At 63.7% G+C, this 115343-nt stretch carries 107 protein-coding genes, 3 tRNA genes and 10 pseudogenes (2 of these 120 only partly in view); 75 read left to right on the forward strand and 45 right to left on the reverse strand.

Annotated elements, in window-relative coordinates:
* Positions 1-195 carry the start of an isochorismatase family cysteine hydrolase gene (locus FCN77_RS02175; protein ID WP_137320931.1) on the reverse strand. 363 nt of this gene lie to the left of the window's left edge, so only the first 195 of its 558 coding nucleotides appear in the window; it begins with the start codon at positions 193-195; the stop codon falls past the left edge of the window.
* Between the two features lie 101 nt (positions 196-296).
* A complete protein-coding gene (locus tag FCN77_RS02180) occupies positions 297-1346 on the reverse strand; it encodes a zinc-binding dehydrogenase (protein WP_254678815.1) in 1050 nt (349 codons plus the stop codon).
* A 147-nt stretch (positions 1347-1493) separates the two neighbouring features.
* Between FCN77_RS02180 and FCN77_RS02185 the strand changes: the two genes are divergently transcribed.
* Positions 1494-2072, forward strand: coding sequence for a TetR/AcrR family transcriptional regulator (locus FCN77_RS02185; protein WP_175417107.1), 579 nt, complete (start codon positions 1494-1496; stop codon positions 2070-2072).
* Positions 2073-2186: 114 nt separating this feature from the next.
* Here FCN77_RS02185 and FCN77_RS02190 read toward each other — a convergent pair.
* The 4 genes and pseudogenes from FCN77_RS02190 to FCN77_RS02205 form a co-directional block, all read right to left on the reverse strand.
* A pseudogene (locus tag FCN77_RS02190) lies at positions 2187-3105 on the reverse strand (cation diffusion facilitator family transporter).
* Between the two features lie 14 nt (positions 3106-3119).
* The gene (locus FCN77_RS02195; RefSeq protein WP_137320933.1) at positions 3120-3548 is read right to left on the reverse strand and encodes a metallopeptidase family protein; all 429 of its coding nucleotides are present in this window, start codon (positions 3546-3548) and stop codon (positions 3120-3122) included.
* Positions 3549-3557: 9 nt separating this feature from the next.
* Positions 3558-4547 carry a DMT family transporter gene (locus tag FCN77_RS02200; protein WP_137320934.1) on the reverse strand — a complete coding sequence of 330 codons (990 nt, stop codon included), beginning with the start codon at positions 4545-4547 and terminating at the stop codon, positions 3558-3560.
* 152 nt (positions 4548-4699) lie between these two features.
* A complete protein-coding gene (locus FCN77_RS02205; RefSeq protein WP_137320935.1) occupies positions 4700-4987 on the reverse strand; it encodes a winged helix-turn-helix domain-containing protein in 288 nt (95 codons plus the stop codon).
* Between the two features lie 146 nt (positions 4988-5133).
* On the opposite strand from FCN77_RS02205, the gene FCN77_RS02210 reads away from it, so the two are divergent.
* Together FCN77_RS02210 and FCN77_RS25775 are read left to right on the forward strand one after the other, a co-directional pair.
* Complete coding sequence (locus FCN77_RS02210; protein ID WP_137320936.1) at positions 5134-5403, forward strand: hypothetical protein; 270 nt, start codon at positions 5134-5136, stop codon at positions 5401-5403.
* Between the two features lie 88 nt (positions 5404-5491).
* Positions 5492-5629 carry a hypothetical protein gene (locus FCN77_RS25775; RefSeq protein ID WP_175417108.1) on the forward strand — a complete coding sequence of 46 codons (138 nt, stop codon included), beginning with the start codon at positions 5492-5494 and terminating at the stop codon, positions 5627-5629.
* Between the two features lie 179 nt (positions 5630-5808).
* Here FCN77_RS25775 and FCN77_RS02215 read toward each other — a convergent pair whose 3' ends face one another.
* Positions 5809-6690 carry an ArgP/LysG family DNA-binding transcriptional regulator gene (locus FCN77_RS02215; RefSeq protein ID WP_137320937.1) on the reverse strand — a complete coding sequence of 294 codons (882 nt, stop codon included), beginning with the start codon at positions 6688-6690 and terminating at the stop codon, positions 5809-5811.
* 69 nt (positions 6691-6759) lie between these two features.
* Between FCN77_RS02215 and FCN77_RS02220 the strand changes: the two genes are divergently transcribed.
* Positions 6760-7362, forward strand: a complete 603-nt coding sequence (locus FCN77_RS02220; RefSeq protein WP_254678816.1) for a LysE/ArgO family amino acid transporter — start codon at positions 6760-6762, stop codon at positions 7360-7362.
* Between the two features lie 118 nt (positions 7363-7480).
* Complete coding sequence (locus tag FCN77_RS02225; protein ID WP_137320939.1) at positions 7481-8041, forward strand: isoprenylcysteine carboxylmethyltransferase family protein; 561 nt, start codon at positions 7481-7483, stop codon at positions 8039-8041.
* Positions 8042-8056: 15 nt separating this feature from the next.
* Here the strand turns inward: FCN77_RS02225 and FCN77_RS02230 are convergent, their stop codons facing one another.
* Positions 8057-9076: a PHP domain-containing protein gene (locus FCN77_RS02230; protein WP_137320940.1), complete on the reverse strand. Its 1020-nt coding sequence runs from the start codon at positions 9074-9076 to the stop codon at positions 8057-8059.
* A gap of 174 nt (positions 9077-9250) precedes the next feature.
* Between FCN77_RS02230 and FCN77_RS02235 the strand changes: the two genes are divergently transcribed.
* The 5 genes and pseudogenes from FCN77_RS02235 to FCN77_RS02255 form a co-directional block, all read left to right on the forward strand.
* Positions 9251-9323: transfer RNA gene (locus FCN77_RS02235), tRNA-Glu, on the forward strand.
* 115 nt (positions 9324-9438) lie between these two features.
* Positions 9439-9512, forward strand: a tRNA-Asp gene (locus tag FCN77_RS02240).
* A 48-nt stretch (positions 9513-9560) separates the two neighbouring features.
* Positions 9561-9636, forward strand: a tRNA-Phe gene (locus tag FCN77_RS02245).
* A gap of 981 nt (positions 9637-10617) precedes the next feature.
* The gene (locus FCN77_RS02250) at positions 10618-10998 is read left to right on the forward strand and encodes a nuclease-related domain-containing protein (RefSeq protein WP_254678817.1); all 381 of its coding nucleotides are present in this window, start codon (positions 10618-10620) and stop codon (positions 10996-10998) included.
* 66 nt (positions 10999-11064) lie between these two features.
* A pseudogene (locus FCN77_RS02255) lies at positions 11065-11654 on the forward strand (transposase); the annotation flags it as partial.
* A gap of 84 nt (positions 11655-11738) precedes the next feature.
* Here FCN77_RS02255 and istB read toward each other — a convergent pair.
* Together istB and istA are read right to left on the reverse strand one after the other, a co-directional pair.
* Positions 11739-12470 (reverse strand): IS21-like element helper ATPase IstB, encoded by a 732-nt coding sequence (istB, locus tag FCN77_RS02260; RefSeq protein WP_175417109.1) that lies wholly within the window; start codon positions 12468-12470, stop codon positions 11739-11741.
* Positions 12467-13933, reverse strand: coding sequence for an IS21 family transposase (gene istA / locus FCN77_RS02265; protein WP_137320941.1), 1467 nt, complete (start codon positions 13931-13933; stop codon positions 12467-12469). The genes istB and istA overlap by 4 nt, the downstream gene beginning before the upstream one ends.
* Positions 13934-14209: 276 nt before the next feature.
* Here istA and FCN77_RS02270 point away from each other — a divergent pair.
* Together FCN77_RS02270 and FCN77_RS02275 are read left to right on the forward strand one after the other, a co-directional pair.
* Positions 14210-14806, forward strand: a pseudogene (locus FCN77_RS02270) (IS3 family transposase); the annotation flags it as partial.
* Between the two features lie 318 nt (positions 14807-15124).
* Positions 15125-15571, forward strand: a complete 447-nt coding sequence (locus tag FCN77_RS02275) for an aminoglycoside 6-adenylyltransferase (RefSeq protein ID WP_137320942.1) — start codon at positions 15125-15127, stop codon at positions 15569-15571.
* A gap of 573 nt (positions 15572-16144) precedes the next feature.
* On the opposite strand, the gene FCN77_RS02280 is transcribed toward FCN77_RS02275, so the two are convergent.
* Genes FCN77_RS02280 through FCN77_RS02290 form a run of 3 tightly spaced genes read right to left on the reverse strand, consistent with a single transcriptional unit; the run spans position 16145 to position 17734 of the window.
* Positions 16145-16750, reverse strand: coding sequence for a hypothetical protein (locus FCN77_RS02280; RefSeq protein ID WP_137320943.1), 606 nt, complete (start codon positions 16748-16750; stop codon positions 16145-16147).
* Positions 16751-16808: 58 nt separating this feature from the next.
* The gene (locus FCN77_RS02285; RefSeq protein WP_175417110.1) at positions 16809-17381 is read right to left on the reverse strand and encodes an RDD family protein; all 573 of its coding nucleotides are present in this window, start codon (positions 17379-17381) and stop codon (positions 16809-16811) included.
* A gap of 50 nt (positions 17382-17431) precedes the next feature.
* Positions 17432-17734 carry a hypothetical protein gene (locus tag FCN77_RS02290; RefSeq protein WP_137320945.1) on the reverse strand — a complete coding sequence of 101 codons (303 nt, stop codon included), beginning with the start codon at positions 17732-17734 and terminating at the stop codon, positions 17432-17434.
* 299 nt (positions 17735-18033) lie between these two features.
* Here FCN77_RS02290 and FCN77_RS27495 point away from each other — a divergent pair, with 299 nt between their 5' ends.
* Positions 18034-18201, forward strand: a complete 168-nt coding sequence (locus FCN77_RS27495) for a hypothetical protein (protein ID WP_368074353.1) — start codon at positions 18034-18036, stop codon at positions 18199-18201.
* Positions 18202-18784: 583 nt separating this feature from the next.
* Here the strand turns inward: FCN77_RS27495 and FCN77_RS02300 are convergent.
* On the reverse strand, positions 18785-19528 hold the full coding sequence (locus FCN77_RS02300; protein WP_137320947.1) for an aspartate/glutamate racemase family protein: 744 nt from the start codon (positions 19526-19528) through the stop codon (positions 18785-18787).
* Between the two features lie 122 nt (positions 19529-19650).
* Between FCN77_RS02300 and FCN77_RS02305 the strand changes: the two genes are divergently transcribed.
* Positions 19651-20475, forward strand: a complete 825-nt coding sequence (locus tag FCN77_RS02305) for a MurR/RpiR family transcriptional regulator (RefSeq protein WP_137320948.1) — start codon at positions 19651-19653, stop codon at positions 20473-20475.
* Positions 20476-20769: 294 nt separating this feature from the next.
* A pseudogene (locus FCN77_RS02310) lies at positions 20770-22175 on the forward strand (NCS1 family nucleobase:cation symporter-1).
* A 118-nt stretch (positions 22176-22293) separates the two neighbouring features.
* Here the strand turns inward: FCN77_RS02310 and FCN77_RS02315 are convergent.
* Entirely contained in the window at positions 22294-22680 is a 387-nt protein-coding gene (locus FCN77_RS02315; protein ID WP_217496211.1) for a nuclear transport factor 2 family protein, read from the reverse strand.
* Positions 22681-23110: 430 nt separating this feature from the next.
* On the opposite strand from FCN77_RS02315, the gene FCN77_RS02320 reads away from it, so the two are divergent.
* Complete coding sequence (locus tag FCN77_RS02320; RefSeq protein WP_137320950.1) at positions 23111-23971, forward strand: RNA polymerase sigma factor; 861 nt, start codon at positions 23111-23113, stop codon at positions 23969-23971.
* A 19-nt stretch (positions 23972-23990) separates the two neighbouring features.
* Here the strand turns inward: FCN77_RS02320 and FCN77_RS27500 are convergent, their stop codons facing one another.
* From FCN77_RS27500 to FCN77_RS02340, 4 genes are all read right to left on the reverse strand, one after another.
* Positions 23991-24233, reverse strand: a complete 243-nt coding sequence (locus tag FCN77_RS27500) for a nuclear transport factor 2 family protein (RefSeq protein ID WP_137320951.1) — start codon at positions 24231-24233, stop codon at positions 23991-23993.
* Positions 24234-24491: 258 nt separating this feature from the next.
* Positions 24492-25040: a hypothetical protein gene (locus tag FCN77_RS02330; RefSeq protein ID WP_137320952.1), complete on the reverse strand. Its 549-nt coding sequence runs from the start codon at positions 25038-25040 to the stop codon at positions 24492-24494.
* On the reverse strand, positions 25015-26022 hold the full coding sequence (locus tag FCN77_RS27505; RefSeq protein ID WP_137320953.1) for an FAD/NAD(P)-binding protein: 1008 nt from the start codon (positions 26020-26022) through the stop codon (positions 25015-25017). The genes FCN77_RS02330 and FCN77_RS27505 overlap by 26 nt, the downstream gene beginning before the upstream one ends.
* A 64-nt stretch (positions 26023-26086) precedes the next feature.
* Complete coding sequence (locus tag FCN77_RS02340) at positions 26087-27475, reverse strand: RNA polymerase sigma factor (protein WP_137320954.1); 1389 nt, start codon at positions 27473-27475, stop codon at positions 26087-26089.
* Between the two features lie 502 nt (positions 27476-27977).
* Here FCN77_RS02340 and FCN77_RS02345 point away from each other — a divergent pair.
* Complete coding sequence (locus FCN77_RS02345) at positions 27978-28319, forward strand: hypothetical protein (protein WP_137320955.1); 342 nt, start codon at positions 27978-27980, stop codon at positions 28317-28319.
* A 115-nt stretch (positions 28320-28434) separates the two neighbouring features.
* Here FCN77_RS02345 and FCN77_RS02350 read toward each other — a convergent pair whose 3' ends face one another.
* A complete protein-coding gene (locus tag FCN77_RS02350) occupies positions 28435-29616 on the reverse strand; it encodes an ROK family transcriptional regulator (protein ID WP_137320956.1) in 1182 nt (393 codons plus the stop codon).
* Between the two features lie 332 nt (positions 29617-29948).
* Between FCN77_RS02350 and FCN77_RS02355 the strand changes: the two genes are divergently transcribed.
* From FCN77_RS02355 to FCN77_RS02365, 3 genes are all read left to right on the forward strand, one after another.
* Complete coding sequence (locus FCN77_RS02355) at positions 29949-32702, forward strand: glycoside hydrolase family 3 C-terminal domain-containing protein (RefSeq protein ID WP_175417113.1); 2754 nt, start codon at positions 29949-29951, stop codon at positions 32700-32702.
* Complete coding sequence (locus tag FCN77_RS02360; RefSeq protein WP_137320958.1) at positions 32699-33382, forward strand: hypothetical protein; 684 nt, start codon at positions 32699-32701, stop codon at positions 33380-33382. Before FCN77_RS02355 ends, FCN77_RS02360 begins: the two co-directional genes overlap by 4 nt.
* Before the next feature lie 910 nt (positions 33383-34292).
* Positions 34293-35084 carry an RNA polymerase sigma factor gene (locus tag FCN77_RS02365; RefSeq protein ID WP_137320959.1) on the forward strand — a complete coding sequence of 264 codons (792 nt, stop codon included), beginning with the start codon at positions 34293-34295 and terminating at the stop codon, positions 35082-35084.
* Between the two features lie 875 nt (positions 35085-35959).
* Here FCN77_RS02365 and FCN77_RS02375 read toward each other — a convergent pair.
* Complete coding sequence (locus FCN77_RS02375; protein WP_137320960.1) at positions 35960-36253, reverse strand: hypothetical protein; 294 nt, start codon at positions 36251-36253, stop codon at positions 35960-35962.
* A gap of 918 nt (positions 36254-37171) precedes the next feature.
* On the opposite strand from FCN77_RS02375, the gene FCN77_RS02380 reads away from it, so the two are divergent.
* The 5 genes from FCN77_RS02380 (at position 37172) to FCN77_RS02395 (ending at position 42814) form a co-directional block, all read left to right on the forward strand.
* The gene (locus FCN77_RS02380) at positions 37172-37603 is read left to right on the forward strand and encodes a hypothetical protein (RefSeq protein ID WP_137320961.1); all 432 of its coding nucleotides are present in this window, start codon (positions 37172-37174) and stop codon (positions 37601-37603) included.
* Positions 37604-37691: 88 nt separating this feature from the next.
* On the forward strand, positions 37692-37826 hold the full coding sequence (locus FCN77_RS27325; protein ID WP_302646606.1) for a hypothetical protein: 135 nt from the start codon (positions 37692-37694) through the stop codon (positions 37824-37826).
* 335 nt (positions 37827-38161) lie between these two features.
* The gene (locus tag FCN77_RS02385; protein WP_217496212.1) at positions 38162-42025 is read left to right on the forward strand and encodes a DUF11 domain-containing protein; all 3864 of its coding nucleotides are present in this window, start codon (positions 38162-38164) and stop codon (positions 42023-42025) included.
* Between the two features lie 11 nt (positions 42026-42036).
* Positions 42037-42111: a hypothetical protein gene (locus tag FCN77_RS27510; protein WP_368074354.1), complete on the forward strand. Its 75-nt coding sequence runs from the start codon at positions 42037-42039 to the stop codon at positions 42109-42111.
* A 385-nt stretch (positions 42112-42496) separates the two neighbouring features.
* The gene (locus FCN77_RS02395) at positions 42497-42814 is read left to right on the forward strand and encodes an Lsr2 family protein (RefSeq protein WP_137320963.1); all 318 of its coding nucleotides are present in this window, start codon (positions 42497-42499) and stop codon (positions 42812-42814) included.
* A 231-nt stretch (positions 42815-43045) separates the two neighbouring features.
* On the opposite strand, the gene FCN77_RS02400 is transcribed toward FCN77_RS02395, so the two are convergent.
* Positions 43046-43195 (reverse strand): hypothetical protein, encoded by a 150-nt coding sequence (locus tag FCN77_RS02400; RefSeq protein ID WP_175417082.1) that lies wholly within the window; start codon positions 43193-43195, stop codon positions 43046-43048.
* An 18-nt stretch (positions 43196-43213) separates the two neighbouring features.
* On the opposite strand from FCN77_RS02400, the pseudogene FCN77_RS02405 reads away from it, so the two are divergent.
* From FCN77_RS02405 to FCN77_RS02425, 5 genes and pseudogenes are all read left to right on the forward strand, one after another.
* Positions 43214-43882, forward strand: a pseudogene (locus FCN77_RS02405) (AMP-binding protein); the annotation flags it as partial.
* Positions 43879-46005 carry a 3-hydroxyacyl-CoA dehydrogenase NAD-binding domain-containing protein gene (locus tag FCN77_RS02410; protein WP_137320966.1) on the forward strand — a complete coding sequence of 709 codons (2127 nt, stop codon included), beginning with the start codon at positions 43879-43881 and terminating at the stop codon, positions 46003-46005. The pseudogene FCN77_RS02405 and the gene FCN77_RS02410, both read left to right, overlap by 4 nt.
* 462 nt (positions 46006-46467) lie before the next feature.
* Positions 46468-46830, forward strand: a pseudogene (locus FCN77_RS02415) (FtsX-like permease family protein); the annotation flags it as partial.
* An 82-nt stretch (positions 46831-46912) separates the two neighbouring features.
* On the forward strand, positions 46913-47614 hold the full coding sequence (locus FCN77_RS02420; protein WP_137320967.1) for an ABC transporter ATP-binding protein: 702 nt from the start codon (positions 46913-46915) through the stop codon (positions 47612-47614).
* A 127-nt stretch (positions 47615-47741) separates the two neighbouring features.
* Complete coding sequence (locus tag FCN77_RS02425) at positions 47742-47948, forward strand: hypothetical protein (RefSeq protein ID WP_254679080.1); 207 nt, start codon at positions 47742-47744, stop codon at positions 47946-47948.
* Positions 47949-48217: 269 nt separating this feature from the next.
* On the opposite strand, the gene FCN77_RS02430 is transcribed toward FCN77_RS02425, so the two are convergent.
* Complete coding sequence (locus tag FCN77_RS02430; protein ID WP_217496213.1) at positions 48218-48904, reverse strand: HAD family phosphatase; 687 nt, start codon at positions 48902-48904, stop codon at positions 48218-48220.
* 224 nt (positions 48905-49128) lie between these two features.
* Between FCN77_RS02430 and FCN77_RS02435 the strand changes: the two genes are divergently transcribed.
* The 7 genes and pseudogenes from FCN77_RS02435 to FCN77_RS02460 all read left to right on the forward strand — a co-directional run bounded on the left by FCN77_RS02435 (position 49129) and on the right by FCN77_RS02460 (position 55014).
* A complete protein-coding gene (locus tag FCN77_RS02435) occupies positions 49129-49971 on the forward strand; it encodes a GntR family transcriptional regulator (protein ID WP_137320969.1) in 843 nt (280 codons plus the stop codon).
* Between the two features lie 161 nt (positions 49972-50132).
* A complete protein-coding gene (locus FCN77_RS02440; RefSeq protein ID WP_217496214.1) occupies positions 50133-51296 on the forward strand; it encodes an ABC transporter substrate-binding protein in 1164 nt (387 codons plus the stop codon).
* Positions 51293-52225, forward strand: a complete 933-nt coding sequence (locus FCN77_RS02445; protein WP_217496215.1) for an ABC transporter permease subunit — start codon at positions 51293-51295, stop codon at positions 52223-52225. Before FCN77_RS02440 ends, FCN77_RS02445 begins: the two co-directional genes overlap by 4 nt.
* A 65-nt stretch (positions 52226-52290) precedes the next feature.
* A complete protein-coding gene (locus FCN77_RS02450; protein ID WP_137320970.1) occupies positions 52291-53127 on the forward strand; it encodes an ABC transporter permease in 837 nt (278 codons plus the stop codon).
* Positions 53124-53557 (forward strand): annotated as a pseudogene (locus FCN77_RS26570) (ABC transporter ATP-binding protein); the annotation flags it as partial. The gene FCN77_RS02450 and the pseudogene FCN77_RS26570, both read left to right, overlap by 4 nt.
* A gap of 36 nt (positions 53558-53593) precedes the next feature.
* Entirely contained in the window at positions 53594-54208 is a 615-nt protein-coding gene (locus FCN77_RS26575) for an ABC transporter ATP-binding protein (protein WP_254679081.1), read from the forward strand.
* Entirely contained in the window at positions 54205-55014 is an 810-nt protein-coding gene (locus FCN77_RS02460) for an alkaline phosphatase family protein (RefSeq protein ID WP_175417118.1), read from the forward strand. Before FCN77_RS26575 ends, FCN77_RS02460 begins: the two co-directional genes overlap by 4 nt.
* Positions 55015-55428: 414 nt before the next feature.
* Here FCN77_RS02460 and FCN77_RS02465 read toward each other — a convergent pair whose 3' ends face one another.
* The gene (locus FCN77_RS02465; protein ID WP_254678818.1) at positions 55429-56607 is read right to left on the reverse strand and encodes an alanine racemase; all 1179 of its coding nucleotides are present in this window, start codon (positions 56605-56607) and stop codon (positions 55429-55431) included.
* A 302-nt stretch (positions 56608-56909) separates the two neighbouring features.
* On the opposite strand from FCN77_RS02465, the gene FCN77_RS27515 reads away from it, so the two are divergent.
* Positions 56910-57203 (forward strand): EAL domain-containing protein, encoded by a 294-nt coding sequence (locus FCN77_RS27515; protein WP_217496216.1) that lies wholly within the window; start codon positions 56910-56912, stop codon positions 57201-57203.
* Complete coding sequence (locus FCN77_RS02475; protein ID WP_217496217.1) at positions 57164-57403, forward strand: EAL domain-containing protein; 240 nt, start codon at positions 57164-57166, stop codon at positions 57401-57403. The genes FCN77_RS27515 and FCN77_RS02475 overlap by 40 nt, the downstream gene beginning before the upstream one ends.
* A gap of 40 nt (positions 57404-57443) precedes the next feature.
* Here the strand turns inward: FCN77_RS02475 and FCN77_RS02480 are convergent, their stop codons facing one another.
* Entirely contained in the window at positions 57444-58523 is a 1080-nt protein-coding gene (locus FCN77_RS02480; RefSeq protein WP_137320973.1) for an Lrp/AsnC family transcriptional regulator, read from the reverse strand.
* Positions 58524-58636: 113 nt separating this feature from the next.
* Here FCN77_RS02480 and FCN77_RS26180 point away from each other — a divergent pair, with 113 nt between their 5' ends.
* From FCN77_RS26180 to ald, 5 genes are all read left to right on the forward strand, one after another.
* Positions 58637-59263 (forward strand): MFS transporter, encoded by a 627-nt coding sequence (locus FCN77_RS26180; protein WP_217496218.1) that lies wholly within the window; start codon positions 58637-58639, stop codon positions 59261-59263.
* Positions 59264-59377: 114 nt separating this feature from the next.
* Positions 59378-59977 (forward strand): MFS transporter, encoded by a 600-nt coding sequence (locus tag FCN77_RS26185; protein WP_217496219.1) that lies wholly within the window; start codon positions 59378-59380, stop codon positions 59975-59977.
* Complete coding sequence (locus tag FCN77_RS02490) at positions 59974-61476, forward strand: M81 family metallopeptidase (RefSeq protein ID WP_137320974.1); 1503 nt, start codon at positions 59974-59976, stop codon at positions 61474-61476. The genes FCN77_RS26185 and FCN77_RS02490 overlap by 4 nt, the downstream gene beginning before the upstream one ends.
* 159 nt (positions 61477-61635) lie before the next feature.
* Positions 61636-62907: an alanine racemase gene (alr, locus tag FCN77_RS02495; RefSeq protein ID WP_137320975.1), complete on the forward strand. Its 1272-nt coding sequence runs from the start codon at positions 61636-61638 to the stop codon at positions 62905-62907.
* Positions 62904-64028: an alanine dehydrogenase gene (gene ald, locus FCN77_RS02500; protein WP_137320976.1), complete on the forward strand. Its 1125-nt coding sequence runs from the start codon at positions 62904-62906 to the stop codon at positions 64026-64028. The genes alr and ald overlap by 4 nt, the downstream gene beginning before the upstream one ends.
* A gap of 531 nt (positions 64029-64559) precedes the next feature.
* Here ald and FCN77_RS26190 read toward each other — a convergent pair.
* From FCN77_RS26190 to FCN77_RS26200, 9 genes are all read right to left on the reverse strand, one after another.
* Positions 64560-64841: a hypothetical protein gene (locus FCN77_RS26190; protein WP_217496220.1), complete on the reverse strand. Its 282-nt coding sequence runs from the start codon at positions 64839-64841 to the stop codon at positions 64560-64562.
* 222 nt (positions 64842-65063) lie between these two features.
* Positions 65064-66197, reverse strand: coding sequence for an alcohol dehydrogenase catalytic domain-containing protein (locus FCN77_RS02505; RefSeq protein WP_368074308.1), 1134 nt, complete (start codon positions 66195-66197; stop codon positions 65064-65066).
* Positions 66198-66255: 58 nt separating this feature from the next.
* Complete coding sequence (locus FCN77_RS02510; protein ID WP_137320977.1) at positions 66256-66561, reverse strand: putative quinol monooxygenase; 306 nt, start codon at positions 66559-66561, stop codon at positions 66256-66258.
* A 28-nt stretch (positions 66562-66589) separates the two neighbouring features.
* Positions 66590-67171, reverse strand: a complete 582-nt coding sequence (locus FCN77_RS02515; protein WP_137320978.1) for a glycerol-3-phosphate responsive antiterminator — start codon at positions 67169-67171, stop codon at positions 66590-66592.
* An 80-nt stretch (positions 67172-67251) separates the two neighbouring features.
* Complete coding sequence (locus FCN77_RS02520; protein ID WP_137320979.1) at positions 67252-68775, reverse strand: FAD-binding oxidoreductase; 1524 nt, start codon at positions 68773-68775, stop codon at positions 67252-67254.
* 2 nt (positions 68776-68777) lie between these two features.
* Positions 68778-70439 carry a glycerol-3-phosphate dehydrogenase/oxidase gene (locus tag FCN77_RS02525; protein ID WP_254678819.1) on the reverse strand — a complete coding sequence of 554 codons (1662 nt, stop codon included), beginning with the start codon at positions 70437-70439 and terminating at the stop codon, positions 68778-68780.
* A gap of 78 nt (positions 70440-70517) precedes the next feature.
* The gene (locus FCN77_RS02530; RefSeq protein ID WP_217496221.1) at positions 70518-72053 is read right to left on the reverse strand and encodes an FGGY family carbohydrate kinase; all 1536 of its coding nucleotides are present in this window, start codon (positions 72051-72053) and stop codon (positions 70518-70520) included.
* A 3-nt stretch (positions 72054-72056) separates the two neighbouring features.
* On the reverse strand, positions 72057-72446 hold the full coding sequence (locus FCN77_RS26195) for a hypothetical protein (protein WP_217496222.1): 390 nt from the start codon (positions 72444-72446) through the stop codon (positions 72057-72059).
* A 116-nt stretch (positions 72447-72562) separates the two neighbouring features.
* Positions 72563-73570: an MFS transporter gene (locus FCN77_RS26200; protein WP_217496223.1), complete on the reverse strand. Its 1008-nt coding sequence runs from the start codon at positions 73568-73570 to the stop codon at positions 72563-72565.
* 189 nt (positions 73571-73759) lie between these two features.
* Between FCN77_RS26200 and FCN77_RS02540 the strand changes: the two genes are divergently transcribed.
* From FCN77_RS02540 to FCN77_RS02630, 18 genes and pseudogenes are all read left to right on the forward strand, one after another.
* Entirely contained in the window at positions 73760-74473 is a 714-nt protein-coding gene (locus FCN77_RS02540) for a hypothetical protein (RefSeq protein WP_137320981.1), read from the forward strand.
* 125 nt (positions 74474-74598) lie between these two features.
* Complete coding sequence (locus FCN77_RS02545) at positions 74599-75030, forward strand: hypothetical protein (RefSeq protein ID WP_137320982.1); 432 nt, start codon at positions 74599-74601, stop codon at positions 75028-75030.
* 728 nt (positions 75031-75758) lie between these two features.
* Positions 75759-76247: a universal stress protein gene (locus FCN77_RS02550; protein WP_137320983.1), complete on the forward strand. Its 489-nt coding sequence runs from the start codon at positions 75759-75761 to the stop codon at positions 76245-76247.
* Positions 76248-76613: 366 nt separating this feature from the next.
* Positions 76614-77695: pseudogene (locus FCN77_RS27520) on the forward strand (LacI family DNA-binding transcriptional regulator).
* Between the two features lie 44 nt (positions 77696-77739).
* Entirely contained in the window at positions 77740-79419 is a 1680-nt protein-coding gene (locus tag FCN77_RS02560) for an ABC transporter substrate-binding protein (RefSeq protein WP_137320984.1), read from the forward strand.
* Between the two features lie 131 nt (positions 79420-79550).
* Positions 79551-80528 (forward strand): annotated as a pseudogene (locus FCN77_RS02565) (ABC transporter permease).
* 12 nt (positions 80529-80540) lie between these two features.
* Positions 80541-80741, forward strand: coding sequence for a hypothetical protein (locus FCN77_RS02570; protein ID WP_137320985.1), 201 nt, complete (start codon positions 80541-80543; stop codon positions 80739-80741).
* Between the two features lie 14 nt (positions 80742-80755).
* Complete coding sequence (locus FCN77_RS02575) at positions 80756-81634, forward strand: ABC transporter permease (RefSeq protein ID WP_137320986.1); 879 nt, start codon at positions 80756-80758, stop codon at positions 81632-81634.
* Positions 81631-82563 (forward strand): ABC transporter ATP-binding protein, encoded by a 933-nt coding sequence (locus tag FCN77_RS02580; protein WP_137320987.1) that lies wholly within the window; start codon positions 81631-81633, stop codon positions 82561-82563. Before FCN77_RS02575 ends, FCN77_RS02580 begins: the two co-directional genes overlap by 4 nt.
* Positions 82563-85301, forward strand: a complete 2739-nt coding sequence (locus FCN77_RS26590; protein ID WP_254678821.1) for an ATP-binding cassette domain-containing protein — start codon at positions 82563-82565, stop codon at positions 85299-85301. The genes FCN77_RS02580 and FCN77_RS26590 overlap by 1 nt, the downstream gene beginning before the upstream one ends.
* A complete protein-coding gene (locus FCN77_RS02595; protein WP_137320988.1) occupies positions 85264-85494 on the forward strand; it encodes a hypothetical protein in 231 nt (76 codons plus the stop codon). The genes FCN77_RS26590 and FCN77_RS02595 overlap by 38 nt, the downstream gene beginning before the upstream one ends.
* 426 nt (positions 85495-85920) lie before the next feature.
* On the forward strand, positions 85921-87516 hold the full coding sequence (locus FCN77_RS02600; protein WP_137320989.1) for a glycoside hydrolase family 68 protein: 1596 nt from the start codon (positions 85921-85923) through the stop codon (positions 87514-87516).
* Between the two features lie 282 nt (positions 87517-87798).
* Complete coding sequence (locus tag FCN77_RS02605; RefSeq protein WP_137320990.1) at positions 87799-88248, forward strand: hypothetical protein; 450 nt, start codon at positions 87799-87801, stop codon at positions 88246-88248.
* Positions 88249-88332: 84 nt separating this feature from the next.
* Positions 88333-88793, forward strand: a pseudogene (locus FCN77_RS02610) (Asp23/Gls24 family envelope stress response protein).
* Positions 88790-88981 carry a hypothetical protein gene (locus FCN77_RS02615; protein ID WP_137320991.1) on the forward strand — a complete coding sequence of 64 codons (192 nt, stop codon included), beginning with the start codon at positions 88790-88792 and terminating at the stop codon, positions 88979-88981. Before FCN77_RS02610 ends, FCN77_RS02615 begins: the two are co-directional and overlap by 4 nt.
* On the forward strand, positions 88978-89361 hold the full coding sequence (locus FCN77_RS02620) for a hypothetical protein (RefSeq protein WP_137320992.1): 384 nt from the start codon (positions 88978-88980) through the stop codon (positions 89359-89361). Before FCN77_RS02615 ends, FCN77_RS02620 begins: the two co-directional genes overlap by 4 nt.
* A 107-nt stretch (positions 89362-89468) precedes the next feature.
* On the forward strand, positions 89469-90032 hold the full coding sequence (locus FCN77_RS02625) for a DUF6286 domain-containing protein (RefSeq protein WP_254679082.1): 564 nt from the start codon (positions 89469-89471) through the stop codon (positions 90030-90032).
* A complete protein-coding gene (locus tag FCN77_RS02630; protein WP_137320994.1) occupies positions 90029-90640 on the forward strand; it encodes a hypothetical protein in 612 nt (203 codons plus the stop codon). Before FCN77_RS02625 ends, FCN77_RS02630 begins: the two co-directional genes overlap by 4 nt.
* 154 nt (positions 90641-90794) lie before the next feature.
* Here the strand turns inward: FCN77_RS02630 and FCN77_RS02635 are convergent, their stop codons facing one another.
* Positions 90795-92579 (reverse strand): alpha-amylase family glycosyl hydrolase, encoded by a 1785-nt coding sequence (locus FCN77_RS02635; RefSeq protein ID WP_254679083.1) that lies wholly within the window; start codon positions 92577-92579, stop codon positions 90795-90797.
* A gap of 233 nt (positions 92580-92812) precedes the next feature.
* On the opposite strand from FCN77_RS02635, the gene FCN77_RS02640 reads away from it, so the two are divergent.
* From FCN77_RS02640 to FCN77_RS02660, 5 genes are all read left to right on the forward strand, one after another.
* Positions 92813-94099, forward strand: a complete 1287-nt coding sequence (locus tag FCN77_RS02640) for an ABC transporter substrate-binding protein (RefSeq protein ID WP_137320996.1) — start codon at positions 92813-92815, stop codon at positions 94097-94099.
* A gap of 7 nt (positions 94100-94106) precedes the next feature.
* Positions 94107-95141 carry a carbohydrate ABC transporter permease gene (locus tag FCN77_RS02645; protein WP_137320997.1) on the forward strand — a complete coding sequence of 345 codons (1035 nt, stop codon included), beginning with the start codon at positions 94107-94109 and terminating at the stop codon, positions 95139-95141.
* The gene (locus tag FCN77_RS02650; protein ID WP_137320998.1) at positions 95138-96025 is read left to right on the forward strand and encodes a carbohydrate ABC transporter permease; all 888 of its coding nucleotides are present in this window, start codon (positions 95138-95140) and stop codon (positions 96023-96025) included. The genes FCN77_RS02645 and FCN77_RS02650 overlap by 4 nt, the downstream gene beginning before the upstream one ends.
* A 20-nt stretch (positions 96026-96045) precedes the next feature.
* Entirely contained in the window at positions 96046-96315 is a 270-nt protein-coding gene (locus tag FCN77_RS02655; RefSeq protein WP_137324611.1) for a hypothetical protein, read from the forward strand.
* 100 nt (positions 96316-96415) lie between these two features.
* Positions 96416-97480, forward strand: a complete 1065-nt coding sequence (locus tag FCN77_RS02660) for a LacI family DNA-binding transcriptional regulator (RefSeq protein ID WP_137320999.1) — start codon at positions 96416-96418, stop codon at positions 97478-97480.
* A 17-nt stretch (positions 97481-97497) separates the two neighbouring features.
* Here the strand turns inward: FCN77_RS02660 and FCN77_RS02665 are convergent, their stop codons facing one another.
* The gene (locus tag FCN77_RS02665; protein WP_137321000.1) at positions 97498-98454 is read right to left on the reverse strand and encodes a hypothetical protein; all 957 of its coding nucleotides are present in this window, start codon (positions 98452-98454) and stop codon (positions 97498-97500) included.
* A gap of 10 nt (positions 98455-98464) precedes the next feature.
* Positions 98465-99271 (reverse strand): exodeoxyribonuclease III, encoded by an 807-nt coding sequence (locus tag FCN77_RS02670; RefSeq protein ID WP_137321001.1) that lies wholly within the window; start codon positions 99269-99271, stop codon positions 98465-98467.
* A 289-nt stretch (positions 99272-99560) separates the two neighbouring features.
* On the opposite strand from FCN77_RS02670, the gene FCN77_RS02675 reads away from it, so the two are divergent.
* The 4 genes from FCN77_RS02675 (at position 99561) to FCN77_RS02690 (ending at position 103963) form a co-directional block, all read left to right on the forward strand.
* Positions 99561-101060: a CoA-acylating methylmalonate-semialdehyde dehydrogenase gene (locus FCN77_RS02675; RefSeq protein ID WP_137321002.1), complete on the forward strand. Its 1500-nt coding sequence runs from the start codon at positions 99561-99563 to the stop codon at positions 101058-101060.
* Positions 101060-102172 carry an enoyl-CoA hydratase/isomerase family protein gene (locus FCN77_RS02680; protein ID WP_137321003.1) on the forward strand — a complete coding sequence of 371 codons (1113 nt, stop codon included), beginning with the start codon at positions 101060-101062 and terminating at the stop codon, positions 102170-102172. The genes FCN77_RS02675 and FCN77_RS02680 overlap by 1 nt, the downstream gene beginning before the upstream one ends.
* The gene (gene mmsB / locus FCN77_RS02685) at positions 102165-103097 is read left to right on the forward strand and encodes a 3-hydroxyisobutyrate dehydrogenase (protein ID WP_137321004.1); all 933 of its coding nucleotides are present in this window, start codon (positions 102165-102167) and stop codon (positions 103095-103097) included. The genes FCN77_RS02680 and mmsB overlap by 8 nt, the downstream gene beginning before the upstream one ends.
* Before the next feature lie 86 nt (positions 103098-103183).
* Complete coding sequence (locus FCN77_RS02690; RefSeq protein WP_137321005.1) at positions 103184-103963, forward strand: enoyl-CoA hydratase; 780 nt, start codon at positions 103184-103186, stop codon at positions 103961-103963.
* A gap of 58 nt (positions 103964-104021) precedes the next feature.
* Here the strand turns inward: FCN77_RS02690 and FCN77_RS02695 are convergent, their stop codons facing one another.
* The 4 genes from FCN77_RS02695 to FCN77_RS02710 all read right to left on the reverse strand — a co-directional run bounded on the left by FCN77_RS02695 (position 104022) and on the right by FCN77_RS02710 (position 107674).
* Complete coding sequence (locus tag FCN77_RS02695; RefSeq protein WP_137321006.1) at positions 104022-104654, reverse strand: bifunctional 2-polyprenyl-6-hydroxyphenol methylase/3-demethylubiquinol 3-O-methyltransferase UbiG; 633 nt, start codon at positions 104652-104654, stop codon at positions 104022-104024.
* A 249-nt stretch (positions 104655-104903) separates the two neighbouring features.
* Positions 104904-105332, reverse strand: coding sequence for a DUF1761 domain-containing protein (locus FCN77_RS02700; RefSeq protein ID WP_137321007.1), 429 nt, complete (start codon positions 105330-105332; stop codon positions 104904-104906).
* 77 nt (positions 105333-105409) lie between these two features.
* Positions 105410-105916: a MarR family winged helix-turn-helix transcriptional regulator gene (locus FCN77_RS02705; protein WP_137321008.1), complete on the reverse strand. Its 507-nt coding sequence runs from the start codon at positions 105914-105916 to the stop codon at positions 105410-105412.
* A gap of 30 nt (positions 105917-105946) precedes the next feature.
* Positions 105947-107674: an AMP-binding protein gene (locus FCN77_RS02710; protein ID WP_137321009.1), complete on the reverse strand. Its 1728-nt coding sequence runs from the start codon at positions 107672-107674 to the stop codon at positions 105947-105949.
* 108 nt (positions 107675-107782) lie between these two features.
* Here FCN77_RS02710 and FCN77_RS02715 point away from each other — a divergent pair, with 108 nt between their 5' ends.
* A complete protein-coding gene (locus FCN77_RS02715) occupies positions 107783-109012 on the forward strand; it encodes an acyl-CoA dehydrogenase family protein (RefSeq protein WP_137321010.1) in 1230 nt (409 codons plus the stop codon).
* A gap of 84 nt (positions 109013-109096) precedes the next feature.
* Here the strand turns inward: FCN77_RS02715 and FCN77_RS02720 are convergent, their stop codons facing one another.
* Positions 109097-109663: a dihydrofolate reductase family protein gene (locus FCN77_RS02720; RefSeq protein ID WP_137321011.1), complete on the reverse strand. Its 567-nt coding sequence runs from the start codon at positions 109661-109663 to the stop codon at positions 109097-109099.
* A gap of 61 nt (positions 109664-109724) precedes the next feature.
* The gene (locus tag FCN77_RS02725; protein ID WP_254678822.1) at positions 109725-110270 is read right to left on the reverse strand and encodes a GNAT family N-acetyltransferase; all 546 of its coding nucleotides are present in this window, start codon (positions 110268-110270) and stop codon (positions 109725-109727) included.
* A 164-nt stretch (positions 110271-110434) separates the two neighbouring features.
* On the opposite strand from FCN77_RS02725, the gene FCN77_RS02730 reads away from it, so the two are divergent.
* Complete coding sequence (locus FCN77_RS02730) at positions 110435-110836, forward strand: cytochrome c oxidase subunit 4 (protein ID WP_137321013.1); 402 nt, start codon at positions 110435-110437, stop codon at positions 110834-110836.
* 71 nt (positions 110837-110907) lie between these two features.
* On the opposite strand, the gene FCN77_RS26205 is transcribed toward FCN77_RS02730, so the two are convergent.
* Positions 110908-111270, reverse strand: coding sequence for a hypothetical protein (locus tag FCN77_RS26205; RefSeq protein WP_137321014.1), 363 nt, complete (start codon positions 111268-111270; stop codon positions 110908-110910).
* 164 nt (positions 111271-111434) lie between these two features.
* On the opposite strand from FCN77_RS26205, the gene FCN77_RS02740 reads away from it, so the two are divergent.
* Positions 111435-112163, forward strand: coding sequence for a TetR/AcrR family transcriptional regulator C-terminal domain-containing protein (locus FCN77_RS02740; protein ID WP_137321015.1), 729 nt, complete (start codon positions 111435-111437; stop codon positions 112161-112163).
* 492 nt (positions 112164-112655) lie between these two features.
* Positions 112656-113663: an NAD-dependent epimerase/dehydratase family protein gene (locus tag FCN77_RS02750; protein WP_254678823.1), complete on the forward strand. Its 1008-nt coding sequence runs from the start codon at positions 112656-112658 to the stop codon at positions 113661-113663.
* Positions 113664-114271: 608 nt separating this feature from the next.
* Here FCN77_RS02750 and FCN77_RS02755 read toward each other — a convergent pair.
* Positions 114272-115343: the 3' portion of a DUF6226 family protein gene (locus FCN77_RS02755; protein ID WP_137321018.1), read on the reverse strand. The gene runs 92 nt beyond the window's last position; 1072 of the gene's 1164 nt are visible here — the last part of the coding sequence; its start codon lies beyond the right edge, outside the window; the stop codon is at positions 114272-114274.

Raw genomic sequence — 115343 nt, forward strand, 5'->3', positions numbered from 1 at the left:
CTCCGTGCGACCTGCCGGCGTTCCGTCGACGTTGGCGAGCACCACCAGGAGTCTTCGGCGGCGGAAGGCAGCAAGCAGTTCGCGGGCCCTGGCTACGACTTCCCCGGCAGGGTGCGCGGTGGGGTTGGCGACGGTGCCGACTTGCAGGTCGATAACGATCAGGGCGGCCTGTTCGTCAAGCGCACTTATGGACATGGAGGTTCTCCCTGGTGTTGCGGTTTGTCGGGACTTCCCGTGGCGCGGCCAAACCCCACTGTGACCTGTTCAAACAGACCGTTGGTAAGCGGTCGTGGGCATTAGGGAAATGTCACGATGACCTTGTCGGCCGCTCCCGGCGTGCTGGCTGTGATTAGCGCCTGTTCGACGTCCGCAAACGGGAATCGGTCGCTGATTATGGGCGCATAGCGCTCCCAGTTCTCGATGATGTCGTCGGTAACCTGGAAGATCTCGGTCGGATATCCGCTTGCCATCACGATGGTGAGTTCGGTGCTTAGGATGCCCCCAAAGTCGACTTCGATCGGCTTCTTGTGCACTGCGACGATGCCGAGCGTTGCGCCGTGCTTGGCGGTCTTGAGCACGGTTTCGATCACCGAGGGCGCTCCGGCCGCGTCGAAGAAAATATCCGTGCCCGGGCGTTTTTCGCCCGGCCGCCGCGGAGCGTTGCCGTGCAGTTCCACCAGCCTGTCTATCAGGTCTTCTTCGGCTGAGTTGACCACCGCGTCGGCACCAACCTGCAGCGCCGTGTCGAGCCGGGAAGCAATCATGTCGACGACGACCACGCTTTCAACGCCGCGAAGTTTGAAGCTGATCGCCGCGCCTAACCCGATCGGGCCGGCCCCGAAGACAACTACACGGTCTCCTGGGCGCGGATCGACGCGGTTGACGCCATGGCGGGCGACGGCCATCGGTTCGTTGAGGGCGGCTACGTCGAACGGGACGTGCTTGGGCACCATCGCGAGGCTTTTGCCCAACTCTGCGTTTTCGATCAGCAGAAAGTCAGCCAGCGCCCCCGTGGCGCCGCCGTTGCCGATGATCCCGCTCGGGGCCGCCATCGGATTGATCACCACGTGTGACCCAAGCGGTATCCCGGTCACGTTCGCACCGACCTCCACGACCTCACCCGCCGGCTCATGGCCGAGCGGCGTACTGCCTTCGCGGGGAGGGATGCCGCCTCTGCTGATGTAGAAGGCATCTGATCCACAGATCCCGCAGGCCCGGATCTTGACCAACACATCATTCGGCCCGGGGGCCGGGCGTGCAGCGTCGAGCACGGAGACCTGCCCGGGGCCGGTAACCACAACTGTTTTCATTCTCTCGGGACGCGTGTTCGAATCCGGTGTGTTCATGGTTGTTGATGCCTTTCGTTCTCCGCGACCTGCCACTCCTGCCCGAAGGGAAGACCAAAATCAAACTAGCCGAACGGCTAGTAACTAGCCGTTCGGCTAGTATAGGTCACTACGCGGGTTTCGTCGCCCCCGATGAGAGGAAACTGCATGGCAGCACTGGTTGACCACGAGGGCTCCGCGAGGTCGCGCGTCGTGGCGGCGGCCCAGGCACTCTTCCTGGAACGCGGTGTTCACGCGACTTCGCTCCAGATGATTGCCGACAGCATCGGCGTGACGAAGGCTGCGGTGTACTTTCAGTTCCGCTCGAAGCGCGAGATCGTGCTTGCGGTGATAGCTCCGGCAGTGGCCCGGATTGCGGACGTCGTGGCTAATGCCGAAAGCGAAGAGTCAGCGCTGCGGCGGTTCGACGTCGCGGTGGGTGGCCTGGTCGATGTGGTGATCGAGCAGGGACGGGTCGCATCCTTACTGCGTCGCGATACAGAGGTTGCCGAGATGGTCGAGGGCGATCCTGAATTCCGTGGACTCATGGCACGCCTGGATGAGCTACTCGTCGGCCTCGAACCGGCGCCCGACGCACGGGTCGCGCTTGCTCTGGCCGGGGGCGGACTCATGGCGGTCGGCTCGGACCCGAGCTGGACCCGCGTTGAGGCGGCGACCCTTCGGAGCGTGTTGAGTGAGGCGGTGCACCGGATACTGGCGCCATACCGGCCGCCGGGCGATTCCTAGGCGGTTGACCGGGGAGAACCTATGGCTGTTAGCCGGGCATTGACGAGGCGGTCGCTTGCCCGGCCATACTGCGCTCAGCCGCTCAGCCGCTCAGCCGCTCAGCCGCTCAGCCGCTCAGGCGTGCTGGTGGGACTCGTGTTCGGAGTGGCTCTCGGGCTCCAGCTGGAATGTGCAGTGCTCGGTGTCGAAGTGCGAGCCCAGGCAGGTGGTGAGCTTGTCCAGCACCTGGTCAGCGCCGCGGGCGCTCAGCACGGCGTCCTCTACCACCACGTGGGCGGAGAAGACGGGCACGCCGGAGGTGATGGTCCAGATATGGATGTCGTGCACGGATACCACGCCGTCCACGGACAGGATGTGCTCGCGGATCATCTGGACTTCAACGCCCTTGGGCGTGGCCTCGAGCAGGACGTCCACCACGTCGCGGAGCAGGTGCCACGCCCGGGGAAGGATCATCACGGCGATGACCATGGAGGCAATGGTGTCCGCCGCCTGAAAGCCGGTAACCATGATCACCACGGCCGCAACGATGACGGCGAACGAGCCCAGCAGGTCCCCAGCACCTCGAGGTAGGCCCCCGCACGTTGAGGCTCTCCTTCTGGGCGCCGCGCAGGATCAGCAGGGACCCCAGGTTGGCCACGGCGCCCAGGATGGCCGCATACAGCATCACATCGGTCTGGACTTCGGGCGCCGAACCGATCCGCCGGACGGCCTCGGTGAAGATCACCACGGAGATCACGATCAGCACCAGCGCATTGGCCAGGGCGGCCAGGACCTCGGCACGCAGGTACCCGTAGGTCCGCTGGTCGCTCGCGGGCCGGGTGGCGATCCAGGCGGCCAGCAGGGCAATGAACACGCCGGCCGCGTCGGACAGCATGTGCCCGGCGTCGGCCAGCAGCGCCAGGGAACCGGAGATCACGGCGCCGACGATCTGGATCAGGACCACGGCAAGGGTGATGCCCAGGACGGCGATCAGGCGTTTGCGGTGCTGGCCGGTGGCGGTAATGCCGTGCGAGTGGCTGTGGTCGTGTCCCATGCCTACAAGGCTAGCTAGTCCCAGCCCAGTTCGTGCAGCCGTTCGTCGCTGATGCCGAAGTGGTGGGCAATCTCATGCGTCACTGTTATGGCCACTTCCTGGATGACCTCTTCGCGTGAGGAGCAGATTTCCAGGATGGGCCCGCGGTAGATGGTGATGCGGTCCGGGAGCGAGCCGGCGCCCCACCAGGCATCGCGTTCGGTCAGCGGAACGCCTTCGTAGAGCCCCAGCAGCACGGTGTCCGGGTCCTCGCCGGGCTGCGGGATGTAGTCGTCCTCGATGAACACGGCCACGTTGTCCATGGCACGCGCCACGTCCGGCGGGATGCGTTCCAGCGCGGCGCTGACTGCCGATTCGAAATCTTCCTCGGTCATGGGGAACGGCGTGCCGTCATCCGCGCCGTCCGGGACGATGGGGAGACCTGGCGGCAGGTTGGCGGGCATACCAAGACTCTAGCGGGATTTTCGCCGCGTCAGCCCCACGCCCAGCAGGCAGATCACGCCGCCGACAAGGCCCCACGCCGTGGGCACTTCACCGAGAACCAGCCAGGAGATGAGGATTGTGGTGCCGGGGACCAGGTAGGTTGTGGCGGCCAGCCTTCCCGCGTCGATGAGCGAGAGCGCGTACGCCCACGTTGTGAACGCGATCGCCGTCGGGAAGATCCCCAGATACACCAGTCCCAGCGTGGCCGGCAGCGGGGCCCGCTGCAGTTCGCCCAGCAGCTGGCCGCTGAACGGCAGGCAGCAGATGGCGCCGATCATGATTCCGAACCAGGTGGCCTGCGCCGCGGGGAACTTCCGCAGCACCGGCTTCTGGACGATGACGCTGACGGCGGCGAGCACGGCGGCGAGGAGGCAGAGCAGCACGCCCACCACATCCGCCGTCGACCGTTGACCGGAGCCCAGCGCGATGACTGCAACGCCGGCGAACGCTATCAGGCTGCCGATGATGAGCCAGCGCGGGAATCCCTCTTTGAGGATCACTCCGGCCATCACGGCGACCAGGATGGGGTTGACGTTGATCAGCAGGGCCGCGGTGCCGGCGTCGAGCGTGTGCTCCGCCGCGTTGAGGGCCACGTTGTAGCCGCCGAACCACATCACGCCGTACGCGAGGATGGGCCACCACTCCCGGCCTTTGGGCAGGTTCCGCAGCTTGGGCAGCACCACCAAACCAAGCACGACGGCGGCGATCGCCAGCCGTCCCAAGGTCAGGGAACCGGGGGAGAAGCTGGGACCCACGGCGCGGATGCCCACGAACGCGGACGCCCACAGGACCACCGTGATGACGACGGCGGCGACGCCGAGCTTGTTGACCGGCGAGGGCCTGGGAGCGGGCGGGATGAGTGCCGGCTTTAGCTGCGGGGCGGGTGCGGGGGCAGCGTGCGGAGACCCTTTGTGGGGGGCTGCGGACGGATTGGGGCCGGATTCGGCGGTGGTAGCCATGCTGCCAATCTAGCCCTTGGCGCCGGTGTGGGGCTGGCGGAAATCGGTCACGTCTAGTCGAGATCCTGCCATAAACATGCCTGGTTGCTCCCAGCAATCCCTGTTACTGCCGTTTTGCGCGTGCGATCATGGCCCCGGAATTCGCAGCTGCATCATGTGGCGGCCCTGGTTGTCAGGTAGTAGTAGGGGGTGAATCTGGCTCTTTCGCCTGACGGGATGTTGGACCTGACCATCGATGCGTCCTCCAGCCTGAGCAAGTGATATTGCACGCTGGCCCGGGGCGAGTTCACTGCGTCGCTAATATCCGATATCCGGCTTGCTCCGCGCCGTGCGAGATGGTCCACGATTTGGGCGCGGACCGGGTTGGGCCGGAGCTCGATTGTCTGCGCGCCCCCAGCGGTGGGACCCGCGATTCTTGTGCCGTTGATTGTGCCGTTCATTCCGCTGCCTTTCAAAGCTGACTCGCAATTACACCCCAGAACTGTTGCAGACAGATTTCATACTCGTTGTGGTGCAGGCCGGCTGAGGATCACCACAGGGAAAATCCTTCCCGGGCGGTAGCGGATGCCGTGACTGTTCACCCTGAATGGACTTGCATGGCCGGAGGCGGACTGATGTTGTCGATTGGCTGATCGCCGAGGAAACGCTTGATGCAGCGGGCATGGGCTACCTCGCTGATGCGTATGAGCTTCAGCTCGATGACGGTCGCTGGCTTGCTGTGCGCCTTACCGAAGTCTCTCCGGAGGCAATCAAAGTAATGAAGGATGACTGGAGTGCCGCCGACGCACCTCAGCTGCACTTCGCGCTTCCCTTCCCGAAGCCGGCTCGGCTCCGGGCGCGCGAGATGTCTTTCTGACGGGTCGGCTGACGGACAGCCGACGGCGGCCAGTATGGCGTACCTGATTGGGAAGCGGAATCCGGGCGGCCGTGTGTAGGTTTGGGCCATGACTCCGTTGTTCGATGTGTGGCCGATGTTCGGCCTTAAGATCAGCAGCCCCCGGCTTGAACTACGGCTCGTCCGGGACGAGGATTTGCCCGGTGTCATCAACGCCGCCCTGGCCGGCATCCATGACCTGCCGTGATGCCGTTTGGAGTGTCTTGGACGGATGCGCCGGGAAACCGTGACCACCTGTTCGTGGCTTTCCCAGGAGTATCAAGGTCGGGGTCTCGGTAAGGAGATGCGGGCTGCGGTGCTGCTATTTGCAGGAAGGGACGGCAATCACGAATTTAGGTGGGCGCTGTCCCCCGGCTGACGGGCGGCCTACCGAAGGACGCGCGCGGCGTCCTGGATCGCTGCTGCGACCCCGTCCAGGACGGTGGAACCATAGCGCCACTGCTGCCAGTGCAGCGGGACGTCCACGAACGACTTGGGGGCCAGCGTCGTCAGCGCACGATGCCCGAGGTCGTCGCCGATCTCAATCTCGGGTAGCAGACCCCATCCCATGCCCAGCCGGATGGCCTCACCGAATTCGTGGGCGGCGGGCACATAATGCCGCGGTGGCTGGAGAGGTTTGCGGCTGAACCGCCGAAGGTAGCGGTCCTGGAGGTCGTCCTTGCGGTCGAAGATGATGACGGGGGCCAGCGCAAAGGCCTCGGCCGTCGCACCGCCGCGGAACCAGGTTTCGGCGAAGTCCGGGGTGCAGACCGGCAGGTATCGCATGATGCCGAGCCGGCGGGAGGTGCAGCCGGGAGCCGGTTTGGCTGTGGCCGTGATGGCCGCCGCCGCTGCGCCGCTGCGGAGCAGTTCCAGTGAATAGTCCTGGTCCTCGCGCAGGATTTCCAGCTGGACCGTGCCGGCCACCGCAGCCAGCCCCGCCAACGCCCAGGTGTGCAGCGAATCACTGTTGATCACCAGTGTGAGGCGCGCGTCCGGATGCGCGGTACCCGGCTGCAGCTCCTCGGCGAGGTCCGCGGAAAGCATTTCAAGCTGGCGGGCGAACCGCACCACGGCCTGGCCGGATTCGGTGAGTTCAATCGGCCTGGTTCTCCTCAGGACCGGACGGCCGACCGCCACCTCGAGGGCGCGGATGCGCTGGCTGACGGCGGAAGCGGTGATCAGAAGGTGGCTGGCGGCGGCGTCGAAACTTCCCTGGGTGACGATGGCCGCCAGCGTACGGGCCTGATCCGGGTGAATGTCGATCATTAGCTCATCTTATCTACTCGAAGAATGTTTAACTGGTTTCATGATCGATTTCCTCCTAGCGTTGGGAGCGTGATCATCCCCGTGTTTTCAGGCCTGGCCAGCGGCCTGTCCCTCATCGTTGCCATCGGCGCCCAGAATGCCTTCGTCCTCCGCCAGGGCCTCCAGCGCTCGCACGTCGCGCTCGTTATTGCCGTCTGTGCCGTCTCCGACCTGGTCCTGATTGTGCTGGGCGTGGCGGGCATCGGCATCGTGATCGAACGCGCGCCGGCAGTACTGGACGTGGTGCGCTGGGCGGGCGCCGTCTTCCTGGCCGCCTACGGTGCCCTTGCCGCCTGGCGGGCCGTCCGCGGGCAGGCGCTGGAACAGCTCAACACGGGGCGGCCCGTCAGTTGGATGTCCGTCCTGGCGACCGGCCTGGCCTTCACCTGGCTGAACCCGCACGTGTACCTGGACACCGTTCTGCTGCTCGGGTCACTGGCCAGCACCCACGGCCCGGACGGCCGGTGGTGGTTTGCCGCGGGGGCGGGACTGGCAAGCATCGCCTGGTTCACGGCCCTGGGCATCGGTGCGCGGTTCCTGACCCCGGTTTTCCGGCGCCGGAGCGCGTGGCGCATGCTTGACGCCGCCATCGCCGCCGTCATGGTCACGATGGCCATCTTGCTGGTTGCCTGAGCCGTATCGGGCCTGTTTATGGGCCCGTCTCCCGGTGCGGCTGCCGCGGCGGCCGCAATGCCGTTAGGGGGCCCATGGGCCCTTGTCCGCTCAGCGCGGCGGGTTCAGGATTGCTGGTATGACAGCATCTGCAGCCTCGGCGCGTGAACGAAGGCGGGCAGCCATCGGCACGGCGGTGTTCGCCGTTGCCCCCGCAACCGCGGCAGGTGTGGTGCCGTGGCTCCTGACCCGCTGGGAAGCGGCGGCGCCGGTTCCCGGCGGAGTGCCGGTGCAGGTCACCGGCGCCCTCCTGATCGGCGGGGGCGCGGCCGTGATCGCCAACTCCTTCGTGCATTTCGCCGTTGAGGGCCTGGGGACGCCCGCGCCTTTTGCCCCGCCCAAGCAACTGGTGGTGGGCGGGCTCTACAGGTACGTGCGGAATCCGATGTACGTGTCCATAGCTGCCGCCGTCGCCGGGCAGGGACTCCTCCTTGGCCAGCCGAAGCTCTTCGCGGCACTGGTTATCGGCGCCGTCCCGGTGGTGGCATTCGTCAGGCTGTACGAGGAGCCCACCCTGGCCCGGAAGTTTGGCGCGGAATACGAGGAGTACCGCCGGAACGTGCCGCGCTGGCTGCCCAGGCTCGCACCATGGCGGCCCGAACCATGGCGGCCCGAGGGGCCGGAAGCCTCCGGACGTTAGCGGCGGCTCCCGCCGCTATTTTCCTTGGCTCGCCCACTCCAGCAGCCGGTCCAGCCGCCAGGTGGTGACAATCCGTTCGGCCGGCACGCCGTTCGAGGCCGCGCGCTCCGCGCCGTACTGCAGGAAATCCAGCTGGCCCGGCGCATGGGCGTCACTGTCGATGCTAAAGAGGCAGCCCGCATCGAGGGCCAGCTGGATCAGCTCGTCCGGCGGATCCTGACGCTCGGGCCGGGAATTGATTTCGACGGCGACATCCTGTGCGGCGCAGGCCGCGAACACGCGCTTCGCGTCGAACTCGGACTGGGGCCGGGTTCCCCTGGATCCCTGCAACAGGCGGCCCGTGCAGTGGCCGAGGATATTCATGTGCGGATCGCTGATGGCGCCCAGCATCCGTTCGGTCATGGTGCGCCGGTCGGCACGGAGTTTCGAGTGGACGCTCGCCACCACAACGTCCAGCCGGTCCAGCATGTCGGGCGTCTGGTCCAGGGTGCCGTCCTCCAGGATGTCCACTTCGATGCCGGCCAGCAGGCGGAAGCCGCCGCCGCCGTCGTTGATCCCCGCAACGACGTCCAGCTGCTCCGTGAGGCGTTCGGCGCTGAGGCCGTTGGCGATCTTGAGGTTGGGGGAGTGGTCTGTCAGTGCCAGGTACTCCCGGCCCAGAGCCCGGGCGGCGTCGGCCATGAGTTCGATCGGGGACCCGCCGTCGGACCAGTCGCTGTGGCTGTGCAGGTCCCCGCGGAGTGCAGAATGCAGTTCAGCGCCGCCAGCGGCCAACGGCTCCTGTCCGCGCTGCCGCAGGCCTTCGAGGTAGTCGGGGACGCCGCCGTCGACCGCCTGCCTGATCACTTCGAAGGTCCGGTCCCCGATCCCCTTCATGCTCTTCAGCCTGCCGTTGCGGGCGCGGGCCGCCACCTCGTCAGGCTCCAGGCCCGCGATGATCCCGGCAGCTTTCCGGAATGCCTGAACTTTGAAAGTGGGCGCCAGTTCGCGTTCCAGCCAGAAGGCGATCTCATTGAGGGCATCAACGGCATCCATCTGTCCATCTTCCACCCACGTTGCACCGGATCTTGCACCCGTGCGAGGCCGATTTTGGATATTCCCGAGGTCTGCCCTACACTTTTATAGTCCAGTTCGGAGCAACTCGAAAAGGGCAAGAGCGAAAGGCTTCGGCCCTTTATTTTTGCCCTGAATGCGCCGAATTGAGTTCAGGCCCCCATCGTCTAGCGGCCTAGGACACCGCCCTTTCACGGCGGCGGCACGGGTTCGAATCCCGTTGGGGGTACGCAAGGAAGTGGTCAAGCCGGGCCAAAAAGTCTGGTAGGCTAAAGGCCTTGAAAATTTGCGGTAGCGATACGGCAGACAGCAAGAAGCACGCAGTACAAGCAGTAAACAAGCAAGGCCCTGTAGCGCAGTTGGTTAGCGCGCCGCCCTGTCACGGCGGAGGTCGCGGGTTCAAGTCCCGTCAGGGTCGCTCTGATTGCCAGAAGAAATTCCGGCTGTCATGGTGACATGTCACCTAGGCTCTGTAGCTCAGTTGGTAGAGCGTTCGACTGAAAATCGAAAGGTCACCGGATCGACGCCGGTCGGAGCCACCAGCTAGAACCCCGTTGTTCCCAGTGTTTACAAGGGAATAGCGGGGTTTTTTCATTCTTGACGAAGATGACTAGTCAGCTTGGAACAGGCGAAAACAGCTAGAGTCAGGGGCTCTCCTCGGGTATTCCCTTGGTAGCCGTAGGTCGCCAATAAGGGGCGCAGGTCCTAGGTCCCCCAAGATAGTGCGTTGCTGACAGCAGCACACCGTGCTACGGTCTCGCTGACTCAAACCAAGTGTTCTGTGGGGGCTGACATGAAGTGAGGCCACGAGGCGGCAGGATGTGCATTATGTCGAGAGAAATACCGCCGGCGCTCCTTGCACTCCTCGAAATGGAGCCAACCCCCAGTAGTCTTTTTCCAGGCTTCGCCAACCGTGGCTCTATCAGATGTACTGATCCGCCGACCAGACGGGGCAGTATATCTGCCGCTCCCGGCGGCTGAGCGCCTGGAGGCGTCCCCCTACTGATTCCACCGATACTCCCAGTGCCGACTCCTCAAATGATCATCAAAGGCCACGTGCGGATTTGTTGAGAACAGCCGACGTGAGACACATTGACGAGACGATCCCGGGACCGGGATCCCGTAATCAGCGCCGGGTTCGCCCAAACGCCGTCAGTCGGCCGTGCCGTCTCGATAAAGGATCCTTTACTGAGACAGTTCGCGAGGTCTTTGGGTGCCGCTACGCGCGGTTCACCCCGAAAAAGTTCTTGCCGTGGGCGAAGATTGGGCCATGGCAATGGGTATCCGCGGACTAACCGCTGTGATCTACATGCAGACTGGGTCCGTGCCGATGATCCAAGGTGCCTCCTCGTGAAGCAGATGAGGCTCCGGTACGCCGGAGCGTGTCGCCTGTGTGGTGCCTCTCTTCCGGCCGGGACAGAAGCGATCTATGAGAGCGAGACGAAGACCATCCGCTGCTTGGTGTGTACCACCGAGGCCACGGAAACTATGTCCCCGACCCGGAACCACCTTGTGATGAGTCGTTGTCCACTGGGTCCGGAGTAGCCGGGTCGTCTGCCCGGCGCGAATATGAGCGCCGCAAGGCGAAGGACGAGGAAAAGCTCCGCGAGAAGTGGGGTCGCTTCGGTGGCCTGGCAGTCGCTCTTTCTGACGAGCGGTCGCACACCAAGTCCTGGGATCGGGGCGCGATCGGTGAGGAACGCCTCGGCGCTCGGCTTAATGCCCTGGCCGCCGATGGCCTGGCTGTCCTCCATGACCGACGCATCCCCGGCTCGAAGGCCAACATCGACCACATCGCCATCACTCCCGGTGGGATCTGGGTGATCGATGCCAAGCGGTACAAGGGACGGCCTGAACTGAAGATCGAGGGTGGCATCCTTCGCCCACGCGTCGAGAAGCTCTGAGCTGCCGCGGGGATTTCGGATAGCGGGCCCTCTTAAAATGGGGGTCTACCGAAAGTAGAGATCAGCATGACCGCATCACGCAAGCGATTTACCCAGGAGTTCAAGGACGAGTTGTGCCGCGAGGTGATCAACACGTCCAGGCCGATCAAGGACGTGGCCACCGCGTATGGTGTCGGCCCCGAGACGCTCCGGAACTGGCTGGTCAAGTACCGCGCGGCCAACGGCGGCACGGAGGCGGATCTGACGGTGTCGGAACGGGCGCGGCTGAAGGAGCTCGAGCGTGAAGTTCAAGAGCTGCGGGCGGAGACTGCCTTTTTGAAAAAAGCCAGCGCTTACTTCGCGCGGGAGCAGCGGTAGTGAGCAAGTATGAATTCATCGATTCCCAAAAAGCTGAGCCCGCCAATCTGAATTCGGTCGTGAGAATGTGCCGCTGGCTGGCCGTCTCGACGTCCGGTTTCTATCACTGGGCCACCCGCCCGCAATCGGCCACCTCGGGGCGCCGCCAGGGCCTGACGGCGCGGGTCCGGCACTTCTTCGAGGAGTCCGAGGGCACGTACGGGTACCGGCGCATCCATGCCGATCTCGCCGCGGAACAGACCGAGTGTTCTCCGGAGTTGGTGCGGCAGATCATGCGCTGCCAGGGCCTGGTGGCCTGTGTGTTTCGTCAACTTTAAGTAGGCCATTTCAGCGCTAAGAATCAGGCCACCTCGGCACGTTTCCAGGCCCTTTCAGCTGTTTGGTTATTTCATCAGGGCATTTTTGACCCGGTAGGACTCACCACGGAATTGCAGCAGGCGCCCGTGGTGCACCAGCCGGTCGATGACGGCTGCTGCCATGTTGTCGTCCCCGAACACCGTTCCCCAGCGGGAGAATTCGAGGTTGGTGGTGATGATGAGGCTGCGTTTTTCGTAGCCGTCGGCGATGACCTGGAACAGGAGTCTGGCCCCTTCCGTGTCGATCGGAAGGTAGCCCAGTTCATCGATGGCCAGGAGCTGGTTTTTGGCCAGGGAGGCGAGTTCCTTGTCCAGCCGGTCCTCGTCCTTGGCCCGGCGCAGCATCATGACCAGGGCGGAGGTGGTGAAGAACCTGGCTGGGATGCCCTGCCGGCATGCGGCTGCCACCAGGGCGGTGGCCATGTGGGTTTTTCCGGTGCCGACGTCTCCGTAGAGGACCAGGTCCTGGGCCCGGGTGATGAACTCCAGGGATTCGAGGGGTTCGCGGCCGTAGTCCTCGGGGAACCTGACACTGGTGTAGTCGAATCCGGTGAGTGTTTTCATGGCCGGTAGCCTCGCGGATTTCAGCAGCCGCTGGCGGCGTGATTCCTGCCGGGATTCGTGTTCCGCGAGCAGGACCTCGTGGAGGTATTCGCGTTGTTTCGGGGTGCCTTTCTCGGCCCATTCGGTTAGCACGCTGCCGGTCAGTGAGGTATGTTTGCCCGCTTCGAGGATGTCTTGGACGGTGATCGGGTTCATGCGACTTCTCCGGTGCTCGTGTTAAGGGTGGTGAAGGTGTCATAGACGCTTAAGTCCACGTTTGCGGCGGCCGGTTCGGTGCCGTGGGCCAGCCGGCGGGCGAGCATGCCCAGGGCCGCCATGTCCGGGGTGTCTCCGCGGCGGATCAGCGTGTCGGCGGCGGCAATCGCGGCGTCGAAGCCAGCGGACCCGGACGCAGCATCCACCGCGTTAAGCAGCCGGCGCCGATCGGTGGCCGTTGCCTTGTCCAGCCAGTCGCGCACCGGATCGGTGACCAGGGCCCGCAGCGGGGAATGGCCCCACGCACCGGGCTTGGTCACCAGCAATGGCAGCAAGGACGCAGGCTCGAAGATCGTCTCGGTCTGCCGCCCGAAGGCCCGCGGGAAGGACCTGACGGGCTCGGCATGTTCATCGAGGATCTGCACCACGTCGTGGCGCAACCCGACGGTGAGCATCCGCCCGTGAAAGGCTGGCCCGGCGGCGTAGGTATTCCCGTCAATGAGCAGGTTCCCTGTCTTATCAGCCTTGCGTGACTCGTAGCGCACCGGGTCGAACCCGATCCCGGGCAATGCCAGGGACGCTGCCCGGTCCTGGACGAACAGCTCGCCCAAGGGCAGGCCTTCGCGGTAATGCGTGGTGGCTGCCAACGCATCGCACCGCGCCAGCAAAACCTCGTTGAGCCCGGCCAAGGTGGCGGCCTCGGGCTCGGGGACCATGAGGTTGCGGCGCAGGAACCCGACCGCGTTTTCCACGTTGCCCTTCTCATGTCCCGAATACGGGTTGCAGTAGCGGGATTCGGAGCGGTAGTGCAGCTTGAACGCGGCGAACAGCTTGGACTCCACGACCTTGGTGCCCACCCGGCGCCCGATGCCCGTGGCATTGTCAAAGACCAGGTGCCTCGGAGCGGCCCCGATATGTTCGAACACCGTCCGCAGTCCGTGGCAGACGCATTCGGCGGTCTCGCCGCGGTAGGCCTGGACGAAGCGCATGTTCGAGAACGGGAAGGTCACCACCAGGATGTGCAGAACCTGCCGGATCCCGGCGATGATGGCCTCCGCCTGCCCGAAGTCGACCTGCACCGTCCCTGCCGGCCACACCAGCTCGGTATATCCCTCCCCGTCCTGCCGGTTGCGGGCAGCCCACTTCTTCACGTGGCGTTGGACCGGAGAATAGGTGCCGGTGAAACCATGCTCGTCAACGAGCCGGTCGAAGATGCGTTTGGCAGTGTGCCGCTGCTTGCGTGGCCGGCGCTGGTCCTCGGCGAGCCACACCTCGATGATGCGCTCGAACCCGGTCAACACCGAGCCTCCGGGCCGGGCCGAAGCCGCCGGCGGTGCCGGGGAGAAGTCCTGCTGCTCGGCGTACTTGGCCACCGAATCACGGCTGACACCCAGCCTGCGGGCGATCTCACGCCCCGGGACTCCCTGGGAATCGAGCCTTCTGATATTTTCTTGAACGGACATGGGTACCGTCATCTGCTTTCCAGCCCTTCCGGCGCAATCGCTCTGTCAACAGCAGCGCCGTAAGGAACCTATCTGGGGTGGCGGGCCCATGTTCCCAACACACTGGGAACCGCCCCGGGCCACCGGCTGATCTCAATCTCTGCGCAATCCCAAATCCATGATTTGAACGGGAACCGCCTGGCCTGATTCTTAGCGCTCTTTTGGCCGGAAACCAGCCACCAACTCGGCAGGATTTCTCGGCTGAAACGGCCTACAGATAGTCGATCACACACAGCCTGTCAACCACGTCCGTTCCGCATCACCACCGAGGCTGATGCTGAGGCTGCCGCGGGCATGCCCGACCTCCTCAAGCGGGACTTCACCGCCGACCGTCCCGGGGTGAAGTTCGTCGGCGACATCACCTACATCCACACCTGGCAAGGATTCGTCTACCTCGCCACCGTCATCGACTGCTACTCGAAGAAAGTCGTCGGCTGGTCCATCGCCGATCACATGCGCACCGAGCTCGTCGCCGACGCGCTCAAGAACGCCGCCGCCACAACCCGGATCGAGCCTGACGCGATCTGGCACTCCGACCGGGGCAGCGTCTACACCTCGACCGAGTTCAGGGCCCTGGTGGCCAGCCTCGGCATGCGCTCCTCGATGGGACGCACCGGCGTGTGCTGGGACAACAGCATGGCCGAATCGTTCTTCTCAGCCCTGAAAAACGAGCGTGTGTACCGGACCGTTTATGCGACAAAATCACAAGCCCGGAGCGACGTCATCCGGTACATCGAGGGGTTTTACAACAGCCGGCGCCGTCACTCCGCGCTCGGTTACCGGCGGCCCAACGAAGTCCACTATGGTTATCAACAGCCAGCCTTGGCAGCGTAGAAGAATCCACTAATTCCGCTGTCCGAAATCACCGCAGCAGCTCACTCGAACTCCGTCTCCGTTCCCGGGACAACGGGAAGCAGAGCATGTTCAGTAATCATTCGACAAGGCTCTCACGGATGAGATGGGGCGTGTCCCGGTGAAGGTTCCTTATGCCGGACATGGAAACGGCTGTGCAGCCGGCTTCTGACTTTCGGTGCAACAGACTCGGAAATACATTTCGAGGCAGCCGGGACAGGTGTCTCGGTTCCAAGAAACTTGGACGCGTCCCGGCGGTCTTCCGGAAGAGTTAGTGGAAGTAACTGGAAGAATCGGTGGATGACTCTGATAGTTGCTGAAGTCCCGGCCCGGCTTCGACCCGCGCTCCTTCAAATGCTCGCGGCGTGCAACGATGAGCATCGAGTGCGTGCTGCATGGTTGGAAGGCTCTTTTGCGCGTGGTGGGGCCGACGAATGGAGCGACATCGATTTGCACCTCATTGTTGAAGAACCTGAGACGTTCGGCGCTGTTGAATGGCTGGGATCGCTGATGCCTCTGGTGCTGGCGGATGCCATCCCGGGGTTACCCGGTGCCTTCATCTGTCTAACGCCTGATTGGCTTCATATCGACCTGAACCTTCACTCGTTGGAAGAAGAACTACGCCAGGAGACAACGCGACAGGTACTGGTGGACAAAGATGCACTGATCCCCAGCACATCGAAGGCCGGGGTGTCTCCTGGGGCGCCCTTTTTCCGGCGCAGCAGGCCCAAATCTTCCTGTATTTGATGGGTAACACCGTGGCTGCCCTACACCGGGGCGACCTCATCGCACTCTCACAAACAACAGTGATGATGCGCGATGGTCTGTTGGTTCCGCTGATGCTGGCTGAGAACGGGATCGTGAACGAGACCGGGGCCAAACGTGTTGCCAGGCATCTGAGCAGGGAGCAACAGGACTGCCTGGAGCGATTACCAGCCATCGGCCTGACCGAGGGTGGACTACGGGAAGCGCAGTGGGCTCTGGCTGTGGAGTACCTGGACAGGGCAGGCTCGCCGACGTGTGTCACGCCCCTTGGCCGACCGAGCTGGAGCAGGCCGCCAAACGGTTATGGCTGCACGAACTCGGGATCGAGCTGTAGGATATTCCTGCTTCCAGCAGCACGTCCGGAAGAGCCGGCAGCCGCTGGGCGAGGAGTGCTGCCAGTTCGCACCGAGTGCGCCTTCGGACATCTTCCCAAGGTCCCCGCCGCCGAATAACCGGCCTCAGTACGACGCACACCAGGGAGCTGCAAGCCATGACTGGCGGTACGCGGCCGGGCACTTAGCAATTGCGCGACGTGTTTGGGCGCTGCCCTGGTCCTCACAAGGCGAAGTGCTTGAGGACATCTCTTGCCACTTGAACCGGTTTGCGTCTGGTTGTTTCGATGATGGCTTCGTCCAGGCCTGCCGCAGTAAGTGCGGAGTTGAGCTGGCGATAGCGCTTGAGGTGCCATTGAAGGCTGGAGTCTTGCTCGGGCGTGTAACGGCAGCGGAGCCGCTTTTCTGTCTCTTCTTCGGTGGCTATGAGACGGATGGGCCGGACGGGTAACTCGAATATGGCTCCGTAGCGCGCGCGGTCCTGGAGGGTGGCAATGACTCCACCGACGACGAGTTGCCGTGTGCCCGTGTTTTTGTAGTTGCGCCACACGGCGGCCATGTTGGCGGCCTCGGTCGCAGTGTTTGTGGGGTCATTTTCGCTTGGGGGCCATGAACGATGGAACCAATCGACATCCATCAGGCTGAATGGTTTCTGAGCCTGTGAAAGCAAGTCACCAATGTGGTCCAGGGTTGATGTTTTCCCGACGCCGTAGGTTCCGTTGAGGAAAATGACGAAGTCTGTTGGGCTCACGTTGAGTCTCTCTGAAGCGGTTGTTGAGCAATCGAACGAACGGCACTCGGTCTGGGTCGGCAGGCTGGTCTTCGCCAAGTGAAGCATCTCCGGCTTAGTCCACCGATACCAAAAGATCAGCGGCGGCAGCGTCGCCTCAGCGGCCGGCCAGCTCCGGATCCCGGATCGGAGCAGCCCCCTGGGCGACACCGGACCGGAGATCTACCGCCCTGAACTTTTCGTCAAAGGTGTCCCCGCTGCCTCCACTGAGCGCGGAGGCGAAGGCCAGCAGGAAGTAGAGGGGCGCGAAGGACCAGCAGACGGACCTCCACCCACCGAGCCAGGCTCCCGACGTCGTGCCGTCCGCGATTCTGACGGACCTCATTCCCACAGCAGCATCACCAAGGCTACCGACGGTCCCACAGACCATCCCATAGGCAAACAGGACCACGAACCAGATGACAGCCAGGGCGGCGAAATACAGCCCGCCGCTGGAAAGCAGGGCCAGGGACAGCGAGCCCAACGCAAGGTTCTGGACCAGTGAGTTCAGCACGGCCATCAAGATGACGCCAACCACGATGACAACCACAGCATCCAGTCCACGGCCCCAGAAGTGCGGCCAGCCCGCTTTTGATACGTAGTAGGTGCCCGACGCCGGGTGGACGCGGACGGGGCGTCCATTGACGGCGTCGATCAGCCCGGTGTTGCTGCTGGATGATCTTCCTGCCACGGTGATATCCCCCTATTCCAATGCCGAATCAAAACAGACTGACCTTACCTCTACTTGGAAATGGTTTTGGTCTGGAGAAGCAGGGAATGCAGGACTTCGGTGTTGAGGCTGAATTGACCTTCGTCGTGCAGGAGGATGCCAAGTTCCTGGAGCACAGCCAGGTGCGGCAAGGCTTCCTGTGCTGAAAACCCGATCAGGTCTTCGATCTCTTGGCCCGTATAGAAATGTCCGGCTTTGATGCTTCTGAGGATCGCCATCCTGGGTGCACGCCGGATGGCGTTCAGCGCGTGCAGGGCAGCCCCGCGGCCCCCGTTGGCCGGCGCTACAGGAGCCGTGATCAGTGCATTGGGCATGTCTGTCCTCTCATTCCCTGCACCCGCCGACTCGGGGAGTCTGCTGAAGCAGGAGCATCACTGTCTATTACCGGACAGGGCCTGATTCGTGACGCTGTGCGTTGGAAGGACGGGGTTCTCTGTCCGTTCGGCGTCACGAAATGCGGCGCGGCCGGTACTAAACCAAGACGGTTTTGTTGGAGTCGGGGCATGGAGGCCCCGCGTCAGGTTAGGAGAACGCCATGGCCGCTGGCTTTGAATTGTATTTGGACGGGGAGGGGGACCACAGGTTCCGGTTGGTCGCAGTGGATGGTTCGGTGATGCTTACCTCGGAGGCTTACGCTCAGGAGGATGCCGCGATCGCCGGTATCTGGGCCGTTCAAGAAGTCGCGGCCACCGGGAGCATCGTGGATCTCACTGGCTCGAACGCACCCGAGGCGGTCTCGATGCCCCACTGGCCGCTGCATGCGACTGGAGGTCGCTCATGACTGGTCCGATAGTCGGGACAGGGGCGGAGTCCTTTTGGACGAGGGCCACGAACATCTACCCCGGCTGTAGCTGCCCGCGATGGCGCTACCACCCCGCGTACCCGAAACCAACGGATCCGTACTGCCCTGAACACGGTAACAACGGCTAACTTGCGCCACGCCCAGTTCCGCGACGCGAAGGGCGCGATCAAATCATCTTTAGCCGTCTCCGCGGTGACCCGACACCGCGCTAGAGATGGAGTCTCACTGAAGGCGCTGACGGTCAGGACGTTCTTCTGCAGGACTTGGGGTAATTAATCCCGGACTGGGTTCGGCCCGGACAAGGGATGCAAGTCATGTTCGGGCAGTCCCTATGCTGGGATTATCGGCCGGCTTCCGCTTGTATGACGGCTCGCTCTCAGGGAGGCAATGCGCTTCCGACTGAAGCTACTCGCTTCACGATTTGACGCCCCTGGTGTACCAATGTTGTGCTGCGGAGACGTGGGGCATCCGCGGGCAAGGATTATTTGGCCCATAGGGTAACCATGACGGTTTTGTTGCCAACCTTTGGGATCGGGCGGCTTCAGCGCCGTTGGTGAGAGCGTCAGGGCGCGGCAGTAGCATCCGCTACCGCCAACGGCCAGCCGGTGATGGTCTTGGCGCGAGGAGTGGCGTACGTCCGGACTTTTGACGTGGACAACCCCATCCGCACGAGCGACTCCGCGATAGTGACGGCGGCGGCCACCCCGTCCACCACTGGCACTGAAGCCCTGTGCCGGATCTGCTCGTCCAGCCCTGCCATGCCGCCGCAGCCCAGGACAATGACCTCTGCCTTGTCTTCTGTTACCGCGAGCAGCGACTGCTCCACGATGGCTTCGATTGCGCGGTCCGGGTCCTCTTCCAACTCCAGGACTGCCAGCCCGCTGGCGCGGACAGACGCGCAGCGGGCATCGAGTCCGGCAAGCCTCAGCCGGTCTTCGATCAAGGGCACGGTCCGGTCCAGGGTGGTGACCACCGAATATTTGTGCCCGAGGAACATCGCAGTGCTGGCAGCGGCCTCGGTGATGTCAACTACCGGAACGTCGAGGAGTTCCTGCAGTCCTTCGCGACCGTGTTCGCCATAGCCGGCCTGGATCACAGCGTCGTACGGCCCCTCATAGGACAGCACCGTGTCCATCACGCCGATGGCTGCGAGATAGCTTTCGAAATTTCCTTCGCAGGAATCGGCACCGAACCGGGGCGTGAGTCCGATGATTTCCGTTCCTGCGGCCGCAACCTGCCGTGCCTGGGCGGCGATGGTGTCGGTCATGGACTGGGTTGTGTTGACGTTGGCAACGAGAATTCGCATGGTTCCTTTCCTGCAGTCTGGCGTTGAGGGTTTGAAGCTGCTCTCTCAGAAGTATGCCCCGGATGGATACTGTTCGCGGAGCCGGTGATTGACCTTGCCGTGCGCCGTGAGACGGTTGTTTCATGAGGATCGACGAGCGAATCGAACAACACTATTCGGGACTAGGGCCGCAGGAGCAGAAGGCCGCCGACACTCTGCTGGACCGCCTGGGCGACCTGGCTGTCTACAACGCGGCCGAGCTCGCCCAGCTGAGCGGCGTCTCCAAGGCAACCATGAGCAGGCTCTTCCGCCGCCTGGGGTTCGCGGATTTCAACGAGGTCAAGGAACACACCCGGAGCCTGCGGTCCAGCGGAGTGCCGCTCGCCACGCAGGAAGCCGACGGCCGAATCCCCCTGCATTCGGCAACGGAACAGCACAACCTGAACCGGCTTTTCGACACGCTCGACGACGATCGCCTCCTCAAGGTGACGCAGCAATTGGCCAAGGCCCGGAACGTCCTGCTGATCGGCTTCCGCAACAGCTTCCCTGTAGCCCTCCACCTCCGGCAGCAGCTCCTGCAATGCCGTGCCTCGGTAAATCTGGCTCCACAGCCGGGCCAAAGCGTGGGTGAAGAACTGGCAGGGCTGGACGCAAACGACATCGTCGTCCTGCTCGGCTTCCGGCGCAGGCCGGACGGCTTCCACCAGGTCCTGAAAGCCGCCACCGCCACCGGCGCGAGCACCATCCTGATCGCCGACCCCAGCGCCCGCTGGCTTGCAGCGGAGGCCTCCCTCTGGATCGAGTGCCCCGTGGAGAGCAGCGCCGCCTTCGACAGCTACGCCTCTGCGATGAGCCTCATGAGCGTCCTCGCGAACGGAGTGCTGGCAGCGAGGGGCCGGTCGGGAAGGGACCGCGTCAGGGAAATCACCGGCGTCTTCGACTCGCTGGGAGAGATCGAGCGGCGGTGAATCCCCGCGCGCGGGCAAAGCGTAAAGAAGAATTAGCGGCCCGGAAACGACACTGAAACATCTGTTCCATTCAATTGAATCAGTGAAACGACTGCCCCTGTCGTGGATGACCCTGATTCGAGGAAACCGATGGCCGAAGCACAACTCGCCCCAGAGCAAACTGGTGCGCCCGGCACCCTGCTTGGCAGTCCGATTGACGAAGCCGCCGAACACCGTGATCCGCGGCTGAGCAACGAAGACCTGGCGCCCCTGAAAAACCAGAGCTGGAGCAGCTACAACCTGTTCGCCTTCTGGATGTCGGACGTTCACAGCATCGGCGGCTACGTGACGGCGGGCAGCCTCTTCGCCCTCGGCCTGGCCAGCTGGCAGGTCCTGGTCGCCCTGCTGGTGGGCATCGTGATCGTCCAGTTCTTTTGCAACCTGGTGGCCAAGCCCAGCCAGAAGACCGGTGTGCCGTATCCGGTGATCAACCGGGCAGTCTTCGGCGTCAAGGGCGCCAACATCCCGGCCATCATCCGCGGCCTGATTGCCGTCGCCTGGTACGGCGTGCAGACCTTCCTGGCCTCCGAGGCCTTGGTGATCGTGTTCTTGAAGTTCTTCCCGGCCATGAAACCGTTGTACGACGTCCAGCACTACGGCTTCCTCGGCCTTTCCGCCCTGGGCTGGATTTGCTACGGAATCCTCTGGGTGGCCCAGGCTGCACTGTTCTGGAACGGCATGGAAAGCATCCGCAAGTTCATCGACTTCGCCGGTCCTGCCGTCTACGTGGTCATGGTGGTCTTGGCGATCTACTTGGTATCCAAGGCCGGCATCGGCAATATCAGCCTCAACTTGTCCGCCGGCGCGCCGTTGGACTTCGCGGCGTCCATCCCGGTCACGATTTCCGCGATCGCGCTGGTGGTGTCCTATTTCTCCGGACCCATGCTGAACTTTGGCGACTTCGCCCGGTACGGCAAGAGCTTCAAGGCGGTCAAGAAAGGCAATCTCCTGGGCCTGCCGGTCAACTTCCTGTTCTTCTCGCTCCTGACGGTCATCACGGCGTCGGCCACGATCCCCGTCTTCGGCCACCTCATCACGGACCCCGTGAAGACCGTTCAGGAAATCGACTCGGTCTTCGCCGTGCTGCTCGGCGGGCTGACCTTTGTCATCGCGACCGTGGGCATCAACATCGTGGCCAACTTCATCTCGCCGGCGTTCGACTTCTCCAACGTCAGACCGCAGAAGATCAGCTGGCGCATGGGCGGCATGATCGCCGCCGTCGGATCCGTCATCCTGACCCCGTGGAACTGGTACTCGAACGACGACGCCATCCACTACACGCTCGGCGTACTCGGCGCACTGATCGGCCCCTCTTCGGCATCCTGATCGCGGGCTACTACCTCGTGGGCAAGCAGAAGGTGTGGGTTGAGGACATGTACACGATGCAGCCCAGCGGCAAGTACTGGTTCCGCAACGGCTACAACCCCAACGCGGTCAAGTCAGTGGCCATCAGCGGCATCGTCTCCATTGCTTCGGTGTTGATCCCCAAGATGCTGCTGGACTCGGGAGCCACCACGGTCAACGCCACATGGATCGGCAACTACAGCTGGTTCCTTGGCTGCGCACTGGGCCTGCTGACCTTCTGGTACTTCGAAAAGCGCTCCCCGATGATCAGCTTGGAGCCGAACGGCGTCGAGGCGAACGACGGTGCACTGGTCTAAGAGGAGGTTGCGGATGGGCCGGGGCCCAGAGTGGATTGTCCGTGGACATGAGGGCCGGAGCTGTCCGGGAGGACGAAGGCCGGCCAGCGCAACGTCCTGGCGTTGTGCGGGCTAATGGCTAATAGATCTCGGTGATGTGCGACCAGACCGCCCGCCAGGCACCGTCGGTCAGCTCATAGAGGTCCGTGTGCCAGTAGCTTGCTGGGGGCATCGGAGATCCTCCGAAAATCACTTCCCTGCGTGCCTGATAGCGCAGGACGGCGGCGTCCCCGTGGAACCGCACAGCGATGTCTCCTGGTTCCCACCGCACATACTGGACGGTTCCGGACTCCACCGCAGAGAGGTACTCGTCCCGGCTCATGTTCTCGCCGATCGCCGTGATGATCTGAAAGGCCGGACTGTGAAGTAACCGGGCGACAGCCATATCTCCCGAGACCAGAGCCTGAATCCGGGTTCGCTCGACTGAGCGCAGCTGCTCTGTTGGATCTGCCAGCGGGTTGTTCATTGTTCCTTTCATCCGGCCGGATGCGAACGTTTCGAAATAGCCGAAGACAAGTCGGCTTATATTTTGGCACGACAGGGGAGAGGCAGGGTTCCAGCGGCTTTCTTGCTCTCTCCGTTCCGTTCCAACGCCGAATCCAAGGCGCGATGGGGCTTGTTGTCCCCACGAATAAGGATTCCAGTTCGGCTGGAGTCGCGTCATTTATGAAGATAATTCGGGAGATTGTCTACATGTGAGTAGGATCACTACCTGGGGGAAAGACACAGTCTCAACGTGGAGGGCATGTGGAAAAGATCCGCCTCAGTGTGATGACGGCCCTGATGTGAGCGCTCACGACGTGGCCGAGACCCGGGAGAGCGCCTCTCAGGCCCTCCCTGATCCGGACGGTGAGGCCGGAATTGTCCGAGCCAGCGCCGCGGCAGACCCTCATGCGATGACGATGCTGCACCTGGAACATTGGGATGCCGGCGTTGCTTTTGCCTACAGCCTGACCAGGGACCATAACGACGCCGAAGAACTGGCGGCACATGCCTTCCTCAAGGTCCTGTCCGCTATGCGGTCAGGGAAGGGCCCTACAGGTCCCTTTCGTCCCTACTTTTTCCGTGCTATCCGTACCAGCACAGCGGATCACTGGCGCAGGCGAAGCTACGAATACGCCACGGAACACGTTCCCGAAACTTCGGCCGAAGACGGTGGATACGCACATGTTGACGGGATGCGGGAACGGGCCATGGCATCGCGGGCCTTCGCGGCACTTCCCCGGCGATGGCAACAAGTTCTTTGGCATGTGGATGTGGTTGGGCTCCGACCACGGCAACTGGCGCCGATCCTGGAAATCGAGGCCAATGCTGTTTCCGCGTTGGTGCGAAGGGCGCGCCGTGGACTGCGCGAAGCCTACCTCGTTGAATATGTAGGGAGTGCAGCCGGGGAACGATGCCGGGAGTATTTGCCACTGCTGGCCCGTATGGTGATGGATACCGCCTCGCGCCGTGACATTTTGAAGGTGAATCTGCACCGCCATGTTTGTTCGGACTGTACAGCCGCCGCGCAGGGCCTGCGTGAAGTGCATTCACGAATGCGGGCTGCCGGCACGCCGCTGGTCTTTGGTGCAGTGATTTCGATGCACATGGCAGGGCACTTGGATACCGGCATATCCGTCCAGGGGTTCCTTCACGCTTCCGGCGTAGCCGATGTTGTGGAACGAATGAGCACCCTCACGGACGTGAAGAAGGCGATTCTCGGGGCCGCCGTGCCAGTGCTGCATGGGTTGGCGCGCACATTGGGACTTCGGTAACCGTTCCAGTTCCGAAGGCTCATCGGACCGCTGTTGCCTGAGACCACACCGCCTGCCAGATGGGCCCCTCCCTCTCGAAGCAGGCAGTGTGCCAGTATGCTCTGCGCGGGACGGGCTGACCATCATGGGTCGCCTCAAGTTCGGCCCGGTATCGAAGTACCGCCAAGTTGCCGTTGACGCGAACGGACATCTCCCCGGGTTCGAACATTGCGTAGTCAATGCGGCCGCTTTCTATCGCACCGAGATACTGATCCCGCGTCATCGAAACCCCGTCCGGCGTCACCAGATGGAAGTCCCGGCTGTGGAGGGGCGGGCAAGGATTATGTCGGCGGTCACGAGAGCGTTCAGCCGTATCCTTTCAATGGACCGAAGGTGCTCAGCTGTCGGGTCTATCCGGGACTGAATGGTTGCTTCCTTGCTTTCGATAACTGGCGGCAGACTCTGCCGACTGACTCATGGACGATGCGCCGCTCAGCCGCATTGGCAAATAAGTATGAGTGGCTGCCGTTCTGATAGCGTGCTACGCCATCTGGACCGTCCTGTCCTGTTGGCTGTCGGGACTGCTTTCACCTCCACCGATAATGGCGTCAGCGACGTGGGCTGAACGTCGGCGGGTCAACATCAGGGAATTAAAAATGTAGAGAGCGCCGCTGACAGTTCCCCCGAGGGCATAAAGCCGTGATTGGGGTGTCATGCTGTCGTCAAGAATGCGGCTGGTGGTTCGGTCCACCTCCAAACCGCCGAAGGGGTGCAAACGCGCCTGGCCGGAGCTGGTCAAAGCCTCAATGATTTGAACTGCAGTTGGCGGGATCCGACTACCCACCGCGGTGGCCGAGATGACTTTATCGACAGTTTGCGGTGGGTAGTCCTCCAGGCAAAGCTCGAACTGGCTGGTGCCTGTGGGCCGCACGGATTGAAGACCTCTGTGAACCCCAAGCTGACCGGCTTCCGCCATATCGACCAGTTCAAGTGCACGGCTTTGTGGTATCGGGGCAGCTAGGCCGGCCACAATCGACCTGAAGTTGGAGTGAAGGAACTGTTTATCATCCGGCCCCAGTAGGTACCACACGTCTTCGAATGTAGTGGCGAGGATTTGAAGGCCAGAGGGAGAGCGATCTCGCCGTCATCCACGCGATGGAGTTGGTCCCGAAGCCTTTCCAGACCGAAGCGCTGGGGAAACAGTTCCTGAAGCGGGCATCTCTTGAGGCGCCGGCCTCGCCGAATTCCCTCCACATCAGGTTGATCATGTCCCTCAGCTGGACGTGCCCGCGAGTAGGTCCATCCCGTCGTCGGGGCTCCCGTTGTTCAAGCCCTGCCAGCCGTTCAACGGCGTCGACCGTAAAGTGCCGCAATTGGTATTCAAGCCGGGGACGACGCACCGGAGGCAGGAGGCCACCCCGGGAGACCATGGTAATCGGCCCTTGATGTCCCGAGGACTTAAGCGCGAGTACCACGTCAATCGCAGCGAGGCCCGTGCCGACGATAGCGACCCGATCAGTGGCTCGGGTCTGGAGGACTGTCTTGCTCAGGGGATACGGAGATACCACAGCGCCTGGAACGCCTTGAAGCTGGTAAGGATCCGCGAACGTATTGGTACCCAGGCACATCACGGCATGGTCAAAGGAATAGCTCTGCGCACTCGTCTCGACGTGAACCTGGTTCTCTTCCATGCGGATACTGGTCACAGCTGACAGAACGTGGCGGAAATGCTCCATATCATTGGCCGCCTCGCAAGCCGCGTCCCGAAAGTAGAGTCCGACCATGGGGCGGGAAACGAAGGTGGAGCCAACTGGCTCCGCTACCTGATTTTTCCTCAGCCAATCCGAGATGTGATCCTCGTTCCAGTGCTGCGCCGACATGTCTGCTGCGTGCACGTTGGTAAGCGCCTCCGAAAGATCGGGAGCATAGTTTGGTCCACACCAGAGATCGGTGGACGGATCAAACACGGTCACATCCAGTTGCTCGCCCGAACCCAAGACGGACCGGGACCGAAGCAGGCTATGCATAACGCAGACAGCTGTTGGGCCTCCGCCAATAAGTGCAATTCGCATTTGTAACCTTTCAGGAATAGGGAAAGATCCAAGGGTGCTGGTCAGGTCGGCAATGCTTCGAGTGCTAGCCGCCTTGGCAAATAGATATGGCCGGGAGATCGACACACTCCGGCGGAGTCGGCGTGGGCGAGGGAGTTGCGGTGTCAGTTGGTGTTGCGGTGCCAGTTGGTTGGGGGGACGACGGCGTTGTCGGCTGGGGCGATGCCGTGGGAGTTGCCGTGGCAGACGGTGCGGGTGCCGCCGGCGCTGTTGGCTGGGGCGTTGGAGACGGCTCACCCGTTGGTGCTGCGACTTCGCTGCCCACGAAATCCGTCGGTGGTGCCGGGGAGATTTCCTGTGCCGGAACTTGCTGTGCAGGGATTTGTGCCGGTGACGGTGTTGCCTTCCTGTCGGGAAGCGTCGAGGTGGCCGTCGAAGGGATGGGGGGCACGACAGTCTGTCGTGGTGCAGCAGGTGATGAGGCCGTGCTGGACGGAGCCGTTGCTGGCTCCTGAGTCGTCGCCGCCTGCGTTCCCTGGGCTTGGTCGTTCACTGCCATAATCCCTGTGCCTGTGACAACGACTAATACCAGGCAGACCCCAGCAGCCCAGGCCGATTGTGGCGCCAGGCGGGTCAGCTGTAATGCCCGCCGACGGAACCATTTCACAAAGCGGTCCAATGTGGGTGTGTGACCTGACTCGGCAGCAGGCATCGCCAGAGGTGTGCCGAGGAACCACGGTCCGATAGCCCGGCGCATGGTCGACCTGACGTCACGCAGGTTTGCCAGGGCCATGGTGCATTTGAGGCATTCGTCAGAATGATCGTCGAGACGGGACTGGTCCTTAGTTGAGAGGCTGCTGTCGATGGATTTTGCCAGCAGCGGCAGGGTCGGCCGGCATTCAGGATCCAGGGACGCCGAGACATACTCTTCAAGGAAAGCCTGCCGCAGTCCTCGGCGTGCACGAATGGCTACTGCCGACACTGCGTTGGGCTCCACACCCAGGATGGGAGCCACCCGCCGCGGCGGCTCGCCCTCTACGTCAAGATGCCATAGCACTGTCTGCCAGCGCACAGGGAGTTTGGCGAACGCTGCGGCCGCCAGGGAGCGGTCGTCCGAGGACAGGACTGCGTCATACCCCGGATCCTCGTGGGGTGTTGCTTCCATCTCGGCTGTAAGCATTTCTCGGGACTGTGCGGCCCAGTGATCGGCCGCGCAGGTCCGGATGGCGCGAAACAGGTAGGGGCGGAATGGTCCCTGTGGTCCGTTGCCCCGGTCAATTGCCGAGAAAACCTTCATAAATGCTTCTGAAGTGACATCCTCGGCGTCGAACTTGTTGCCAATGATTCGCTTGGCGAAGGCCAGGCCGGCGTCCCTATGGCGCGTGTAGAGCACTTCGATGAAGTCAGACTCCCCGGCCCGGGCGGAGGCCAGCAGCAGTTCCTCGTCCGATACATCCACACTGTTCGTACTCATCCCGGGACTACCTGGATGGCAGCTATTCTCACTGACCTGATGTCGCAGTTTCCGGGACGTCCCCGAGTTCCTGTCATACCGCCACTTACCTTCCAAGCGTCTTCAGTCGGGCTACGATCGCCTAAGCGCTTAGATGAAAGCGCCGGAAACCTCTGAACCCAAAAGGACGGCCCACCCCGACCGTCATAGTACTTACCGTGCCCGGCACGAATCATGACGCGGGAACGCATGTGATTTACACCACAGTCAAGGATCGGGGATAAGTCCCGTTAGCGCTAACGTGACAAATCTTGTAACAACGTTTATCACGAAGCGCTGGCTCGACAGGAAGAATGTTTCTGTTACTTGTATTTGTCCAGCAGGGACTGCTGCTGGGCCCACCGTCACGATCCGTCCGAACGCAGGTAACAGTGCATGTGGGGGATTCGCAATGCGCCGTGACAGCAGCATGACCAGGACCCTCCCGCGCAAACCAGCGAATCAACCCTTACGAGAGGCAAGCATGACTCAGCCTGACATTGACCAGCAGCTTCCGGCCCCGCAGCAGTACGAACAGTCGGCACCGCCCTACTACGGCCAGAATTCCCCCGAGTCCGTCCAGGGTGCAGAGTACGAGCGGAAAGCCACGACGTATGCCGTGATCGGGCTGTTCGTCCTTGGTTTCGTTTTCGGGCCAATGGCAATCGTGAACGCGAACCGCGCCCAGGCGCTGGGCACTCGGGCCACCCTGGGCAAAGTGATGGGCTGGTGCGTCACCATCTCTTCGTACCTGTTTGTAGTCCTTTTCATCATCTTCGCCCTCGTCGGCGCCGCCACCGCCGGCAGCATGCACAAGGACTACTAAAGAGCCGGTCCACGCCGCCCAGAGAAGAGCAGCCCCGCACGCTTCCCCAGGAAACGTGCGGGGGCTGCTTTTGCTTTGCGAGGCCCCGGTGAGGTCACACAGGCTGCTGACGTGACTAGCGGGCGAGCGACGGTTGTTGCATGGCGGTAGCGACGGCGCCAAGGATTTCTGCGCTCGGTCGCAGCCCGCTTGTCAGCACGGTCACGGCTTCGGCGCTGACCGGAAGGGCGTATCGGTCGATGGACTCGCGAACGCCGGCCGCGAAGGGCCCGCCCGCAGAGCCGAGTTCCCCGCCTAAGACAATGGCGGCGGGATTGAGAGTGTTGACGATGTCGGCCAGCACGATTCCAATGGTGCGGCCGGCGTCGGTGATGACTCGGGCCGCGGCTGGAATGGATGCAATTTCCGCAAGAGTGGGAAGCTCGGCATGATTGCCGTACAGCTTTCCGGGTGGGAGGACCTGTGAAAGCTGCTTGCGGACCTCATCGACGGAGACAAGGGTTTCCAGGCAGCCGCGGTTGCCGCACCGGCATAAATTCGTTGCTCCCTGAAGAGTGGTATGACCGATCTCGCCAGCGATGCCGATAGACCCGCGATATGTCTTGCCCGCCAGGACGAGTCCCGCGCCGATGCCGTGGGAGGCCTTGATGTAGAGGAAGTCGTCCAGCCGTCTTGCTGCCCCGAAAGTGTGCTCTCCACGAGCCCCCATGTCAGCATCGTTGGCCACGGCCACCGGATGACCGAATCGCCGGCTGAGTTCGACCTCGGGACAGAGGCCTATCCAATCGCTCAGGATTGTAGGGCCACGCACTATGCGGGTCCGCGTATCGAGAACGCCGGGGATCCCGGCTGCAATGCCGGTGATATCGCCTGCGTCATGCCCTGCCGTCGCCAGCGCCTCATGGGCCATGACGACCGCGATATCGAGTGCGCGTTTCGGTTCTCCGTCGACGTCCAGGAGCCTTGTCGAGTCGGCGAGCACCTCACCGAGCAGGTTCGCGACGGCGACCGCGACGTGCCCGTGCCCGAAATCGAGGGCCAAGACAATTCCCTCCCGGCGCCGCGGGACCAGGACCGTAGCAGGCCGTCCGGGCCCGCTCTGCTCCTCCTCCGGGGGCGCCTGCTCGAGGATGAGTCCGTCCTCGAGAAGGGAAGCCACTGTGCTGCCGACTGCACTGCGGGATAACCCCGTCAGCTGGGTCAGCTCAGCACGCGTGGTGAGGCCACGTTCCGTCAGCACGCCGAGTACGTGTTCGGCCGTTCGACGCTTGCGGGCCGACGACAAAGAGGAATCCACTAGAGGTCCTTCGAGTTGGGAGGAACGTCACATAATTTTGCCATAAAAAGGCAAAAATGCGGTCTAATCTTTCCTCTTGACGGCAATAACGCTTGCCAAATATGCTAACCCCCGAACCATCAATGCGCATAGCTTTTGTGGATCCGTGTGCTCTAAGCGCATAAATCCGGTCGTGAAGACGCGTCCGGAGGAGACAACAATGAGGATGTGTCTACATGAAGGTCAGATCGAAACCTTTCCGATTAATGGCGACGGTAGCGGGTGCGGCAATCGCCTCGTGTACGCTGCTTGCGCCTGCCCAGGCAGCGTTTGCTGACACCGCACAACCGTGGATGGACAAAACCCAGTCCCCGGCTCAGCGTGCCGGAGAGCTTCTCGCGGCGATGACGCTCCCGGAGAAAGTCAACATGCTCCACGGCGTTGACACATCCCAGTCACCGATACCCACCATCGGGTACATTCCGCCCATTCCGCGGCTGAAAGTCCCGGGCCTGACTATGACTGACGGACCCGTTGGTATTCGCACAGGTGCGGACAAGAGCACGCAGCTCCCCTCAGCCTCCGCCGCGGCAGCCAGCTTCGACCCCGAGGTGACTAAGAAGTTTGGTGCCGTGCTCGGCGCCGATGCCCGCGCCCTTGGGCAGCAGCAGCTCTTCGGCCCGGGACAGAACATTCAGCGCGTCCCCACCAACGGCCGGAACTTCGAGTACTACAGCGAGGATCCCTTCCTCTCGGGCACCTTGGCTGGTGCGAATGTCCAGGGCATCCAGGACCAGGGCGTGATCGCCACAGTGAAGCATTACGTGGGCAACAACCAGGAGACCGATCGCACGACCGTGTCAGCCAACATGGATGACCGGACGCTTCACGAGATCTACGAAAAGAACTTCGCCGTGGCTATCGCCGGCGGGGACCCCGGCTCGGTCATGTGTTCGTACAACAAGATCAACAATGTGTACGCCTGCGACAACAGCGACACCCTCGGTTCACTGCGTTCACAGCTGGGTTTCACGGGTTTTGTGGTTTCGGACTACCCGGCTACCCATGCCACGACCTCGATCGCTGACGGGCTCAACGTCGAACTGCCGACCGGCGTCTTCTTCACCCAAGCCAATGTCGAGGCGGCACTTGCGAAGGGACAGATAACGCAGGCGGACATTGACAACCGCGTTCGCGAAACACTGACGGTCCTTTTCAAATTCGGACTGTTCGACCGTGACGGCATGGCCCGAAGCGCAATCGACGAAGCCTCTGACAACGCCGCCGCCCAGAGCATTGAAACCCAGAGCGCTGTGCTGCTGCAGAACGACAAGGGCGTTCTGCCCCTAGGCTCCTCGACCCAGAAGATCGCCGTCATCGGTGCCCCGGCGAAAAACTCCGCAAAGGGCGACGGGAGCAGCAAGGTCGATCCTCTCTCGGTAGACAACGCATACGACGCCATCGTCTCTCGTGCCGGGTCATCAGCCTCAGTCTCGTACGTTGACGGTTCCGACGCTGACCAGGCAGCTGCGGCCGCGAAATCCGCCGATGTCGCCCTGGTGTTCGTCAAGGACGACGAGTCTGAAGGCGGCGACCGTCCGTCACTGGCACTGCCCGGAACTCAGGACGCGCTGATCAGCGCGGTCGCCGCCGCGAATCCCCGCACGGTTGTCGTGCTTCAGACAGGCTCGGCAGTGTTGATGCCCTGGGTGAAAAACGTGCAGGGCGTTCTGCAGACCTGGTACCCCGGAGCCCGCGGCGGCGCAGCCACCGCCCAGCTCCTGTGGGGTGACGTAAACCCGTCCGGCAAGCTCCCCCAGACCTGGCCCGCGACCGACAAGCAAACGCCGGCGAACACCCAGGCCCAGTACCCCGGTATCAACGACGAGGGGTCCTATTCCGAGGGCATCTACGTCGGTTACCGCTGGTACGACAAGAACAAGGAAACCCCGCTCTTCCCCTTCGGTTACGGGCTCTCCTACACCGGCTTCCGCTACAGCGGGCTGACCCTCGACCACACCTCCGGGAAATCGGATGACCCGGTGACCGTGTCCTTCGACGTCACCAACACCGGGGACCGGGCAGGTGCCGAAGCGCCCCAGCTATACGTCAGCAAGCCGGGCACCCTGGCAGAAACGGCGCCGAAGGAACTGGGCGCCTTCGGCAAGGTCCAGCTCGCACCGCACGAGACCAAGAAGGTCACCCTCACGGTCAACCCGCGGGAGCTGTCCTACTGGGACAGTGCAGCGCAGGCATTCACTGTCCAGAACGGCACTTACACGCTCGCTGTCGGCGGCTCCTCATCGTCCTTGCCGCTGAGCACCAAGTACGACGTGAAGAAGACCGACGGCCCCGTTCGCGCAGAGGTCTCGGGTCTGCCCGGCATCGTTGAACCCGGTAAGACCTACACGGTGACGACGAAGGTCAGCAACGTTTCCGACTCCAGCCTCACCTCCGCCGCGCTCAACGTGTCCGCGGCTGCAGGCTGGTCCGTTACTCCGGCCAACCAGAACCTGGGAACCATCCCTGCCGGACGCGGGACGACACAGACTTTCACGGTCGCAATACCGGCAGACGCCAAGCCGGGCACGTCGGACTTCTCGGTCACGCTGACGGGGAAGGTGAACGGCAAGGACAGGTCGGTCACCCAGACACAACATCCTGTCGTGCCCTACGCTTCGATGGCCGCGGCGGCAGACACGGTCGGCGTGGCAGACACGGGCAACTCCGCCGCCGGCAACTTCGACGGAAGCGGCTACAGCTATTCAACCCAGAGTCTCGCCGCCGACGGCGTGACCCCGGGTGGCACGGTAGCCGTTGGCACAGCCAAGACGGTATTCCCCTCGCAGGCGCCCGGAACACCGAACGCGGTCAGCGCATCGGGACAGGTCATCAAGGCAAGCGGAACAGGCAAGTCGCTCGTCGTGCTCGGTGCGGCGCACAACGGCTCAGCCCGCGGCTGGCTCACAGCTACCTTCACCGACGGCACTTCAGCCCAGGCCCCGATCGACTTCTCCGACTGGTACAGCAACGCATCGACCGGCCTGAGCAGCATTGTCGCGACCGACCCTGGAACCCGGCAGCCGGCGGTGGCGAACATGATGTGAGTATCTACGGCGAGGTGTACCCCCTGCCGCAGGGCAAGACGCTGTCTTACATCACGATGCCTTCTGTGGGAAACATGAAGCTGTTCTCTGTCAGCACAGATAACCCCGGCCCGCTGCCGCCAGCCCCTGCCGCCCAGTCCATCGCCTCTGCCGTCAACAACGTGGCCGTATCCGATGACTCGAACCCCGGAGCCGGCGATTTCGACGGCTCGGGCAACAGCTACTCAGCGGGCGCGTTGGCCAAGTACGGCATCACCGCAGGCGGCAAGGTCACTGTCGACGGGGCACAGCTTACGTTCCCGTCCCAGAGCCCCGGCACTGCCAACGCAGTGGCATCGCAGGGTCAGACGCTCAGCGTCGACGGCTCCGGACACAAGATCACTCTGCTCACGGCCGCCAACAACGGTGACATCCTGGGCTTCCTTCGGGTCAACTACACCGACGGCAGCAGTGAGCAGTTCCCGATCGAAGTCGCTGACTGGTACAGCAGCAACCCAGCACCTGGTGGAAGCCTGGTGGCGACCACCGTATGGAACCAGCGGCCAGGGAACAACACACCCCACACTGTGGGCCTCTACGGACTGACCGTCGACACCGGAGCATCCAACGGGAAGACCATCGCGTCCATCACGCTCCCGAGCGATGGCCGACTGAAGGTATTCTCCGCCGCAGTGCACTAGAAACCCTCCGAGGTCCATGCGCGCCGGCCCGGCAGTCGCGTGAAATACCGACTGCCGGGCCGGTTCGCGCTAGGCAGGCCGCGCCCAGGCACTGGGCACTCGGGCCACCCTGGGCGAAGTGATGGGCTGGTGTGTCACCATCTCGTCGTACCTGGTGGTAGTCGGTTTCCTCATCGTCATGATTACCAGCGCTGCCATCGCCGGCAGCATGCACAAGGACAACGAAAGAACCCGTCCACGCCACCCAAAGAAAAGCAGCCCCCGCTCGTTTCACCAGGAAACGTGCGGGGGCTGCTTTACGTCGAGGCTCTTTGGGAAGTGCTGCTGGAAGCAGGAACGTCCTACAGCTCGATCGAGCCGCCACAACCGCTTGGCCACCCGTTCCAGCTCGGCTGGCCAAACGGCGTGACACACGCCGGAGCTCGGGTTCCTCCTGCTGGGCCCGGTGCTGCTCACCGGTGGAGCAGGTGTCCTGATCCTGCGCCTCCGTACACGGGCAAACGGGTAGCTGAACAAAGCTTCCTGGACTGAATAGCGGCCGAAGAAGCAGGCCCTTCCGATTCCCCGTTAGCGCAAGAGAGATCTCCACCACGTTCGGCTCCAACGGGCGTCACGATTCGTCTACCGCCCAGTAGAACTTGTGCCCGGGTTGCCCGGCGCTGGCCTATGTACGCACGGGGACTGCGTTTTCGGGCCGGCGTCTTGTGCCAGGGTAGCGCACCGAATGTTCCCCCAATGAGCCGGTGCGCTGGCCTGCTGCTTCCCGGCAGCGGGCATTTGCGTGGCCGGTCACTGCTTACCGGCCGGCCACGCAATCTCCTCCCGGTCCAAGGAAGTAGCCATAGAACCCGCAAACCCCGCCGCAGCGCAACATCGCGGGTAGCCAGAGACGCCGGACGCGGCGGACAAGGTGCCTGCGGCGGAAGCCCTCGCACCGGCCGGCACGCCCCCGGTGGAAGAAACCGGCAGATGGGCACAGGGGTCCCTGGGCGGGGATACGGAGGAGCTCTTCCTGCACGACGGCGGCTTTACTGGCGTTGACGCTTTCTCAGATCTCTACGAACTGCATTGGGACGCCGGCGTTGCCTTCGCCTACAACCTGGTGCAGCACCACGCTAACGCCGAAGACCTGGTGTCCCACTCGTTCGCCAAGATTCTCTCGGCCGTCAAGGCAGGGAATGGTCCGCGCGGCCCTTTCCGCCCCTACCTGTACCGAGCCATCCGGACCAGCGCAGTCGATCACTGGAGGCGGAGCAGCTTCGAGCGTCCCACGGACATTGTCCCGGAGACTCGGGCCGAGGACCCGGGATTCGTTTGGGTCGAGGAATCGGAGGACCGGCAGCTGGCCGGGAAGGCTTTCGCGTCCATTCCGTCCCGGTGGCAGCACGTCCTGCAGCTCATCGACGTTCAGCAAATGCCCCCGCGGCAGGCAGCACCCATCCTGGGCATCGAACCCAACGCCGTCTCCGCGCTGATCCGCCGCGCACGCCGCGGACTCCGCGAGGCCTACCTCATCGCGTCCCTCGGGGAAGCCCCGGACCAGGACTGCGGGCCCTTCCTTACACTCCTGGCCCGCGAGGCCATGCAGAATGCATCCGCACGGGAACAGACGAAACTCAACCGGCACCTGCCCGGCTGCAAGGACTGCAGCCGGGCACTGGCCCGGCTCCGGGAAGCACACTCAAGCATGCGCCGTCTCTGACAGCGGACGGAACTGCCTGCACACAGGACATGATCCGCCAGGCGCGTCACGATTCTCCTCCCGGCCAGTGATATGGACGTTCGTGATGCCGGCGGCAATGGGTACCTGGATCTCAGGGAGGCCGCCGTAGCGTGTCACGGGCCCGTGTACCGCCCAACGGACTCTTCTATCTGGGCAGGCCACGGGCAGCGCGTCCGGCACCTTCGTGCATGAGGATGCCGGACGCGCACTCACTGACCCGCGTCTTAGCCACCCGGGAAAAACGAAGTCCGTACCGGGGGGACAGCGCCAAATGATCGACCACTACCAGGCTGTGTTCCTGGGCGCCGATCCTTGCATCTGTGACGGATCAAGTGCGCTCGGCGCAGCATCGCGTCCAGCGCGTCCAGCGCGTGGTCAATGCGGCCCATGCTGGAGCTGCACTGGGGGATCGGACGAACCATTCTCGATCGGCATTTCCCAACATGAGGGGTTCTCGCGCCGCAACCTGTTCTACATGCGGGCCTTCGCCGCTGCATGGGACTGGCCGGAGGCAATTGTGCAAAGCTGCTTTGCACAATTACCTCCGGCCAGGCATCGATTAACCGTTTCTGGCGCTTCGACTTCCGTACCGCTTGGCTGCACGCTGCGACGGCGGCCACGACGAACAGCACCCAGATGATGCACAGCACGATTTTCAAGACGTCCCCCAATTCCAGTCATCAAGCAGTATGTCAGCGCACCCCCGCACGGCCGGACAGCCTTCGCGGATCCGGGTAGAGGACCGGAAGACACAGTGTGCAGAGTACGGCGCCGGTCGGGTGTAGCTCCCCGGGATGGCCGCACACGTTGCACATGGATGAGACGGTGTAGTCAGAACTGAGGGCACAAGCCACTTATCCATAGGGCACCAACGCCACCGGGTCGCCCTCTGTGACGAAGATGCGTCCCATCCCGGAGTCCAGCAAAATCCAGAGCGTCTTCCCGTCCGGCGTCCGTTCATGGACGATTCCGGTGCGGCTGTAGGTCCCGTTGTGGATCACTTCGATGCGATCGCCCGGCTGGAAAACTCGCCATAATCGAGCCTGCCCTGTCGGCGTCACGGGCTCGTCGTAGAGGCGCCTGCGGGCAGCAGGTCTATTCTTCGCTGGTGCTTTCCGGCCCTTCAGGAAGTGGCTTTTGACGATCATGGGGGTCCTCCAACTGTGAATCATCGGGTCAAATGACGAGCCCGGAGGACTGCCTTGAGCAGCTGCATCCGTTGCCTTCTCCTTGGGCGGGGTCAGCGACCTTACCGGCGCAGGAAGATTTCGTGACGCGGCGCGGCACGATCTTTGGGGAATCCGATGCCGCCCATTGTGAGGCGCAGCGGTGGGGGAGGGGCATTTTCGATATCCACTCTGCGTCCGCGCGTCACGATTCCGCGTAGCGCTCGTAAGGTAGGTGTCCGATTGGAATCCGGCACTTGGAATCGTTCCCCAAGTAACGAGTACAAGGGTCCGCCGATTCAGCCCCGGACCGTGGGCCACGCGCATTCACCCCCGTGGAGCGTGGAACACGAGTGTCATCCGCTTGAGACCCGGAGAGGCACTGTGGCCGGCCGTGCCCAGACCCAACAAACCGGCCGGTCACAACCCAACCCTCACCGCTTAAGGTCCTCTGCCACTCCTTGAGCGCGTCCTTTTGCAAACGACCGGAGGAGAGAACATGCCGAGCGCTATCAACAGGACCGTGCCGGGAAGCCTGCTCACACCCGAGAGCGTCGAGGTCCAGGTTCTACTCATGTTTGCCGTGGGCGCCATCGTTGTTGTGTGTCTTCTGGGTGGGGTCCTCCTCATTCTGCTGATGGGGCCGTTGATCGCGGTCGCGGCAGCGCGTCGAAAACGGAAAGGAAAATGGGCAATGCAACCGACCAGCAGCCAACAGTGCGCTCTCTGCCCGATCGTCACGAAAAGCTTCCGAGACCGTCTAACGCTCAGTACAGAGACCTTGGCCGGATCGCCCCGCATGGAGCGCGGATGAATCGGAACCGGCCTTCACGGAACAGAAAGGACACTGCCATGCGGACTCAAGGATCTCCGAGCCCTACATACGAGCTACCCTCCGGCATGAAGGCCAGGGCAGACGTTCTGCCGGCACCGGGAGATGATCTCCTGGAACTGCCCGGCGCCAGTGACTTCCGCCCCGACAAGAAACTGATCGCCAGAATTCTCGCAAACAATCACGGGGATTATATGAGCCTTAGCCTCTTCAGCTGCCTCGTCCACGGCCCGGCACCAACAGCGCAAAAAAACCATCTTGTTCTGCTGTACCTCGCGCATCTGCTCGCCGAGGGTTACGTCACCATCGGTGACGTTTACGACAACGAATTCCTTTCCTGGAATTGCGGTGTCGCTGAGGCTGTGTCCTGGGTGTCCGTGCAATTGCCCGACGGGAATCCTGACTTCATCTGCGCAAAGCAGCAAGCATGGCTGAACAACACCCCCCGCGGCAATGACATAGCGCTCACCGCCAAGAGGCGCAGGAGAGTAGCAGCCTGACTCAACGCTTTATCGTGTTCAACCCAAACTTTGCCCTGATAAATCCTCTGATGAGACCCATACCTCCCCGTGATGAAGGACCACAGCCGTGAATACCTACTACAAGAACCTGCCCAACTCCGGGGACTTCGTCCCTGCCGCAACCACGCCACAGTCACGGATCCGTATGCTGGCTGGCCGCCTTCGTCTCATCGTTACTCTGCTGACCACTCGCCGCGCGTGATCCGCGATTTTGCAGCGTCTCCGTGTTTCTCTGTGTGACAGCCATGTGACAGCCCTGAAAATGCTATGAATTCCCGCGTCACGATTTTCGGGTAGTCACGTATACAGGGTGGTTGGGGCGGCTGGTTCTCCCCTTCCTGCCCCTCCTTGGGTTGCCGAACACAGTTCGACGCATCTCCAAGATCGGTTAATGCCGATGGGATTGATGGGGGTATCGGTCTCAAGCAGGAGATGAGTATGTGGAATTTCACTGCCCGGCATGGTTCGCCACCGGGCTCTTCAAAGCAACGTCTACTTTCCCTGATGTTCGCAGCCGGCAAGGGGAAGCGCCGGAATGTGACCCGTCCGTATCCGGGGGGTTTCCGTAAGTCACTCGTGACGCTGCTTGCGGTGGTCGGACTGCTCACCGGCACGCTGGCATCGGGCATCGCTCCGGCTTTCGCTGCACCTGTCAGTGAGATCACCGGCGGCTGGGCAGCCAACACACCCACGACGGTAGCCTCCGGTGACCTGGTGACGTCCGAGTGGCATGTGAACATCAACGACAATGCCGCGGCACCCTCCAACGCACCGGTAGACAACGTCACTGCCACCTTGGTCGCGCAGGGCGGGGTTTTCAAGACCATCCCGGATATCTGCAAGACAACCGGCGTTGACCCGCCCTCCAGCATCTCTGCTGACGGCAAGACCCTGGTCTGTAACCTGGGCACCCAGAACATGGGCACCGCAACTGTAATCCAGGCACCGATCCAGGTGAAGGGAAACACCGGCGACAAGGTTTCGGTAACGGGCACGATCGACGGGAAGACAGCGACCACACCGCAGCTGAACATCCTGAACAAGTTCGGGATGGACATGCTCTGGGGCCAGCCGAGCCCAGCCACGACCTACGGCGCGGGCGTCGTTGATATTGATTATGAGTGGACGCTGAACCTGAACACCGGTTCACCGGCGGGTCCCAATTCGGTGTCTTACGACCTGACCATCGCCGCGGCCAACGGTTCAACGGTGACGGTTGCTCCGGATGCGTGTGCCCCCTTTACTACTGGCGGCGCGGATGGACACCCGTGGTCTGGCGGGACGCACCCGGCTGACCAGATGGCTCCGTTTGTGCAGTCCTGTACTTTTGTGCCGTTGGGCGGCAACCAGTTCCGCCTCACCCTGACCGGGATCGATTACTCCGGTGCGGCGCTGAACCCGACCAAGGACTCAACCAACACCGCGCTTGCCCCGGGCACAACCGCCGTGGCCAGCGGCTCGATCTGGGTCCGGGTTGCCACAGCCACCGCCACGGGAGTCAGCCTGAACTCCTCAGCGCCCACCTACACGGCACCCACGGGTGAAACATCCGTGGACGATGCCAGCAACAATAAGTCAGACAAAAACATCTACTTCTTCGGTGAATTCGCCAATCAATGGAACCGGGCATTCACCGGAAGCGGCGGCGTCGGCTGGGACGACACCTACCGCGTAGCCCCGGGAACCACGGTAATGGCCGCACCCGTAGTCGGCCTGGGTGTCTTGGATAAAGGCCAGGACCCGGCGGCAAAGTACGGTATGTGCACGGTTCTTGACTCCCGCTACGCGACGTTCACCAACGTTTCATACGGTGGAGAAGGCGTCACGCCCGCAGAGACGGCATCCGTCGTTTACGAGTACTATGTCGGTCTTGACCCCTTGGTCAACTCCAACAGCCCGTTGTACAACCCGAACGCGTTTGACTGTGGCGCCGGCGGTGCTGATGTTGGGGCGCTCGGATGGACAACTGTTCGTCCTGCTGACTTGAGCACCATCAAGGCTGTCAGGGCCCAGATCCCGTTCGGTGCGCTAAGCGATACATCGAACAGCGGCATGTTCGTCACGCAGAACATCAAGCCGACCACGGACCCCAACACGGATGTCTGGACGTTCTCCTCGTACCGTAAGGGCGGCGCCTGGATCAACCCCCAGCGCGACTCGGATGCAACTCAAGCCAGCAGGGTCACACTCACACCAAGCGCACGGTACCTGTACACGACAGGCGCCAGGGACATCCTGCGGACTGTGGGGCTGACGCCCTCGGTGACGAAGTCTGTTGACCGGACCACAGTGCGCCCCGGTGTGCCTGCGGTCTACACCCTGGACTACCAGGCCACCGGCAAGACCGCCACCAACACCACTGATGGATTTACCCTTGTGGACACACTGCCTGCCGGGATGACGTATGTTCCCGGTTCTGCCTCACCCGAGCCGGTCATCACCACCGGTGCGTCAGGAAATCAGGTCCTGACCTGGACACTGAACGGTGTTCCGGTCAACGCACCGCAGACGCTCACGTACCAGGCGGTTCCGGACGCCAGCGTAACGCCGGGCTCTACTCTGGAGAACTCCGTTGTCTCGTCCGTGGGTGGGCGGAGTTCGGCCCCGTCCACAGCCCAGGTCACGGTGTCTACGAATGGTTACACGACGATCGGGAAGACCGCCGATGAGGCGTTCATTCCGAACGTGAACGGTGACGGGAAGGGTGCAGGTTCCTGGACGGTCACGCTGAAGTCCTTTGACCCGGTCGCGCAGGCTTTCACGGACACCATCGACATCCTGCCCTACATGGGTGACGGGCGCGGTACGTCCTACTCGGGTTCCTACTCCCTGACCTCAGTCACGGCACCGGGATCCACGGTGTACTACACGACTGCTGACCCGGCGTCGCTCTCGGATGATCCCGGTGCAGCTGCGAACGGTTCGGCTGGCAGCGTCACCGGGAACACCGTGGGCTGGACCACGACCAAACCCGCGAACGCGACCGCCGTGCGTGTCATCGGCGGGGCCCTCGCACCGGGCGGCACGCAGGCGTTCACCGTGGCGATTGGCACGGACGGCGCCAAGGGCGGGGATGTGCTGGTCAACCGGGCCGACGGCCGTGACGGCCACACGCAGTTGATCATGCGGACCTCAGCACCGATCACGGTGGCGAACTTCTACTCGGCCTCACTGAAGAAGTACGTTCAGGACAAGGCCGGCACCTGGCACGACGCCAACACCGTTGAGGACTACCCCACATACCGGATCGGGGACACCGTTCCCTACCGGATCGTGGTCACCAACACCGGCCAGGGCACCCTGACGAACATCGTCGTCTCCGATGACAAGTTCCCGACGGAGGGCGGATTCACCATCCCGAGCCTCGCTCCGGGCGCTTCGCAGACCCACGAGTACACCGCCACCCTGGCGAATGAGGGCCCTACAACCCGGATCAACACGGCGTCAGCCCGTGCCGACACGCCCCCCGATTCGAACATCCCCCCGCCCATCCCCCCGGACCCGGGCGGTATCGAGGTTGCGAACTACACCACAGCGAAGACCTCGAACCCGGCATCGGGCACCGCGGTCAAAGCCGGGGACACGATCAAATACACCGTGACCGTGACCCAGCAGGGCACCGCACCCGCGAACGCGGTATTCACCGATGCCCTGGCGGGTGTGAGCGATGATGCCGTATACAACGGTGATCTGGCAGCCGATATCGGCACCGCGACACTGACGGACGGGGTCATCTCCTGGTCCGGCACGGTACCGGTCGGCGGAAAAGCCACCGTGACGTACTCGGTCAAGGTCAAGGACACCGCTAAAGCTACAGCCGACGGCGCGAACCTCCTGATCGATAACAGCGTCAGCAGCCCCGGCTGCGTCGTCCAGGACGGGAAAACCCCGGACTGCACGACACACCACGACGTGGGCGGGTTCACGAAGTCCAAGACTTCGAACCCGGCACCGGGCACCGCAGTCAAGCCCGGGGACAAGATCACCTACACCGTTGTCGCGTCCCAGACCGGCCCCGGCGCCTTTGCCGGCGCCGTGATCACCGATGACCTGACCGACGTCCTGGACGACGCCACCTACAACGGTGACGCCACCGCAACCGCCGGAACAGTATCGGTCAAGGGCAACACCCTGACCTGGACCAGTGACCTGGCCGTAGGCCAGGTTGTGACCATCAAGTACTCGGTCACGGCCAAGCCGATCGCGGAACGGGGCAACGGCACGATCGCCAACGTCCTGCCCCCCACCCCCGGTGGCGGGGTCTGTGTTCCCGCAGCGGACCAGAACCCCGACTGCAAAACCAGTCACACCCTGGTCCCCCGGGAGCACCACTCGCCAACACTGGAGGACCGCTCGCCAACACTGGAGGACCGCTCGCCTACACCGGAGCGAACGGCGTGACCGGCTTCCTCGTGCTGGGCCTGGTGCTGCTTATCGGTGGAGCGGGAGCCCTGTTCCTGCGACGCCGTACACGCGCAGACGGGTAACTGACAACACCGACCGGCTGAATCGCAGCCGGAGGTAAAAGGGCCTTCGTGCCCCGCCACAAGCGGGGCACGAAGGCCCTTTGTCGTTTCCGTGGGTTGGATGCATCGCCCGGAGTCTTTGGCTTCGGCGATCCATGGCCTGCTCAGCCCATTCAACAATCCTTGGTGTGAACCTATCGGCGGGAAACAGCGCAGTATCACCCTGGGTAAATCAACTTTTCAAGTTGAAGGTCGTCGCGCATAAAAGGGAAGAGTGCGCTGCGTCTAATGCCGGCTCTTTCCGCGTCACGATTCGATGAAACGGAGTCTAATATTTGTGCCCGTTAGAAAGCGCGCACATTGGGCCAGGAATGGTCCCGAAAGAATCCATGAGCGGAGAGTTTGAATGGCACGGCGAGTCGAAACGGTATTGATCGATGATTTGGATGGCAGCACCGCGGACCACAACATCAGGTTCGGACTGGATGGAACAGAATACGAGATTGACCTCACGGAGGCGAATGCCGCCGAACTGAGGGGTTCCCTCTCACGTTTCATCGCAGCTTCCCGAAAGACCAGGACACCTGCCGGTAAGGGGACGCGGCGCACCGGACGTTCCGCCACCATCCGCGCCTGGGCCCGCGATAACGGATTTAAGGTCAGCGGCCGCGGTGCGATTCAGTCCAGCCTCGTCGACGCCTATGAGCAGGCTCAAAGTCGCTGAACCATTTGCGTTGCCGGGTGCGGGGTGACAGGTCCCCTGGACATTAACAGAGAAGCCAGAGAGTTCAAGACTCTTTGGCTTCTTTTTTTGTGCCGTGCAAATGCCTACATCAGGACGCCATGTTACGTCAAGCGAAAAGCGGCAGGATCTACACATATTTCCGGCGATGCGAAGATTTTGAGACACGCCTTAAATCCACACCATAATGTCGGTAGTGGGTATCCGGTTAGCTCAGGTAACGGGGTCCGATCCCGGATCGTGGGCAGTGATTTGGCGGTAGGTCGTCGGTGCTTGCGTAGTGCCGAGGCCGAGCAGGGACTGGAAGGCCGCCATGGGCGTGCCGCGCCTGTTGTAGCGGAACGTGAATTCATCCAGGTACACCTGTAGGTGTTCATTGCCTACGAAGGCTACGGCCTGACCGAAACCTCCCCAGTGGCCAGCTTCAACCACGTGGGCACAACACCGAGACCGGGCACCATCGGCACCCCCATCTGGGGAGTGGACGTCGAGATCGCCCGCCCCGAAATCACCGACAGCATCGAACTGCTGCCCCGCGGCGAGCTCGGGGAACTCGTGATCCGCGGCCACAACCTGTTCAAGGGCTACCTGAACCGCCCCGACGCCACAGCCGAAGCGGTCGTGGAAGGCTGGTTCCGCACCGGGGACCTCGGCACCAAGGATGGCGACGGTTACCTGCGCATCCTGGACCGCAAGAAGGACATGATCATCCGCAACGGCTACAACGTCTACCCACGCGAAGTCGAAGAAATTCTCAACCAACACCCCCAGGTAGTCAGTGTCGCCGTCTTTGGCGTTCCCCATGACGTCCACGGACAAGAAATAGCCGCCGCAATCGTTCCAGCCCCGGGCAGCACCATCACCGCGGAAGAACTCGGCGCTTACGCAAAAGAGCGGCTGGCAGCCTACAAATACCCCCGCATCATCGAACTCGTGACGGAACTGCCGCTGGGCCCCAGCGGGAAGATCCTCAAACGGGAACTCGCCACCCACTATGCAGCAGAAAACCCAGCCTCCCCTGCTGTGCTTCCGGAAAGGCCAACAAAATGAGCTACACGGATTACCGGGAACTGGCCGGACTCGTCCCCCACGAGACCATCACCCACTCCAGGCTGCGCGAGATCCAACTCCCGGGAGCTGGGACCTTCGCCCTCGTCACCCTGGACAACTTGATCGACCGCAAACCCACGACGCTGGGACCGAAGTCCTTGATCGAGCTGGGCACCTTGCTCGGGAAGCTCCGGGAACGGGCCGAGTCGGGCGAGATTGCCGCCGTCGGCATTACCGGCAAACCCGGATGCCTCGCAGCAGGTGCCGATCTTTCAGTACTGAGAACTCTGAAAGACCCGCAAATGGGACGCACGATGGCACGGCTGGGACACCAGGTGTACGCGGCATTGGCAGCCATTCCCGTACCCACGTTCGCCTTCATCAATGGAACTGCCATGGGCGGCGGCCTCGAGCTGACCCTGGCAGCGGACTACCGCACCGTCTCCACGGCGGCTTCGGGCATCTCCCTGCCCGAAGCATTCATCGGCCTAGTGCCCGGCTGGGGCGGTGTCTACCGGTTACCCCGCCTGATCGGGCCCGCCAACGCCGTGAAAATCATGATCGAGAATCCGCTGAGCAACAACCGGGCTCTCAACGGCCCGGAAGCATTCGAGCTCGGCATCGCCGATGCCCTCTTCGACCAGAAGGCATTCCTGGAGGACTCCCTGGGATGGGCAAGGAAAATCATCACCGACGATACCGGCGCAATCGACGGCGCGACGACCTGGCGCGACCGGAAAGCCAGCTACGACGATGCCGATTGGGACGCCGCCGTCGCCCGAGGCCGGGCCTTTGTCGAAGCGAAGACAGCCGGGGCGACTCCTGCCCCCGGCCGGGTCCTGGACCTGCTGGAACAGGGCAGAAACCTGAGCCGGGAGGAATCGTCCGAGGCCGAGGTGCAAGCCCTGGCCGAACTCATGCAGACCGGGGAGTTCAAGGACTCCGTGTATGCCTTCCTCGATCTTCTCCAGCGCCGCGCCAAGCACCCTTCCGGCGCCCCGGACAGGGCACTGGCCCGCCCCGTGACCAAAGTCGGCGTCGTTGGTGCGGGCCTGATGGCCAGCCAGCTCGCCCTGCTCTTTGCCCGCCAGCTCCAGATACCGGTGGTGATGACAGACATCGACCAGTCACGGGCCGACAAAGGCGTGGCCCACGTCCACGCGCAAGTCGACAAACTCCTGGCCAAGGAACGCATCACCACAGACGCAGCCACCCGCATCAAGGAACTGGTCACCGGCACCGCAACCAAAGACGCCTTCGCCGACGCCGATTTTGTCATCGAGGCAGTCTTCGAAGAACTGTCCGTCAAAAAACAGGTCCTGGCCGGCATAGAAGCAATCGTTTCACCCCAATGCATCCTCGCAACCAACACGTCATCGCTTTCCGTCGCCGACATGGCCTCAGACCTGCGCCACCCCGAGCGCGTCATCGGCTTCCACTTCTTCAACCCCGTCGCCGCCATGCCCCTTCTCGAGATCATCCAAACGCCCAAGACGAACGATGAAGTACTGGCCACCGCCTTTGACCTCGCTCAACACCTGAAAAAGACACCCATCCTGGTGCAGGACTCGACAGCATTCGTCGTGAACCGAATCCTCCTGCGCCTGATCGGTGAGATCACCAGCGCATTCGACGACGGAACGCCCGGCCACATCGCCGATCAATCACTCCAACCCATGGGACTGCCCATGAGCCCCTTCAAGCTGCTCGACCTGGTCGGAATCCCCGTCGCGCAACATGTCACTGAATCCCTGAACGCAGCCTTCGGAGACAGGTTCCGGATCTCCCCGAACCTGCAGACCCTGATCAACAACGGCATCAAAACACTCCAGGACCAAAACCACCCCGAAACAAGATCCATCCCCGCATCCACCCTCGAACTCCTCCGCTTCGGGAACACCCCAAGCACATCAACTCAACTACTCCTGTGCGTCCAGGACGCCCTCGCCCAGGAAATAGGCCTCATGCTTGAAGAAGGCGTAGTGGCCGGACCCGAAGACATCGACCTCTGCATGATTCTGGGCGCCGGCTGGCCTCTTCACCTCGGAGGCATAACCCCCTACCTGGACCGGGTAGGCGCCTCCGAACGAGCGAACGGCAGGAAATTCCACCACGCCCATTGACCGGATACATCCCGAACGGGCTCTCCGCTAAAGGTGGAGCCTGTTTGGTATTGAAGCCACGTCTCCCTCAATGCCTCTCGACAAGTCCTGTTTACTAAGAAAGCCCCAGACCTCGGTCGTCACGGGATCTATGTGAATTCCATAGCGCAAACGGGCGCCATAACCAGCGGTCGCATTGTGCCGGTCAGGCGAGTCCCGCACCGTTGCGCATACCGCACGCACAAAAAGGCCCGGTAAGTTCAGCGGCAGGGTCTTCTCGTTGCCAAGGCATTCGCTCATCGAGTCTCAGACCTAAGGGGCATTCTCCGCTTGGTCTCGCGCCGTCCTGTTCGCTCTTGCATGGTCTGTCTTGGATGCAGCGTAGCCGCGGAACCAAGCGTCCTGCTTAGCGGCACCTTCGTCCGTCTCCAGGCCATAGGGACATGTGCTTGGCGTCGCGCCTTGGAGATAGGCCCGGTATCCCTCCTGATGCAGGCCTTCCTCTACGGCATCTCCGCCCTGGTTATCGTGGCCTTCCTGACGGTCTGGACCGTGCAGCGGACCCGCGACATCGCGGTGCTCAAAGCCATGGGAGCCTCCGGCGGCTATGTCCTGCGTGACGCCCTGACCCAGGCCGCGATCGTCCTGCTCGCAGGCGCGGGGCTCGGCGGCGGGATCGGCGTCCTTGGCGGATTCTTCGCAGCCAAGGCTGCCCCCTTCCTGGTCACCCCCGCGACGACCCTGCTGCCCATCCTCGGGATCATCGCCCTCGGCCTGGCTGGCGCGGCCCTGGCCGTCCGCCGCGTCACCAAAGTCGACGCCCTCATCGCCCTCGGCGGTAACTAGTCCCTCCCGCGGCCCGGTACCACCCCGCCCGCAGGCCCGCCTCAGAATCCTCCCCGAGCACATTCTCAAAGGAAGTACCACCATGTCCTCCACCCCCAGTCCACTGAACCTCGTCAACGTCACCCTCGAATACCCGGACGGGGACGGAACCATCAAAGCCCTCGACACCGTGAACCTCACGGTCCAGGCCGGCCAAATGATCTCCCTCGTCGGCCCGTCAGGATCCGGCAAATCCAGCCTCCTGGCCGCCGCCGCCACCCTCGTCCGCCCCACCCACGGCCTCGTGATCATCGACGGCACCGACGCCACCGGGCTCGGCGACAAAGACCTCACCGCGCTGCGGCGGGAGAAAATCGGCATTATCTTCCAACAGCCCAACCTGCTCGCGTCCCTGACCGCCGCCGAACAACTCATCATCGGCGACCACCTGCGCGGAAAACCCCTCAAGGCTGCCCGGTCCAAGGCCGCCGAACTGCTGGGCATCGTCGGACTCAGCTCCAGTGCCGACAAACGCCCGCACCAGCTCTCCGGCGGCCAGCGCCAGCGGGTCAACATCGCCCGCGCCCTGATGGGGAATCCGAAGGTCCTGCTCGTGGACGAACCAACCGCGGCCCTGGACCACGAACGCAGCGACTCCATCGTCCGGCTCCTGCGCCGCGTCACCGACGACTTCATGGTAGCCACCGTCATGGTCACCCACGACACCGAATTCGTCCCCCTGACCGACTCTGTCGCCACGATGCGCGACGGTAAACTCACCGCCCCCGTGCGGACGTCGGTCTGATACCACACATCCCCCGCCAACCCGCGGGCCCGTCCCTGAAGGCTTCCGCCCTTCACCCCACCAATCCAAGGACCACCTCTCATGAGGAAGATCCCTCTCCTACCTGATCGCCGGCCTGGCGTCCGGGCTGTTCTACCCTGAATTCACCAAAGCCAACGACTTCACCGGCGACAGCCAGCTCTCCCTTGATTGGTTCGGATCGCTGCAATCGTGGCAAGCACAGCAGCCAGAAGAACGAAACCTCCAACAATGGCAAAGAGCAGAAACGCCCAGTCCGACATATCTGAACCAAATCATGTTCCTGCGAACGCGACAGAAGTTCCCGGACACGTGAAGCCCGAGTTCCACCCCACGTGTTTGGGCATGCACCCAAACCGATAACCCGCTTACCAGTTCATAGGTCCGTCATGTTCGCATTTGATGCGAACATGACGGGGGCGTTGTAAAACAATGCCGGGCGCGGCGGCTGCCCCCCGTCCGGAACGGGATGGATTCCGGGATGCCGGCGGCAGGTGAAGTTTCTCTTCACACTCAAGGAATCCCCTGCTCTCATTCCGCGGCCCGGTTCGTAGACCTGAGAACCTGGCGGAACCCGATCCGAAACTACCCCAGCTCCAGTTCCAGGCACTCTGGGCCGATCGCTGGGATGAGAATCCGGGCGTGCCGCTGCAGGACTTCGCGAGGGTGGGTACCCTGCACGCAGATGGCAATCATGCCTGCGGCGTCAACGGCACCCAGACCGGGCAGCGAGTCCTCAAATACGGCGATGCGGGCAGGGTTCTCCAACCCAAGCACCGCGGCAGCGCGCTGGAAGCCTTCCGGATGCGGCTTACCCTCAGAAACGTCCTCGTCCGTAACGATGACGGCGAATAGGTCCAGCAATCCCGCCCGCTCCAGAGCGGGAATCACCTGCGGCCTGCTGGCCCCTGTCACCACGCCCAGCTTCAGGCCGGCGGTGTGCAGTGCGCGCACCAGCTCCCTGGTGGCAGGTGGGATGAGGCTCTCGTGCGCCACACGGGCATTGTATGAAGCGTCAATGAGGCGCAGAAACTCATCCACCTCCCGCGGCGGGCCTGACGCGAGGGCCAAAATAGCCCCCATTATTTCGCGGTCGCTGCGGCCGGCCAGATCCTCCTGATACTGCCGTTCGGTGATGGTGACGCCACACTCGCTGGCGGCCAGTTCAATAAACAGATCCCGCAGCACGCCTTCGTCGTCAGAGAGCGTGCCGTTAAAATCGAAGAGCACACCGTCAAGACTCGTAAGGCTTAATTTGACTCCGGCCGCCACTGCGCCCATAACTTGGTTCCAATCTGCATGTGGTTGTGTGATCCAAGGACAACGCAGCGGCTTTCCCGCCGTTCAGCGCACCCGACCACAACCATGTTTGGTCTAGACCATCTGGCTTTCACGTGAAAGTGTAACCCGGATCAATAGGCAATAAACCACGCACGGCGCACGCCGAAGGAACTGCACCGTACCAGCCGGCCGGGCACTGGTCCAGCCATGGCCCTATGCTTTGGTTCGGGTCAGTCATTTCACTGAAGATCTCACTTGGGCTGCGCGAAGGGGACCGGAAAATCAATATCGACGAGTTGCTTGAGCAGGCACAGATGCTCACTTTTGACGCGGCCAGGCCGGCCCATCAAACCATCCACGGCTGGTTGGCTGAGCTGATCGAGGCTGGCTTGCTGCCCTCCGGCAGCAAGCTTCCCGCCGAGCGGCAGCTGGCCGGGGCGTTGGGCATCAGCCGGATGACACTCCGCCAGGCCCTGGATACGTTGCAGCATGAGGGGTGCCTCACCCGCGCCGTTGGCCGCGGCGGCGGATCCTTCATCTCGGAGCCGAGGGCCTCCGTGGACATCTCCAACCTGATGGGACTGAGCGCCCAGTTGCTCAAGAGTGTCCATAGCGCATCCTCCCGCCTGCTCGGCTCCGAAACCGGCCCTGCCGGGAGATCCGCCGCAGACGCCCTGCAATTGCCGCCCGGTGCTTCAGTTCACCGGATTCGACGCATCCGCTACGCTGCTTCAACTCCGGTGGTACTGGAGGACTCGCATTTCCCGGCGGAGCTGTTCCCCGGGCTGCTCGGCCATCATCTCACCGGCTCGCTTTACGCCGTTTTGGGCGAACAATACGGTCTGGCCCCGTTCTCCTCCACCGAGGAGCTGAACCCCTCGGTGGCCGGAACAGCGAATTCGACGCTGCTGGGAATCACCCCCAGCACCCCGGTGCTGAACATCAAAAGAACCGCTCTCTCCGAAGATGGCCGGCCGGTCGAGTACTCAGAGGACGTCATCCGCACCGATCGGCTACGGATCATCGTCTCGGGCCGTCTGGACCCTTCGGGCAAGTAGCCGGCGGAACACCTCCCCGGAAGGCTCGCGGAACACTCAGTCCTTTCGGTCTAGACCATTGTTCACTTGGATGATGCTTTGCCTTCACCGTGTGGCCACACTGCGCTGTAACGGTTGTTTCCTCGCCGGACCCGGCGCCACCCCGAACCTGGAGATCGACAATGAATCCCTTAGCCATCTCTACGGCATCGCTTTCGCCCGGAGTTTCCCGCCGCAGTATGCTGCGTGGCGCTTTCGGGCTCGCTGGCCTGGCCGCAGTTGGCGGCTCACTGGCTGCCTGCGGCGGCACCTCCGCTCCGGTAGCCAGTGTCGGAACCAGCCTGACGGACATCATCGCCGGCGCCAAGAAGGAAGGCAAGGTCCAGCTCATCGCCGTTCCGGGGGATTGGGCCAATTACAAGGGCCAATTTGATGCCTTCAAGAAGAAATACGGCATCGAGACCCCGGTGGCCAACCCGGACGGCTCCAGCGCCGATGAGCTCACGGCGGTGAAGAACCTCAAGGGCCAGAACACCCAGCCGGACGTGATTGACATCGGGTATTCCTTCACCCAGCCCGCCATCGACCAGAAGTTGATTGAGGCGTACAAGCCGAGCAGCTTCGAGGACATCCCGGCTGATCTGAAAGACCCCGACGGAATGTGGGTTGGCGCCTACTACGGCGTAGTCCAGGTGGGCACCAACACCAGGAGCGTCGAAAGCCCCAAATCCTGGGATGACCTGCTGGACCCGAAATACAAGGGCAAGATCGCCCTCCCCGGTGACCCCCGCAAGGGTGCCTCATCCATCGCGGCTGTCTTCGCGGCCGCGTTGGCGCACGGCGGCAGTCTGGACAACATCCAGCCCGGCATCGACTTCTTCGAAAAACTGGCCAAGTCCGGCAACCTGGTGAGCATCACCTCCCCCGTCTCGGCCCTCAGCACCGGCCAGGCCGCCGTCGTCTTTGACTGGAACTACAACTTCCTGGGCATGACAGGGGAGCTGGCGAAATCTGGCGCCACATTGGAAACCACGGTGTTCTCCAACGGCGTTTTTGGAAATTACTACGCCCAGCCGGTCACCGCCAAGAGCCCGCAGCCCAACGCCGCCCGGCTCTGGGTCGACTGGCTGACCAGCGACGAAGGCTCAGAGCAGTTTGCTCTGGGCGGTGCCGTACCGGCCCGCTTCGTCAAGCTCAAGGCCGCCGGCAAGCTCTCCGCAGAAGCGCTGGCCAAGCTGCCCAGCGCCGATGTGATTGCCCAGATCAAGTTCCCCACCATTGCCCAGGGCACTGCCGCCAGCCAGCTGATCATTGACCAGTGGGGCCAGAAGGTCGCCGCGCAGTGACCATCCAAACTGCACGCGTCATACCCGAAGCCGGTCTGCCGCCGTCGGATCCTGAATGCCCGGCGGCGGCGCGGTCACCGCGAAGCCGCAGCAGCAGTCTGCTCGGCTGGCTGGGCGCATTGCCGTACCTGCTGTTCTTGGCAATCTTTCTCATTGCTCCGATCGCCACCAACATTTGGACCAGCTTTCAGGTGGATGGGAGTTTTTCGCTGGCCTCCATGTCACGGCTCTTCGAGCCGCAGTACCGGGATGCATTTGTGCAGACCATCAACCTTTCCCTGCTCACGGCTGGAATCGGCGGCGTGCTGGGCCTCACTCTGGCCTGGGCGTTGGCCACCAGCGAGCGGCCCAACTGGCTGCGGAATCTGGTGCTCTCTTTCTCTGCGGTGGCCTCCCAAATGGGCGGTGTGGCACTCGCGTTCGCGTTCATAGCCGCTATCGGGGTCCAGGGCCTGGTGACCCGGATGGTTCTCAGCCTGACCGGCTGGAACCTCAGCGACAGCATTCATCTGGCATCCTTTTGGGGTATCGCAATTGTGTACCTGTACTTCCAGATTCCGCTGATGGCCATTCTGATGCTACCGGCTTTCGGATCGCTGAAAAGGCAGTGGTCGGAGGCGGCATACAGCTTGGGTGCCAGCCGCTTCCGCTATCTCAAGGATGTCGCTTTCCCCATCATGTGGCCGTCCACCATTGGTGCGCTTCTACTCCTCTTCGCCAACTCCTTCAGCGCCTATGCCACGGCCTACGCGCTGGCTGGCGGGCGGGTCAACCTGGTGCCGATCCTGATCGGATTCTTCATCTCCGGCAACGTCATGACGGATGACAGCTTCGCCGCCGCATTGGTCACCGGGATGATCGTGATCGTGGTGCTGGCCATCGGCCTGCGGACCCTGCTGGAACGGAGAACCAACAAATGGCTGCGCTAGATACATCTGCTGGATCGAAACCCCTGCCCGGGCAACGCCGGCTCAGTGTGCAGAGTGCGGCCCAGGTGACCGTTTTCGCCGTCGCCCTGATTCTCTTCTTCACGCCGCTGGTGGCCTCCGCAGTATTCGGCTTCACGCTGCCGGGCAAGGGATTCACCCTGGATTCCCTTGACGCCGCGGTGCAGAACGCCGACTTCCTGTCGCAGCTGTCCACCACGCTGCAGCTGGCCGTGCTCAGCACTCTGGCGTCTCTGCTGCTTCTGGTTCCGACTCTGCTCTTTCTGCACCTCCGGGCACCCAAGCTGCTGCCGATCACCGAATGGCTCTCCGTGATCCCGTATGTCGTGCCGGCTATTGCCCTGGTGAGCGGCGCCAATCTGTTCTTCCGCAGCGTGGCACCCAGCTTTCTGGTGAGCACCTACTCGTTGGTGCCGTTCTATGTGGTGCTGACCCTGCCTCTGGTGTATCGGACGCTGGACGCAGGCATTCGTTCGCTGGACATCCGGACCCTGTTTGCGGCCAGCGCCAGCCTGGGAGCCACGCCCGCGCAGACTCTGGTGCGGATTATTCTGCCAAATCTGCGCGCCGCGCTGCTGGGGGCAAGCCTGCTTTCCTGCGCGCTGGCACTGGGCGAATATGCGCTGGCCAGCCTGCTGCTGCACTCCACGTTCCCGGTATTCATGGTGCAGGTGGGTATGAATCAACCCCGCGCCGCCGCCGCGCTGTCTTTCCTGGCAATTGTCGTCACCTGGTTACTGCTGATGACACTCTCAAGCGCGTCCACCAGGCGGAAGAAGAAACAACGCTCCACACAATTCAAGCGGCAGGTCGCCAAAGACCTGCCCCCCAAAGAGTTCGCCCCCGCGGGGCCGCCCTCCTTTACGAAAGGTAGATCCCGATGACACGGGAAGCCGCAGAAGTTTCATTGACCGGAATCACCAAGAGTTTCGGCGGACGGACGGTGCTGGACAATCTGGATCTGACCCTCGACGGCGGAGAGCTGCTGGCACTCCTGGGGCCCTCCGGCTGCGGAAAGACCACCATACTGCGAGTCCTGGCCGGCCTGGAGTCCCCGGACGCAGGTACGGTACGGATTGCCGACCGTGACGTGACCCGGACCAGTGTGCGCAACCGCGGCATCGGAATTGTGTTTCAGGCGTACAGCCTGTTCCCCCATATGACTTCCGTGGAAAACGTCGCGTACGGGCTGCGGATCAGCGGTGCCAGCCTGGGCAGACGCACGGAGCGCGCCACGGAACTTCTCGAGACCGTGGGGCTGCAGGAGCACCGGGACAAGTACCCCAGCAGCTCTCCGGTGGCCAGCAGCAGCGCGTTGCCCTGGCACGTGCGCTGGCGATCGAGCCGCGCGTGCTGCTCCTAGACGAGCCTCTCTCTGCACTTGATGCCAAGGTCCGCGTTCGTCTGAGGGAGGAAATCAGGCGGATCCAGACGCAATCAGGGACCACCACCCTCCTGGTCACCCACGACCAGGAAGAAGCACTGACCGTGGCGGACCGTGTGGGCGTGATGCTCAATGGCAGGATCGAGCAGCTAGGCACGCCGGAGGACGTCTACCAGCGCCCGCGGACCGCTTTCATCTCGGAGTTCGTAGGAGCGGTGAACCGCATTCCGGCGACCCGGGAAGGTGGCCTGGTGGTGGTGCTAGGCCGGCGGCTGACCATTTCCAACCCGGCCCAGGCCGCTTTGCCGGCCACAGCATTGGAGGCTCTGGTGCGGCCGGAGGACCTGGAGTTAAGCGCCCAAGGTGACGGACCCGGCGTCATCAGTTCCCTGGTGCTGCGCGGCGCCGTGACAAGCATCAATATTGAACTTGACGGCTCCTGCCTGCGCGTGGACCTGCCTTCGCATCTGGCGGCCGACTACACCATTGCCCAGCGCGTTGCCGTTGCCCCCCGCCGCAGGACTGCGCTGGTGGATGGAGCCCGCCACGGCGCGCCGGCCAAGGAAGAGGACGCCGCGTGAGCCCGAAAGTTTGTCTGGTGGGCATCGATGGCCTGCGCCTGGACATAGCGCGAGGCAGCGGCCAGATGCCAACACTAGAAGCGGTGATCGCCGACGGAGTGTTCAACGAGCTGCAGATGGAGGTGCCGACGCTTTCCGGACCTGGCTGGTCCACGCTGCTGACAGGCCGCCCCCATGCAGACCATCAGGTCAAGGACAACCACTTCGTGGGCCATGCCCTGCTGCACTGCCCGGATCTTCTCAGCCAGGCCTACTTCGCTGACCAAAGCACCACTACCCTGGCCGCCGCAGGCTGGCCCCCGCTGGTGGACCCGTCCGGTACCGGCCCGGTGATCTGGGAGCGACGCGAGCAGCAGCGCTCCGGACAGCACCGGGTGATAGCCCGCGACGGCGAGACCTACGGCTACAAGCTCGTGGATGCCGAGATCGCGGAACATGCCGTCGCCGGGATTTCGGGCTACGGGCCGGATGCGTCGTTTATCTACTTCTGCGACGCTGATGACGAGGGCCATGTTTATGGGCCGCATACACCGGAGTATGCGGCAGCAATGGGCCGGGTGGACAACCATCTGGCGCGGATTCAATCCGCCATCCGACACCGGGTTGAGGTTCTGGGCGAGGATTGGATCCTGGTGCTGACCACGGACCACGGCCACCGGGATGAGGGCGGACACGGCGGCGACAGCCAGGTGGAGCGGACATCCTTTGTGGCAGCCACCCGCTTCGGCGGCTCCCTGGCGGACTGGCCCACCCAGCTCACGCCCGGCCAACTTGTCCCCCTGCTGCTGAGCTGCCTCTCCGCCTAACGTTTCTCGGCGGCGGGGCTTCCGGTGTCCTGCGGGTGACGGATTCATCCGTGGACAGACAGGTCCAGCCGGCCCTACTTGCCGTCGCTGGGGTGGGTTGTCTGTCGTCCCGGCATGTGCCCCCGACCTGTGGTCGGGGGCACATTTACAGTTCTCCGAACCGGCGGCGTGAGTTTCCATCCCGATCTTCCCCCGTGCCCGGAGGGTCATCCGTGCACGGCGCGGCCAATCTGACGCTCCAGCCACAGGGAAGCCTGGGTATGCATGGCGTGGGCTGCCGCCGGAATGTCCCGACACCCCACCGCGCTGTTTGTCGTCGGGGACGGCGGTGCCTGCCTCCGCTAAGGGAATCGCCCAACCGCAAGTTCTCCCGGCCAAGCGGCACCGGCGGACTGCATGGAGGGTCCGCTGGCTCTACTTTTCGCTTGTGGTTGCCTCTATCGATTCCCGGTGGAAGTCGGTGTGCCACACGTCCGTCTCACCGGTGTTGTCGGTGACCATGTATTCGGGCCACCGATCGAACGCGGAGCAGGGATGAGAGATGCCAAACTCCACGATATCGGTGACGTTGATTCCCCTGGCCCCGGTCAGGACGGCATGGTGGTCAAAGAGTTTTGCGACGCAAGCCGTCGCGTCCGGTTTGCTGGCGCCTTCCGCGGTCCGGACGGTTAACACTGTTGGCAGGCCGGCGTCGTAGGGCAGGTCGCGTTTGCCCGCCCCAACAATGACCATCCCGTCCTCCGGTGCGGACAGAACCACCGCCTGGACGGCGAGAGCAGGGATGAGTCCAGGGACGGGGCTGACGCCCGCGTAGGTGCCATGGTCGTGTGTGACGTAACAGCCCGAACGCAACAACCGGACAGTGCCGGGCACATCGGAGTCGGTGGGAAGGAACTCGATAACGCGGTCGGGGAACGCAGAACCGCCCATGGAGTAGACCGGGTTCGGCGTGTCGAACAGGTCCGCGACGGAGAAGTAGACATCCCGCACACTGCGGCAGTGGTCATCGACAGCGACCACAATCTCTTGGTCGCGACTGTTGGGAACCACACCTTCGTAGCCGGCTACACCGACGAGGCGGAGTCCGCCAGTTGAGCAGACCAGTTCGGCAACAGACCGGGCCGCGCTGGTGCTTCTTAGCCCGGTCCGGCCGCCGGCAGCGCCGACGTCGAGGAGAACTTCCAGGGCGACGGCAGAAGTACCAAAGAGGCTGGCGGCAGCGGCGACTCCTTCCTTGGAATCCACGAAAATGCGGATCTGCCGTGTCGGATCCTCCGTGAGCCACGCGTGAATACGGTTGAGGCCGTGGCGGTCAACCACCTGATTAGCGATCAGAATGTTGCGATAGCCCCAGTCGATAAGGGTGCCGGCCTGGTCAACGGTGGCAACGGTGACCCCGTTCGCACCCGCGTCCGCCTGCCGCCTAATAATAGGGGCAGACATGGTCGTTTTGACGTGCGGGGCGAGCACCACATTCCGGCTCTCACACCAGGCGGCCATGACTGCGATGTTGTGATCGAGGGCGTCCCGGTCGAGCCGGAGGTGCGGATACGCGAGGGCCTTCACCTCCATCGGCCTGTGACGATCTGGCATGGCCCGGCGATCCGCGTTCTTTCCATTCAGCAACTTTACAACTGCCGACGCACAGCAACCGGATCGGAGGTCTCTGTCCTTTCAGGTGCGGATGGCTGGCATGCCGAGGTTGGTTGGGCCACGGCTGGCCAGCCGTTGCGCGTCGGCGCGCTTCTCTTGGAGGAATCGGCTGAGTGGACAGCCGCGCATGTGCGGGTTGAGTCTCGTGCCGAGGACGGATCCGTCTCTATCGGGAATCGGCACCGTTCGCGCGCCAGGCACACATCCGGCGCCGACTTCCCCATGCACTTCAAGAGGGCGCTTTGACCCTGCACTACCAGCCAATAAGGCATCTGGCGACGGGAAGGGACTGCGGTGTCCAGCCGCTTCTGCGCTGGACCGACAGCGAACTTGGACCCGTAGCCCCGGCCGAGTTTATCCCCGTGGCCCAACACACTGGGGAGATCCACGACATCGATAGCTGGGTCGTGGACCAGGCCTGCGCACAGGCCCGGCTCTGGACAGACGCAGGAACGCCGCTGAAGATCGTCAATTACGGGACTTCCCCTGGGCTGCCGTGCAGCTTCGGGAACTGGTCGACGCCGGTATCGGCGTAGCGTTGGACGATTACGGGACCGGCCATTCGTCCCTGTCATTGCTGCGGGAGCTGCCACTGACCGCCGTGAAAATCGACGAGTCCCTCATCGACACCATAGACGCCCTGGCTGCTTCGAGTTCGTTGGGGGAACTCAGACGATGGGCCTGCGGAGTTACCGGAACCCCAAGGTTGCCGTTCCGGGGGCTGGAGATCGCATGAAGGAAACGCTCACCGTCTTGACGTCCGTAGTTGAAAGCGTCTAGTTGGTCTGGCTGTACCAAGGATCAACCGGAATCACTCTTCCCCCGCGTCCGTCTTCTTCAACTAGTCGTCCATAGACTTTGACGGGGCGCAGGACGAGTCTTCGGTCGTTGATCCGAACACTGGGAAAATCTGCCCCTAGCCTAATGAAGAGCCGCTCAAGATGGCTCAACGAGTTGGTTCCAAGAATCAGGATGACGTTGCTTGCGCTGGCCACGGCAGCACAGAAACGCGTCTCGGGCCACTCGCCGACAATCCTGCCGAAGGTTTGCACCTGCGCGTCAGGCACCTCCAGCAGCAGAAGCGAGGAAGTGGGGAAGCCGAACAGAGGACGGGCTACATCACAGCGGAAGGTGATCTCACCGGAACGGAGCAGCAGGCTGATCCGGCGCCGTATGGCGTACGCGGAAGCGCCGAGTTCCGCTGAAAGGTCTTCATAGCCTCGTCTTCCATCTTTGCCCAGGGCCAGGAACAACGGACGATCGGCCAGACCGAGGTGAGGGATCCCGGTGCGGAGTGGGTCTAAGACCAGCTTCATGACGCCAGTTTGACGAGAAGAAATAATTCCCTGACGCCAGACGACACCACCGAACATACTGCCGAAAACGTTGGTCCGGACCCGGAGAACACCCTCTTCCAGAGCCAGATCATGGAGCAGCGTGTGAGAGATCGAGGCAGTGTCCGGAGCTAAAACTATGCAATACACCTGGAAGTCTCCGGTGGTCACGCCGGCAGTAATCACATCAGGCCGTTCGGCCAGTCGTCGCGCCACTGCGAGTTCCTGAGATGGGGAACACCGCACCTCGATAAAAGCACCCAGGGAGCTCTGCGGACTCAGGGCAATGGTGGACCAGGCCAGGCCGCTCTCCACCAGCTTCTGCCAGCGGCGCGAAAGCGTGAGCGCGGAAGAATCCAGAACCCGTGCAACCGTTGCCCAGGAAGCGCGCGAATTTATCTGAAGCGCATCAACAAGTTCGGCATCGACTTCGTCCGGAACAGGCGAATCCAGAGGATCCGGGATCTTCACGTTATCTCCTAAACCTTCAAAAGTTCGTGGAATTTTGTTCAAAAGTTTCATTTCCGGGCCGTCTCCCGAAACGGATCTAGTCTACTCGCATAAGCGTTCGTGATCTCGAACACACCTTTCGCAAAGGGAAAACCGTGTCCAATCATCCAATCAAGTCCCCTGCAGTGGCCAGCCGACCAGCTGAAGCCGCGGTCTACCGCAAAATCAGCCTGCGCCTGCTGCCGTTTCTTCTTCTGCTCTACACGTTCGCCTATCTCGACAGGGTGAACATCGGCTTCGCAAAGCTCCACATGTCCACAGATATCGGCCTCAGTGAGGCCGCATACGGTTTGGGCGCCGGGCTGTTCTTCCTCGGATATGCCCTCTTCGAAGTGCCCAGTAACCTCCTGCTGGTACGAATCGGAATCAAGAAGACCATCATGCGCATCATGTGTCTGTGGGGGTTGACCGCAGCAGCCATGGCCTTTGTCCAGAACGAGACAGCCTTTTACGTCCTGCGTCTGCTGCTGGGAGTCTTTGAAGCGGGATTCGCTCCCGGAATCATTTTCTATCTCACGTACTGGTACTCGACCAAGCGCATGGCCGGGGCCATGGCTATCTTCATGCTGGCGGGCCCCATCGGCTCCATGATCGGGGGCCTTTCTCAACCTTCCTCATGGAATCATTCCAGGGTGTCGGCGGCTTTGCCGGCTGGCAGTGGATGTTCCTGGCCCAAGGCCTGCCGTGTCTTGTCCTGGCTTTCCTCGTCTGGAAGTACCTGGACGATTCGCCTCGGCAGGCCAAATGGCTGACCCCGACAGAGTAAGGACATCCTGGAACGCAGTATTGCTGCCAGCAACACAGAAGACACCGCCGGCGGCAAACACGGAGCACACAGCTTCCGCGCAGTCCTCCGTGACCGCAAAGTGTACGCATTCTCCTTTGCATACTTCGCACTGATCAGCGGAATCTATGCCATCAGTTTTTGGCTGCCGACCATCCTTAAGGACAACGGCGTCACCAGCATCCTTCAGGTCGGATGGCTGACAGCCATCCCCTACGCCGTAACAATCATCGCCATGGTCATGATCGGACGAAGTTCAGACAAAACGCGCGAACGGAAATGGCATGCCGTGACTCCAGCCGTGCTTGCCGCTGCCGGACTGCTGACCGCAGCATTCACTTCATCCATTTTCGGAGTGTCATTCGTCGGAATGATCATTGCCACCGCCTGCCTCTGGGGCGCATACACAGTCTTCTGGGCCTTGCCGGCGGCCCATCTGAAAGGAACCGCGGCGGCCGGCGGAATTGCCCTGATAAACAGCATCGGCCTGCTGGGCGGTTTCGTCAGTCCGTTCATCATCGGCATCATCAAAGACGCCACGGGAAGCACCCAATACGGGCTCGTCTTCATCGTCATCCTGGTCCTCGCCGGCGCTGCCGTTCTCTTCCGCACGCTGTCAGGCACGAAGCTCCCCGCTGAGACGCCGCCGGCACCTGCCGCAGACAGAATCGAGACCCTGTGAAAATCCTGGTTGCAGGTCTCCTCCACGAGACCAACACGTTCGCACCGACACCCGCTCGCTACGAAAACTTCGTCAACGGCGAAGGCTTCCCCAGCATGCGCCGCGGGGCCCACCTGTTCGAGCTCGCAACGGTAAACATCCCGATCGGAGGATTCCTGCAAGCCATGGAGGGCTCCGGGCACGAACTTGTCCCCGTCATCTGGGCGGCCGCCTCGCCGTCCGGACCGGTGGAATCCGAAGCGTTCGAGCGGATCGTCGGAGAGATAACGGCAGCCTGCGCAACCGAACATCCTGATGCCGTCTACCTCGACCTGCACGGAGCAATGGTGACCGAGGAGTACGAGGACGGCGACGGCGAAATCACCAGGCGCGTCAGGAGCATCGTCGGGCCAAACGTCCCGATTGTCATCAGCCTTGACCTCCACGCCAACCTCAGCGATGAAATGTTTGAGATGGCCGACGCCATGGTGGCATACCGGACCTATCCGCACGTGGACATGGCTGAGACCGGACGCAGGGCGGCCGAAATGCTCACCACCCTTTTCAATGGCGACAAGCTCCACTGCCAGTGGCGGCGCATCCCGTTTCTGATCCCGATAAACACCGGGTGCACGCTGCTCGACCCGGCCCGCGAGCTCTACCAGAGCCTCGATGAACCGCGCGCCGCCGCCGCGGTGCTTAGCATCGCGGCAGGTTTTCCCGCAGCCGACATCCAATGCTGCTCCCCGGTGGTTTTCGGCTACGGCGAAGACGCTGATCATCTCTTACAACTCGTCGAAGAACTCGAAGCCGCAGTCAACCGGGCAGAGCCGGACTTCTTCCAGACCCTCCTGACGCCCGAAGAGGCCGTGGCGCAGGCTGTCGCTCTGGCCGACGGTAAGAACCGGCCCGTCGTCATCGCAGACACCCAGGACAATCCAGGTGCCGGCGGTAATGCGACGACCACCGGAATGCTCAGGGCGCTCTTGGACGCTGATGCAAGAAAATCGGTGCTGGCCTCTATCTTCGACGCAGGGATCGCGGCAGCCGCCCACGAAGCAGGTGAAGGGAATGGCATCACCGCCACGTTCCCCGGCTCCACGTCCCATGGGGACTCTCCCCTTACCGGGGACTTTGAAGTCGTCACCCTCTCCGACGGCCATATCCGGTTTGGTGGTCCCATGATGAACGGCAACGAACTCGAACTTGGCCCGACGGCCGTTCTTCGATCGGGCAATGTTCAAGTGATAGTAACGTCACAAAAGGCCCAGATCATGGACCGTAATCAGCTCCGAATGGCCGGAATAGTTCCCGAGGACCAGCACGTCCTCGTCCTCAAGAGCTCAGTCCACTTCCGCGCGGACTTTCAGCCCATCGCCGAGGACATTCTTGTCGCCTGCGCACCGGGACCCATGGCGGCCGTGCCGGCCACATTGCCCTGGACGAACCTCCGGGCAGGGACTCGACTGGGTCCATTGGGGCCCGAGTTCATTCATCAGTCGGCCACCAAGTCCGTTTAGATTCTCCAACCCGACAGCACCATGCCCGCTCCACGCGCAGCACCTCGCGGAACCGCAACGTCACCACCACAGGAAAGAACACCAACAGATGTCGAAAACTCCCAACGCCACCTCCCACGTCGAGCGTCGGCTCCAGACACTCGGAATCGAGCTGCCTGGGTGACTTATCAAGCAGCAGACAGCTCGACGCCGGTAACGGAAGCCCAGCCACCACGGGTATCGGAGAGGTCCGCCGTCATCGACCTGGACGCCATCCGCCACAACGTCCGCCGGCTCGCGGCCGTGGCGTCACCGGCGAAACTCATGGCTGTGGTTAAGTCCGATGCCTATGGCCACGGGGCGATCCCCGTTGCCCGTGCGGCACTGGAAGCCGGAGCCAGCTGGCTCGGCGTAGCCCATATTTCCGAGGCCCTTGACCTGCGTGCCGCCGGGATCGACGCCCCGCTCCTGGCCTGGCTGCACACCAAGGAAAGCAACTTTGCTGCGGCCGTCGCGGCCGGCATCGACATCGGGATCTCCGGTTGGGAACTCGAACACGTCGTGGCCGCAGCGCGTTCGCAGGAACGCCCAGCCCGCGTCCACCTCAAAGTGGATACCGGCCTGGGGCGCAACGGTGCCACCACCGGCCAATGGGACAAGGTGGTGGGCGAAGCCATGGAATACCAGGACAAGGGCCTGCTGCGCGTCGTCGGGATCTTCTCCCATCTCGCCGTTGCCGACGAGCCTGAACGGCCCGAGACGGACGAGCAGCTGCGTGCCTTCCGGGAAGCCCTCGCCATCGCGGCCGACGCCGATGTGGACGCCGAGGTCCGCCACCTGGCCAACACTCCCGCCACCCTGTCCCGGCCGGACACACACTTCAACCTCGTGCGCGTGGGACTGGGCATCTACGGCCTCTCACCCTTCGTCGGCCAGACATCGGAGGAACTCGGGCTGCGCCCGGCCATGACAGTGCGCACGCTCGTTTCCAACTGCAAGGTGGTGCCCGAGGGCCAGGGAGTCTCCTACGGCCTGAACTACCACACCCCTGGCGAAAGCACCCTGGGCCTGATTCCCCTGGGCTACGCCGACGGTGTTCCGCGGATCGCCACCGGCGGGCCGGTACGCGTCAACGGAGTGAACTACCCCGTGGTGGGCCGGATCGCCATGGACCAGATGGTGCTGGACTTCGGCCCTGGCTCCGCTGGCCCGGGCGCCGGCCTGCCGGGCGCCGAGGCCGTGATGTTCGGCAACGGACTGGACGGCGGCCCGACGGCGGACCATTGGGCTATGGCCGCCGGCACCAACAACTACGAGATCGTCACGCGCATCAGTCCGCGCGTGCCGCGCGCGTACATCAATGAGGTTCCGAGCGCCGGTGCACCCGGCACCAAACCTCCAGGTTCCTTTTTCACATCCCCCCATCGCCCTTCTGCGAAAGGCAAATCATGATCGTTTCAGTTCCCAAAGAGATCAAGAACAACGAATTCCGCGTGGCCATCACGGCAGCCGGTGTCCAGGAACTTCGGGCCAACGGCCATGAAGTGCTGGTCGAAGCCGCAGCCGGCCTGGGCTCAGGCATCAGCGACCAGGAGTACTCCGTAGCCGGCGCCGAGATTGTGAAGAACGCCGACGAACTGTGGGCCCGCGCGGACATGGTCCTGAAGGTCAAGGAGCCGGTTTCTGCCGAATACCACCGGTTCCGGGAAGGTCTGGTCCTCTTCACATATCTGCACCTGGCGGCGGAACCTGAACTCACACACGCCCTTGTTGAGGCGGGCGTCACCGCCATCGCCTACGAAACTGTTCAAACCGCAAACCGCGCACTGCCTCTGCTGGCCCCCATGTCTGAAGTTGCCGGCCGGCTTGCCGTGCAGGTTGGTGCTTCCTCGCTGATGGCCCCGGCCGGCGGCAAGGGTGTACTGCTCGGCGGTGTCCCCGGCGTCCGCCCGGCAAAGGTTGTCGTACTCGGGGCCGGCGTGGCCGGAACAAACGCTGCAGCCATGGCGCTGGGCCTGGGCGCAGATGTCACCATCCTGGACATCAACATCAACATCAACCGGCTGCGTGAGCTCGACGCCCAGTACGCCGGCCGGCTGAAGACAGTTGCTTCCAACAGTTACGAGATCGAGAAGTCAGTAATCGACGCAGATCTCGTTATCGGTTCGGTGCTGATCCCGGGAGCGAAGGCACCCAAGCTCGTAACCAATGAACTCGTCGCGCAGATGAAGCCAGGATCGGTCCTCGTGGACATCGCCGTGGACCAGGGCGGTTGCTTCGAAGACAGCAAACCCACCACACACGAGGAGCCGACCTTCAGAGTTCACGACACCCTGTTCTACTGCGTGGCCGACATGCCCGGAGCGGTCCCCAACACCTCCACATACGCGCTCACGAACGTCACCCTGCGCTACGCCGTGGCACTGGCCAATCGTGGCGTCAAGGACGCCCTTGAGGCGGACCCCGCCCTTGTTTCAGGCCTGAATGTGATCGGCGGAAAGGTCACACACCGGTCCGTCAGCGACGCGCACGACTTCGAGCTGGCAGCGTGGCAGAACCTCCTCACGGCATAACCCCAGCCGGCAGAGATCCCTCGACCGCCTGAACAGCGCGAGGGAATATCTGCGGCACGACAAATCCAGGAGTGCCTCAGTTCCTAGGAAGTGGAACGCCCACGCCGTTTACCTGATTCAGTTTCGCTGCGGCGTTCCTATAGGGTCGCGATAGGGCCGTCTTCGGGGGGTCGACCACCCAAATTTCGTAGCCGCTCGCCTGATCAACGTAGATTCGTGTGTGGGATGCGTGCGCGGCCAGCCAAAGGCCGGAGGCATCGGGCATTATGGCTTCGACTCGGCCGGTGCGTTGGATGGCTCCCCTGAATCGAAGCTCAACCTGCACACCCGTCAAGTTATTCCAGTCTTCGACCCGGCGGAACGAGGCACTTTCCTCCGGCAATAACTCCATAGGGGCTCCTAATGCGTTGATGATATTCCCGGCAGGTACATCAGTGCCGGTAATCTTCCGATCGGGTCGGTAGGTGGTATCAGGATGTCGTTTGAGGCTTGCCCCCATGCATGGTCACGCGGGCCTCGGCTGGGAAAAAGCTATGCGGTCGGGCTGTCTGCCGCTTCCCAAAACTGCATCGTGGTGCCGTAGGGGACATCTCGGCTCAGAGTAATCGCGTATCGACCAACGTCAATGCGAGTCACGCTGATGCCCACTCTTTGTTTTCGGGCTGCAGGCATGAGGACGTCCACTGCTTTGTGAAGGGCGTCGTCAAGCTCCTGCCGTTTCTGTACAGCAACCTCGATATGTTTTGTCACTTCGGTTTCACTTTTACCTTCGCAGTGTTTATGGGCATGTGAGACGGCAGAAATTTCGGCCAAGTGGCAGGACAAGACAATAGGTTTACCTGCGGTAAGCCGCCCAAAGGCCTCCTAGGATGGACCGTGGATTGGCACGATTTGAGCGCTGAGGGCCCCGCACACACAAGACGCGGGGACCTTCCGCTGGTTGGTGAAAAGCTGAGCGATGTGCCCTAGACCGGCGCGCTAGTGGACCTCCGGTTCAGCATCCGAGTGACTAGCTCAGTTGGCTGGAGTGGTCAACTATTGGTGACGGTTGGTGTTACTTTTAGCCGGCTCCGTTACCTGGCCCTCGGAGGTCGGGGAAAGCTTGGGTTTCCCTGTTATGAACAGCCGCCGCACTACTTGACCGTCGGCCAGCGCGTCGAGTCCCTCGTTGATTTCCTTCAGAGGCCTGGTGTCGGTGTGCAAGAGCTCGACCGGCAGGCGGCCTTCGCGCCACATCTGGAGGTAGCGTGGGATGTCCCTCGCTGGGACTGAATCGCCCATATACGAGCCGAGAAGTCTGTGACCCAGTCCGGCGAATTGGAGAGCTTGTGTGGTTATCATCTGATCCGGATGTGGCAGCCCTACGGACACCAAGGCGCCGCCGCGGGTAAGCAGGCTGAGGCATGACTCCATGACCTTGGCGCTGCCGACAGCCTCGAGGGCGACGTCCACTCCATCAGCGTGTTCTCGCACCAGCGCTGCCGCATCTTCGGGAGCGCCCGCGAAGTCTGCACCGCAGCGCTGCGCCAATTCCTGTTTTTCAATGAGTGGATCGATGGCAATAACGGTGGTTCCCTCAACCTGGGCCGCTGCCATCACAGCCATGAGGCCTACCGCGCCTAGACCGAAGATTACGATGGATTGACCTGGGGCGAGTTGTGCGGTGTTCAGCACCGCACCGATCCCGGTGAGGGCGGCACAGCCGAACATCGCGGCCGTGTCAAAGGGGACGTCTTTGCCTACCACTATTACGGATTCGCGGGCCACCACCGCGAACTCGGAGAAGGCGGAAACGCCCAGGTGATGGTGTATGCGTTCACCCGTCCGGGAGCGGAGCACCGCCTCGCCATGGAGCAGGTCACCTGTCCCGTTTGCGTCTGCTCCTCGGTGGCACAGTGCAGGGCGACCGGTTACGCAGGCCCTGCACTGTCCGCAGCTCGGTACAAAAACGACCACAACCCGATCGTCTTTCTGTACGTCAATGACACCGGGGCCAACCTTTGTGATGGTTCCGCTTGCCTCGTGGCCTAATGCCATCGGGAGGGGCCTGTGTCTGGAACCGTTGACCACAGAAAGGTCTGAATGGCAAAGGCTTGCCCGTTCAATCTTAACGACGACTTCTCCTGCTCGTGGCTCTGGAACGGGGATGCTTTCGAGCTGCAGAGGCATACTCGCCGAGTAGGGGCGCTCGGGGCTGGAGCGTCGCAGCACAGCGCTGCGCATGAAGTCAGGCATCGGCGCTTCCCTCGTAGCTTTCGACGCTCCGGTGCACGAGTCGAGGAATGATCTGTCCGGCGCCGATTGTTTGGAAATGCGTGGACTCGCGGTGGGCTGCGAAGCCTGCAGCATCCGCGTAGCGTTCCAGGATCACGAAATGCGCTTTGTCTTCCACGCCCTGGAAGAAGTCGTAGGACAAGTTCTGCGGCTCCTCCCGGCTCTTTTTTGCGAGGTCGCTCAGCAGTTGGGCTACCGTGTCGACCTCGTCTTCCTGGGCCTGGTAGTGGGCAACCACCTGGAAGTATTTCTGTGTCATTTACGAATCTTCTTTCTGTCTAGCTTGTCTACCGGCCAGCCAAGTCCCAAAGCTCGGCTGCGCTCGTGGAAACACCTTTGGCGCCTTCCTTGAGCGCAGCCGCGACGTCTGCCCCGGTGAGCACGAATCCGGCCGCGATAAATGGGGAGAGGCTGCGTTTTTCGCCCTCCGTCAGATGCGCTACAACGGGCCAGGGCATCACCTGCGCCAGATGGGGTTTGCTCTGTTCCAGAGCGGCGGAGTTGCGTGGCAGGTTGGAGCGGTCAGTTACGAAAACTTTCTGCATGGTTATCATGCCCATAGTGTTGGCGCGGTGGATCAGGGTTGTTTTCGTGCTCACCACACCTCTGGCGCCAATATTTTTCAAGTACTCAAGGGCACCGCGGTCCTGGCCCAGGCCGGCACACGCGTCCATGTTCACGAAGGTGAATTTGGAGGCGTTATCGAGGGCACGGAGGAGACCTTGCAGCTCATGTAGGGAGACGTGAGCCAGAATGCAGACGCGGCAATCTGATTCTAAAAACCGGGCCATCGCCTCCACACCGAAAACGGCGGCAATCACCGGGTTTCTGGTCAGGTTCTGGTCCAGTTCATGCGGAAGATCAGTCACGCCGAGGAGCCTCTTTCATATGTGGCATGCAGGTGCAGCCGCCTTTAACTTTTAGTGACCCTGCCGTCTACGGGCCGGGTTCACAGTCCCAGTTTGCCCGGATTGAGCAGGTTCTTGGGATCCAGCGCGTGCTTGACCACGCGCAGGACCTCGAAACCTGCGCCCAGGGACTTCTCCATGTAGGGCGCCCGCAAGAGCCCAACGCCATGGTGGTGGCTCAGGGTTGCGTCGTGACGGAGGATAACACTGTTGGCTGCATCCCATGCTGCGCGGTACCATGCGGCGCGCTGGTCACGCTCCACATCCCCGCGAAGTGAGAAGTACAGGCATGCGCCATCTACGTAGGCATGGGACTGATGCGCCGAGCCTGCAAGCGTGCCCGGGACGGCGTTGATGGCTGCAACGACTTCTTCGTAGATGGCCGGCAAGTCCCGCCATTTGCCGATCATTTCGAGGGTGTCTGCCACGAAACCCGGACCGGGTGTAAAGCCCTCGGCACTCTTTCCGGTCAGGTAACGGGTCTCGAGCCAACGCTCGAATATTGCATCTCCGTCGAGCTTCTGCCCGGTCGATTTGCAGATACGCTCACTGATGGCCAGTCCGGCTTCTACGGACTCCCGGGCTCCCTCATCGGCCACCAAGAGGACATTGGTTTCGGGGAGGCCGAACTGCACGCCGCTTTCCAAGTTGTCGTAGAGACGAAGGGCAGCGGGAGTTGCTCCTTGCTGCATGATTTGACGGCACGCTTCGAGCCCCTCAGCGAAGCTGTTGAAGCCATATGCGATTGCCCGCCCATAATCCGGAAGCCGTTGGAGCTGAAACCGGATTTTAGTGATGATCCCCAGCGTTCCTTCCGAACCGACGAACAGTTGAAGCAGATCAGGCCCGACGGCGGCACGGGCACTGTTGCCGACACTGACCAGTTCACCGTTGGCCAAAACGACGTCCATGCCATAGACCATGTCTTCGATTTTGCCGTATCGGGTCGACAGTTGCCCGGCGCCGCGGCATGCTACCCAGCCGCCCACGGTGCTGATGGCATAGGAGGAGGGCCAGTGCCCCATGGTCATGCCATATCCGCTTTGGATGCGTTCTTCAAAGATGTCACCGAAGACGCCCGCCTCTACTTCAACGATTTGGCTGTCCGGGTCCCATCCGGTGAATTTGTCCAGCCCGCATACGTCCAGAACGATGCCACCGGAGACGGGCAGCGCAGCGCCTGTGACGTTGCTGCGTCCGGCGGAAACGGTTACCGGGATTTCCTCTGCATATGTAAGGCGCATGACTTCCTGGACCTGTTCGGTGCTGGAGACGTGCACAATAATTGACTGCGGAGTTGCGGGCCGGCCGCTGGTTTCGGCGATCATGGTTCCCGCCCACCAGTCGCGTGTCCCTTCCAGGACCTCTCCTGCGTCCGTCACCACCCTGTCGGCGACGGCGGCCAGTTTGGCCACCAGACCAGAGGGGACTGTGACCGGGTTTTCGGAGAAGTACGGCTCACCGGAAAGAACCCCGAGCCCTTGGGCAAAATGCGGCTGTGTAGGTGCCCCTACGGTGTAGTTGCCTCGGTTGTATCCGCGCTTAAGTGCTTCTTTGCTGATCATTTCTATTTTTCTCCCATCAGGACTGCGCGTTCGTGCGCAGTTTGCTTTACGTATCCGGCCACTTGGGCCTCGATTTCGGTTGCAGGCAGGTCGAGTTCCTTCATCAACAGCTCGCCTACCCTGGCCGCCGCGGCGGCGGACGCATCGCGGGCCATCATCCGGGCGCGGGTGCGGCGGGACAGGATGTCGTCCACACTTCGGGCCAGTTCATGGCGTGCTGAATAGACCACCTCGGCTTCGAGGTAGGGCAGCCCGTCGACGACAGGTTTACCGAGGGACGGGTCTGCGGCCAAAATGTCGGTGACGAACCGGGCCTCGGTGCCGTAGCGCTCACCCAGATGCGCCGCCAAGCCGCCGGAAGCAACCGTCGCTTCCGCATCGTATCCGGCGGATCCCAACAGGTAAGCGCTCTTCGTTTGGCACCGGCGGCGCTGGCCTAGCACCCTCTGTGCCGCGTCGACTGTCTGTTCGGCCATGTGCCTGGATGTGGTGAGTTTGCCGCCGACCACAGTCACCAGACCATCCGGGTCTATGCGGATCTCATGGTTGCGTTTTACCTCGATCGTTTTGCCGCCTGGTGGTGCCACCAGCGGACGGCACCCCCCGGTACTGCCAAGCACCTCCTCGGGCGCAATGTCTATATTCAGGGCAGAACGGGCACCGTCGAGGAGGAAATCCATTTCCTCACGGTTGCAGTTCACATCATCCAGATCGCCGTCGTAGTCCTCATCCGTGGTTCCGAGGTAAGAGGTGTCACCCCAGCGGGTAATGGTTGCCCGGCGGTTGCGACCCGGGACCGGAATGGTCACGGTGCAGTCGTTGCGGATCTTGGACCACGGCACCGCAATGTGCACTCCCTTAGCGGGGCGGATACTCGGCGCGTCTACGTCCTTCCCAGCCCCCGTCCAGTCCCTAAGCCAGACGCCAGTGGCAAGGATTACGACGCCGGCGGATGCCCTAACCTCGCGGTCGCCCACGTCGACGGCCACGCCGCGGACCTTCCCTCCCTCTCTGATAACATCCGAGACCCGGGCACCGTTCAATACGGTCGCGCCATGGAACGCTGCGGTGCGGGCCAGCGCCAGGGTGAGCCGGGCATCGTCGGCCCGTGCGTCGTAATACATGAAGCCGCTCTCCAGATGCTCCGCCCTAAACGTCGGGCAGTGCGAGAGAACCTCGTTTTGTGTGAGTTTCTGGTGAAGCACACCCTCCCGCCAACCGCCGGCGAGATCGTAGGTCCACAGCAGGCTTTCAAAACCGGCCGCTAGACGCCGGTCGAACACCCCGTCTTCGGAGAGCACCGGAAACAGAAACGGCAGACGCTGGACCAGGTGTCGGGCGTTTTTCCGCAGTCTTTGACGTTCCAGTAGTGAATGCCGCACCAGCGGGAGGTTACCTTGTTCGATGTACCGCAACCCTCCGTGGATCATTTTCGAGGACTTGGAGGAAGTCCCGGAGGCGAAGTCATCCTTTTCCAACAAGGCGACCTTGTAGCCGCGCTGGGCCGCGTCCATGGCCGTGTAGGCTCCGGTCACGCCTCCGCCGACGACGATCATGTCAAAGGTCCCGCCGTCGAGTCTGTCTACCTGTTCCGCTCTGGTGAGGTGCAGCGGGACGTCCGAAACCATCCGGGCCCGGTCCGCCTTCGGCTTACGTGAGGGCATGGAAATCATTTGTATAACTCTCTTCATGTCTGGTGATTTGTGTTCGGGGTTCCGCATCCACCTGTGCGGGGTTAGGTGCTAACGCGCGGGGCTACTCCCGGGCCAGAGCGAGCTCGCTGTCGACTCTTGCTTTCCACAAGGCACGCCGCCGGGAACGCTGCTCCGGGCTGATGCGGGGCTGAAAAATGTCTCCGCGGCTAAGCGTGGACGTGGCGTCCTTGAGGGAATTCCATAGCAGTCCTTCGGAACCGGCCAGGAACGCGGCCCCCGCAGGCTTGCCAGCTCGGAGCCGGGGAGTCTGCGCATAGGAATGCCTGTCAGGTCCGCCTGCATCTGGATCAGGGGATCACTGCCGGACATGCCACCGCCCACGACGATCTCCGTGACACCGATTCCGGCCACTTCGGCGTTGGCCTCGACGCTGCTGGCGACTGAATGAGCGATACCTTCAAGTACCGCGTATGCAACTTCCGCAGGGGTAGTAGACATGGAAAATCCTGTTAGCGATGCCCTGACCCGCGGTTCCATTTCGGGTGTCCGGATGCCTGTAAGGGCCGGGACAAACATCACGCCGTTGGAACTTTCTACCGTTGCGGCCAGTTCGCTGATCTGTTGGGCCGAGTCGAACCAGCCCAAGGTGGAGCACACCCAGTCCAGAGCCGAACCAGTTGTGGCGGTGAATGTTTCAACTGCGAACACCGTCTCCTGGAGTCTCCGCCAGCCGGTCAGAGTCAGAGTACCGGCGAAAAGCCCAGGTTGGGCGGGCAGGTTGTGCCCGGTGACGAGGTCCACGAAGCTTCCGGTCCCATGGACGCACATCGCCTGACCCGGGTCGACACAGCCCAAGCCGATGGTTCCTGCGTGCTGATCGCCGATAGCCGCCAGAACGGGCACGGAGATGCCGATGGCTTGCTCATCCGTATGGCCTAGTAGCTCCGCGTCCTGGCACAGGTGTGGCAGCAGGTCCAGAGGGAAGCCAAGGGCTTCTATCCAGTCCGTCCGGTAGCGGTGTTCGCCGAGAATGTACGCTCCCGCGGAGGTCGCGTTCGTGGCTGTTGCAACGTAGCTGCGTTCCTTGGTGAGGTTCCACAGCAGCCACGTCTCGATGGTGCCGAAGCCGAGTCTGCGGCCGGCGTAGGCTTCGGCAACCGCAGTTGACTCCCTTAGCTGGTGGGCCGCCCAGAGGTATGGCGAGCGTACGCCGGTTGGGCGGCCCACGGTGGCTGTCAGGGTCGGGTCCCATTCCGGGGCTAACGCCGCTAGTTCCGGAGCATACTGGCTGTCCTGCCAGACCATGGCCGGCACCAGCGCCTGGCCGCTCTCTTTATCCCAAAGCACCGCCGTTGACCGCTGTGTGGCGATCGCAAGTGCCTGAAGCTGGACCCCTTCCTCGGCCGCCTGCGAAACCACGGCACGGCACGCATTGATGGTTTTCTCCAGGATTTCGTTGGCGTCCTGCTCCACAACACCGGCTCGCGGGCTGGTTACGTTCAGATGACGGTACTCCAGTGCATGCGTATCGCCGTCCGCGGTTACCCAAGCCGCTCGGGTGCCCGTTGTTCCTTCATCGATGGCCAGAATGGCCGGAACACCTAATCCCTCGTTCCTCGTCATATGTCAGCCGACCGGAAGGGTGGACTTGGCGATGTCACTCTTGAACTGCGGCGCATCCATTTCCTCGTCGGGGCTAAGTGCCGCCCGGGTCGGGTCCCACTTAATGATGCTGCAGACAATGCAAGCGGTCAGAGGAACCGCGGACAGGATCAGAAAGGTCGGACCCAAGCCAAGCTGTTCTTTAAGTAGGGGGAACACGAGCAGGCCGAGAGCGGCGCCGGTACTTCCGATGGCACCGATGACACCGTTCGCTCCGGCCCGCAGTTCACTGCGGAAGGACAGCGTGGACAGGCTCTTACCGTTGGCCCCGGGCCCGGCGGAGTGGAACAGGATGAACAGCGAGGGCACTAGGAAGGCCAGTAAGAGCGGCATCGTCTGATAGAAGAGTCCCATAATCACCAGCATGATGAATACTGCTCCAAAGCCGAACGCGGAGGCCTTGCGCAGCCCAAAGCGAGCACCGATTTTTGGGGAGCTGAAGCCGCCCAGAATGCCGAAGAGGTTGAAGACTAAGGCCCCAGGGTTGCGACCACGAAGTCTTGGCCAAAGAGGGTGAGGCTAATAATGGGCAGGTACCAGCCCACGGCAAAGTACTGGATGGATTGGGCCATCTGGACTGTCCCCGCCAGGATGGTGCGGGGGAGGTAGGTGCCACGGAAGATCAAGGCAATGTTGGCGAATCCTCTGGTTGCCTGGTTGAGGATCGGGGTCCGGTCTCCGGGAGCGGCCGCGGTGAATTTTTCGCCGTAGATTTTGCTCATCGACACGGCAGCACGTTCAAGCAGACCTTTCCTGGCCGCCCAAGTCGGGCTTTCGACCATGAACAGCAGCTGTGCCAGAAAAAGGGCCATGGCCACGATACCGGCGGAGCCAACAGCGTAGCGCCAGATCGAGGCGCCTGTACCCATGTTGTAGAACATCACAGCCAACAGGAGGTTTGCGCTCACCGCCGTGTACCAGATGCCCTGCCACCGGTTAATGCGACTCTTAAATCGTGCTGGAGTGAACTCGGCCAGCAGCGCCATGGCAATAGCGAAATCAATGCCGTAAGCGGCGCCTACGAAAAACCGTCCGGCGAGGACGAACTCAAAGCCCGGGGCGAAAGCGGCAAGTGCCGCCCCAATTAATGCCAGAAACTTGGCAAAAACCAATGGGGGTACGCGACCCCATTTATCGGCCATCCAGCCGCCAATGGGATTGAAAACGATGGCAACCCAGGAGGCCAAAGATGTCAAAAGGGCTACCTGCATAGCGCTTAGCTGAAGGTCCTTGGTCATGGGCCCCAGCCCCGCACTCAGCGCGGAGTTGGAGAAAGCATCGAGAAACAAGCCGCTCAATGCCAGCCACCATATGACGCCAGCACGGCCCGCAATTCTGGGGCGGGCGTCGATGTAAGAAACAACATCATGTACGCCGCGTAGAACTAAACTTGACAATTTTTCGACCTCTCTGTCGAGAGACTTCGCTGTCAGAGGCCGCGTTCCAGGTACAAAAAAAGGGCGGATAGAGACCTCCAACAGGAAGTCTCTATTCTTACCCTGATGCAGTGAGTGTACTCACATCCCCCAAGCCTGCAAGAGGCCGCGTTGACTCATCAAAGATGCCCGCGTAGCTGCTATCGAAGAATCATTTGGTAATGCCCGCGTAGCGGCGCGTCTGCTGGGGTGGTATCCGCCGGCCCGGCACTGTGAGCCATGGAGCTTTCGATGAGCGAACGCAAGGCCGTCACGAAGACCACCGCCCTCCGATATGCCCGGTCGGACCGTGCGGCCAAGAAGGTCATCCTGGACGAGTTGTGTGCCCTGACGCTGTGGCACCGTGACCACGCGCGGAAGGCGCTGCGGCAGGCACTGGTGCTCAAACAGGTCAAGCCCCGGCCGCCCAGAGCCCCGGTCTACGGCGATGACGTGATCGAGGCGCTGCGGTTCTGCTGGGCCGTCCAGGGCACCCCGTGCGGGCGCCTGCTGGCAGCAGCACTGCCGGACTTGGTTCCGCGGCTGCGCCGGTTCAAGGAGCTGAGTATCGAGGACGGAACGGCGGCGTTGCTGCTGAAGATCGCCCCGGCCACCATCGACCGCCGGCTCAAGGGTGACCGGGGGAAACTGGATCCCCGGGGCCGCTCCCATACCAAGCCGGGAACACTGCTCAAGGACTCCATCCCGATGCGGACCTGGGCCGAATGGGACGATGCGGTGCCAGGGTTTGTGGAGATTGATCTGGTCGGACACGAGGGCGGCAATTCCAGGGGTGAGTTCTGCTTCACCCTGACAATCACTGACATTTCCACGGGGTGGACCGAGACCCGGTCGGTCAGGATTCAAAGCCCAGAAATGGGTGTTCGCCGCGATCAAGGAAGCCACCGCGGCGTTCCCGTTCCCGATCCTGGGGATCGATTCGGATTATGCCGAGGAAAACGCTAAGCCGAGGAGGGCGGCCGCTGCCCACGACTGGCGGGAAATCCGGATGGTTTCCTCGGCTTAGTGCCCGCTACCTTCTACGGGTTTACGTTCGTCGTATCCGTAAGGCCCGTTGGAAGGGGAATGTCATGGATGCGACGGTCAGGCAGATTGGTGAGCGCGTTGTTGCCGCGTTGGAAGCAGCTGGCTATACGCGGTTGACGGTCTTGGAATACGTCAAATGGATTCGACGACTGGAGGAGCTGTCCCGAAGACAGGCCGGTGTCTATACGCCCGAATTGGGCGCCGAATTCGCTTCGATGACGACGAGCCCGCGCACGGGGAAGTTCAGCGATCAGCGGCGCAAAGCGCACCGACGTCTGAGGGATCTGTTCGACTCCTGTCTGCTCACCGGGACGGTTGACCTTTCGCTCAACCGCCGCGGTCAGGAACCGGCGGTACCCCAGGCTCAGGCGTTCATCGCCCTGCTGGTCTCCTGGTCCGACGAAATCGCAGAACGTGGACTGGCGGCGGAGACCCGCGGCGCCTATAACCGCGTTGCCCGGGGCTACCTGTTGTAGCACCCCGATGTGGCCGTGATTCTTCGAAGTATGCACCACAAATGCACCACGAAGGCCCTGATTATGCAGAAAAACCCCGGATTACCGGGGGTTTTCTTTGGCGGTGCCGGTGGGATTTGAACCCATCGTTGCAGCAGGAGCGACATTGCTCGGTTTGACCCTGCCGTCCCGGGGAAGAATTTTCAGGAGGAGGGAACGACGAAATTATTAGGCTGTGCAAGGGACGACCGTGACCACGTGGGTTTCGGATGTGGTCCCTTATCGCTGGTAAGCGACAGAAATGAACTCGTAAAAACGTGGATATCCTCCTCCTCCATGTGCTCACCGTCATTGGATGCGGGCAAGGCACGCCATCTTTGACCGTGCGCGCGCCTGAGACAGTCACGGAACCCCGCATTTATTCCGCAGATTCGATGACAACCGACGAAAGCGGATGACAGCAGAAAACAGCCTTGACCAGGGACGATCGAAGATGCCGATAGCCCGCAAAAACCCCTGGCAGAGCAGTACTCTTACTCGAAAGGTCACCGGATCGACGCCGGTCGGAGCCACCACTGGGAAGCATCAGTTCTTCGGAACTGGTGCTTTTCTTCTTTAACGGCCTGTGGACCGGGCCCAATCACGGACCGGGCGCGGATCAGGCCTTTGTCAAAATCAGTGGTCCGCATTCTCGACGGTAGAGCCGTTCGGCCCGATCCCCGGTACCATGGATGGCGCTATCCTCAGGCATGGGTCCGTCACCAAACCAAGAGAAACCCCGGATCGTCGTCGGTGTGGACGGTTCCGCGATGTCGGTCGCGGCACTGCGCTGGGCCGCCCGGATTGCCCTGGCCCTGGACGCCACGATTACGGCCGTTGCCGCCTGGCATTTCCCGGTTGATACCGGTTTCGGCTGGTCCACGCCGTCGGACTGGGACCCGGAGGCAGGCGCCAGGGAGGTTCTCAAGGAAGCCCTCACCACAGCCTTCGGCGACAAGCCCCCGCAGGGACTCACTCAGCGGACGGTCATGGGGCACGCCGCCTACGTCCTGATCGAGGAAAGCCGCAGCGCCCACATGCTTGTTGTGGGTTCCCGCGGCCACGGCGGCTTTGCCGGACTCTTACTGGGGTCAGTCAGTTCGGCATGTGCGGAGCATGCCAAATGCCCTGTGGTAGTGGTCCGCGGAGCCGATCCACAAGATGGCGCCCCCCTCTTGAGGCCAACACCGGCAGTCTGAGGCGCCCGCCCGCCTGTCGAAACTCGCCGCCCGCCCGGCATTTTCCGTCACGTGGTCCTTTCCCCCGTAAGCCGCGGGGGAGAAGGCCGTATGCGGGAGTTCCTGCACGTGCCAGGGGACGGCCTGCCTTCAGCCTGGAAACCTAACTTTGTTGGCAGAACGTTGCCTTACCAGTTCGGATCTGCGGACAAGCCTAGGAGCACCGGTCCGTCACCCGCCGAGGTCGGAACCGCCGTCGAAATTAGTCGTTGACTGGATCCAAGTAACGCGCGTAACCTAAATCACACGCTCCAAGTAACGCGCGTTAGTTGGAGTCTTTTCAGCTGGCCAGGGCGGCCAGTGTCGGCAGAATTTTCGGAGCATTCAATGGCGAACAGCACACAGGCAGCATCGGAGCCGGCACCCACCGTCCCCGTGCACCGCGGGGTCACGATGGCAGACGTTGCCAAGCATGCCGGTGTGTCCCGCACCGCGGTGTCCTTCGTCCTCAGTAACCGCGAGAACGCCAGCATCTCCGAGGAAACCCGCACCCGGATCCTCGAAGCCGTCCAGGCGCTCGGCTACCGGCCCAATGCCGGCGCCCGCGCACTCGCCTCCCAGCGCAGCGACTGGTACGGCATCGTCACCGAGATCGTCACGGCACCGTTCGCCGTCGACATCATCAAGGGCGCGCAGGACCAGGCCTGGCTGGACCGCCGGTTCCTGCTGATCGCCCCTTCCGACCAGGCCGATGCAACAGGACCAAACCAGGGCATGGAAGATGCAGCCGTTGAAAAGCTGCTGGAACAAAGGGTGGAAGGACTTCTCTACGCGGCCACTTACCACCGGGCCGTGCACGTTCCAAGAAGCGCCAACGAGGTGCCCACAGTCCTTATCAACTGCTTCGACGCGGACGGGAAGCTGCCCTCGATCGTCCCGGACGAGCGCGCGGGGGCCGTGTCGCCGTCGAACGTTTGCTCCAAGCCGGCCACTCCAGAATCGGGGTCATCAACCTGGATCCGGACATCCCCGCCGCCGTCGGGCGTCTGGCGGGGTGCCGCGAAGCGCTCGCCGAAGCAGGGCTGGAACTGGATCCTGAACTCGTCGTCTCGGGACACGCAACGGCGGATGGCGGCTACGAGGCCGCCTGCGAAATTCTTGACAAATATTCGGCTGGGGCAGGCAGGCCAACTGCCCTGTTCTGCCTCAACGACCGGATGGCTATGGGCGCCTACGACGCCATCAAGGAGCGCGGGCTCGCCATCCCCAAAGACATCGCCGTGATCGGCTTCGACAACCAGGAACTCATTGCGGCCTACCTCAGGCCAAAACTGACCACGGTTGCGTTGCCCTTCGAGGAGATGGGTGCGCTGGGTGTCCAGACACTCGCAAGCCTTACAGCAGGACAGCCGATCATTGCACATCAGCAAATGGTCGACTGTCCGCTGCTAGAACGCTATTCAGTCTGACGGCAAATCAACTACTGAACGGCAACCCCAAAGAGATATCCATCATGACACAAGCACGATTCCTGAGGTCTGCCCGGATCGCGGCGGCCGGCCTGGCAATGGGAGCCCTGGTGCTCACCGGCTGCTCCGCCAACGCGGGCAACACCGGCTCCGCCAAGGCTGACGCCTCGGCCCAAACCGCACTCCTGACCATTCCCCGTGAGGACATGGGCACGTTCGTCCGTAACTTCAACCCGTTCGCGCCCACCGTGGCCCCCATGACCCAGCAGGCCATCTACGAATCCCTGCTGGTCTACAACCCGGCAAACGGTGACACCACCCCGTGGCTGGCCAGCGAATGGAAGGCGGGCGCGGACGGCAAGTCCATCACCTTCACCCTCCGCGACGGCGTGAAGTGGTCCGACGGCCAGCCGCTGGTCCCGGCCGACGTGGTCACCACGTTCGCCCTGCAGAAGAAGATCAAGGGCGGCTACGACTACCTGGACACGGTCACGGCCGAAGGCACCAACCAGGTCACGTTCAGCTTCAAGACCGCCTGGTCCCCGGCTTTGTTCGACCTCGGCCAGCTGAGCATCCTGCCGGACCACGTCTGGTCCAAGATCGCGGACCCTGAGAAGGACGCCAATGAGAAGCCCGTGGGCACCGGCCCGTACACCGAGGTGGACACCTTCCAGGCCCAGTCCTTCGTGCTCAGGAAGAACCCCAACTACTGGCAGCCGGAAAAGCAGAAGATCGCAGGCATCAAGATGCTCGCCTTCGCCGGGAACGACGGCGCCAACCTCGCCGCCGCGAACGGTGACGTGGACTGGGCTCCGCAGTACATGCCCAACATCGAGAAGACCTTCATTTCCAAGGACCCGGACCACCGCAAATACTGGTTCCCGCCCACGGGTTCCATGATCAACTGGCAGCTCAACACCACCAAGGCGCCGTTCAACGACACGGACGTCCGCAAGGCCCTCAGCATGGCCGTGGACCGAGAGCAGGTCACCAAGATCGGCATGAGCGGCTACACCAAGCCGGCGGACTGCACCGGGCTGTCCGGGAATTATGAAACGTGGAAGAACAAGGAAGTCCAGGACAACTGCGACTGGACCAGGCTCAACGTTGACGAGGCGAACAAGCTCCTGGACAAGGCCGGCTACCCCAAGGGTGCGGACGGCAGGCGCACGCTGAAGGACGGCAAGCCCTTCGAGTTCAAGATCTCCGTGGGCGCCGCGTCCTCCGACTGGCTTTCCGTGGCCAACGTGATCGCGCAAAACCTCGCCGAGGTGGGCGTCACGGCCAAGATTGATTCCCCCGACTGGGCCGCCGTGGTTGCTGGCTACGAGACCGGCGACTTCGATTCCGGCATCGTGTGGAGCGCCAACGACCCCAGCCCGTACAAGTACTTCGCCGGCATGATGGGCACCAAAACGGTCAAGCCCGTGGGGGAGAAGGCGTTTGAGAACTACCACCGCTTCGGCGATCCCAAGGCCGATGCCCTGCTGACCGAATTCGCGGCCGCCGCCAATGAGGACAAGCAGCACGAAATCGTGGACAAGCTCCAGGAGGAGTACAGCGCCGCAGCCCCCGCCATCCCGCTGTTCGCCGGCCCGGAATGGGGCGCCCACAACAACACCCGCTTCACCGGCTGGCCCACGGAGGAGAACCCGTACGCCACCCTGTCAGTCCGCGCACCCACCACGGTGCTGGTCCTGACCTCGCTGGAGCCGGCCAAGTAAGACCCGGCCCGCCGGGCCGTTGGCCCACCAGCCCGCCCTTCCGCAGTAACGGCGTGCCCGGTGCCCCCGCACCAAAACCAAGGCACCGGGCACGCCGCCCCACTTCCGCAATTCCCGAATGGAGGGAAACCGTGCGCTTTATCCTGCGCCGCCTGGGTTTTTACCTGATCGCCTTCTGGGTGTCCATCACTTTGAATTTCCTGCTCCCGCGCTTTATGCCGGGGGATCCCGTATCCCGCATGTTCGCCCGCACCCAGGACCGCATGCAGCCCGAACAGATCGAGGCCCTGCGCAGGCTGCTCGGCGTCGACGACCGGCCCATCTGGGAGCAGTACGTCGACTACCTGCACAACATGGTCACCGGGTAGATGGGTGTGTCCATTTCAAGGTTTCCCACCCCGGTCACCGAAGTGATCGCCTCGCAGGTGGGCTGGACGCTCCTGCTGGGCGGGACCGCGCTGGTGATTGCCGCCGTCGTGGGTAACCTGCTGGGCATCCTGGCCGCCTGGCGGCGCGGCGGTGCCATTGACTCGGCACTGCCTCCGCTCTTGATCTTCATCGGCTCCTTCCCGTACTTCTGGCTCGCGATGGGCGCCCTGTACCTCTTCGGCGTCACGCTGGGCTGGTTCCCCATCCGCCACGCGTTCAGCGACACCATTGAGCCCAGCTTCAGCTGGGAGTTCATGTCCGACGTCGGGATGCACCTGGTGCTGCCCGCCCTCACCATCGTGCTGGTCTCGGTGGGCGGCTGGATGCTCGGGATGCGCAACACCATGATCGCCACCAACGCCGAGGACTACATCACCATGGCCGAAGCCAAGGGCCTCCGCCCGGGCCGCATCATGTTCCGCTACGCCGCCCGCAACGCCATGCTGCCGTCCGTGACCAGCTTCGGCATGAGCCTGGGCTTCGTGGTGGGCGGTGCCCTGCTGACCGAGGTGGTGTTCGCCTACCCCGGCGTGGGCTACCAGCTCCTCAACGCCGTGCAGGGCCTCGACTACCCGCTCATGCAGGGACTCTTCCTGACCATCACCGCCGCCGTGCTGCTGGCCAACTTCCTCGTGGACATCCTTTACGTCCGCCTCGACCCGCGCGTGCGCGCCAACTAGGAAGGACGGACCGTGACCTCTTCCATCGCAACCACCGCCTCCACCGTGTCGGGGGAGACCCCCGCCGGCGGCACTCCGCCGGGCACCCTGGCCGGAAACACGGCAGGAACGCCCGACGGCGGCACCGGACTTCCGCCCGGAGCCTCCGCCCGGAGCCTCCGCCCGGAGCCTCCGTCCGCAGGCCCAACCGCAGCCTGCTGCACGGCCTGCTGACCAACAAGAAGGCCATGACGGGCGCGGCCATCCTGTTCGTTTTCATCGCACTGGCGCTCCTGGCCCCCGTCCTGTACCCGGACAACCCCTCCAAGATCACCGGGATGGCCTCGCAGGAGCCGGACGCCGAGTTCTGGCTGGGCACCACCGCCAAGGGCCAGGACGTCCTGGCCCTCACCATCCACGGGGCCCGCAGCTCCCTGTTGGTGGGACTGACCGTGGGCTTCGCCTCCACTTTCATCGGCATCCTCGTGGGACTGGCCTCGGCCTACTTCGGCAAGTTCATCGACGAGGCCCTCTCCCTCACCACCAATGTGTTCCTGCTCCTGCCGGGGCTGCCGCTCCTGGTGATCCTGGCCGCGTTCCTGCCGCCGGGCCTTGGCACCGTGGTCCTGGTCCTGGTGGTCACGGGCTGGGCCGGCTCCGCCCGGGTGCTGCGCTCGCAGGCGCTGTCCATCCGGTCCAAGGACTTCGTGGCCGCTGCCGTGGTCACGGGCGAACGTCCACTGCGGATCATGTTCCGCGAGATCCTGCCCAACATGGCCTCCATCGTGATGGGCACGCTCCTGGCCTGCATCATCTACGGCATCGGCGCCCAGGCCGGCCTCGAGTTCCTGGGCCTAGGTGACGTCAGCACCGTCTCCTGGGGCAACAACCTTTACTGGGCGGGCAACGAGGGCGCCCTGCTTACCGGCAGCTGGTGGGTGTTTGTGCCCTCCGGCCTGTGCATCGCGCTGGTGGCGTTCTCGCTGTCGCTGATCAACTACGCGGTGGACGAGGTCACCAACCCGCGACTGCGGAAAATACAGGTGCGGAAGATACGGCTGCGGAAGATCAGGAAAACCAGGCCCGCCCCCAAACCCGCAACACGTGGAAAGCGAGCATCCGCATGACCGTCTCCCAGACCTCCTTCGGGTCCCACGAACCCGTCCTGGAAATCAAGGACCTCACCGTGAAGTACCGCGGCGACACCCGCTCCACCGCCGCCGTCGACCGCGTTTCCTTCAGCATCGGCACTGGCGAAATTTTTGGCCTGGCCGGCGAGTCCGGCTGCGGTAAATCCACCATCGCGAACGCGATCATGCGGCTGCTGCGGGACCCGGCGGAGATTGCCGGCGGCAGCATCCGCTTCGGCGGCAGGGACGTCCTGGCCATGCGGGCCGAAGAGCTGCGCCGGTTCCGCTGGCAGGACGTGGCCATGGTGTTCCAGTCCGCCATGAACTCGCTGAACCCGGTGATGACCATCGGCGACCAGATCGTGGATATCTACACCACCCATGCCGGCTACACCCGGAAGGAGTCGCTGCGGCGGGCAGCCGAACTGCTCGAACTCGTCCGGATCGATCCCGCCCGGCTGAAGTCCTACCCGCACCAGCTTTCCGGCGGGATGCGCCAGCGTGCTGTCATCGCGATGGCAGTGGCCCTCAAGCCGTCGCTGCTGATCCTGGACGAGCCCACCACCGCGCTGGATGTGGTGGTGCAGCAGGAGATCATGGCCCAGATCAGGGAGCTGCAGCGCGAACTCGGCTTCTCCGTCCTGTTCATCACGCACGACATGTCCCTCATGGTGGAGCTCTCGCACCGGATGGCCGTGATGTACGGCGGCCGGATCGTGGAAACGGCCAAGGCCAAGGACGTCCATGCCTCGCCGCTGCACCCCTACACGCAGGCGTTGATGGGAGCGTTCCCTCCGCTCACCGGCCCGCGGGTTCCCCTGGCCGGCCTGGCCGACGGCGTGAAGTTCAGCAACATCGCCGACCTACGGGAAATCGCGCCCGGACACTTCGTTTCGCCCCTTCCCGTCCTCCAAGGAGCACAGTGATGAGCACGCCCGTTTCAGCCGCACCAGCGAAGGAAACAGCGGCCGGCGCTCCGGCGCTCGGAGCCCCCGCCCTCGAAGTGAAGGGCCTGGTCAAGGACTTCTCCAGCGGTGGCCTGTTCTCCCGCGACTCGGTACGGGCCCTCGGCGGCGTGGACCTCGCCATCAGGAAGGGCGAGATCGTGGCGCTCGTGGGGGAGTCCGGGTCCGGCAAGAGCACCCTGGCCCGCTGCATCGCCCGGCTGGAGAAGCCCACCGCCGGCCAGATCCTGCTCAATGGCACGGATGTGCTAAAACGGGACCGCTTCCAGGCGTCGAGGGGATACCGTTCGCAGCTGCAGATGGTGTTCCAGGATCCGTTCGGCTCGCTCAACCCAGTCCACCGGATCGAGCACTTCCTCACCCGTTCGCTGACCCTGCACGGAAAGGCCGGCACCCCGGACCAGCTGCGCACCCGCCTGGACGGGCTGATGACCACCGTCGGCCTCACCCCGGACATGCTTAACTCCTACCCGCATGAGCTCTCCGGCGGGCAGCGGCAGCGCGTGGCCATCGCCCGGGCGCTCGCGGTGGAGCCCGAGGTGATCCTCGCGGACGAGCCCACGTCCATGCTGGACGTCTCAGTGCGGATCGGCATCCTGAACCTGATGCGCCAGCTGCGGGACAGCCAGGGAATCTCCATGCTCTACATCACGCACGATCTCGCCTCCGCCCGCTACCTGGCGGACCGGATCGCCGTGATGTTCGCCGGCGAACTGGTGGAGGAGGGCGAATCGCTGGACCTGCTGGCCAACCCGGCCCACCCCTACACCCGGCTGCTGGTCTCGGCGGTGCCGGACCCTGCCCGCACCGGATCCTACGACCCGGGCGAGCGGGCGGCGCTGCGCGCCGCGGTGATGGAGTCGGCGTCGTGCGCGTTCGACGGCGACCCGGAGCAGCGCTGTTCCGCCGCCGAACCCGTTCGCCACCTCGTGGGCGATCCCGCCAACGAGCACTGGGTGCGCTGCCACCTGTACCGGCCTCCGGCCACGGCGGCGAGCCATGCTCTGTCCGCCGAGCCCCTCGAACCCGAGCCCCTGAAACCCCCCGGATGCGTCGCCATCGGACGATTCCCGCACAAAAAACAAGGCTTCAGCATGACCGAACTGACCCACCCCCTGGCTACCGTGCCGCAGGATGAACTCGTGGCACGCGCCGAGTCAGACCCGCACCGGCCGCGCTTCCACTTCGTCTCACCCGCAGGCTGGCTCAACGATCCCAACGGCGTGAGCCAGTGGAACGGGACCTACCACCTCTTCTACCAGTACAACCCCGAGGGCGCCTTCCACCACCGCATCCTGTGGGGCCACGCCACCAGCACCGACCTGGTGAACTGGACCGACAAGCCCGTGGCGCTGGAGCCGTCCGAGGGCCCGGACGCCGACGGCTGCTGGTCCGGTGTGCTGGTGGACGACGGCGGCACGCCCACCCTGGTGTATTCAGGCCGGCACGGCGAGCGCGAACTGCCGTGCGTGGCGGTCGGGTCGCGGGACCTCCTGAGCTGGACCAAAGCTCCGGAGAACCCCGTGATTCCGGCGCCGCCTGCCGGTGTGGACATCACCGCCTACCGCGACCACTGCGTGTGGCGTGAGGGAGCGGTGTGGCGGCAGCTGGTGGGATCCGGAATCCGCGGCCGCGGCGGCACGGCGTTCCTGTACGAGTCCGCCGACCTCCGCCGCTGGGACTACATTGGCCCGCTGTTCATCGGCGACGCCGCCTCCGGCGATCCGGCAGCCACGGACTGGCAGGGAACCATGTGGGAGTGCGTGGATCTGTTCCGTGCGGACGGCGGGGCTTTGGGTGACCAGGGGCCGGGCACCGACGTGCCTGTCTTCTCGGCCTGGCACGACGGCGACACCCGCCACCCGCTCTACTGGACCGGACGCTACGCGGGGGATTCCTTCACGCCCCGCGAGCTGCTCCGGCTGGACTACGGCGGCCGGTACTTCTATGCCCCGCAGTCCTTTGCGGACGAGGCCGGGCGGCGCATCATATTCGGCTGGCTGCAGGAGGGCCGGGCGGAGGCTGCCATGGTGGAAGCCGGCTGGTGCGGAGTAATGAGCCTGCCGCGGGTCGCCACCCTGGACGCGGAAGGGGAGCTGGCCTTCGCGCCGGTGCCGGAACTGGAGTCGCCCCGCCGCGACCATGTCCGGATCGGCCCCCGGACCCTTGGCGCGAGCGAAGTGTTTGCCGGGGTGTCCGGTAACCAGCTGGACCTTGAACTGGACCTCGAAATGGAACCCGGGAGCGTCTTCCGGCTGGGGATCCTGGGCACCGGCACCGGCACCGGCACCGGCAGAACTGCCATGGACGCTGGCGGTACTGCCATGGATCCTGGCGGTAACACCCCCGAACCCGCCGAGGAAACGGTCATCGAAATTGGCTGCGAAGTGGGAAGCAGCGGGTTCTCGCAGTCCTATGTGCTCCTGGACCGTTCCCGCAGCAGCCTGGACCAGACACTGGACACGGAGGAGAAGGCCGGCCCTGTGGACCTGCCCGGGGGTGCACTGCACCTGCGGGTGCTGGTGGACCGCTCGGCGCTGGAGATCTTCGCCAACGGCAAGCCGCTCACGGCCCGGGCCTATCCCACCCTCGGCGGGGACGCCGTCCGGCTTTCCGCTGCCGGTGCCGTCCGGCTGGTGCAGCTGGACGCCTGGTGCATGGATGGCGTCTTCGGCGGCCCGCGCCCGCTGTTCCCCTAGCCCGGCCAAAGCGAATCCAGCTGCGAGCCCCGGGGCCGCGCCCCGGCTCCGCCGTGCCTACCGGATGGTGGTGCAGGCGGCGGGGGAGCGGCTGGTGGGGAAGCTCGGCGGCGCCAAGATCCTGGCCGCCGCCGATGCCTCCCTGGCCTCCGGCAGGGTTGGCCTGAATGTGCTGGACGGCCGGGCCGCGTAGCAGGATGTGCTGGTGCCCGGCTCCGGATGAAACCGTTCCGATCCCCGCCAGATGGTGAACAGCGGGTGGCCGGCGCGTGACATTTCACACTAAATCTGATTTAAGATGCAACATTTGACTCACAAAAAGGGATGTGGCACGCGCGCGCAATGGGCAATGTAAGCGCTTGCACAAATGGAGTTAAACTCGGTTTTTGGACGCCCGAAACACGGTTTGATAAGCGGCTGCGGGCCCGCCTAGCGTAGGAAGTCGGCGCAGGAAGGAACACCTTCCGAGCCGACTTCCGGGGCCCTACCCAAGCCCCGTCCCCCTCGACACAAAGGCGTCCCGATGACGCCTGCCGTCATCGGGAGCGCCGGAGTTTCGGGGAATGAGGGCAAACGCCCGACTTCCACGAATGGTCTTACTCCGCGAGAAGAGCAAAACATGCACAAGCACCCCAATACCCCCCGGATGCTGCGGTGGCGCCCTGCCGCCGCAGCACTGGCGGCGGCCGTGGCGGCCTCCGTCTTCCTTGCGGTTCCGTCGGCCCAGGCCAACGAGCCGTCTGACCCGCCCGCCACTCAGCAGATGCCGGCTCCGACCCCCGGCTTCCCCCTGCCCACCCAGCACAGCCAGCAAGCGTACGACCCGGCCGCGGATTTCACCTCAAAGTGGACCCGTGCCGACGCCAAGCAGATCATGGCGCAGAGCGATTCCACTGTGGCTCCCGGTCAGAACTCCATGAGCCCGGACGTCACCATGCCGGAAATCCCTGAAGACTTCCCGGCCATGAACGACGACGTCTGGGTTTGGGACACCTGGTCCCTGACCGACGAGAACGCCAACCAGATCAGCTACAAGGGCTACGACGTCATCTTCTCCCTGGTCGCCGACCGCCACGCCGGCTACGGCTTCGACCAGCGCCACTGGAACGCCCGGATCGGCTACTTCTTCCGCAAAACCAACGCCGACCCGGCCAAGGACAAGTGGAACTACGGCGGACACCTGTTCCTGGACAACACCTCCATCGGCAACACCGAATGGTCCGGCTCCACCCGCCTGATGCAGGGCGATCACGTGAATGTGTTCTACACGGCCACCACGTTCTACGACGTCAAGGAGCGCAACGCAGGCGGCGGCGGCATCGCCCCCGACGCGGCCATCGCCAAGGCCCTGGGGAACATCCACGCCGACAAGAACGGCGTTACGTTCGACGGTTTCCAGCACACCAAGCTGCTCGAGCCGGACGGCAAAATGTACCAGAACAAGGCCCAGAACCCCGGCTTCGCCTTCCGCGACCCCTACACGTTCGCCGACCCGGCCCACCCGGGCAAGACCTTCATGGTCTTCGAAGGCAACACCGGCGGTACCCGCGGCGAATACGAGTGCAAGCCCGAGGACCTCGGCTACCGATCCGGCGACCCCAACGCCGAGAAGCTCAACGAGGTCAACAGCACCGGAGCCTACTACCAGACCGCCAACGTGGGCCTGGCTGTGGCAGACAACAAGGACCTCACCAAGTGGTCCTTCCTGCCGCCGGTCCTCTCGGCCAACTGCGTCAACGACCAGACCGAACGTCCGCAGATCTTCATCCAGAACGAAGGCGGCAAGAACAAGTACTACCTGTTCACCATCAGCCACCAGTTCACCTACGCCGCCGGCATGCGCGGGCCTGACGGTGTCTACGGCTTCGTCGGCAACGGCGTCCGCTCGGACTACCAGCCGATGAACAACAGCGGCCTGTCCCTCGGCTCGCCGACGGACTTAAACATGCCCGCGAACGCGCCTGAGGGCCCGGACCCGCGCCAGAACGGCCGCCAGTTCCAGGCCTACTCGCACTACGTGCAGCCGGGCGGCCTTGTGCAGTCCTTCATCGACAACGTAAACGGCGTGCGCGGCGGCTCACTGTCACCCACCGTGAAGATTAACTTCCGCAACGGTGTCTCGGCGGTTGACCGCAGCTTCGGCAAGAACGGCCTCGGCCCGTTCGGCTACCTGCCCACCAACGTCAAGGTTGGCGGCGAGGGCCTCTACAAGTAACCGGCAACGGACTACTGAAAAACCCGCAGTACCAGCAGGGGCGTTCGGAACTCATCCGGGCGCCCCTGCTGTGCTGAACGGTTGTGTTAACCGTCCATTTTCAGACCTCTATATACGGACAAAATACGGAAGCCTGCCTGCGTGCGGGGGTCTCCGGCTTTGTCCGCCGCTTGGTATCCCGCAGGCCATCCGGGCTAGACTCGCACGCCGGGGGACAGCACGCCAACGCCGCCACTGGCCGGACACGGTCCGGCGGTGCAATTTCAAGCAGAAGAGTGACCTTTGAAAAACCTTTCACGCCCCCTGACCGCAGCCGTCCTCTTTGCCGCCCTGGCACTTACCGCATGCTCCGCACCGGAGGCCGGCAGCGCGCCGTCGTCGTCCGCTCCCGCTACGGCCACCGCGTCTTCCACGCCCAGCCCCAGCAAAAGCTCCGGACCGTACGGGGACTTCCCTTCGGCAGCGGAGGCGTGCACCACCATCTCCCAGCAGGCCACCGGCGCCTCCCTGTTCCCGCTCTCCGCGGCGCAGGGAAAAACGGCGGAACTGGAAAAGCTCAAAGCCGAACTCAGCGACACCGCCGAACGCGTCCCGGACGAACTCAAGGCCGACTTCGCCAAGCTCAACGAAGTGGCAGTTGCCGGTCTGAGCGACCAGACGGTGTACTCCAGCGGAAAGTTCGACGCCGCCATGACGCCGATCACCGCCTGGCTCGCCACCAACTGCAAATAGCCGTCCGCCGCTGATTTTGCCGGCGTCCGGCCGGTTGTCACGGCCACGGGATAGGGTGGTGTTCAAGAGAAGGGGGAGATCCTGATGGAATACCAGAACCCGCATCCCGCGCCGGGGGCGCACGCTGAGGCGGGCGTTGTCCTCGCTGCCGGCGCCGGACGTACCGTCATTTCCGAAACCGCCGTTGCCAAGGTCGCCGGCATAGCCGCCCGGGCCGTTCCGGGCGTGTATTCGCTCGGCACCGGTCCGTCCCGGGCCCTGGGGCCATCCGGGACGCCGTGGGCAGTTCGGACCACGCTGCCGGGGTCCACGCGGAAGTCGGCGAGAGGCAGGTGGCCGTGGACATCAACCTCGTTGCCGTCTACGGGACGCCCCTGCACTCGCTCGCAGACCAGGTCCGCGCCGCCGTATACACTGCCGTGGAAGAGCTGGTGGGCCTGCAGGTCATTGAGGTCAACGTGGAAATCAATGACGTCTACGTGGCAGGACCGGCCAAGCCCGGCCTCCCCGTGGAGTCCCGGACTGAAAGGGAGGCCCTCCAGTGAGCCTGACAGTAGTGGGAATCGCAGTGGGCGCCTTCGTGGCCTTTATGTCCTTCCAGTTCGGAGTCTGGGGCTTCCTCGTCTCGCTGCTGTTCATGGGCATCGGTGCCCTTCTCGGCCGTGCTGCCGAAGGGAAACTTGACCTGCGCAGCGTGCTCGACGCCATCACTGGCCGGCGCTCATCCTCATGAGCACCACGGCCGCGACGGTGGCCGGCGGCTCCGTGATGGCCGGCCACAACCGCATCAGCACACAGGCGCTGACCAGCCTCGCCCGGGCCGCTGCGGCCGAGGCGCTGGGTATCCCGGCCCGCGATGTCCGGGCCGACTGGTCCGACGACGACGGGCTGCTGGCATTGTCGCTCGTCCTCCCCATCCGGATTCCGCCGCTAACCACGGTTCTGCGTGACCCGGGCCGTGTTGCCGGCTTTGGCGGATCCATCCGGGACCGCGCCGTCGCGGCCAAATCCGTGATCCTGCACCGCGTCGCGGAGCTCAGCGGGGCGCAGCTGAGCCGGGTGGACATCCGGATCAGCGGCGCCGCCATCAGCGAAGGGGGAAGAGTCCGGTGAACAACGTCGCGGACGTCCGCTCGAAGGGGAGCCACGCAGCGGGGAACGGTGCCTCGGAGCCTGCCGCCACTGACCAGCGGGACTCACCGGACGCACGGGGCGCCGGCATGCGCCGGATCCTGGACCGTGAGACCCGCTCCTCCCGGGCCGGAGTGTCGGGAGTTGCCGCAGTCCTGGTGGTCCTGCTGTGCGGCTACGGTCTCCTCGAATCCGCCGTGCGGGCCGTTGGCCAGCCGCCCTGGCTCATCGATCCGCAGACCGCCGCGGAGCGCATCATCGCGCTCCCGGCAGGCATGCCGCCGTTGCTGCTCGGCGTCATCGGTGCCGTAACCGCCATGGTGGGACTTTTCTTCTTCCTTAACGCCGTGCTCCCGGGCCGCCGCGCCCGGCACCTGCTCGCGGACCCCCGCGCCGGCGTCGTGGTCGATGACGAGGTGATCGCCTCCGCGCTGGCCCGGCGGGCCAGGCTGGCTGCCAATGTCACGCAGGAACAGGTGATGGTGGTGGTGTCGCAGCGCCAGGTGACCGTCAACGTGCGTCCCACGTCGGGCGTGCCGGTCAGCGAAAACGCCGTCCTCGCCGCAGTGCTCGAAGAGTTGCGGGAGATGGCCCCGGCGCCCATGCCTGAAGTGCGAGTCAACGTGGCCACGTCAGGGGTGATCGGGGCATGAACAACACTCCCAGAACCCTGAACCGGATCCTGATCGGAATCCTCGGCCTGAAGCTGCTGGCCATCGGCCTGTTCCTGGTACTGCTGGCAACCGTGCCGGCCGTTGGTACCTGGTGGCGGCATTGGTCCGCCGGCGTGTGGAGCAGCATGAGCCAGCTCTTCCAGCGCACGCCGATTCCCGGTGGGCAGGAAAGCTGGCTGTGGGCGGTGATCGCGCTGCTGCTGGCCGTGGTCATTGCGCTGATGGTCGCGTGGGTAGCCCAGCAGGGCAAAGGCCGTTCCAACCTGATTGTCGCCGAGGACGACGCCGGCGACTTCCCCGGCAATGTCTTGATCGGCGGAGCGGTGGCCGAGCAGGCCCTGAGGGCGGCTTTGGCTGAACGGCCGGATCTCGCCGGCGTCACCGTGGCAACGTACGAGATCCGGGGCGAGCCCGCGCTCAAGGTCCGTCTGCAGCCCCGCCAGGGCGTTGCCCCGCACCTGCTCGCCGCGGATGTCTCCGCCCTCGTGCAGGCCTTGGACACCGTCGTCGGGAAGCGCACACCGGTGCTGATCCACATTGGAGCCGGGGCCCGTTCCCGGTTCGGCCGGGCAGAGCGCGTCCGTTAGCGGGCCGCCCGCGCCGGGCGTTCAGCAACAAGCCGGGCGGTAGCAACCCGGTCGGTGCCAACGGGTCGGCAGTATCCTGGCCAGCCACCAACACTTGCAGCAAAGGGGACGCACCCTTCCCAACGGAACGGGGCGCCCCTTTTCCTTGCGGGTGTCAGCTGGCGAGGAGGTACACGGCCCTGTTCGGCGCCAGTTTCGACGCCGCACCAGCGTTCCCGGAACCAGCCGGGGCGCCGGCCACCGCATCCGGCGTGCTGGCCAGGACAATCCGGAATCCCTCCGGCAGCGGGACGGCGGCAATGCCCATGTTGGCGAACACCAGAACATCTCCGTTGTGGAAGCTGAGTACGCCCTCCTTTGGTGAGTGGGCTGCTGCCCACCGGAATGTTCCGGCACCAAGACCGTGGTCACGCCGGAGCGCCAGCGCGGCGCGGTACAGCTCCAGTGTGGAACCGGCGACGCCGTCCTGCCGGTCTGCGGCCAGCCCGCCGAATGCCTCCGGCTGGGGAAGCCAGGGCGCGGAGGGTGCTTCGCCTGCACTGCCCGCTTCCCCGGCGCCGAATGCTGAGGCGAACCCGTAGCCCGGCTCGGCAGACTTCCACGGCAGCGGCACCCGGCACCCGTCCCGGCCCCGTTCCACGCCGCTTGTCCGGAAGAACGTGGGGTCCTGGCGTGCCTCGGCGGGGACCGTGGTGTGCTCCGGCAGCCCCAGTTCCTCGCCCTGGTAGAGGTAGGCCGAACCCGGGAGGGCCAATGCAACCATGGTCGCGGCGCGGGCCCGGGCGAGGCCCAGTTCTGCGTCCGGCTGCTCATCCTTGGCGGCGATTCCCTTCGGGAACGTGGTGGGATCCTTCAGGCCGAAGCGGGTGGTGTGCCGGACGGTGTCGTGGTTGCTGAGCACCCAGGTGGTGGTTGCGCCCACGGTAGCGGCAGCCCGCAGTGAATCTTCGATCGCCGCAGCGGTCCGTGAAGCGCTCCAGCCAGCCAGGAGGAAGTCGAAGTTGAACGCCTGCTGCATTTCGTCTTTCCGGACATACCGGGCCAGGCGCTCTGCCGGTTCCACCCAGGCTTCTGCCACCAGCATGCGGTCGCCGTCGTATTCGGCCAGCACCCGGTTCCAGTCCCGGTAGATGTCGTGCACGCCGTCCTGGTCGAAGAACGGCGACGGCGGGTACAGCGGCGAGACCGCCTGGTGCTCGTCGCCGGTGGCTGCGCCGGATTCCACGGCGGTGCCCCCGGCCGCACTGTGGGCGCGGTGCGGCTCCTCCGTTTCGGAATGGCCGCCGTGGGCATCGCCCGGCAGTTCGGTGGAACCTTGCACCATGGCCGCGAACCCGTCCCAGTCCGGCAGGCCCTCTTCCTTGACCATGCCGTGCGCCACGTCCACGCGGAACCCGTCCACGCCGCGGTCCAGCCAGAACCGCAGCACCGAGCGCATTTCCTCGTGCACCTCGGGGTTTTCCCAGTTGAGGTCTGGCTGCTTGGTGTCGAAGAGGTGCAGATACCAGTCGCCGGGCCTGCCGTCTGCCTCCGTGATACGGGTCCAGGCGGGTCCGCCGAAGATCGACTTCCAGTTGTTGGGCGCCAAGCTGCCGTCGCCGGAACCGGGCACGGCGTCCTTGCCCGGCCGGAACATGTAGCGGTCCCGTTCGCGCGAGCCCGGGGCCGCGGCGAGGGCCTCCTGGAACCACACATGTTCGTCCGAGGTGTGGTTGGGCACCAGGTCCACAATCACCCTGATCCCCATGCCGTGAGCTTTCTGCAACATTTCGTCGAAGTCCGCCAGGGTTCCGAACAATGGATCCACTTCACGGTAATCCGCGACGTCGTAGCCGGCGTCGGCCTGCGGTGATCTGTAGAAGGGGGACAGCCATACGGCATCCACACCGAGCTTGTGCAAGTGGTCCAAATGCGCCGTAACGCCGCGGAGATCGCCCATGCCGTCTCCGTTCGCATCAGCGAATGACCGGGGGTAGACCTGGTACACAACGGCGCTGGCCCACCAAGCCTGGATCGAGGAGCCGGCAGTTGGGACTGGGCTGTATGCCACAGATATCCTTTCCATAAACTTCGGTGTAAACGCTTGCATTTCTCACGGCAACGTTACTAGTGTGATGGGCACCACTTCAACCGCACCGCCGATTTGCTTGTCACTCAGCGAGGAGTCTCATTTTGAAAACCCCTAAGTTCCTACTGCCGGCCGCAGCCGCCGGCATTTTGGCGTTAACCCTCTCCGCCTGCGGCGGGGGCGGCGGCACAACAGGCGGCGGAGGCGGCGGCGACGCCGAACAGGGCCTCGACGGCCGCGGCCCCATCACGTACGTCCAGGGCAAGGACAACAGCAACGTTGTCCGTCCCCTGATCGAAAAGTGGAATGCGGCCCACCCGAACGAGAAGGTCACGTTCAAGGAACAGACCGACCAGGCTGACCAGCAGCACGATGACCTGGTCCAGCACTTCCAGGCGAAGGGCGCTGACTACGACGTCGTTGATGTTGACGTTGTCTGGACGGCCGAGTTCGCGGCCAAGGGCTGGCTCCAGCCGCTCAAGGACAAGATGGCGTTGGACACCTCCGCCATGCTCAAGCCGACGGTCGACAGCGGAACCTACAAGGGAACCCTGTACGCGGCCCCGCAGACCTCGGACGGCGGCATCCTCTACTACCGCAAGGATCTGGTTCCCACCGCGCCGACGACGTGGGAGGAGATGATGGGCATGTGCTCCATCGCCAAGGCAAACAACATTGGCTGCTATGCGGGCCAGTTCAGCAAGTACGAAGGCCTGACGGTTAACGCTTCCGAGGCCATCAACTCCTCGGGCGGTTCCGTGCTGGACAAGGACGGCAAGCCCAGCCTGAACACCGCCGATGCCAAGGCAGGGCTGGAAAACCTCGCGAAGGCGTATGCTGACGGGAACATCCCGAAGGAAGCCATCACCTACAAGGAAGAAGAGAGCCGGCAGGCTTTCCAGGACGGCAAGCTCCTCTTCCTGCGCAACTGGCCGTACGTCTACAACCTGGCCACCACTGAGGGGTCTTCCAAGGTGAAGGATGTGCTGGGCATGACTGCCCTTCCGGGCAAGGACGGACCGGGTGCTTCCACCCTTGGCGGCCACAACCTCGCCGTGAGTGTCTATTCAAAGAACAAGGCCACCGCCCTGGACTTCCTGAAGTTCATGACCTCGGAAGAGACTGAGAAGTTCTACGCAACCCAGGGCTCCCTTGCGCCGGTCCTGGGCGCGCTGTATGAAGACAAGGAACTTGTGGCCAAGCTGCCTTACCTGCCGGTGCTGAAGACGTCGATCGAGAATGCCGTGCCGCGTCCGGTCTCGCCGTTCTACCCGGCGGTCACCAAGGCCATCCAGGAAAATGCGTACTCCGCCATCAAGGGAGAGAAGACCGTGGAAACCGCACTGTCTGACATGCAGAAGTCCATCGAATCCGCCGGCGCGGCGGGGTAACGCTGCCATGGCAACCGAATTGGGCCCGACGCCGGTAAAGCCGGCGTCGGGCGGTACCCCCGTCCACCACGCCCCCAAGGGCGTCGGTGAGGACAACAAGATCCTGAGCCAGGGCAAATGGGCTTCCTGGCTGCTGGCCCCGACCATCTTCGCCCTGGCGATCGTGATCGTTTACCCGATTATCAGCGCCATCGTTATGTCCTTCCAGAAGGACGCCGGGCTGGATCCGGTCACCGGGCTGTTCACGGCCGGCGGCCCGGCCGGCATCCAGAACTATGTCAACTGGCTTGCCCAGCAATGCGCGGCACCCGGAGGCGGAACGGTGGCATGTCCGCCCGGGACCCTCGGCGGCCAGTTCTGGTCCGCGACGGCCACCACGTTCTTCTTCACCGTGGTAACCGTGACCTTGGAGACCGTGCTCGGTTTCTGGATGGCCCTCATTATGGCCAGGACCTTCCGGGGCCGCAGCCTGGTCCGTGCCGCAGTCCTGGTTCCGTGGGCCATTCCCACCGCCGTGACCGCCAAGCTGTGGCTGTTCATCTTCGCTTTTGAAGGCATCGCCAACAAGCTGTTCAACACCACCATCCTGTGGACAGGCAGCGAGTGGCCGGCCAAGTGGGCTGTCATCATCGCCGACGTCTGGAAGACCACGCCGTTCATGGCGCTGCTCATCCTCGCCGGACTGCAGATGATCCCGGCCGAGGTCTATGAGGCTGCCAAGGTTGACGGTGCCACCACCTGGCAGCGGTTCCGGATGATCACCCTGCCGCTGGTCAAGCCGGCGCTGATGGTGGCTGTCCTCTTCCGCACCCTGGATGCCCTGCGGATGTTCGACCTCCCGTACATCCTCACCGGCGGTGCCAACAACACCACCACGCTCTCCATCCTGGTCATCAACCAGATCAGGCAAGGATTCAACGCGGCGGCAGCATTGTCCACCATCACATTCATCATCATCTTCCTCGTCGCGTTCATCTTTGTCCGCTTCCTCGGGGCGAATGTCGTGGAACAAAGCGGAGCCACCGGTAAGGGGAAGAAATGACCGCCGCGACCGAACTCCGGGCACAGCAGGACAAGGGCAGGAAGGCCTCCCAGAACAAGGAGAAATGGACGCAGGGCCGCACCTACATCAGCGCCGCCGTGGTCCTGATCTGGTGCCTGGCCCCGGCCTACTGGATGGTGGTCACGGCATTCCGGGAGGTCGGCTTCACCTACGACACGTCCCTACTGCCGACCCACGTCACCCTGGATAACTTCAACACCGCGTTCGATACGTCCTTCGGCAACCACTTCGGCCAGGCCTTGCTCAACAGCGTGTTCATCGGCGGTGTCGTCACTGTGGTTTCGCTGCTGATCGGTGTGTTCGCCGCCTACGCCCTGGCACGGCTGAATTTCCGGTTCAAGTACCTCGTGCTGGGCTTCATCCTGGGTGCGTCCATGTTCCCGGGCGTCGCACTCATCACGCCGCTGTTCCAGCTGTTCACCAACATCGGCTGGATCGGCACGTACCAGGCGCTGATCATCCCGAACATCTCGTTCGTGCTGCCGCTGACCGTATACACGATGACGTCCTTCTTCCGCGAAATGCCGTGGGAGCTGGAGGAATCGGCACGGGTGGACGGCTGCACCCAGGGTCAGGCGTTCCGGAAGGTGATCATGCCTTTGGCGGCGCCGGCCATCTTCACCACGGCCATCCTGGCGTTCATCTCCTCCTGGAATGAGTTCCTGATTGCCAGCCAGCTCTCCAGCGACGCGACCCAGCCGGTCACGGTGGCCATCGCGAGCTTCGCCGGGGCGCAACCGAACCAGATTCCGTACACGGCCATCATGGCCGCCGGAACCATTGTCACCATTCCCCTGGTGATCCTGGTCCTGGTCTTCCAGCGCAAGATTGTTGCCGGCCTCACCGCCGGCGCCGTCAAGTGAGGCGTCCAGTGAGCAGTCAAGTGCCAGGTTCGGCCGCTGGCAAAGACCAGAACCACGGGTTCGTCCGGAGTGAGCACAAACGCGCCCGCTCCGGGGAAGACTTCGACATCATCATCGGTTTCCTGGGGTTCTGGGCTGCTGTCCTGCTGGTGGTCACCGTCTGGATGGAGGTGACCGCCCAGCCGGCCCTCGGCTGGGCGGTCGGCCTGCTGGGAATCCTGCTGGCACTGTATGGCATGGTCCGGCTTCGCCGGCGCCTGCCAGCCAGGACCGCTACGCGTCAAAAATAGGAGCTGATCGGAGCTCAAAAGGCTGAGCAGAATAGACTGGCTTGTCGCCGCAGGGAAGCACAGGTAGCAACAATCTGCGGACGGCTGACAAGGGGAAACTGTGGCACGCACAACAGACAGGGCTCAACGGGGCGGCCATTCCGGCGTCAGCATTGAGGACGTCGCGGCCGCAGCCGGGGTTTCCACCGCTACAGTCTCGCGGGCAGTCCGCGGCCTGCCCAGGGTTTCACCGGCCACCCGGGAAAAGATTCTCGAGGTGGCGGGTGCCCTGGGCTACGTCGCGTCATCGTCAGCCTCCGGCCTGGCCACGGGCCGCACCAAGACTATCGGCGTGCTGGCACCGTTCGTCAGCCGCTGGTTCTTCTCCAAAGCCATTGAGGGTGCGGACCGGGAGCTCCACGCCCGCCAGTACAACCTCTCGCTGTTCAACCTCGGCGGCCACGGGAGCAACCGGGAGCGGCTGTTCAGCAAGACCATGGTCTACAAGCAGATCGACGCCCTGCTGGTGCTGTGCATGGCGCTGACGCATGACGAAATTGAGCACCTCCAGAAAATCGATATTCCGCTGGTGGTGGTGGGCGGCCATGTAGAGGAGTGCCCCTACATCGGCATCGACGATTACGCCGCGGCAGCCACCGCTGTGCGGCACCTGATCAGCCTGGGCCACAAGGACATCGCACTCCTGCATGGCGACGACGAAACGGACCTCAACTTCGATGTCCCCCGCGTCCGCATCAAGGCGTTCCAGGACGTCATGGCCGGATCCGGACTCACAGTGCGGCCGGAGTGGGACGAGTGGGGCGACTTCACCGTCCGCAGCGGCCAGGATGCGTTCACCAGGATGTGGGCCCGGCCGGGCCCGAGGCCCACGGCGATTTTCTGCGCTTCGGATGAAATGGCCATGGGCGTCATCTTCGAAGCCCAGAAAGTGGGCGTCCGCGTCCCGGAAGAACTGTCCGTCATCGGCATCGACGACCACGATTTCTCCGACGCCATGGGACTGACCACGGTGCGGCAAAGGCCTGACGAGCAGGCCGAACTCGGCACGAAGATGCTGTTGGACGAACTGGACGGCAACGTGGGGGCGGTCCAGTCCACCGTGGCCCCGCACCAGCTGATCGTCAGGAGAACGACGGCGCCGCCACCCTCGGCGGGTTCGGCCTAGGACTTAGCGGATTCGGCCTAGGATGCGCGGGCCAGCTGCCGGATGGGAATCCAGCGGGACGCCAGCCGGCGGTAGGCCGCTGCGGCCCCGGTCATGTCTCCCTCTGCCAGGCATTCGATGCCCAGCCTCACATCCATGGGTGAATCGTCCGGGTAGACCTTGTCCGCCACGGCGCCATAGTCCAGCTCCACCACGGAACCGGGATGGAAGTGCTCCAGCCACTCGGTCAGCTGCGTCATGTCATCCAGCATGTCCAGGTCGGGCGCGGCAAGGGCGAGGTTGGCCACGGCATAGCGGACCCGTTCCAGGGCTTCGCCGATCCGTGCCCAGACCCGTACCGTGACGATCCGTCCGCCCGATTCCACAACGTCCTGGTGGTCGGATTCCTGGAACAGCGAGAACCAGCTGAACGGGATGCCCCACGTGGAGGCGCGGGTGTGGACGCGGGTGGTGCCCTCGCGGGCTTTCACCAGGTCGATGCGTTCCTGGTGCCTGTCCCGCTGCTCCTCCGGGATGAGGAGCTCGGCCAGGGGGCCGTGGATGCCTTCCATCAGGGCATTGGCCGCAAGCCCCGCCCGCAGTACCAGCTGGCTGGGGCAGTACAGCAGTGCCGGGCCGCTCTCGGCGGCAGGGGAGCCGACGGCGGAACCCTGCCCCTCGGCGTCGGACGTACCCGAGGCATCCGGTGCGCCGGAGTGCTTTGGCCTGCGGGGCTGCTCCGGTTCGGGGGGAGCCGGGATAACCCGCACCAGATCGGTGCGGCCGGTGGGGAAGGGGTCTCCGCCCGGCCGGGTGATCCGGCCGAGGGAGGCCTGAAGCTCCGCGTTTTCCACCGCGGCGCGGGATGCCGTCCTGGCACCCGCCGCCTGCAGCGCGGCCCGCCGGTCCTCCGGGAAAGCGGACAGCGGCTCGTAGATCCGCAGCGCAGACGAGAACGGCAGGCCGGCCTGGCCCCGGTAGATGTTGCCCGTCATCGCTGACCCATTAGTCGGCAAGTTCCACTACGACCGGCGCGTGGTCTGAGGCGCCTTTGCCCTTGCGTTCCTCGCGGTCGATGGAGGCGCCGGTCACGCGGGAGGCGAGTGCCGGGGAGGCCAGGACGAAGTCGATCCGCATGCCCTCCTTCTTGGGGAACCGCAGCTGGGTGTAGTCCCAGTAGGTGTAGACGCCGGGGCCGGGGGTGTGCGGGCGGACGACGTCGGTGAATCCGGCCGCTTCAAAGGCGTGGAAGGCCGCGCGTTCGGGTTCGCTGACGTGGGTCATTGCGTTGGCACGGAAGAAGTCGATGTCCCAGACGTCGTCGTCCTGTGGGGCGATGTTCCAGTCGCCCATCAGGGCAATCTGCGCCTCAGGGCTGTCGGCGACCCAGGTCTGGGCGTGGGTCTTCAGCATGTCCAGCCAGCTTAGCTTGTAGGGCATGTGTTCGTCGTCGAGCGAGCGGCCGTTGGGTACGTAGAGGCTCCACACCCGGACGCCGCCGCATGTGGCACCGATGGCGCGGGCCTCCTGGACGGGGTCCTTGCCGTTCTTGCCGAAGACCGGCTGGTCCAGGAAGGACCGTTCAACGTCCTCGAGCCCCACGCGGGAAGCGATGGCCACGCCGTTCCACTGGTTTACGCCGAAGTGGGCCACCTCGTAGCCCATGCGCTCAAAGAGCTCCCACGGAAAGTTGTCGTCCTTGCACTTGGTTTCCTGGATGGCCAGGACATCACAGTCGCTGCGCTGCAGCCAGGCCTCCACGCGGTCGGCACGGGCACGGAGGGAGTTCACATTCCAGGTAGCAATCTTCACAGTTCCTAACTTACCGAACTTGGGCGTCAGGCATAGCGGACCGGTACGTCCGGAGCGTGCTCGTGCGGCGGAAACGGGGCACTTCGGCGCGGAAACGCCGACGGTTAGGGGTCCGGCGCACGGAAGCCACGTCAAAGTGCCCCACGACGGCGGTGCAAGCGACGGCGGTGCCCGACGGCGGTGCGCAGGGCACGTGCGCCGCCCTCCCGCACTCTGGAATTTAGTAGGAAGTCCGAGTATATTCAGCAGCAGGAATGATGTAGGTCACATGCAAAGGAGCATTTCCGCCATGGTTCGCGAGCTTTCCCACTATGTAAACGGACAACGCGTAGAAGGCACCTCCGGGCGCTTCAGCGACGTCTACGATCCCTGCACCGGCGAGGTTCAGGCCAGGCTGCCGCTGGCCAGTGCCGACGAGGTCCGCAACGCCATCGCCAGCGCGGAGAAGGCCCAGCTGGAATGGGGCGCCATGAACCCCCAGCGCCGCGGCCGGATCCTGCTGAAGTTCGTGGACCTCGTGAACGAACACCTGGACGAACTCGCCGCACTGCTCTCCTCCGAACACGGCAAGACCCTGCCGGACGCGAAAGGGGACATCCAGCGCGGCATCGAGGTGGTGGAATTCGCCGCCGGCGCCCCGCACCTGCTCAAGGGCGAATTCTCGGACAATGCCGGCACCGGAATCGATGTGCACTCGATGCGCCAGCCCCTGGGCGTAGTCGCCGGCATTACGCCGTTCAACTTCCCCGCCATGATTCCGCTCTGGAAGTCCGGCCCGGCGCTGGCCGCCGGCAACGCCTTCATCCTGAAGCCCTCGGAACGGGACCCGTCCGTGCCGCTGCGGCTGGCCGAGCTCTTCACCGAAGCCGGCGTGCCGGACGGCGTGTTCAACGTAATCAACGGGGGCAAGGAAGCCGTGGACGCGCTGCTCGAGGACGAGCGAGTGAAGGCCATCGGCTTCGTGGGCTCCACCCCGATCGCCCAGTACATCTACGCCACCGCGGCCGCCCACGGCAAGCGCGCCCAGTGCTTCGGCGGCGCCAAGAACCACATGGTGATCATGCCGGACGCGGATTTGGACATGGCGGTTGATGCGCTGATGGGGGCGGGCTACGGATCCGCCGGAGAGCGCTGCATGGCCATCTCCGTGGCGGTTCCGGTGGGCAAGGACACTGCCGATGCCCTGGTCTCCAAGCTGGAAGAGCGCGTGAAGCACCTCAAAGTGGGCCACAGCCTGGCCCAGGACTCGGACTTCGGCCCGGTGGTGGCCGCCTCGGCCAAGGAACGGATTGAAAATTACATCCAGTCCGGCGTCGACGAAGGCGCCACCCTCGTGGCGGACGGCCGCGGCCTCACCGTAGACGGCTACGACGGCGGCTTCTGGGTGGGGCCCACGCTTTTCGACAACGTCACCAAGGACATGAAGATCTACAAGGAGGAGATCTTCGGGCCCGTCCTCAGCGTGCTGCGCGCCGCTGACTATGACGAAGCCCTCCGGCTCTGCAGCGAGCACGAGTTCGGCAACGGCGTGGCCATCTTCACCCGTGACGGCGACGCCGCCCGCGACTTCGCCAGCCGCGTGCAGGTGGGTATGGTGGGCATCAACGTGCCCATCCCGGTGCCGATCGCCTACTACACGTTCGGCGGCTGGAAGGCGTCCGGCTTCGGAGACCTCAACCAGCACGGCGCCGATGCGTTCCGTTTCTACACCAAGACCAAGACCGTGACCACCCGCTGGCCCTCCGGCATCCGCCAAGGCGCCAGCTACGTGATGCCGGAAGGCAGCTGATGACCGCAGGACCTACCGCAGGTACGAACACAGCAAGCCCCACTGACGAAGTGCTCTTCGAGCGGCGCGGCCGCCTCGGCGTCGTCACGCTGAACCGGCCCCGGGCCGTGAATGCGCTCACCGCCGGCATGGCCGCCGCCATGCTGGAGCGGCTCACCGAATGGGCGGACGACGACGGCGTGGCCACCGTTCTGGTGCAGGGTGCCGGTGAGCGGGGGCTGTGCGCCGGCGGCGACATCGTGGCCATCTACGAGGACATGCTGACGGGCGGTGATGCCACGGCGGACTTCTGGCGCACCGAGTACCGGCTGAATGCCCTGATCTCCGGATACCCCAAGCCCTACGTGGCCTTCATGGACGGCCTGGTGCTCGGCGGCGGCGTGGGGATCTCCGCCCACGGCTCGGTGCGCGTGGTCACCGAGCGCACCCGCAGCGGCATGCCGGAGACTACCATCGGTTTTGTGCCCGACGTCGGCGGCACCCTGCTGCTGTCCCGCTCGCCGGGGGAGGCCGGCACCCATGCGGCGCTGACTGGCGCCCACCTGTCCGGTGCGGACGCCCTGTTCCTGGGCCTCGCGGACCACTTTGTGGCGTCCGCACACCTGCCCGCGCTGGCGGCCGCGCTGGAGACCGAAACGGCGGAAGCCGCCGTCGGACGCTTCAGCGAAAAGCCGCCCCCTTCGGCCCTGGCCGGGCAGCGGGACTGGATCGACGCCTGCTACACAGGCGACGACGCGGAGGAGATCCTCCGCCGGCTGCGCGGCTTTGACCGGGAGACTCCCGGCGACGCCGCTGGCGAGGCGGCTGAAGCTGCCGACACGATCGAAACGAAGTCGCCCACTGCTGTGAAGGTGGCGCTGGAATCGCTTCGCCGGGTACGGGGCCTGACGCTGGAGGAAGCCCTTGTGCAGGAATACCGCGTGGGCCTGCGGTGCCTGGCGGGTCCGGACTTCCGCGAAGGGATCCGTGCCCAGGTGGTGGACAAGGACCGCAACCCCCAGTGGAAGCCTGCCACCCTGCACGAGGTCGCCGCGGCCGACGTCGCGAGGTTCTTCGAGCCGGTGGGGGAGCGCGAGCTCAATCTGCAGTCAAAGGAGGCCGACAATGTCTGAAGCAGCACGCGCCGGGAAAACGGGGCACGTCGCGTTCCTGGGATTGGGACATATGGGCGGTCCCATGGCCGTCAACCTGGTCAAGGCCGGATACACAGTGGCTGGGTTCGACGTGGTGCCCGCAGCGCTGGACGCCGCGCGGGAGCACGGGATTCCAACGGTGGCCACGCCCGCCGATGCCGTGGCCGGCGCCGACGTGGTGCTCACCATGTTCCCCAGCGGCCAGCACGTCCTGGATGCCTACCGCGGAACGGACGGCCAGCCCGGACTGCTGGACGTTGCCGGTCCGGACACCATGTTCCTGGACTGCTCCACGATTAACGTGGACGAGGCGCGGGAGGCGTCCGCGCTCGCCGTGGCGGCCGGGCACCGGGCCGTGGACGCACCGGTCTCCGGAGGTGTGGTGGGAGCCGAAGCCGGAACCCTGACCTTCATGGTGGGCGCCCTGCCCGAGGACTTCGACGCCGTGCGGCCCCTGCTGGAAGTGATGGGCAAACGCGTGGTCCACTGCGGCGCCCACGGCGCAGGCCAGGCCGCCAAGGTGTGCAACAACCTGATCCTGGGCGTCTCGATGATCGCCGTGAGCGAGGCCTTTGTGCTCGGCGAGAAGCTGGGGCTGACGCACCAGGCCCTGTTCGACGTCGCGTCCGCGGCGTCCGGGCAGTGCTGGGCGCTCACCACCAACTGCCCGGTCCCGGGGCCGGTGCCCACCAGCCCGGCCAACAGGGACTACCAGCCGGGCTTTGCCGGGGCGCTCATGGCGAAGGACCTCAAGCTGGCCCTGAATGCCCTGCAGAGCACCGGAGTGGCCGCACGGATGGGGCCGCTGGCGTCGGAGATCTACGATACGTTTGCCGCGGAGGGCGGCGCTGGCCGTGACTTCTCCGGCATCATCACGGACATCCGGGACAAGTCGGCGCACTAGGCCCGGCCAGCGTCCGGAGGGCCGGTCACATCAGCGGCGCCCGGAGCCGGCACTAATTTTGAGCAGAACCACGTGAGGAGTCAGGCATGACGGAACAGTACGGGAACATTCTGGTGGAGCGGCGGGGACGCGTGGGGCTGGTGACGCTGAACCGGCCCGAAGCGCTGAATGCGCTGAACAAGGCCACCATGGACGAACTCGTCGCTGCCGTCACGGCCATGGATACGGACCCCGAGGTGGGCGCCGTGGTGGTCACGGGGTCCGGCAAAGCGTTTGCGGCCGGCGCGGACATCAAAGAGATGGCCGCCCAGGGCTACATGGACATGTACGCCGCGGACTGGTTCCGCGGCTGGGAGGACTTCACCAGGCTGCGCATCCCCGTGGTGGCGGCCGTCTCCGGCTTCGCCCTGGGCGGCGGCTGCGAGCTGGCCATGATGTGCGACTTCATCATCGCCGGGGACAACGCGAAGTTCGGGCAGCCGGAGATCAACCTGGGCGTGCTGCCGGGCATGGGCGGTTCACAGCGGCTGACCCGCGCCGTGGGCAAGTCCAAGGCGATGGACCTGATCCTGACCGGGCGGTTCATGGATGCCGAGGAAGCCGAACGCGCCGGCCTGGTGTCCAGGGTGGTGCCCGCGGCGGACGTGGTCGAAGAGGCCCTCAAGGCCGCCGAGGTGATTGCTTCCAAGTCCAAGCCGGTGGCGATGGTGGCCAAGGAAGCAGTCAACGCGGCGTTTGAGACCGGGCTGGCGCAGGGCGTGCTTTTCGAGCGGCGGATCTTCCACTCGCTCTTCGCCACCGACGACCAGAAGGAAGGCATGGCCGCGTTCACGGAGAAGCGCCGGCCGGAATTCAGGCACCGCTAGGGACTTCGGTCCCTGAGGACTGTGACCCTACGGACTTTGACCCTGAGTACTTCGACCCCTAAGGCCGCGGCGCCCGGCGGTGGGCGCGGAGCACTGAATCCGTGACGGTGACGGAGCCGCCCTCCGAGTCCGTCACGGAGCGCCGTCGTGCTTCGCAGACATCGATTTCCCATTCGTCCGGGTCAAGTTCGGCGGCGATTTCCTCCGGGGTGAAAAGCAGGCCCGGCTGCGACGGACGGGGAATCCCCGCCGCCAGGTCAGCCGGGTGGTGGCCCACGATCAGCAGCGTGCCGCCGGGGGCAACGGATGCCGCCAGGCGGTGATACAGCTCAGTCCTCGGATCCTGGGGCAGGTGCATGAACTGGGCGGACACAAGGTCGAAGGTGCCGGCCGGCGGGGGTGATGCGGTGAGGTCATGGTGGACCCAGACGATCCTCCCGGCCAGCGCGGCATCCTCCGCCGCCCGTTCCGCGGCCCGGGCCAGCGCCACGGAGGAAATGTCCACGGCGGTGACCCGCCAGCCCTGCCGTGCCAGCCAGATTGAGTCGGCTCCTTCGCCGCTGCCCACGTCCAGGGCGGAGCCCGGGCGCAGGGCGGCGGCCTCGGCCATCAGGGTGGGGTTCGGATTGCGGCTCCAGACCGAACCGTGCTGGCGGTAGCGCTCATCCCAGAACGACTCGTCAAACTGCATCCATGGTCTCCTCGCTGCCCGTGCTTCCGGTCCCGGCAGCGTACCGTCAGGGACGGCCCGCGCTAAGCCGCGACTATGCCACGATACGCCGTGACGGCGTCCTCCAGTTCCTGTGCCATGATGTCGGTGTTGATCACGACGCCGGTCCACGCTCCGACCGGGCAAGCAGCCGGTGGAGTTCATCAGCCTGTTCGGGCCAAGGCGAACGGGATGCACGTCATGGCCAAGCCCTCAGGCTCATGGGCGCGGTTAGGCGGCGCTGATGCCGAACAGTCCGATGATCAGGCCCATGACCACGAGCGTCACCAGTTCGTGCGCGCAGTTCAGGACAGTCAGCCCGGCCGGGCGGCCCTCGAAGGCGTCGTGGGTGATGAAGCGGGCGGCCGTGAACCCGGCCCAGAGGATGAGAGCGGTGATCAGCGTGTTCGCCAGGAAGTTGCCGCCGTAGAAATGCTGGGAGATGGCGGCGGATCCGGCAAGGACCAGGGCGCTGATGAAGCTGACCACCAGCGTGATCAGGATGGGTTTGACCGCGTCCTTCGCGTCGCCGCTGGGGGATACTTTCGCGACCTTCATCCAGTAGTTGCCGAACACTTTGGGGGTGTACCAGACCGAGCCCACCACCATGCTGGAAAGGGTGGCCAGCAGTACGGCCCAGATGTTGATTTCCGGAATCATCACGCTCTCCTCGGTACCGGGTCCTAGTCCCTCGAAGTCTAGGGCTGCCCGCCGCGTTGATCGCGGCAACACGGTGGTCAGTCCGAGAAGTCGCCGGCATTCCGTCGGAATTTCCCGAGGATGCGGATCAGCTGGTCCACGTCCTGGTTGGCGAAACCTGACTGGCCGAACACTTCGGTGTTGAGCGCCGCCGTCGCACTTTTGGCCAGGGTGCGGCCCTCGGCGGTGAGCTCGATCAGGGTAGTGCGGCCGTCCGTCGGGTGCGGGGAGCGGACCACCAGGCCGGCGACCTGGAGGCGGTCGACGGCGTTGGTCACCGAAGTGGGGTGGACCTGCAGGAGCGCGCTCGCCTTATTCATGGGCAGCGCGCCGCTGCGGGCGAAGCTCAGTAGTGCCAGGAGTTCGTAGCGCGCGAAGGTCAGGCCGAAGGGCTTGAGCACGCCTTCGATCCGGGCCAGCAGGATCTGCTGCGTGCGCATGATGGCCGTGATGGCGGCCATGGGCGCGGCAACATCACCCCAGCCGTGCCGTTCCCAGTTGCGCTGGGCGTCGGCGATGGGATCGCGCGGGAGCGGGTTTCCCATGGCACCTCCTGACATGTGGGTTGTTCCAGCCTAGCTTTTCAAATTCGGGAAATCCGACTCGGAGTACTCGACGCCCAGGCCCTCGGGCAGGGGGCCGCTGCCGTGCCGGAGCTCTTCGCTGTGCCGGAGTTCCACGCGGCGGATCTTGCCCGAGATGGTCTTCGGCAGCTCCGCGAATTCCAGTCGCCGGATTCGCTTGAACGGGGCCAGACGGTCGCGGCAGTACCGCAGGATGTCCTCCGCGAGTTCGGGGCCGGGCTGGTGCCCAGCGGCCAGGACCACAAACGCCTTCGGCACGGACAGCTTCAGCGGATCGGGGGAAGGGACGACGGCGGCCTCGGCCACCGCCGGGTGCTCGATCAGGACGCTTTCCAGCTCGAACGGGGACAACCGGTAGTCGGAGGACTTGAACACGTCGTCGCCGCGGCCCACGTAGGTGATGATGCCGCGCTCGTCCCGGCTGGCCATGTCACCCGTGTGGTAATAGCCGTCCCGGAAGGCGTCCGCGCTCTTCTCCGGGTCGCCGTAGTACGCCTTCATCAGCCCAACAGGGCGGGGGTCCAGGCGGAGGCAGAGCTCGCCGTCGTCGGCCTCTTCGCCCGTAGCAGGGTCAACCAACACCACGTCGTAGCCGGGCAGCGGCTTGCCCATGGCGCCGATCTTGATCGGCTGGCCGGGGGTGTTGGCGATCTGCACCGTGGATTCGGTCTGGCCGAAGCCGTCCCGGATGGTCTGGCCCCAGGCACGGTGGACCTGGTCGATCACCTCGGCGTTGAGCGGCTCGCCGGCGGACACCACCTTGGTGGGCGGGTTCTTCAGGACGGTGAGGTCGGCCTGGATCAGCATCCGCCACACGGTGGGCGGGGCGCAGAAGCTGGTCACCTTTTCCCGGTCCATTTGTTCCATCAGAGCCTTGGCGTCGAACCGGCTGTAGTTGTAGATGAACACGCAGGCCTCGGCGATCCAGGGTGTGAACACGTTGGACCAGGCGTGCTTGGCCCAGCCCGGCGAGGCGACGTTCAGGTGCACATCGCCGGGTTCCAGCCCGATCCAGAACATGGTGGACAGGTGGCCCACCGGATAGGAGGTATGGGTGTGCTCCACCAGTTTGGCCTTGGATGTGGTGCCCGACGTGAAGTAGAGAAGCAGGGTTTCGTCCGCCCGGGTGGGCGCGTCCGGCGTGAAGTCTGCCGGGGCGCCGGCTGCCTCCGTGTATTGGGCGGCCGCCTCTTCGGCGGAGGAAGCATCGCCGTCCGCGATTTCAATCAGTTTGTAGTTCCCCGGGACGTCGGCGAACTTGCCGATGTTGGAGCTTCCGACGGCGGCCCAGCCCGCCTCGCCGCGGTCCACCCGGTCCAACAGGTCCGTCGGGCCCATCAGGGTGGTGGTCGGAATCATCACAATGCCCAGCTTGATGCCCGCCAGCATGAGCTCCCAGAGTTCAACCTGGTTGCCGAGCATGATGATCATGCGGTCCCCGCGGCGGACGCCCTGGCCCCGGAGCCAGTTGGCCACCTGGTTGGAGCGCCCGGCAAGCTCCGCGAAGCTCCGCCGGGTGGCGCTGCCGTCCTGTTCCACGATGACCAGGGCGGGCCTGGCGCCCTTGCCCGGGTCCGCGGCTATCCGGTCGAACCAGTCGAGGGCGAAGTTGAACTCCTCGAAGCGGGGCCATTGGAATTCATCTCGCGCCTGGCCGTAGTTCTCGCGCAGGGCAAGCAGCCTGTCCCTCGCGGCCCGGAAGTCGTCGGTGACTGTCATGGGGGCCCTTTCGCCTAGTGATCCACATCACTGTGCAATATACTAGGACATCCAAGGGTTTGGAAGGGCCGGGTGCGAGGGTGCGGCCGGCGGACGACGAAGGGATACATGCCCGTGCAGACACAGGGACGTGCCAGCGGATCGCCCGATACTGCGGAAATTGCTGCCAAGCGGCCGGAACCGCCGTTCCCCGACGCGGACCTTATGTACATCGTGGACCTGCTGCCGGCAGGGGAGCGCTCGCGCTATCTGGAGGTGCGGGACTTCCTGCAGTCCCGCATTCGCGCGGCGTCGATCCAGTACTGGAACCGCGAGGAATTTCCTTTCGGGCTGCTGGCCGAAATGGGTAAGTACGGGCTGGGCGGGCTGCAGACGGACGGAACGTCGGCGCTCTTCAAGGGCCTGATGTACGTGGAAGTGGCCCGCGCGGATGTTTCCCTCTCCGCCCTGGTAGGCATCCACAACGAGCTGATCGTCGGGATGATCGACGCGCTCGGTTCGGAGGAACAGAAGCAACGCTGGCTTCCCGGGCTGACAGCTTTCACCCAGCTGGGCGCCTTCGCGCTGACGGAGCCGGACCACGGTTCGGACATTGCCGGCGGCCTCGAAACGTCAGCCCGGCTGGAGCGCGGCGAATGGGTGATCAACGGGGCCAAGCGCTGGATCGGCGCGGGGACCATCGCTGATTTCGCGCTTGTCTGGGCCCGCGATGTCGCTGATCAGCAGATCAAGGGGTTCATCGTGGAAACGGACCGCCCGGGGTATTCCGCCACGAAGATCTGCAACAAGATCGGCCTGCGGATCATGCAGAACGCGGACATCCGGCTGGACGACGTGCGCGTTCCCGAAGCGAACCTGCTGCCCGGCGCCACTGACTTTTCCAAGGCCAACCACCTCCTCCGCGACTCGCGCGCCTGGGTTGGCTGGCAAGGTGCCGGGATCCAGCTGGCCGCCTTCGACGTCGCCCGGTCGTATGCGCTGGAACGGAAGCAGTTCGGCAAGGAACTGGCAAAGTTCCAGCTGATCCAGCAACAGCTGGCCGAGATCCTGGGCAACGCCAGTGCCTCACTGGCGCTGATGGCGCAGCTGGCCCGGATCCAGCAGGACGGCAAGCTGGAAATGGTGCAGGCCGCCATGGCCAAGTCCACCACCACCAGGCTGGCGCGGGCCTCGGTGGCCATGGGCAGGTCGCTGATGGGCGGCAATGGCATCAGCAGCGACTACGAGATGGGCAAGCTCTTTGGCGACGCCGAAATCCTTTACACGTATGAAGGAAGCTACGAGATCAACTCCCTGATCGTGGCCCGCGCCGTGACGGGGAAGTCGGCGTTCGTCTGAGGGCCCGGCGGCCCGTCCCGGCGGCCGGGCTCACGCGCCGTGACGCGTCCGCGCACGCGGTGAGCCGTCGCCGTCGTACTTTCCTTAGTCCTGGCCCTTTTGGTACTGGAGCAGGACCACGCCGTTGCCGAAAGTCCGCGTCCCGGTCAGGCTGAGCTTCATCCTGACGTCCGGCGACTGGAACAGTGGCCGGCCCTCGCCCAGGACCACGGGGTGGACATAGATCCGGTATTCGTCGATCAGGCCGTGCCGCATGAACGTTGCGGCAAGGTTGGCGCCGCCGAGCGCGAGGTCACCGCCGGGCTGCGCCTTCAGTTCCGCGATTTGTTCAGGCACGACATCGTGGATCACCGTGGTGTTCCAGTCCGCCGTGGTGAGGGTCCGGGAAAAGACGAACTTCGGCATGTCCCGCCAGATCTTGGCGAACTCGGCCATCGTCGCCGTGATGTCCGGATCCTGGTCCGCCGTCGGCCAGAATTCGGCCATGAGCTCATGGGTGATCCGGCCGTCCAGGAACGCGCCCATCGCCCTGCACTCATCGTTGAAGTGTTGGTGGAGTTCGTCGTCCACGAGGTGCCAGCTGATGTCACGGTCCAGCCCTTCGAAGAACCCGTCAATGGACACAGACATCATCAGGATGATCTTCCGCATGGCGCTACCTCCTTGGCCGGGCGGCCGCCGGGGCGTGGCCGCCGTCATAGGTTCCAGTGAATCACTCGAGGATCCGTTGGAACAGGACATGATCCTGCCAGGAGCCGGCAATCTTCAGGTAGGACGGCGCCACTCCTATCTCCTGGAACCGTGCACGCTTCAGAATTTTCTGCGACGCCGCGTTGTGCCTGAGCGTCGCAGCCTGCAGCCTGTGCAGCCCCAGTTCTTCCCTTGCGGCCGCTGCAGCATGCACGACGGCGGCAGTGCCGATTCCCCGGCCGTTGTACTCCCGGTCAATCCAGTATCCGACGTGGGCGTTCAGGAAGGGCCCGCGGACAATCCCGCTCAGCGTGACCGTTCCGATGATGCGGTGGCCGTCAAGGATCACCCAAGGCACTTCCCAGCCGGCCGCGTGCAATGCGAGTTTGGCTTCGATGGCCTCGCCTTGGCCGGCCGTAGTGAAGAACTCGTCGAACCGGGCGGGCTCCCAAGGGGCGAGGTGGTCCCGGTTTAGCTGGTAGGCGGCACCAAGGAGGCCTGCATCAGAGTCCCGAAGCACCCGCAATTGAACAGTGCCGATCAGTGTGGTGGCATCCGTATCCATCATCTGACTCTATCGGCGCGTGGAGCGTGGCGGCGTGCGGGCGGGTCCAGCGGATGCCCTAAGGAGGTCCTTGGGCCCTTCCGCCGGGGCGGGGCGGGGATCAGAGTTGTTTCAGGGGGAAACCGGACGGGATCAACCCCGACTTTATTCGCGGAAAAGGAGGAGCCATGCGGATCGAATCCTGGATTTTCGGAGGATTGTCGATGTTCTTCGTCCCTGTGGGCGTGGTTTACGGTTTCGTCACGGGTTGGACTGAGCCGGTGGGTTTCCTGGCGCTGTGGCTGGTGGGCGCCCTGGCCGGGCTGATCGGAGGCTACCTCGGATACACCGGCAGGCGCATTGGGATGCGTCCCGAAGACCGACAGGACGCGGAGATCCATGAGGGCGCCGGTGAACAGGGCCAATTCAGTCCCTGGAGTTGGTGGCCGATTGCTTTGGGCTTTTCCGCAGCCGTCGGCTTCCTGGGCATGGCCATCGGATTCTGGCTGGTCTACCTCAGTGCCGGGTTCGCCCTGATTGCCCTGATTGGATGGGTCTTCGAGTACAGCCGCGGGGATCACGCCCACTAACATGCGTTCGTCCGAGGGCGCTCGGCCTGCGGCGCTGTTGGTCCGACGGTGCCGTTAAATCGACGGCCCTGTTAGTCCGCGTGTGCCGTTTGGGCTGACGGCCCCGCGCCCGCCTGATACTGCGAGAACACGGGTGGCGGCGCGTAGGGGTTCTCGGGACGCTCCGGATCCGGGATGGAAGGCTCCCTCGAGTCGTACGTCCGTGCGGCGCGGAGGTCACGCGACCGTCTGACCAACCCGATGCCCAGCAGACCCGCGCCGCCGGCCGGCAGGGCGAGTCCCAACACGAAAAGCGCTAGCGAACCGTCCGGCGCCCTGCCGGACAACACGTCATAAGCGGATGACGGTAAAACAAACAGTGTCCCAAACAGCAGCACACTGCCCAACGAAATTTGCAGCCGGCCCTTGGACTTCATGGCTTCCCCTGAGCGCATTCTGCGGACTCCTTGGTGTTCATTGAACCCGGTCAGGGCACCAACGGGAACCCCCTGCCAGCGGGCACGGGCCAACCATGATTTGCCCGGGCACGCGATTTCCCGTGTCACAAGGTGTACGTAGTACACTTGTCCCAAGAAGGCAGCTAACGAGGGATGTCCACATGACTCAGCAGGCGGAGGCGACGCGCCGACTTCCGTTGAACCGGGAACGCGTGCTGGATGCCGCCGTGGTGCTTGCCGATGAGGTGGGCATCGAGTCACTCAGCATGAGGCGGCTGGCCCAGGAGCTCGGCGTCGTGCCGATGGCGCTCTACAAGCACGTCGCCAACAAGGAGGAACTGCTTGACGGCATGGTCGACGTCATTGTCGGCGAGATCGCCCCTGCGGTCCCCGGCACGGACTGGAAGAACACGGTCCGGCTGAGGGTCCTCTCGGCGAGGAACTCGCTGCTGCGTCACCCGTGGGCCCGTCCGGTGCTGGAGACGCGCACCAACCCGACACCGGCGGTGCTGGGGTACATGGACTCGTTCATCGGCATGTTCTTCGCCGGCGGGTTCGCCGTGGATCTCACCCACCACGTCATGCACGCCCTCGGCAGCCGCATGTGGGGGTTCACCCAGGAGCTCTTCGACGACCCGGGCCAGGCATCGCAGGCTGAGGTGGCGCCCGACGTCCAGGCAGCGACGTTCCAGGAGATGGCAGCGAGGTATCCGAATATTCTGAAAGTCGCCTCGGCGGCCACCCACGACGACGGGTCGGTGGTGGGGCAAGGCTGTGACGATCAGTTTGAGTTCGAGTTCGCCCTCGATCTGCTCCTCGACGGTTTCGAGCGGTTCCACCGGCAGGGCTGGACGTCGGCGCGGGCGAAGTTGGACCACGGCAACAAATGATTGGCCCCACGCAGGTTTGGACTTGGTTGAACCCGTGCTGGCTTGTGGGGATGGAGGCGCTCGACTGGCTGGCACCTGGCGGTTGGAGAACCCGCATCCGGGGCCGATCCATTCCGCCATGGAAGAACGTGACGGACGCCCGAGCCGGTGGAACACGCTTGGGGCGCCGCGCGGGCTTAAGTGGTGCGAACGCCCCTAGGACTCGTCCGGCGAGGGCCTCTACTCCGATGCTTAGAGTGCTAGCATCTGAAGCTCGTGTCGGCACCTGCCGCATTTCATTGGGGGATTTGTTGTGGTTTCTTTCGGAATTTTGGGAATTCTTTACTCGGCCGTTCTGATCGCTATTACCGCTCTGGCTGTTTATGCCTTGGTGCTGGTCGTCATCTTTCTACGCCTCCGCATCCGGGAGCTGAAGGCGTCGCAATCCCCGGACCCGGGCAACGGGGGCAGCGGCCCGGGCAACGGCGCCTAAGCCCGCGGATGAAACGGGCTGTGATTCTTGGCGGTACTGGCGTTCTCGGCCGGGCCATGGCTTGGCGGCTCATCAAAGCCGGCTGGGCTGTGGACGTGACGGGCCGGGACCGGGACAGGATGCCGAAGGGGCTAACGGCTGCCGGGGCCCGGTTCATCACCTCGGAACGGCGTGAACCTGCAGCGCTCGCCGGGGCAATTGGTGCCGGAGCGGATCTTCTCGTAGATGCAGTGTGCTTCACCGAGACGGATGCGCGGCAGCTCCTTCCGCACCTGCCTGATGTGAGCTCGGCTGTGATGCTTTCGAGTAAAGCGGTCTATATCGATTCCGCCGGCAACCACGTGAACTCCGACGTCGCGCCGCGCTTTGATACTGCTGTCACCGAAAGCAACCCCACAATGGAACCCGGCGCCGGAGACTATGACTCCCCGGAAGGATACGGAGCAAACAAAGTCGCCGCCGAGCGCGCCCTGCTGGACAGCGGCCACCCGGTGACGGTAATCCGAGCGTCAAAGGTCCACGGTGAAGGTGCAAGCAGGCCACGGGAATGGATGTTCGTCAAGCGCATCCTCGATGGGCGGCCCGCGGTATTCTTGGCCGGTGCTGGCAAAGGCGGGGACCACACGACGGCGGCGGTCAACACCGCCGCCCTGGTGGAACGCGTTGCCGCCGTACCAGGGGCACGCGTCCTCAACAGCGCCGATCCCGACGCGCCGAACGCCCAAGGCATCGCACGCACAATCGCCGAATACCTCGGCCACGAATGGGATGAAGTCCTGCTGGACAGCAGCGCCCCTGCTGGTCTCGGTGACCACCCGTGGAACTTCCGTCCGCCGCTGGTCCTGAGTACTGCGGCCTCCCTGGAACTGGGCTATGAACCCGTAGGGTGCTACGCGGAAACCATTCCGCACCAAATCGACTGGCTTATCAGCGCGGCAGCCTCGAATGCAGTTCCAGGGCAGGGCGATCCATTCTTCAATCATTACCTCAACTATGAGCTGGAAGAGGGATACCTTCGCCGGAAGTAACCTCGATTGTGCTGCCCGGCTGACCGCCGGGCATGTTCCGTCTCCTGTCCGGTTGCCTATGATGCAGGGGTTAGCCAGAAGCCGACCACTGATCCGGCACCGGCGTCGATGGTCCTGCGAAATCCCTGGGCAAGGACCCGGCCGTCTTCCAGGTCTAGTTTCATGCTCGCCGTAGTTCCGCAGTTCAAGTCCAACTCCTGACTGATTCCACCTCGACGATCTGTCTGGGAGACAACGAGCGTGGCCTTAGGAGTGCCGATGCACGCAGCCGTGACCGTATACGAACCTTGTCCTACTGCCGTGCCTGTTTTTCGGAACCCGCTGCCAGCGAGACCGCCCGCCCCGGTCAGGACGACCCCGCCGGGCCGTGGGCCCAAGAGTATGTCCAGTTCGCGCAGGTTCTTCGCTTCGTCTTTGGCGAGGTTCGGGGCGGCAGCCGGCGGGGGAGGAGGGGCCGGGCGGGACGATCTGGCCGGGGCCGCCGTCGGATCCGGAATGTCGTCTGCGTATTCACACCCGGTGATGACGGCGCCCGAGCAGACTACAGCCAGCATCAGCGCGGCATGCCCGATCCAGTGTCTTCCCCCCATTCGTGACATGACCGACGCCTACCGCCCGGGGCTTTCGCGCAGCGGCCACGGACTCCACCCTCCGGCCATGTCCCTTAGCCGGATCTCGGCGTCCCGGAGGCGGGCGGCGGCCACGGGCCCAGGTTCGCCCCGCCCACTTTCAGAGCCGGAACCGTCGACAGCGGTCAGCGCGTACTCGCACCACCGCCGGCTGCCCGCCGGGTAACGCTCACTGTATCCGCCGGCCGCAACGGCAAGCACCAGCATCTCCATCCGGTCCGCCGCTGTCTCAGCCGTCTCGTCGCAGGCATCGCAACCGCACACCGGAAACGGGAAGTCATGCAGCACACCGGCGTGGACCATGACTCCCGGATACGAGGTCAGCACAAACGTCAGACGCGCTGCGCCGCGACCTCGGGGCGTTACCCGCACAGCTTCCACCACGTTCCGGGCCACCCCCAGCAGCTCCTTTGCATGGACCGGATCCGTGTCGACGTCCACATCGTAGGCCGCAGCCAGATGATCGATAAGGGCCAGGGCGACGGTGTGAAGCCCGCCGAACCGTTCCGGGTGGCTGTCCACGCTGTATGAATCAGGAGCGGGACCGTCGGGATCCCACCGCTGGCCGTAGGGAATAGGTTCGCCGTTGGGGGAGTAATAGGTCATTGCCGGCAGTGGCGGCCGGAGGTAGAGGGGCAGTCTGGCCGTCGGGGGTACCGGCACGGGCCGGACGGCCGGCGTACTGTCCACCTCTTCCTGTGCCCACTCGGACAGTGCGGAAACAAGCCCCCGGACCGATCCGTCGTGGGCACCTCGCAGGCCTTCTACAAGTCGGTCAGTCTCGAACTGCCTGACCCGGTTTCCGACCAATCGGGAACCGTCTTCGTAGGCCGCCCAGTGGGCATCCGGCCTCAGCCGGGCGATGGCGTTTCCGGTGAAAATTGCTGCCGCAGCGGCGAGGGCGTCACGTTCAATCTCCGGGCCCACCTCGCGGAGGAACCAAATGAGCCGCTCAATATCCGAAGCCAGATCTTCGGCAGGCACACCGCGCGCGGAGCAGAAGTCGATGAACGGCGCATAGCCTCCGGCATGCCTGACCTTGGCCGAGGGG

Source organism: Arthrobacter sp. 24S4-2, assembly GCF_005280255.1.
Lineage (GTDB): Bacteria > Actinomycetota > Actinomycetes > Actinomycetales > Micrococcaceae > Arthrobacter.

Coding starts and splice junctions, on each gene's coding strand:
- FCN77_RS02180 (WP_254678815.1), bottom strand. CDS start 1,346: ATGAACACACCGGATTCGAACACGCGTCCCGAGAGAATGAAAACAGTT.
- FCN77_RS02185 (WP_175417107.1), top strand. CDS start 1,494: ATGGCAGCACTGGTTGACCACGAGGGCTCCGCGAGGTCGCGCGTCGTG.
- FCN77_RS02195 (WP_137320933.1), bottom strand. CDS start 3,548: ATGCCCGCCAACCTGCCGCCAGGTCTCCCCATCGTCCCGGACGGCGCG.
- FCN77_RS02200 (WP_137320934.1), bottom strand. CDS start 4,547: ATGGCTACCACCGCCGAATCCGGCCCCAATCCGTCCGCAGCCCCCCAC.
- FCN77_RS02205 (WP_137320935.1), bottom strand. CDS start 4,987: ATGAACGGCACAATCAACGGCACAAGAATCGCGGGTCCCACCGCTGGG.
- FCN77_RS02210 (WP_137320936.1), top strand. CDS start 5,134: ATGGACTTGCATGGCCGGAGGCGGACTGATGTTGTCGATTGGCTGATC.
- FCN77_RS25775 (WP_175417108.1), top strand. CDS start 5,492: ATGACTCCGTTGTTCGATGTGTGGCCGATGTTCGGCCTTAAGATCAGC.
- FCN77_RS02215 (WP_137320937.1), bottom strand. CDS start 6,690: ATGATCGACATTCACCCGGATCAGGCCCGTACGCTGGCGGCCATCGTC.
- FCN77_RS02225 (WP_137320939.1), top strand. CDS start 7,481: ATGACAGCATCTGCAGCCTCGGCGCGTGAACGAAGGCGGGCAGCCATC.
- FCN77_RS02230 (WP_137320940.1), bottom strand. CDS start 9,076: ATGGATGCCGTTGATGCCCTCAATGAGATCGCCTTCTGGCTGGAACGC.
- istB (WP_175417109.1), bottom strand. CDS start 12,470: ATGAACCCGATCACCGTCCAAGACATCCTCGAAGCGGGCAAACATACC.
- istA (WP_137320941.1), bottom strand. CDS start 13,933: ATGTCCGTTCAAGAAAATATCAGAAGGCTCGATTCCCAGGGAGTCCCG.
- FCN77_RS02275 (WP_137320942.1), top strand. CDS start 15,125: ATGACTCTGATAGTTGCTGAAGTCCCGGCCCGGCTTCGACCCGCGCTC.
- FCN77_RS02290 (WP_137320945.1), bottom strand. CDS start 17,734: ATGCCCAATGCACTGATCACGGCTCCTGTAGCGCCGGCCAACGGGGGC.
- FCN77_RS27495 (WP_368074353.1), top strand. CDS start 18,034: ATGCTTACCTCGGAGGCTTACGCTCAGGAGGATGCCGCGATCGCCGGT.
- FCN77_RS02300 (WP_137320947.1), bottom strand. CDS start 19,528: ATGCGAATTCTCGTTGCCAACGTCAACACAACCCAGTCCATGACCGAC.
- FCN77_RS02305 (WP_137320948.1), top strand. CDS start 19,651: ATGAGGATCGACGAGCGAATCGAACAACACTATTCGGGACTAGGGCCG.
- FCN77_RS02315 (WP_217496211.1), bottom strand. CDS start 22,680: ATGAACAACCCGCTGGCAGATCCAACAGAGCAGCTGCGCTCAGTCGAG.
- FCN77_RS02320 (WP_137320950.1), top strand. CDS start 23,111: ATGACGATGCTGCACCTGGAACATTGGGATGCCGGCGTTGCTTTTGCC.
- FCN77_RS27500 (WP_137320951.1), bottom strand. CDS start 24,233: ATGACGCGGGATCAGTATCTCGGTGCGATAGAAAGCGGCCGCATTGAC.
- FCN77_RS27505 (WP_137320953.1), bottom strand. CDS start 26,022: ATGCGAATTGCACTTATTGGCGGAGGCCCAACAGCTGTCTGCGTTATG.
- FCN77_RS02340 (WP_137320954.1), bottom strand. CDS start 27,475: ATGAGTACGAACAGTGTGGATGTATCGGACGAGGAACTGCTGCTGGCC.
- FCN77_RS02345 (WP_137320955.1), top strand. CDS start 27,978: ATGACTCAGCCTGACATTGACCAGCAGCTTCCGGCCCCGCAGCAGTAC.
- FCN77_RS02355 (WP_175417113.1), top strand. CDS start 29,949: ATGGACAAAACCCAGTCCCCGGCTCAGCGTGCCGGAGAGCTTCTCGCG.
- FCN77_RS02375 (WP_137320960.1), bottom strand. CDS start 36,253: ATGATCGTCAAAAGCCACTTCCTGAAGGGCCGGAAAGCACCAGCGAAG.
- FCN77_RS02380 (WP_137320961.1), top strand. CDS start 37,172: ATGAAGGCCAGGGCAGACGTTCTGCCGGCACCGGGAGATGATCTCCTG.
- FCN77_RS02395 (WP_137320963.1), top strand. CDS start 42,497: ATGGCACGGCGAGTCGAAACGGTATTGATCGATGATTTGGATGGCAGC.
- FCN77_RS02410 (WP_137320966.1), top strand. CDS start 43,879: ATGAGCTACACGGATTACCGGGAACTGGCCGGACTCGTCCCCCACGAG.
- FCN77_RS02420 (WP_137320967.1), top strand. CDS start 46,913: ATGTCCTCCACCCCCAGTCCACTGAACCTCGTCAACGTCACCCTCGAA.
- FCN77_RS02435 (WP_137320969.1), top strand. CDS start 49,129: ATGCTTTGGTTCGGGTCAGTCATTTCACTGAAGATCTCACTTGGGCTG.
- FCN77_RS02440 (WP_217496214.1), top strand. CDS start 50,133: ATGAATCCCTTAGCCATCTCTACGGCATCGCTTTCGCCCGGAGTTTCC.
- FCN77_RS02465 (WP_254678818.1), bottom strand. CDS start 56,607: ATGCCAGATCGTCACAGGCCGATGGAGGTGAAGGCCCTCGCGTATCCG.
- FCN77_RS02480 (WP_137320973.1), bottom strand. CDS start 58,523: ATGAAACTTTTGAACAAAATTCCACGAACTTTTGAAGGTTTAGGAGAT.
- ald (WP_137320976.1), top strand. CDS start 62,904: ATGATCGTTTCAGTTCCCAAAGAGATCAAGAACAACGAATTCCGCGTG.
- FCN77_RS02505 (WP_368074308.1), bottom strand. CDS start 66,197: ATGCCTCTGCAGCTCGAAAGCATCCCCGTTCCAGAGCCACGAGCAGGA.
- FCN77_RS02510 (WP_137320977.1), bottom strand. CDS start 66,561: ATGACACAGAAATACTTCCAGGTGGTTGCCCACTACCAGGCCCAGGAA.
- FCN77_RS02520 (WP_137320979.1), bottom strand. CDS start 68,775: ATGATCAGCAAAGAAGCACTTAAGCGCGGATACAACCGAGGCAACTAC.
- FCN77_RS02525 (WP_254678819.1), bottom strand. CDS start 70,439: ATGCCCTCACGTAAGCCGAAGGCGGACCGGGCCCGGATGGTTTCGGAC.
- FCN77_RS02530 (WP_217496221.1), bottom strand. CDS start 72,053: ATGACGAGGAACGAGGGATTAGGTGTTCCGGCCATTCTGGCCATCGAT.
- FCN77_RS26195 (WP_217496222.1), bottom strand. CDS start 72,446: ATGGGACTCTTCTATCAGACGATGCCGCTCTTACTGGCCTTCCTAGTG.
- FCN77_RS02540 (WP_137320981.1), top strand. CDS start 73,760: ATGAGCGAACGCAAGGCCGTCACGAAGACCACCGCCCTCCGATATGCC.
- FCN77_RS02545 (WP_137320982.1), top strand. CDS start 74,599: ATGGATGCGACGGTCAGGCAGATTGGTGAGCGCGTTGTTGCCGCGTTG.
- FCN77_RS02550 (WP_137320983.1), top strand. CDS start 75,759: ATGGGTCCGTCACCAAACCAAGAGAAACCCCGGATCGTCGTCGGTGTG.
- FCN77_RS02560 (WP_137320984.1), top strand. CDS start 77,740: ATGACACAAGCACGATTCCTGAGGTCTGCCCGGATCGCGGCGGCCGGC.
- FCN77_RS02575 (WP_137320986.1), top strand. CDS start 80,756: ATGACGGGCGCGGCCATCCTGTTCGTTTTCATCGCACTGGCGCTCCTG.
- FCN77_RS02580 (WP_137320987.1), top strand. CDS start 81,631: ATGACCGTCTCCCAGACCTCCTTCGGGTCCCACGAACCCGTCCTGGAA.
- FCN77_RS26590 (WP_254678821.1), top strand. CDS start 82,563: ATGAGCACGCCCGTTTCAGCCGCACCAGCGAAGGAAACAGCGGCCGGC.
- FCN77_RS02595 (WP_137320988.1), top strand. CDS start 85,264: ATGGCGTCTTCGGCGGCCCGCGCCCGCTGTTCCCCTAGCCCGGCCAAA.
- FCN77_RS02600 (WP_137320989.1), top strand. CDS start 85,921: ATGCACAAGCACCCCAATACCCCCCGGATGCTGCGGTGGCGCCCTGCC.
- FCN77_RS02620 (WP_137320992.1), top strand. CDS start 88,978: ATGAGCACCACGGCCGCGACGGTGGCCGGCGGCTCCGTGATGGCCGGC.
- FCN77_RS02625 (WP_254679082.1), top strand. CDS start 89,469: ATGCGCCGGATCCTGGACCGTGAGACCCGCTCCTCCCGGGCCGGAGTG.
- FCN77_RS02630 (WP_137320994.1), top strand. CDS start 90,029: ATGAACAACACTCCCAGAACCCTGAACCGGATCCTGATCGGAATCCTC.
- FCN77_RS02635 (WP_254679083.1), bottom strand. CDS start 92,579: ATGGGCGATCTCCGCGGCGTTACGGCGCATTTGGACCACTTGCACAAG.
- FCN77_RS02645 (WP_137320997.1), top strand. CDS start 94,107: ATGGCAACCGAATTGGGCCCGACGCCGGTAAAGCCGGCGTCGGGCGGT.
- FCN77_RS02650 (WP_137320998.1), top strand. CDS start 95,138: ATGACCGCCGCGACCGAACTCCGGGCACAGCAGGACAAGGGCAGGAAG.
- FCN77_RS02665 (WP_137321000.1), bottom strand. CDS start 98,454: ATGACGGGCAACATCTACCGGGGCCAGGCCGGCCTGCCGTTCTCGTCT.
- FCN77_RS02675 (WP_137321002.1), top strand. CDS start 99,561: ATGGTTCGCGAGCTTTCCCACTATGTAAACGGACAACGCGTAGAAGGC.
- FCN77_RS02680 (WP_137321003.1), top strand. CDS start 101,060: ATGACCGCAGGACCTACCGCAGGTACGAACACAGCAAGCCCCACTGAC.
- mmsB (WP_137321004.1), top strand. CDS start 102,165: ATGTCTGAAGCAGCACGCGCCGGGAAAACGGGGCACGTCGCGTTCCTG.
- FCN77_RS02690 (WP_137321005.1), top strand. CDS start 103,184: ATGACGGAACAGTACGGGAACATTCTGGTGGAGCGGCGGGGACGCGTG.
- FCN77_RS02695 (WP_137321006.1), bottom strand. CDS start 104,654: ATGCAGTTTGACGAGTCGTTCTGGGATGAGCGCTACCGCCAGCACGGT.
- FCN77_RS02700 (WP_137321007.1), bottom strand. CDS start 105,332: ATGATTCCGGAAATCAACATCTGGGCCGTACTGCTGGCCACCCTTTCC.
- FCN77_RS02705 (WP_137321008.1), bottom strand. CDS start 105,916: ATGGGAAACCCGCTCCCGCGCGATCCCATCGCCGACGCCCAGCGCAAC.
- FCN77_RS02710 (WP_137321009.1), bottom strand. CDS start 107,674: ATGACAGTCACCGACGACTTCCGGGCCGCGAGGGACAGGCTGCTTGCC.
- FCN77_RS02715 (WP_137321010.1), top strand. CDS start 107,783: ATGCCCGTGCAGACACAGGGACGTGCCAGCGGATCGCCCGATACTGCG.
- FCN77_RS02720 (WP_137321011.1), bottom strand. CDS start 109,663: ATGCGGAAGATCATCCTGATGATGTCTGTGTCCATTGACGGGTTCTTC.
- FCN77_RS02725 (WP_254678822.1), bottom strand. CDS start 110,270: ATGATGGATACGGATGCCACCACACTGATCGGCACTGTTCAATTGCGG.
- FCN77_RS02730 (WP_137321013.1), top strand. CDS start 110,435: ATGCGGATCGAATCCTGGATTTTCGGAGGATTGTCGATGTTCTTCGTC.
- FCN77_RS26205 (WP_137321014.1), bottom strand. CDS start 111,270: ATGCGCTCAGGGGAAGCCATGAAGTCCAAGGGCCGGCTGCAAATTTCG.
- FCN77_RS02740 (WP_137321015.1), top strand. CDS start 111,435: ATGACTCAGCAGGCGGAGGCGACGCGCCGACTTCCGTTGAACCGGGAA.